General features: G+C 46.1%; 92 protein-coding genes, 3 pseudogenes and 1 riboswitch (2 of these 96 only partly in view). Of the genes and pseudogenes, 36 read left to right on the forward strand and 59 right to left on the reverse strand.

What is annotated here, in order from left to right; translation table 11 throughout:
- From R2X38_RS14885 to R2X38_RS14895, 3 genes are all read right to left on the reverse strand, one after another.
- Positions 1–873 carry the 5' portion of a 4Fe-4S dicluster domain-containing protein gene (locus tag R2X38_RS14885; protein WP_317523087.1) on the reverse strand. 162 nt of this gene lie to the left of the window's left edge, so 873 of the gene's 1,035 nt are visible here — the first part of the coding sequence; it begins with the start codon at positions 871–873; its stop codon lies off the left edge, out of view.
- 1 nt (position 874) lies between these two features.
- Positions 875–2,965, reverse strand: coding sequence for a formate dehydrogenase subunit alpha (gene fdhF, locus R2X38_RS14890; RefSeq protein ID WP_317523088.1), 2,091 nt, complete (start codon positions 2,963–2,965; stop codon positions 875–877).
- 103 nt (positions 2,966–3,068) lie between these two features.
- A complete protein-coding gene (locus tag R2X38_RS14895) occupies positions 3,069–3,884 on the reverse strand; it encodes a formate/nitrite transporter family protein (RefSeq protein ID WP_317523089.1) in 816 nt (271 codons plus the stop codon).
- A gap of 94 nt (positions 3,885–3,978) precedes the next feature.
- Between R2X38_RS14895 and R2X38_RS14900 the strand changes: the two genes are divergently transcribed.
- Both R2X38_RS14900 and R2X38_RS14905 read left to right on the forward strand, forming a co-directional pair.
- Positions 3,979–6,678: a cation-transporting P-type ATPase gene (locus tag R2X38_RS14900; protein WP_317523090.1), complete on the forward strand. Its 2,700-nt coding sequence runs from the start codon at positions 3,979–3,981 to the stop codon at positions 6,676–6,678.
- Between the two features lie 645 nt (positions 6,679–7,323).
- Positions 7,324–7,815, forward strand: a complete 492-nt coding sequence (locus R2X38_RS14905) for a copper chaperone PCu(A)C (RefSeq protein ID WP_317523091.1) — start codon at positions 7,324–7,326, stop codon at positions 7,813–7,815.
- Positions 7,816–7,864: 49 nt separating this feature from the next.
- On the opposite strand, the gene R2X38_RS14910 is transcribed toward R2X38_RS14905, so the two are convergent.
- Positions 7,865–7,993 carry a hypothetical protein gene (locus R2X38_RS14910; protein WP_317523092.1) on the reverse strand — a complete coding sequence of 43 codons (129 nt, stop codon included), beginning with the start codon at positions 7,991–7,993 and terminating at the stop codon, positions 7,865–7,867.
- A 43-nt stretch (positions 7,994–8,036) separates the two neighbouring features.
- Here R2X38_RS14910 and R2X38_RS14915 point away from each other — a divergent pair, with 43 nt between their 5' ends.
- Both R2X38_RS14915 and R2X38_RS14920 read left to right on the forward strand, forming a co-directional pair.
- Entirely contained in the window at positions 8,037–8,786 is a 750-nt protein-coding gene (locus R2X38_RS14915) for an MBL fold metallo-hydrolase (protein ID WP_317523093.1), read from the forward strand.
- A 72-nt stretch (positions 8,787–8,858) separates the two neighbouring features.
- Complete coding sequence (locus R2X38_RS14920; RefSeq protein WP_317523094.1) at positions 8,859–9,461, forward strand: sigma-70 family RNA polymerase sigma factor; 603 nt, start codon at positions 8,859–8,861, stop codon at positions 9,459–9,461.
- A 69-nt stretch (positions 9,462–9,530) separates the two neighbouring features.
- On the opposite strand, the gene R2X38_RS14925 is transcribed toward R2X38_RS14920, so the two are convergent.
- Both R2X38_RS14925 and R2X38_RS14930 read right to left on the reverse strand, forming a co-directional pair.
- Positions 9,531–10,379 (reverse strand): MalM family protein, encoded by an 849-nt coding sequence (locus R2X38_RS14925; RefSeq protein WP_317523095.1) that lies wholly within the window; start codon positions 10,377–10,379, stop codon positions 9,531–9,533.
- Between the two features lie 20 nt (positions 10,380–10,399).
- On the reverse strand, positions 10,400–11,644 hold the full coding sequence (locus tag R2X38_RS14930) for a maltoporin (protein ID WP_317523096.1): 1,245 nt from the start codon (positions 11,642–11,644) through the stop codon (positions 10,400–10,402).
- 681 nt (positions 11,645–12,325) lie between these two features.
- Here R2X38_RS14930 and malE (R2X38_RS14935) point away from each other — a divergent pair.
- A complete protein-coding gene (malE, locus tag R2X38_RS14935) occupies positions 12,326–13,507 on the forward strand; it encodes a maltose/maltodextrin ABC transporter substrate-binding protein MalE (protein ID WP_317523097.1) in 1,182 nt (393 codons plus the stop codon).
- A gap of 75 nt (positions 13,508–13,582) precedes the next feature.
- A pseudogene (gene malF, locus R2X38_RS14940) lies at positions 13,583–15,117 on the forward strand (maltose ABC transporter permease MalF); the annotation flags it as partial.
- Between the two features lie 8 nt (positions 15,118–15,125).
- On the opposite strand, the gene R2X38_RS14945 reads toward malF (R2X38_RS14940), so the two are convergent.
- Positions 15,126–15,713: an AAA family ATPase gene (locus tag R2X38_RS14945; protein ID WP_317523099.1), complete on the reverse strand. Its 588-nt coding sequence runs from the start codon at positions 15,711–15,713 to the stop codon at positions 15,126–15,128.
- A 309-nt stretch (positions 15,714–16,022) separates the two neighbouring features.
- Here R2X38_RS14945 and R2X38_RS14950 point away from each other — a divergent pair, with 309 nt between their 5' ends.
- The 3 genes from R2X38_RS14950 (at position 16,023) to R2X38_RS14960 (ending at position 18,609) form a co-directional block, all read left to right on the forward strand.
- On the forward strand, positions 16,023–17,042 hold the full coding sequence (locus R2X38_RS14950; RefSeq protein WP_317523100.1) for a permease: 1,020 nt from the start codon (positions 16,023–16,025) through the stop codon (positions 17,040–17,042).
- Between the two features lie 25 nt (positions 17,043–17,067).
- Complete coding sequence (locus R2X38_RS14955) at positions 17,068–17,304, forward strand: thioredoxin family protein (protein ID WP_317523101.1); 237 nt, start codon at positions 17,068–17,070, stop codon at positions 17,302–17,304.
- A gap of 82 nt (positions 17,305–17,386) precedes the next feature.
- Positions 17,387–17,486, forward strand: a riboswitch (purine riboswitch).
- A 112-nt stretch (positions 17,487–17,598) separates the two neighbouring features.
- The gene (locus R2X38_RS14960) at positions 17,599–18,609 is read left to right on the forward strand and encodes an adenosine deaminase (RefSeq protein WP_317523102.1); all 1,011 of its coding nucleotides are present in this window, start codon (positions 17,599–17,601) and stop codon (positions 18,607–18,609) included.
- Between the two features lie 112 nt (positions 18,610–18,721).
- On the opposite strand, the gene R2X38_RS14965 is transcribed toward R2X38_RS14960, so the two are convergent.
- Genes R2X38_RS14965 through norV form a run of 3 tightly spaced genes read right to left on the reverse strand, consistent with a single transcriptional unit; the run spans position 18,722 to position 21,822 of the window.
- Positions 18,722–19,066, reverse strand: a complete 345-nt coding sequence (locus R2X38_RS14965) for a DUF1971 domain-containing protein (RefSeq protein ID WP_317523262.1) — start codon at positions 19,064–19,066, stop codon at positions 18,722–18,724.
- Between the two features lie 47 nt (positions 19,067–19,113).
- The gene (gene norW, locus R2X38_RS14970) at positions 19,114–20,298 is read right to left on the reverse strand and encodes an NADH:flavorubredoxin reductase NorW (RefSeq protein ID WP_317523103.1); all 1,185 of its coding nucleotides are present in this window, start codon (positions 20,296–20,298) and stop codon (positions 19,114–19,116) included.
- A 3-nt stretch (positions 20,299–20,301) separates the two neighbouring features.
- Complete coding sequence (gene norV / locus R2X38_RS14975) at positions 20,302–21,822, reverse strand: anaerobic nitric oxide reductase flavorubredoxin (protein ID WP_317523104.1); 1,521 nt, start codon at positions 21,820–21,822, stop codon at positions 20,302–20,304.
- Between the two features lie 225 nt (positions 21,823–22,047).
- Between norV and norR the strand changes: the two genes are divergently transcribed.
- Positions 22,048–23,634 (forward strand): nitric oxide reductase transcriptional regulator NorR, encoded by a 1,587-nt coding sequence (norR, locus tag R2X38_RS14980; RefSeq protein WP_317523105.1) that lies wholly within the window; start codon positions 22,048–22,050, stop codon positions 23,632–23,634.
- A 92-nt stretch (positions 23,635–23,726) separates the two neighbouring features.
- On the opposite strand, the gene R2X38_RS14985 is transcribed toward norR, so the two are convergent.
- The 6 genes from R2X38_RS14985 to R2X38_RS15010 form a co-directional block, all read right to left on the reverse strand.
- Entirely contained in the window at positions 23,727–25,070 is a 1,344-nt protein-coding gene (locus R2X38_RS14985) for a sigma-54 dependent transcriptional regulator (RefSeq protein WP_317523106.1), read from the reverse strand.
- A gap of 296 nt (positions 25,071–25,366) precedes the next feature.
- Positions 25,367–25,876 (reverse strand): hypothetical protein, encoded by a 510-nt coding sequence (locus R2X38_RS14990; protein WP_317523107.1) that lies wholly within the window; start codon positions 25,874–25,876, stop codon positions 25,367–25,369.
- An 8-nt stretch (positions 25,877–25,884) separates the two neighbouring features.
- Positions 25,885–26,559: a C39 family peptidase gene (locus R2X38_RS14995; RefSeq protein ID WP_317523108.1), complete on the reverse strand. Its 675-nt coding sequence runs from the start codon at positions 26,557–26,559 to the stop codon at positions 25,885–25,887.
- 76 nt (positions 26,560–26,635) lie between these two features.
- Positions 26,636–27,211, reverse strand: coding sequence for a hypothetical protein (locus R2X38_RS15000; RefSeq protein WP_317523109.1), 576 nt, complete (start codon positions 27,209–27,211; stop codon positions 26,636–26,638).
- A gap of 156 nt (positions 27,212–27,367) precedes the next feature.
- Positions 27,368–27,703 carry a carbon storage regulator gene (locus R2X38_RS15005; protein ID WP_317523110.1) on the reverse strand — a complete coding sequence of 112 codons (336 nt, stop codon included), beginning with the start codon at positions 27,701–27,703 and terminating at the stop codon, positions 27,368–27,370.
- Between the two features lie 42 nt (positions 27,704–27,745).
- Positions 27,746–28,321: a hypothetical protein gene (locus R2X38_RS15010; protein WP_317523111.1), complete on the reverse strand. Its 576-nt coding sequence runs from the start codon at positions 28,319–28,321 to the stop codon at positions 27,746–27,748.
- A gap of 474 nt (positions 28,322–28,795) precedes the next feature.
- Here R2X38_RS15010 and R2X38_RS15015 point away from each other — a divergent pair, with 474 nt between their 5' ends.
- The 3 genes from R2X38_RS15015 to R2X38_RS15025 all read left to right on the forward strand — a co-directional run bounded on the left by R2X38_RS15015 (position 28,796) and on the right by R2X38_RS15025 (position 30,783).
- The gene (locus tag R2X38_RS15015) at positions 28,796–29,830 is read left to right on the forward strand and encodes a transporter (protein WP_317523112.1); all 1,035 of its coding nucleotides are present in this window, start codon (positions 28,796–28,798) and stop codon (positions 29,828–29,830) included.
- A gap of 124 nt (positions 29,831–29,954) precedes the next feature.
- Positions 29,955–30,353, forward strand: a complete 399-nt coding sequence (locus R2X38_RS15020) for a DUF2750 domain-containing protein (protein ID WP_317523113.1) — start codon at positions 29,955–29,957, stop codon at positions 30,351–30,353.
- 70 nt (positions 30,354–30,423) lie between these two features.
- A complete protein-coding gene (locus tag R2X38_RS15025) occupies positions 30,424–30,783 on the forward strand; it encodes a HopJ type III effector protein (protein ID WP_317523114.1) in 360 nt (119 codons plus the stop codon).
- A 41-nt stretch (positions 30,784–30,824) separates the two neighbouring features.
- Here the strand turns inward: R2X38_RS15025 and R2X38_RS15030 are convergent, their stop codons facing one another.
- Entirely contained in the window at positions 30,825–31,154 is a 330-nt protein-coding gene (locus R2X38_RS15030; RefSeq protein ID WP_317523115.1) for a hypothetical protein, read from the reverse strand.
- 346 nt (positions 31,155–31,500) lie between these two features.
- On the opposite strand from R2X38_RS15030, the gene R2X38_RS15035 reads away from it, so the two are divergent.
- From R2X38_RS15035 to R2X38_RS15045, 3 genes are all read left to right on the forward strand, one after another.
- The gene (locus tag R2X38_RS15035) at positions 31,501–32,289 is read left to right on the forward strand and encodes a phosphoribosylglycinamide formyltransferase (RefSeq protein WP_317523116.1); all 789 of its coding nucleotides are present in this window, start codon (positions 31,501–31,503) and stop codon (positions 32,287–32,289) included.
- Between the two features lie 279 nt (positions 32,290–32,568).
- Complete coding sequence (locus R2X38_RS15040) at positions 32,569–33,348, forward strand: RelA/SpoT domain-containing protein (protein ID WP_317523263.1); 780 nt, start codon at positions 32,569–32,571, stop codon at positions 33,346–33,348.
- A gap of 208 nt (positions 33,349–33,556) precedes the next feature.
- Positions 33,557–33,844, forward strand: a complete 288-nt coding sequence (locus R2X38_RS15045; RefSeq protein ID WP_317523117.1) for a Rho-binding antiterminator — start codon at positions 33,557–33,559, stop codon at positions 33,842–33,844.
- Between the two features lie 53 nt (positions 33,845–33,897).
- Here R2X38_RS15045 and R2X38_RS15050 read toward each other — a convergent pair whose 3' ends face one another.
- From R2X38_RS15050 to mrcB, 4 genes are all read right to left on the reverse strand, one after another.
- Positions 33,898–35,184, reverse strand: a complete 1,287-nt coding sequence (locus tag R2X38_RS15050) for a serine dehydratase subunit alpha family protein (protein ID WP_317523118.1) — start codon at positions 35,182–35,184, stop codon at positions 33,898–33,900.
- Positions 35,185–35,555: 371 nt separating this feature from the next.
- A complete protein-coding gene (locus R2X38_RS15055; protein WP_317523119.1) occupies positions 35,556–36,134 on the reverse strand; it encodes an NUDIX hydrolase in 579 nt (192 codons plus the stop codon).
- Positions 36,135–36,196: 62 nt separating this feature from the next.
- A complete protein-coding gene (locus tag R2X38_RS15060; RefSeq protein WP_317523120.1) occupies positions 36,197–37,888 on the reverse strand; it encodes an asparagine synthase-related protein in 1,692 nt (563 codons plus the stop codon).
- A gap of 213 nt (positions 37,889–38,101) precedes the next feature.
- Positions 38,102–40,453 (reverse strand): penicillin-binding protein 1B, encoded by a 2,352-nt coding sequence (gene mrcB / locus R2X38_RS15065; RefSeq protein WP_317523121.1) that lies wholly within the window; start codon positions 40,451–40,453, stop codon positions 38,102–38,104.
- Between the two features lie 195 nt (positions 40,454–40,648).
- Here mrcB and R2X38_RS15070 point away from each other — a divergent pair, with 195 nt between their 5' ends.
- Positions 40,649–41,104: an exoribonuclease R gene (locus R2X38_RS15070; RefSeq protein WP_317523123.1), complete on the forward strand. Its 456-nt coding sequence runs from the start codon at positions 40,649–40,651 to the stop codon at positions 41,102–41,104.
- Between the two features lie 121 nt (positions 41,105–41,225).
- Here R2X38_RS15070 and R2X38_RS15075 read toward each other — a convergent pair whose 3' ends face one another.
- On the reverse strand, positions 41,226–42,932 hold the full coding sequence (locus tag R2X38_RS15075; RefSeq protein ID WP_317523124.1) for a phospho-sugar mutase: 1,707 nt from the start codon (positions 42,930–42,932) through the stop codon (positions 41,226–41,228).
- Between the two features lie 211 nt (positions 42,933–43,143).
- Positions 43,144–45,033 (reverse strand): DEAD/DEAH box helicase, encoded by a 1,890-nt coding sequence (locus R2X38_RS15080; RefSeq protein ID WP_317523125.1) that lies wholly within the window; start codon positions 45,031–45,033, stop codon positions 43,144–43,146.
- Positions 45,034–45,496: 463 nt separating this feature from the next.
- On the opposite strand from R2X38_RS15080, the gene R2X38_RS15085 reads away from it, so the two are divergent.
- Together R2X38_RS15085 and R2X38_RS15090 are read left to right on the forward strand one after the other, a co-directional pair.
- The gene (locus R2X38_RS15085) at positions 45,497–47,500 is read left to right on the forward strand and encodes an exoribonuclease II (RefSeq protein WP_317523126.1); all 2,004 of its coding nucleotides are present in this window, start codon (positions 45,497–45,499) and stop codon (positions 47,498–47,500) included.
- 111 nt (positions 47,501–47,611) lie between these two features.
- Positions 47,612–48,166, forward strand: a complete 555-nt coding sequence (locus tag R2X38_RS15090) for a DUF1415 domain-containing protein (RefSeq protein ID WP_317523127.1) — start codon at positions 47,612–47,614, stop codon at positions 48,164–48,166.
- 588 nt (positions 48,167–48,754) lie between these two features.
- Here the strand turns inward: R2X38_RS15090 and R2X38_RS15095 are convergent.
- The 4 genes from R2X38_RS15095 to malE (R2X38_RS15110) all read right to left on the reverse strand — a co-directional run bounded on the left by R2X38_RS15095 (position 48,755) and on the right by malE (R2X38_RS15110) (position 52,928).
- Positions 48,755–48,958 carry a hypothetical protein gene (locus R2X38_RS15095; protein ID WP_317523128.1) on the reverse strand — a complete coding sequence of 68 codons (204 nt, stop codon included), beginning with the start codon at positions 48,956–48,958 and terminating at the stop codon, positions 48,755–48,757.
- A gap of 237 nt (positions 48,959–49,195) precedes the next feature.
- The gene (gene malG / locus R2X38_RS15100) at positions 49,196–50,086 is read right to left on the reverse strand and encodes a maltose ABC transporter permease MalG (protein ID WP_107297074.1); all 891 of its coding nucleotides are present in this window, start codon (positions 50,084–50,086) and stop codon (positions 49,196–49,198) included.
- 11 nt (positions 50,087–50,097) lie between these two features.
- A complete protein-coding gene (malF, locus tag R2X38_RS15105) occupies positions 50,098–51,681 on the reverse strand; it encodes a maltose ABC transporter permease MalF (RefSeq protein ID WP_317523129.1) in 1,584 nt (527 codons plus the stop codon).
- Positions 51,682–51,746: 65 nt separating this feature from the next.
- Complete coding sequence (gene malE, locus R2X38_RS15110; protein WP_317523130.1) at positions 51,747–52,928, reverse strand: maltose/maltodextrin ABC transporter substrate-binding protein MalE; 1,182 nt, start codon at positions 52,926–52,928, stop codon at positions 51,747–51,749.
- A gap of 607 nt (positions 52,929–53,535) precedes the next feature.
- Between malE (R2X38_RS15110) and malK the strand changes: the two genes are divergently transcribed.
- From malK to R2X38_RS15125, 3 genes are all read left to right on the forward strand, one after another.
- On the forward strand, positions 53,536–54,645 hold the full coding sequence (gene malK / locus R2X38_RS15115) for a maltose/maltodextrin ABC transporter ATP-binding protein MalK (RefSeq protein ID WP_317523131.1): 1,110 nt from the start codon (positions 53,536–53,538) through the stop codon (positions 54,643–54,645).
- Positions 54,646–54,758: 113 nt separating this feature from the next.
- A complete protein-coding gene (locus tag R2X38_RS15120; RefSeq protein WP_317523132.1) occupies positions 54,759–55,607 on the forward strand; it encodes an alpha/beta hydrolase in 849 nt (282 codons plus the stop codon).
- 174 nt (positions 55,608–55,781) lie between these two features.
- The gene (locus R2X38_RS15125; RefSeq protein WP_317523133.1) at positions 55,782–55,964 is read left to right on the forward strand and encodes a hypothetical protein; all 183 of its coding nucleotides are present in this window, start codon (positions 55,782–55,784) and stop codon (positions 55,962–55,964) included.
- A 95-nt stretch (positions 55,965–56,059) separates the two neighbouring features.
- Here R2X38_RS15125 and R2X38_RS15130 read toward each other — a convergent pair whose 3' ends face one another.
- The 10 genes from R2X38_RS15130 to R2X38_RS15175 all read right to left on the reverse strand — a co-directional run bounded on the left by R2X38_RS15130 (position 56,060) and on the right by R2X38_RS15175 (position 70,218).
- On the reverse strand, positions 56,060–58,879 hold the full coding sequence (locus R2X38_RS15130; protein WP_317523134.1) for an amylo-alpha-1,6-glucosidase: 2,820 nt from the start codon (positions 58,877–58,879) through the stop codon (positions 56,060–56,062).
- Positions 58,880–58,990: 111 nt separating this feature from the next.
- On the reverse strand, positions 58,991–60,172 hold the full coding sequence (malE, locus tag R2X38_RS15135) for a maltose/maltodextrin ABC transporter substrate-binding protein MalE (protein ID WP_317523135.1): 1,182 nt from the start codon (positions 60,170–60,172) through the stop codon (positions 58,991–58,993).
- Between the two features lie 130 nt (positions 60,173–60,302).
- The gene (locus R2X38_RS15140) at positions 60,303–61,727 is read right to left on the reverse strand and encodes an aspartate kinase (RefSeq protein ID WP_317523136.1); all 1,425 of its coding nucleotides are present in this window, start codon (positions 61,725–61,727) and stop codon (positions 60,303–60,305) included.
- 107 nt (positions 61,728–61,834) lie between these two features.
- Entirely contained in the window at positions 61,835–62,221 is a 387-nt protein-coding gene (locus tag R2X38_RS15145) for an ectoine synthase (RefSeq protein WP_317523137.1), read from the reverse strand.
- 12 nt (positions 62,222–62,233) lie between these two features.
- Positions 62,234–63,499: a diaminobutyrate--2-oxoglutarate transaminase gene (gene ectB, locus R2X38_RS15150; protein WP_317523138.1), complete on the reverse strand. Its 1,266-nt coding sequence runs from the start codon at positions 63,497–63,499 to the stop codon at positions 62,234–62,236.
- A 34-nt stretch (positions 63,500–63,533) separates the two neighbouring features.
- Positions 63,534–64,067, reverse strand: a complete 534-nt coding sequence (gene ectA / locus R2X38_RS15155; protein ID WP_317523139.1) for a diaminobutyrate acetyltransferase — start codon at positions 64,065–64,067, stop codon at positions 63,534–63,536.
- 425 nt (positions 64,068–64,492) lie between these two features.
- Entirely contained in the window at positions 64,493–65,680 is a 1,188-nt protein-coding gene (locus R2X38_RS15160) for a potassium/proton antiporter (protein WP_317523140.1), read from the reverse strand.
- Positions 65,681–65,923: 243 nt separating this feature from the next.
- Positions 65,924–67,747 (reverse strand): alpha-amylase family glycosyl hydrolase, encoded by a 1,824-nt coding sequence (locus R2X38_RS15165; protein ID WP_317523141.1) that lies wholly within the window; start codon positions 67,745–67,747, stop codon positions 65,924–65,926.
- Between the two features lie 147 nt (positions 67,748–67,894).
- Entirely contained in the window at positions 67,895–68,800 is a 906-nt protein-coding gene (locus R2X38_RS15170; protein ID WP_317523142.1) for a MalM family protein, read from the reverse strand.
- A 149-nt stretch (positions 68,801–68,949) separates the two neighbouring features.
- The gene (locus tag R2X38_RS15175) at positions 68,950–70,218 is read right to left on the reverse strand and encodes a carbohydrate porin (RefSeq protein ID WP_317523143.1); all 1,269 of its coding nucleotides are present in this window, start codon (positions 70,216–70,218) and stop codon (positions 68,950–68,952) included.
- Positions 70,219–70,588: 370 nt separating this feature from the next.
- On the opposite strand from R2X38_RS15175, the gene glgX reads away from it, so the two are divergent.
- Positions 70,589–72,538, forward strand: a complete 1,950-nt coding sequence (glgX, locus tag R2X38_RS15180) for a glycogen debranching protein GlgX (protein WP_317523144.1) — start codon at positions 70,589–70,591, stop codon at positions 72,536–72,538.
- An 86-nt stretch (positions 72,539–72,624) separates the two neighbouring features.
- Here glgX and R2X38_RS15185 read toward each other — a convergent pair whose 3' ends face one another.
- A complete protein-coding gene (locus tag R2X38_RS15185) occupies positions 72,625–73,704 on the reverse strand; it encodes a tyrosine-protein phosphatase (protein ID WP_317523145.1) in 1,080 nt (359 codons plus the stop codon).
- A 143-nt stretch (positions 73,705–73,847) separates the two neighbouring features.
- Positions 73,848–75,491 (reverse strand): alpha-glucosidase, encoded by a 1,644-nt coding sequence (locus R2X38_RS15190; RefSeq protein ID WP_317523264.1) that lies wholly within the window; start codon positions 75,489–75,491, stop codon positions 73,848–73,850.
- A gap of 261 nt (positions 75,492–75,752) precedes the next feature.
- On the opposite strand from R2X38_RS15190, the gene R2X38_RS15195 reads away from it, so the two are divergent.
- Together R2X38_RS15195 and R2X38_RS15200 are read left to right on the forward strand one after the other, a co-directional pair.
- Positions 75,753–76,652 carry a LysR family transcriptional regulator gene (locus R2X38_RS15195; RefSeq protein WP_317523146.1) on the forward strand — a complete coding sequence of 300 codons (900 nt, stop codon included), beginning with the start codon at positions 75,753–75,755 and terminating at the stop codon, positions 76,650–76,652.
- Positions 76,653–76,823: 171 nt separating this feature from the next.
- Positions 76,824–78,080 carry a maltoporin gene (locus R2X38_RS15200; protein WP_317523147.1) on the forward strand — a complete coding sequence of 419 codons (1,257 nt, stop codon included), beginning with the start codon at positions 76,824–76,826 and terminating at the stop codon, positions 78,078–78,080.
- Between the two features lie 152 nt (positions 78,081–78,232).
- Here R2X38_RS15200 and R2X38_RS15205 read toward each other — a convergent pair whose 3' ends face one another.
- The 7 genes and pseudogenes from R2X38_RS15205 to R2X38_RS15235 all read right to left on the reverse strand — a co-directional run bounded on the left by R2X38_RS15205 (position 78,233) and on the right by R2X38_RS15235 (position 86,365).
- Positions 78,233–79,381: a carbohydrate porin gene (locus R2X38_RS15205; protein WP_317523149.1), complete on the reverse strand. Its 1,149-nt coding sequence runs from the start codon at positions 79,379–79,381 to the stop codon at positions 78,233–78,235.
- 413 nt (positions 79,382–79,794) lie between these two features.
- The gene (locus R2X38_RS15210) at positions 79,795–80,811 is read right to left on the reverse strand and encodes a LacI family DNA-binding transcriptional regulator (protein WP_317523150.1); all 1,017 of its coding nucleotides are present in this window, start codon (positions 80,809–80,811) and stop codon (positions 79,795–79,797) included.
- Between the two features lie 107 nt (positions 80,812–80,918).
- The gene (locus tag R2X38_RS15215; protein WP_317523151.1) at positions 80,919–81,449 is read right to left on the reverse strand and encodes an MltR family transcriptional regulator; all 531 of its coding nucleotides are present in this window, start codon (positions 81,447–81,449) and stop codon (positions 80,919–80,921) included.
- A gap of 110 nt (positions 81,450–81,559) precedes the next feature.
- Positions 81,560–82,606 (reverse strand): annotated as a pseudogene (locus tag R2X38_RS15220) (PTS mannitol transporter subunit IICBA); the annotation flags it as partial.
- A gap of 111 nt (positions 82,607–82,717) precedes the next feature.
- Entirely contained in the window at positions 82,718–83,074 is a 357-nt protein-coding gene (locus R2X38_RS15225) for a hypothetical protein (protein ID WP_317523152.1), read from the reverse strand.
- Positions 83,075–83,154: 80 nt separating this feature from the next.
- Positions 83,155–84,300 carry a mannitol-1-phosphate 5-dehydrogenase gene (locus tag R2X38_RS15230; RefSeq protein ID WP_317523153.1) on the reverse strand — a complete coding sequence of 382 codons (1,146 nt, stop codon included), beginning with the start codon at positions 84,298–84,300 and terminating at the stop codon, positions 83,155–83,157.
- 97 nt (positions 84,301–84,397) lie between these two features.
- Positions 84,398–86,365 (reverse strand): PTS mannitol transporter subunit IICBA, encoded by a 1,968-nt coding sequence (locus R2X38_RS15235; RefSeq protein ID WP_317523154.1) that lies wholly within the window; start codon positions 86,363–86,365, stop codon positions 84,398–84,400.
- Positions 86,366–86,932: 567 nt separating this feature from the next.
- Between R2X38_RS15235 and R2X38_RS15240 the strand changes: the two genes are divergently transcribed.
- Positions 86,933–87,664: a GntR family transcriptional regulator gene (locus R2X38_RS15240; RefSeq protein WP_317523155.1), complete on the forward strand. Its 732-nt coding sequence runs from the start codon at positions 86,933–86,935 to the stop codon at positions 87,662–87,664.
- A 146-nt stretch (positions 87,665–87,810) separates the two neighbouring features.
- Here R2X38_RS15240 and R2X38_RS15245 read toward each other — a convergent pair whose 3' ends face one another.
- The 3 genes from R2X38_RS15245 to hppD all read right to left on the reverse strand — a co-directional run bounded on the left by R2X38_RS15245 (position 87,811) and on the right by hppD (position 92,049).
- The gene (locus tag R2X38_RS15245) at positions 87,811–89,268 is read right to left on the reverse strand and encodes a sucrose-6-phosphate hydrolase (RefSeq protein ID WP_317523157.1); all 1,458 of its coding nucleotides are present in this window, start codon (positions 89,266–89,268) and stop codon (positions 87,811–87,813) included.
- Positions 89,268–90,755, reverse strand: a complete 1,488-nt coding sequence (locus R2X38_RS15250) for a PTS transporter subunit EIIC (RefSeq protein ID WP_317523158.1) — start codon at positions 90,753–90,755, stop codon at positions 89,268–89,270. Before R2X38_RS15250 ends, R2X38_RS15245 begins: the two co-directional genes overlap by 1 nt.
- Positions 90,756–90,978: 223 nt before the next feature.
- Positions 90,979–92,049: a 4-hydroxyphenylpyruvate dioxygenase gene (hppD, locus tag R2X38_RS15255; protein ID WP_317523265.1), complete on the reverse strand. Its 1,071-nt coding sequence runs from the start codon at positions 92,047–92,049 to the stop codon at positions 90,979–90,981.
- A gap of 274 nt (positions 92,050–92,323) precedes the next feature.
- Between hppD and R2X38_RS15260 the strand changes: the two genes are divergently transcribed.
- The gene (locus R2X38_RS15260; RefSeq protein WP_317523159.1) at positions 92,324–93,295 is read left to right on the forward strand and encodes a CHAD domain-containing protein; all 972 of its coding nucleotides are present in this window, start codon (positions 92,324–92,326) and stop codon (positions 93,293–93,295) included.
- 54 nt (positions 93,296–93,349) lie between these two features.
- Here the strand turns inward: R2X38_RS15260 and R2X38_RS15265 are convergent, their stop codons facing one another.
- Positions 93,350–93,832 (reverse strand): glutathione peroxidase, encoded by a 483-nt coding sequence (locus R2X38_RS15265; protein WP_317523160.1) that lies wholly within the window; start codon positions 93,830–93,832, stop codon positions 93,350–93,352.
- A gap of 111 nt (positions 93,833–93,943) precedes the next feature.
- Here R2X38_RS15265 and R2X38_RS15270 point away from each other — a divergent pair, with 111 nt between their 5' ends.
- Positions 93,944–94,504, forward strand: a complete 561-nt coding sequence (locus tag R2X38_RS15270) for a hypothetical protein (protein WP_317523161.1) — start codon at positions 93,944–93,946, stop codon at positions 94,502–94,504.
- Between the two features lie 292 nt (positions 94,505–94,796).
- Here R2X38_RS15270 and R2X38_RS15275 read toward each other — a convergent pair whose 3' ends face one another.
- The 5 genes from R2X38_RS15275 to R2X38_RS15295 all read right to left on the reverse strand — a co-directional run bounded on the left by R2X38_RS15275 (position 94,797) and on the right by R2X38_RS15295 (position 99,488).
- The gene (locus R2X38_RS15275; RefSeq protein ID WP_317523162.1) at positions 94,797–95,816 is read right to left on the reverse strand and encodes an adenosine deaminase; all 1,020 of its coding nucleotides are present in this window, start codon (positions 95,814–95,816) and stop codon (positions 94,797–94,799) included.
- Positions 95,817–95,921: 105 nt separating this feature from the next.
- Entirely contained in the window at positions 95,922–96,200 is a 279-nt protein-coding gene (locus R2X38_RS15280) for a hypothetical protein (RefSeq protein WP_317523163.1), read from the reverse strand.
- A gap of 260 nt (positions 96,201–96,460) precedes the next feature.
- On the reverse strand, positions 96,461–97,207 hold the full coding sequence (befA, locus tag R2X38_RS15285; protein WP_317523267.1) for a beta cell expansion factor BefA: 747 nt from the start codon (positions 97,205–97,207) through the stop codon (positions 96,461–96,463).
- Positions 97,208–97,375: 168 nt separating this feature from the next.
- The gene (gene mog, locus R2X38_RS15290) at positions 97,376–97,909 is read right to left on the reverse strand and encodes a molybdopterin adenylyltransferase (protein WP_317523164.1); all 534 of its coding nucleotides are present in this window, start codon (positions 97,907–97,909) and stop codon (positions 97,376–97,378) included.
- A gap of 130 nt (positions 97,910–98,039) precedes the next feature.
- Positions 98,040–99,488, reverse strand: a complete 1,449-nt coding sequence (locus R2X38_RS15295; protein WP_317523165.1) for an NAD-dependent succinate-semialdehyde dehydrogenase — start codon at positions 99,486–99,488, stop codon at positions 98,040–98,042.
- Between the two features lie 250 nt (positions 99,489–99,738).
- On the opposite strand from R2X38_RS15295, the gene R2X38_RS15300 reads away from it, so the two are divergent.
- The 4 genes from R2X38_RS15300 (at position 99,739) to R2X38_RS15315 (ending at position 105,886) form a co-directional block, all read left to right on the forward strand.
- Positions 99,739–100,662 carry a M14 family metallocarboxypeptidase gene (locus R2X38_RS15300; protein ID WP_317523166.1) on the forward strand — a complete coding sequence of 308 codons (924 nt, stop codon included), beginning with the start codon at positions 99,739–99,741 and terminating at the stop codon, positions 100,660–100,662.
- A 332-nt stretch (positions 100,663–100,994) separates the two neighbouring features.
- Complete coding sequence (locus R2X38_RS15305) at positions 100,995–102,368, forward strand: hypothetical protein (protein WP_317523167.1); 1,374 nt, start codon at positions 100,995–100,997, stop codon at positions 102,366–102,368.
- Positions 102,369–102,510: 142 nt separating this feature from the next.
- A complete protein-coding gene (locus R2X38_RS15310) occupies positions 102,511–103,800 on the forward strand; it encodes an alpha/beta fold hydrolase (protein ID WP_317523169.1) in 1,290 nt (429 codons plus the stop codon).
- Positions 103,801–104,017: 217 nt separating this feature from the next.
- On the forward strand, positions 104,018–105,886 hold the full coding sequence (locus R2X38_RS15315) for a RimK/LysX family protein (protein WP_317523170.1): 1,869 nt from the start codon (positions 104,018–104,020) through the stop codon (positions 105,884–105,886).
- A gap of 389 nt (positions 105,887–106,275) precedes the next feature.
- Here the strand turns inward: R2X38_RS15315 and R2X38_RS15320 are convergent, their stop codons facing one another.
- Positions 106,276–106,860, reverse strand: coding sequence for a sugar O-acetyltransferase (locus tag R2X38_RS15320; protein WP_317523171.1), 585 nt, complete (start codon positions 106,858–106,860; stop codon positions 106,276–106,278).
- Between the two features lie 644 nt (positions 106,861–107,504).
- On the opposite strand from R2X38_RS15320, the gene R2X38_RS15325 reads away from it, so the two are divergent.
- Positions 107,505–108,830: a hypothetical protein gene (locus tag R2X38_RS15325; protein ID WP_317523172.1), complete on the forward strand. Its 1,326-nt coding sequence runs from the start codon at positions 107,505–107,507 to the stop codon at positions 108,828–108,830.
- Between the two features lie 507 nt (positions 108,831–109,337).
- Positions 109,338–110,765 (forward strand): annotated as a pseudogene (locus R2X38_RS15330) (chitinase); the annotation flags it as partial.
- Positions 110,766–110,938: 173 nt separating this feature from the next.
- On the opposite strand, the gene R2X38_RS15335 reads toward R2X38_RS15330, so the two are convergent.
- Positions 110,939–111,835 (reverse strand): LysR substrate-binding domain-containing protein, encoded by an 897-nt coding sequence (locus tag R2X38_RS15335; RefSeq protein WP_317523174.1) that lies wholly within the window; start codon positions 111,833–111,835, stop codon positions 110,939–110,941.
- Positions 111,836–112,021: 186 nt separating this feature from the next.
- Between R2X38_RS15335 and R2X38_RS15340 the strand changes: the two genes are divergently transcribed.
- Positions 112,022–112,936: a DMT family transporter gene (locus tag R2X38_RS15340; protein WP_317523175.1), complete on the forward strand. Its 915-nt coding sequence runs from the start codon at positions 112,022–112,024 to the stop codon at positions 112,934–112,936.
- A gap of 85 nt (positions 112,937–113,021) precedes the next feature.
- On the opposite strand, the gene R2X38_RS15345 is transcribed toward R2X38_RS15340, so the two are convergent.
- Entirely contained in the window at positions 113,022–113,795 is a 774-nt protein-coding gene (locus R2X38_RS15345) for an ABC transporter substrate-binding protein (RefSeq protein ID WP_317523176.1), read from the reverse strand.
- Positions 113,796–113,807: 12 nt separating this feature from the next.
- Positions 113,808–114,896 carry a histidinol-phosphate transaminase gene (hisC, locus tag R2X38_RS15350; RefSeq protein ID WP_317523177.1) on the reverse strand — a complete coding sequence of 363 codons (1,089 nt, stop codon included), beginning with the start codon at positions 114,894–114,896 and terminating at the stop codon, positions 113,808–113,810.
- A gap of 169 nt (positions 114,897–115,065) precedes the next feature.
- Here hisC and R2X38_RS15355 point away from each other — a divergent pair, with 169 nt between their 5' ends.
- Positions 115,066–115,343: the 5' end (the start) of a LysR substrate-binding domain-containing protein gene (locus R2X38_RS15355; RefSeq protein WP_317523179.1), read on the forward strand. Its footprint extends 610 nt past the window's final position; 278 of the gene's 888 nt are visible here — the first part of the coding sequence; the start codon lies at positions 115,066–115,068; the stop codon falls past the right edge of the window.

Below are 115,343 nucleotides of genomic sequence, written 5' to 3' on the forward strand. Positions count from 1 at the left end.
ATGCTTGCTGGGGTTGTGGAAACTCGCCTCGCGCTGGAACCCCTCGTACAGGCATGAGTCCCAGAACCTCACCTGCGTGGTTTCGGCTTCAGGCTCCCCCTCGCTTTCAGACACCGATCGGGTCGCGAAGCACGAGCAGGTTGGGCACAGGGTCGTACACCCCGAACAACCGAGACACTGGATGCCAACCTGCAGCCAGAACTCATCGGGGATCTGCTCGTTATTTATCTTTTCTATCCCATCGAGAATATATTGGTGAGCGGGAAAAGACTGCTCGCAATGGCTGATATTGTCCCAGCGCAAACTGACATCATGCGGTGAGGCAGGCTGCAAAGGCAGGTCTTGCAGGGCGTCCTTACCGGCTGCAGTCAGGACGACCAATAACCATTGTTCGCTACCGAGAGGATGCAGTACGAGATCTGCCGTTTCATCACGCACACTCGGGCCAGCATTCACGGTCGGGCAAAATCCATGCTCGCAAGGCGAAACACAATCAATACCGACCAGCAATGCCCGACTGCGTCTTGCCTGATAATACGGGTCCTGTTCAAAGAAAGTGTCTTGATAGTGGATTGCCATCAAATCACAGCTTTTTACCCCAAAGAGAACAAACGGCGCGATGTTCGGTAGGGTCTCGCGGAAGAAACGGCCATCAAAGACATACAGCGGTTCTTCGTCGCTGAAAAAGAACTGCTTCGCAGAGTGTAAGGGCTTATTGTGTTGCAAAGCCGGCCAAGATCCCCCCTCAACCTGTTGCCAGTGCACATCATTTGGTTCCCCTTCTGCCGAAGCCACCACTTGGAAGATATTCCTATCCAGGGCTAAGTGAGTACGTAACGCGTCCAATGAATCAAGCAGGTAAGTACTATGCATACTAGCTATCCTCCTTCAGCTGCCAGACAGGGCTTGGAATATGATCAGCAGGTAAGGCAACAACTGCTACGGCACAAGCCTTCAATTCAGGCATCTTGGTTACAGGATCCTGAGCAGTATTGGTAAGTTGGTTGGAAGGCGCCTCTTTGAAATGGTAGGGCATGCTAACTAACCCAGGCGCGACATCTTTTGTTATCACTGCCCGCGTTTCCACGTAACCTCGACGCGAGCGGACGCCAACAGGGCCGTACGGTTCAATGGACAGCGCCTCGGCATCCACCGGATGGATAAACAAAATCCCAGGAGGGGTCTCTCGTTCAAGCAAAGGGGATTTTCGGCTCATTGAGCCACAACCATAATGGAAGTGCAGGCGATTGGTAGTAAGAAGCAACGGATAAAACTCATCTGCAGATTCGTCTATCGGCACATAATTCACTGGCGTTAGCCGGGCTCGGCCAATTGGAAAAGTCGATTGATGCAATATACGCGTTCCTTGAGGAGCCTCATCGTTACATGGCCACTGCAAACCGTCATGCAGCGCTAACTTGTGATAGTCCATCCCTTGGTAAGGCGGTGTCAGCGAGGCCATTTCATCAAAGACCGCTTCGCTGTCTGGCCATTTGAGACACTCACTTCCCATTGCCTCGGCGAGGGCACTCAACCACTGCCAATCCCCTTTAGCCTCTCCGGGAGGATCGATGAGCGGTCGTATTCGCTGTACCCTTCGCTCGCAATTTGTAAAAGTGCCTGATTTTTCAGCAAAGGAAGCCGCAGGCAAAATATAATCAGCCAGCTTAGCCGTTTCGGTCATTGTCAGTTCAGCAACGACGAGTAGATCCAGCGATTTATACGCTTCACGAACATGGTTTTGGTCCGGATCGGTCACAACCGGATCCTCGCCAAATAAGATCTGCGCCCTAAACTGACCAGCCAATGCCGCCTTGGTCATACCCAGCGACGTTAACCCAGTACTTTCAGCGACTTTCGTTCCCCAAGCATGAGAGAAACGCACTTGGGTTGCTTGTTGATCTGCTAATTGATAACCAGGATAGACATTGGGCAAACATCCCATATCGCATGCCCCTTGGACATTATTCTGCCCTCGCAAGGGATTTATCCCTGTCCCGGGCTTGCCAATGTGACCACACACCAATGCCAAATCAGCCAGTGCCATCACACTCGAGGTCCCAGTGACAAATTGGGTGATCCCCATACCATAAAGGATCATTGCCCGTTCCGCTTGACTGTAATACTGGGCTGCTTGACGGATTAATAGCGGTTCTAGGCCGGTTATTTCCTCAACAGATTCAGGTGTCACCTTGTCAACATGTGACACTAAGGTTTCGAACCCCTCGCAGCGACGCTCGATAAAATCTTGATCATGCCACTGGTTACCCAAGATCACATGGATCATGGCATTTATAAGGGCAATATTGGTGCCCGGATTGAGCTGTAAGTGGATATCCGCCAGCTTCGCCAGTCGGGTTATCCTTGGGTCAACCACAATCAGGGTAGCGCCAGCAAGCTTCGCCTCGATCACCTGACCGCCCAAGACACTGTGGTTTTCAGTCGGATCTGCACCAATCACTACAATGACATCTGCCTTGAAAACATCATCAGTGCTGTTTGTCATTGCGCCAGAGCCAAGGACTTGCTTGAGCCCCGCCACTGTTGGGCTATGGCAAATCCGTGCACAATGATCGACATTGTTGGTCTTCAATACAGATCGAGCAAATTTCTGGGCGGCATAATTATCTTCATTGGTTGCCCGGGCACTGCTTATCACACCAACAGCACCGGAGCCTGATTCATCAATAATTTCTGTTAGCGAAGAGGCAATTGAAGATAGTGCTTCATCCCAACTCACAGGGACAAACTTGTCGACTTCCTTTTTGAGGGGGTGGGTGATTCGATTCTCGGGTGAGACGGCGTAGACGGTGCTCCACCCTTTGTCACATAACTTACCTTTGCTTATAGGGTGATCCCACTGTGGGGTCACGCTACACACCTTCCCTTCACTATCACGGGCTAAGTACATTCCGCACCCAACCCCACAGAAAGGACAGACAGTTTTCACGACTTTGGACTGCATGCTGGTTGCCTGGTGATTTGTGCCAGGTAAATTATAGCACCCAGCCCTGACTCAAAGATGCCCCACCTTCAAACAGCGCTGTTCAACTAAACACCTTCACTCTCTAGCCTTGCTTGCGCAAGTAAATGATGTGATACACCAATCCAACCAGGACACTGCCACCAACCAAGTTTCCCAAAATCACAGGAATCAAATTCCCGATAAACCCGATCATTGTGACCGAATCAGCCACTTCAACCGAACCTGAAGCTTTGAGTATCATTGCCAAGGGAATGAAGTACATGTTGGCAATGCTGTGTTCAAAACCAGCAGCGACAAACGCCGAGATGGGAAACACAATGGCTACTGCTTTATCTATGACACTCCGTCCGGCAAGCGCCATCCAGACGGCCATACAAACCAAAACATTACACAAAACCCCACGAAAAAACGCTGCCCAAAACGGCAACTCACACTTAGCTGCAGCAATCTTGGCGTACATCGATGCAATAGCACCATCATTCATCCCGGTGTGGCCAGAAAGAAAAACTAGCAACGCCACCCCAACAGCACCAACCAAATTAGCCAGGCACACCACAATCCAGTTCTTTAATATCTCTCCGGTAGTGATCTTCTTATCAGCCCATGCCATCGCCAGTAGGTTGTTGCCAGTAAATAGTTCAGCACCCGCCACAATAACAAGCAACAAGCCAAGGGAAAAAGTCAGCCCGCCCACAACCTGCTGAGTAGCAAACCCCAATGTGGGATCAGACTTCACCAAGGTAAAATACAAGCCGCCAAGACCGATGAACGCACCAGCCAATATTCCCAGCATCACCATAGATAACAGTGGTAACCTTGCTTTCACCACCCCGATGCTGTCTACCTTCTCGGCTATTTGCTTGGGAGAGAACGCATCGAAACCAAATACATCAGCCATTACCTTTTTCCTTTCCCACAATTCATACACACAACCTAGACCAGATTGCCTAATAATCAATTAACGTCGAATTTAGGCTTCTGGGTATGTTGCCATGTACGAGCCCCCCCATCCCTGGCACCATTGCTCTGTGCAACAAACTTTCAAGGCAGTAGACAGCCAGCCCGAAGGGCTGGATTCAGCAGAAGCCAAAAGACGCCTGGAAAATCACGGCGCAAATAAATTACCAGATAGTCAAAAACGCTCTGTTATCTTTCGCTTTATAAGCCAATTCAATAACTTACTTATTTATGTACTACTTGCCGTCATGATCATTACGGGTTTTCTTGGCCATTGGCTTGATACCGGTGTCATTGCAGGCGTTGTTCTCATCAATGCCATTATCGGTTTTATACAAGAAGGCCGAGCTGAAGAAGCCTTGAAAGCTATCCATAGTATGTTGTCGCCCAATGCTGAAGTTATCCGCGATGGACAACAGCAAACTATCGCGGTCGAAAATTTAGTTGTCGGCGATATCGTATTACTGCAGGCCGGCGATCGCATACCCGCAGATTTACGGCTCAGCCTAGTTAAGGGACTGCAAATATCTGAAGCGGTACTGACCGGGGAGTCAGTTGCCATCGACAAACAATGTGAACCTGTCGAGCCTCAAGCGGAATTAGCCAGTCGCACTTCGATGGCTTTTTCCGGCACGCTAGTAACCCACGGTCTAGGGACTGGTATTGTGGTCGCAACAGGCACCCAAACAGCACTGGGGCAAATCAGTGAGTTAGTATCAAAGGTAACACCAACAGATACCCCCTTACTTAGGCAGATAGCCATTTTCGGTCGATGGTTGACTGCCACCATATTAGTACTGGCCACCGCGACTTTTTCCTTTGGGGTATTAATCCGTGGTTATCCTGCCTCCGAAATGTTCCTTGCCGCTGTCAGCTTGGCTGTGGCGGCTATTCCTGAGGGGCTGCCAGCCATTATGACGATCACATTGGCCATCGGGGTCGAGCGAATGGCAAAGCGCCAAGCGGTGATCCGCCGCCTCCCCGCCGTTGAAACCCTAGGTTCAGTCAATGTGATATGCACAGATAAAACGGGAACACTGACCCGCAATGAGATGACGGTTCGCACGATAATCACCACAGATAGGCAATATACGCTAACTGGCACCGGCTATGATCCTCATGGGTTTCTGACAATCGGAAAACAGACCACCTTTCCCGAAGCTAACCATCCCATCTCTTTGGCAATCAGAGCCGCAGTGCTATGCAATGACTCCACCCTGAGAAATGAAGGTAATGAATGGCGTGTACATGGTGACCCAATGGAAGGGGCTTTGCTCGTCGCAGGTGCGAAGGTCGGCCTCGATGCAGAAGAAGAAAAACAAAATTACCCCCGTACTGACCTGATCCCCTTCGAATCTGAACACCGCTTTATGGCCACGCTCCATCACAGCCATGATGGGCATGCCTTCATATTTCTCAAGGGCGCTCCGGAGCGAATCATTGAAATGTGCAGCCAACAAATGGCTACATCAGGGCCTACCGCCATCCAGCAGGATTTCTGGTCTGAAATGATTGAACAGCAGGCGCACAATGGCCAAAGGCTTTTAGCTGTCGCTTATAGTCCTGCAAATTATGCCCAAGTTGAGCTGACTTTTACCGACATTGCCAACCAATTCATTATGTTAGGGTTGTTTGGCTTGATTGATCCCCCCCGGGATGAAGCTATCGAGGCTGTAAATGACTGCAATCAAGCCGGAATACGCGTCAAAATGATCACCGGTGACCACGTCCTGACAGCCAGAGCCATCGCAATGCAACTGGGGATGGTCAATACGGAGGAAGCCCTGACAGGCCAGCAAATGGATAGACTCAGTGACGAGGAATTATTTGAACTTGCGGGCCGAATCGATATTTATGCACGAGTCAATCCGGAGCATAAAATGCGCCTTATCAATACATTACAGCAACACGGGCAAATCGTGGCCATGACTGGCGATGGTGTCAACGATGCACCGGCGCTTAAGTGCTCCGATATAGGAACGGCAATGGGATTAAACGGCACAGAAGCGGCGAAAGAAGCCGCCGAGATGGTACTGGCCGATGATAATTTTGCCACCATTACGGCAGCCGTTGAGGAGGGTCGGGCCGTATATGACAACCTGCAAAAAGCAATTTTGTTCATTCTGCCAACTAATGGTGGTGAGGCCCTAATCATTCTCACCGCAGTATTGCTAGGCTTTCAGCAATTACCCCTAACTCCAGTCCAAATCCTCTGGGTCAATATGGTCACGGCAGTGACTCTGGCTCTTTCGCTGGCTTTCGAGCCCAAAGAAAAAAGAATCATGCAACGTCCCCCCCGCCCATCAAACCAACCACTGCTAAGCAACTTTCTCATTTGGCGGGTGGCTTTTGTCGCTGTGATCATCATGGGCGGTACTCTTGGGTTATTTCAATGGGAATTGGCACAGAATCCAGATACCGAACGTGCCCGCACAATAGCAGTTAATACGCTTGTGATGTTCGAGATCTTCTACCTCTTTAACTCACGCTTTTTTCTTGAGCCTATTTTAAACCGCCAGGGCATTATGGGGAACTATTACATCCTTCTTGCAATCAGTATCCTATGCGTGTTCCAACTTGCATTCACCTATGTGCCAATCATGCAGGTACTTTTCGGCACCTATGCGCTTGAAATCAGTGCATGGCCAAAAATTGTTATCATAGCTTCAAGCGTATTCCTATTTGTCGAAACCGAAAAAGCTATCATGCGACACTTCTTCGCCAAACCTGCATAGCCCTATGCCGAATCATTACTAGTTCCCTGCTAAATTGCCACTTTGATCTCAAAAGCGCTACAAAAATTTAACCATAAAAGTTACATCCAGGCTTTTGCTTGATACTATCCTTGCATTGTCCACCAACACACAGTTCCATGCCGTTGCCCCCACCTTCATTTAAATCATTATTTACTTATAGAAAATTGATCAGTTTACTGGTGGCGGCTGCACTTATAACCTCCTCACTGCTTTCATCCGTCGTTGTTCTTAATCCTCAATTTTTCGCAAAAAACGCTGGATGGCTCACTGGTGAAAAAGTTCTTATCTGCACTTCTGAGGGTATAAAGTGGGTTTCTGCCTCTTCCCTTGAAAGGCACAACAACCATCAGGACCATAGTGAGCATTCAGGATTTAATGCCCACTGTCCTATTTTTAAACTGCATGACGGAAAAGGCTTTTCGTTCGATGGCGCCTACAATTTTGTAGGTTTTATCCAGTTTGTCGGGCACATAGGACACATTCAATCTCAACACCACGCTGTTGCACGTAAACTGTACCGAATTGCCCCCAAGCACTCTCCACCTATATCGATTATATTTTCATAAATTTAATATATTGATATCAAAGATAATTTTATTGGCATGACGCCAAATGGAGAACGTAATGAAAACAATAAAAAATATCCTGCTTGGAAGCCTATTCGCTCTAACCGCGACCGCCAACGCCCATGACTACAAAGCTGGCGATTTGCATATCGATCACCCTTGGTCGAAACAAGTCCCACCGACCTCTCAGGTTGCGGCAGCATTTTTCAACATCATGAACCACAGTAACACTGGTGATGAGCTCATCAGTGCCTCTTCCCCGATTGCAGGAAAGACCGAGCTCCATGCCCATATCCATGAAGATGGCATGATGAAAATGCGAGAAGTAGAGAAAATTGATGTACCTGCCCATGGTTCACAAATGCTCAAGCCGGGGGGTTACCATGTTATGTTCTTTAACCTCAAAGAAGTCCCAGAACTTGGTGAAAGCTTCCCGCTCACCCTTAACTTCAAGCAGGCCGGTGAGGTCAAGGTTGAAGTTAAAGTCGAGGAAGCCACCTATGTGCCTGAAGGTATGAAAGAGCAGAAGATGGATCATGACCAACACTAATTTAGTGCCATGAACTATTCAGCGCTGACAGCCTATCAGGAGCAGCGTTCTACCATTTAACATAGGCCGCCACCTGGCGGCTTTCTTTATCGAGCTCGATCATCATCCCCCACACATTCGGGCAACCATGCAATTCCCTGCTTGATTGGTCTGATGAGTTGTTAAATAATGATTTCATTAGGGAAAGGTTCAATAGCATGCATCCATATAGGGATATCAAGATGAAACTGCACCACATTAATGGCTACATCCAATCGATATACCTCGTTGAATACCGCTACGGCCTGTTATTGCTCGATGGCTGCTGCCGGGCAGATATCCCTATTCTGCTGGATTTTATTTCTAAACAGCTCAATCGCCCAGCCAAAGATCTAAAGCTAGTCGTGGTCACTCACATGCACCCCGATCATGCCGGAGCCGCACATCGCCTTCGAAAACTTACAGGCTGCGCAATTGCGGTTGCTAATGTGCCAGGCCACTGGTATCAAGGCATTGACGGCGCGTTAATGCATTGGACGGATTTACTGCTTGCGAGTTGGGTGGCAAAGCGAATGAAGAAACCCCGTACTAACTTGTGGTATAACGCCAAGTTAAAGCCAGACTATCTTTTGGATGACCAAGAACCTTTGCCCGGCTTCCCCGAATGGCAAGCATTGGCAACCCAAGGCCATACCGACAGGGATTTATCTTTATATCACAAGGACTCAGGCAAGCTTTACGTCGCGGATTTGATGGTGAAAGTCAAAGGGCGCTATATCCCGCCATTTCCTGTGTTCTACCCTAAGCGTTATCGCAGCTCGGTCGAGAAAGTAATCAAGCTCTCACCTTCAAGTGTGCTGCTTGCACACGGCGGCGAGATCAGCCCTGAAGCAGAGGATTACCAGCACCTACTGGAAAAGGCTCCAACAACGCCAGTCACCCATTGGCGATCGGTAAAAACAAAATTCAAACGTGCGATTTCAGCAACGTGAGTTGCCTGTTTTGGTATTCAATTTAACGTAATATCAGTACAAACGTTTAGCGCATACGGAAAGTGACCCACAATGAGCCAGACTCTCCCCAAAGCAGCTGACAATGCTGCCATACATTCATCAACAAACGCCCAGCCATGCTTAATGTCGGCGTGGTCTGAACACGCCCAACCTCTCAGCCACTGGCTAAAGGCAAAGTCTCACGACGAAGCCCTGACTGAAGATCTGCTCCAAGAAGTGTTTATCCGTGCGATGCTCAAAGATGCAGAATTCTGTGATATCAGCAATCCCCGAGCCTGGTTTCATCGTGTTGCCAACAACCTGCTGATCGACTTCAGCCGAAAGAAACGCCTTGATCCACTTGAGCAGGATATCGAACAAGAGACAAACTCTGAGGCGGTCATCGACACGCTTACCCAGTGCCTGGGACGAGTACTCACAGAACTCCCTGAGCCAGACAGGCAAGTTATCAAAGCCTGTGACATACACGGTATGACACAGCAAGAATACGCCAACCAATATGGCTTAACCCTTTCTGCGGTTAAATCTCGTCTGCTACGTGCCCGTGGGAAATTGAAGAAGCAATTGATGATGTCATGCAAAGTGAAGCTAGATGCTAATCAACAGGTTTGTTGTTTTACACCGCGGGATGAGAATAAAAAAGAAAAACTATGATCAGTTGAAGCCCATCGCGTTTCAACTGAATCATAGCTTACATCTAATCCATTGATTGCATTTAAGGTGCTAGTTGACACCCTTTTGGCTCTCAACAGCATTAATGAACGTCTCTCTGGCGTTAGGCACGCCTTTTTCTTCCGCTTCATTCAGCAAGGTAATCGCCTGATCCATATCACCTTGCTCCACGCTGTTTTGAATCGAATCCAGGTAGTCAATTTGCCCACTTAAGCTGGTGCTGGTATTGCTGGCTGGTCGGTAGTCAGGTGCATAATAGGCAGTGCCTTGATGACCTTGGCCTAGCGCCAGTGCCGTTAAATGTAGCTGGCCATACCTACTATGCAACGCCTTAAGATCAGGGATACTAGGTGGCTGGTTTCCTTTTCCAATTGCGAAAGCTTTGGCAGGATGCAGCACCGTAGTACTTCCTTCTAGATCCTCAGGAGTGGTATAGATTAAAACATTAACCTGCTCAGTACCGAACTTCGGTGCAATCGTAAACCGAGCCTGAACTTGGTCTCCTTGCAACAGCCTGGCTGGTATATATTTGAATTCACCCGATTCAATATGGTAAAGCACTTCCCCTTCGGGATCCGTAATCAATACATTTGGGTTGTAAAGGGTTAATTTGCTATCCACATAACTGGTCAGCACCATTTCTATCGGCGTACTCGTTACCGGAATAACAAAACTGGCAACTGGGCCTGTACTCTCATCACTGACCAGAACCTGGCTTTTTTCGTTAAACTCAAAATTGATATCTAACGGCATAGCCAATTCCTGCCAATTTAATTCAGCTGAAGAAACAACCCTGTTGCTGGCTGAGCTCTTGGCTTGAGTACTGACTTCGGGTATTGACGAGCAACCCGAAGTCATGACAAAGCACAGGGATAAAATTATGGTGATTGACTTAATCATTGCCTATCCCTCTATGCCTCTTACCACCAAGCTTCAACCTGAACACCTAAGTTGTATTCCGAGTCATCCGCTTCGCCAATCGAGTTATCTTCATAATCTTCTATGTAACTGGCATACACACGAAGTTCAGGACGGGCCCAGAAGCTGCTACCGGCTGACCAGGCTTGTGCGATGGTAAATTTACTCGCAGAGCTGTCGACATTATCCTTTTCTTCAGTAAACCAACCCGCCTCAAACACGGTCCGGTTATATTCATTCCATTTGTACATCGGGCGAGCAACTATGCTAAAAATGTCGTGATCGTCCTGGCTATCAAAAGTTGAACGGGCATAAACAAGCTGGTAACCAATTTCCCAAGTATCCGATGGAGCCATCACCCCCCAGTTAATAATTCGATAACCGTCAACACCATCATCTGAGTTTGCATCAGGAGAGTTACCCGCTCCCAACCCGGCCATTTGCTCACCAAAGCTTTCAGTAGCATATTGGAGAATGACTTTGTTCAAGCCACCAACAACATCATCCATGGTAAGCTCAGCGGTTACCATTAGTGGGTCTTCACCTACGCCCAACCCTTCATCTTTTTGGCTATCTGTTTCGTTAATGAAACCGTAATTAAAGCCAAGTTCAAGGTTGGCTCCATCCCAAAGTCCAATCTCGGCATACCGGATATCCAAGTTATTCACATTGACGTCTCCGTCATCTTGGCGAAGAGCGGCTAACGACAGTTTACCCGCGCCGGCAGAGATGTTCTCCACCCCCGCCCCTGAGCCTGAGGTATCCCAGTAGTAAAAATCAGTAATGTGAATGTCATGACGTTGATAGTAGCGCTTGCCTGCCCAGATAACGGCCCCTGGATCGCGTGCAATCAACCCTTCTGTCTGGACATTGAATTGGCGGATGGCAAACTGTGCATCATTGTCACAGGAGATACCGCCATCTGCATCAGGCTCCAATTCACAAGAGGTATTTGTCCCTTCAAAGTCATTACTACCGTCAGAGAGCCAAGCAGCCATTGAATCGACATAAAAGGATTTACCATTTTGGTTGTAAACCTCTTTGCCTAACTGGACTTCAGCATATAGGTCATCCTCGTTACCGAGTCGGCCAACTTTGTTGGACTCGTAACGAACCTGCTGGCCGTTATCCCCACTGATACCAATGCCTGCACGCATGTAGCCGTGAAAATCCACTTCTGCAACAACTGATGTAGAAACCATCATGGTCGAAATAACACCAGTCAATTTCAGCGTATGCTTTTTCATTTTTCGCGCTCCTATAATGGATCTTTTTATCTGCTATTTGTTTTATGTTTATTGTTATTCATTTTCCTTTCTAGCAAGCATAGCTAACCTAGAGCCACTAACCGTCCCAGTTCCCGATTTATTGGACATTTGCACTTTTTTATTATGTGATTAAGACAAAATATTAAATTTGATACTTTTTTGTGAACTCAAGAATATCACTTCAGCCACATAAACAATTGAAAATGAAGGATGTAATTAGCAACCATGAGAATTCACCTCAATCAAGAGAATATCTTAAAACTAAGAACTCACACACCTAAATTAAAAAGTTCCGAGAGAAAAACAATGATAAAACCATAATAGTCAATCTTGAACAACAATTGATTGAGTTAAACTTTACTAACAGTTGCAATAGTAAAATATAAACTTTTTTAATTCTTCACTATTCGAATAACTCTATCGACCACCTCTTCTACATTTACAACACGCACTCATCGCAAGCATCTAACGACATGACCAAAACGAAGGTCTTGATCGGTAGTTACCATTATTTTTTACTGTTTGATCAGCAAATTAAATTGGCAGCTAAAATGTGTCTATAATTTCTCAGGCATAACAAAATAAGTGTTCAAAAAGATCATTGTGCTGTAGAGGTTTTTCTACCACAAAAAACAATCACCACCGAGAAGGATACAAAAGATGAAAAAAGTCCTCACCACTGCAGCTTTTTGTACCCTTGCCGCAATTGGCTCAGTTAATGCGTTTGCAGCAATCGATGAAGGCCAACTTACCATTTGGATCAATGGCGACAAAGGCTACAACGGCTTGGCTGAAGTCGGTAAGAAATTTGAAGAAGATACTGGTGTGAAAGTTACCGTTGCCTTCCCAGACGGCCTGTCTGAAAAGTTCCCTCAAGTCGCTGCGGCTGGTGATGGGCCAGATATCGTATTCTGGGCACACGACCGTTTCGGTAGTTATGCCAAATCAGGATTACTGGTTGAGGTGAAACCCTCCAAGGAACTAAAAGATAAGATCATCGACTTTACCTGGGAAGCTGTGAAGTATGACGGTAAGTACATAGGCTACCCTATTGCGGTTGAAGCACTTTCTTTAATCTACAATAAAGATCTGGTTCCTAGCCCACCCAAAAACTGGGAAGACATTGAAGCCCTTGATAAAAAGCTTCAGGAAAATGGAAAAAAAGCGATTATGTGGAACCTAAAAGAGCCCTATTTTTCATGGCCTGTCATTTCTGCTGATGGCGGTTACGCGTTCAAGCTCACGGATAAGGGTTATGACGTCAAAGACGTTGGTGTTAATAATGCCGGAGCCCAAAGAGGCATGAACTTTATTAAATCACTGGTTGATAAAAAAGTTATCTCGCCAGATATGGACTACAACATTGCTGAGGCTGAGTTCAATAAAGGTAACGTAGCAATGACAATCAATGGCCCTTGGTCTTGGGGCAATATTGAAAAGTCAGGTATTAACTACGGCGTCGCGTTATTACCTGAGCTTAATGGCAGCCCTTCACAACCCTTTGTCGGTATATTGACTGCAGGAATTAGTTCCGTGTCGCCCAACCAGGATCTTGCCGTTGAGTTTATCGAGAACTACCTACTCACTGACGAGGGCTTGGGTATGGTAAATGATGATAAGCCACTCGGCGCGGTCGCACTGAAATCATTCCAGAATAAAATTGAAGAAGATGTCCGTATTGCCGCCACGATGGAAAATGCAAAGAACGGAGAAATTATGCCTAATGTGCCGCAGATGACCGCATTTTGGTATGCCCTAGGTAATGCTATTCAAAATGTTGTAGATGGTCGCCAAGGTGTCAATGAGGCATTAAACGAAGCAGCTGGTCACATGCTTAAATAATGGTTTAATAAAGTGAAAGTTTCCCCCTGTATTTATAACAAGGTGGCTAGCGTTTGAAATCACAGCAAGAAAGATCCAAGTTCGAAGTCCGTTGGTGGCTAAAATGGTCACTACTTGGACTAATCGGCACTGTAAACGGTTATGCGACCGTATTGATGTATGCACAAGGCGAAATCCCTTTTGCACTTCTTACGGTTGTCATCACTACACTGTGCCTCTACATTTTTGGAAGTAAAAGAACATACGCTCACCGCTATATCTTCCCGGGGGTTGTCGGGATGCTGGTATTTATCATTTTTCCTCTGGTTTATACCATTGGACTTTCATTTACTAACTACAGTGCTTCGAACCAACTAACGCTAGACAGGGCTCAAACTATTCTGTTGCAGCGCAGCTTCCAGTCAGGCAAGAGCTACCTATTCGATCTCTACAAGCTGGATACTGGTCACCAACTAATTATCAAGGCTGATAATGCCCTCTTTGCTTCGGAGGTGTTCGACATTTCAAACCCACCAGCAGACGATTTCATGAAACTGCAGGAGATTGATGCTGCATCGGGTGAAAAAGAAATCATTCGTACCATCGTCCAGAATCGCTCAAACCTGAACAAGATTGAGTTAATAATGCCAAACGGTGAACATATCCGCATGAGCGGCTTGAGAAGGTTTGCAGCCGAAACACCTCTCTTCACCGTCGAGGAGGATGGCCTAAGCTTGCTGAATAATCAAAATCAGCAGCGCTATAAACCCAACTTGGAAACGGGCTTTTATCAGCCTATTGATAATGAGGGCAACTTTGTCGGTGAATCCATTTCACCTGGCTTTGTAGTGAGTGTAGGAGGTGCCAACTTCGAACGTGTCATGACCGATGACGGAATCAAAGAGCCTTTCATTGGGATTTTCATCTGGACTGTTGTTTTTGCTTTTTTGTCAGTAGCCCTGACACTGGCCCTAGGGATGATCTTGGCCTGCATTGTTCAGTGGGAACCTTTAAAAGGCAGTGGTTTTTACCGGGTATTATTAATTCTGCCATACGCAGTCCCTTCATTTATTTCTATCATTATCTTCAAAGGTTTGTTTAACCAAAGCTTTGGTGAAATCAATATGATGCTCGATGCCATGTTCGGTATCAAACCGTCATGGTTCTCAGAGCCTACCCTGGCCCGGTTTATGGTCGTACTGGTTAATACCTGGCTTGGCTTCCCTTATATGATGATCCTGTGTATGGGGCTCTTGAAGTCGATTCCCGAAGACTTGTACGAAGCATCCGCCATTGACGGAGCTGGCCCAATACATAATTTTTTCATGATCACACTGCCATTGTTGATCAAGCCGTTAACGCCATTGTTAATTGCAAGTTTCGCTTTCAACTTCAACAACTTCGTAATGATCCAACTCCTGACTGCAGGCGGACCAAACATGGTTGGTACCTCAGAGCCAGCAGGCTATACCGATTTGCTAGTCAGTTATACATACCGTATCGCCTTTGAAGGCGGAGGGGGACAGGACTTCGGATTAGCCGGTGCAATTGCAACCCTGATCTTCCTGATGGTCGGTGGTATGTCGCTACTTAACTTAAGGCTTAGTAAGTCAACACTTGAGCAGGATTGACGATTCGCCTATTCCCGCTGATACCGGTTTATCACATTCTCAATCGTCATGATGCCAAACATGATTTTTCTGACAAATGACTCAGAGCTACCGACAAAATAGAAATTTGGGTGCCTAGCCCAAATATTTTGTAGGGCTACATCCAATCGTGCCGCCTGCTCTGAAGATTCACTCCGTACTGGATTATTACTGCTAATGTCATGGCCTGTAGCACCCGCAGACTCAAAAAAAATCACCGCATCATAACGGGATATTTCCTCTTCAAAGGTTGAGTTCACCTGCTTGAAGAAGTCTTTTTCGTTTCCCGGCCAATAGGCTAAACCATCCAGTGAGCCACGGTCACAAACCAACAATCGGTCTGGATGATGAGCCTTATTGATATCTTCCAGGTTTTTCTGCAGTTGGAAGATGGTCTTCTGGATCATTTTGAGTACTTGCTCATCTTTAGATCGCGTGATCCCACCAGAAAAAAGGACGGTTGCCGCCTCAGGGACAACAGCAATTTTGTTACCAAACTCCCTGCGAAACAAGTCCAGTGCTGTGGTTTTGCCACCACCCGGCCCGCCTGTTACGACCACCTTCAGCTGTTTTTTCATATTAAGCCCTATCTAACAACGCCTGTTATCAGCCTAGCCAACAAAAAGATTTGCCGCACTTAATCTGTGGTAGCTCTCACGATAATAATGAATAACTGAAACCCACACCTGAGAAAGAAATCCACGTAAAGTACGCCCGAAAAGGTATCAAATAACATTTAGAGTCATTGAAAAAGCCGTTTATTTGGGGATATTCCCCACCCCTTCTACTCGCTTAGGGGGCTTTTTCAATATTTCTAAAAAAATACGCATCCTTTTCTAGCCTATTTCGTCTTTATCAGTAGTTAGTCATTTTGCTAAGGACGACGTATGTTCCAAGTTTTCACCGATATCGCCTCATGGGCAGTGTATTCGGTATTGGGTCTATCACCTGACACTCAGCTCGCCGGAGCCCTGCACTTTTTCATTGACGACACGCTCAAGATTTTTGCCCTGTTGCTAGTGATGATTTACGCCATTGCATTAATTCGGGCTTCTCTCAACGTCGAGCGGGTGAGGGACTACCTCGCCGGTAAACACCGAGCGCTTGGGTATTCATTAGGTTCGCTCTTTGGTGCCATTACCCCATTTTGCTCCTGCTCGAGCATTCCTGTTTTCCTGGGTTTCACCTCAGCGGGGATCCCTTTGGGGATCACTATGGCTTTTCTCATTACATCACCGCTGATTAATGAAGTCGCGGTGTTACTGCTGGTGAGCCTTCTCGGCTGGAAGTTTACCCTTGTCTATATTGCGCTGGGAATGTCGGTTGGGATATTGGGCGGAATTTTCCTCGATGCGATTAAGGCTGAGCGCTGGCTACAACCTTTTGCAGCGAATGCCCTAAAACAAGGGCAGATAACACAACGAAATGGAACTCAAAGCAAGGTGGATACTACAGAGGCTGAAGCCCACTTCCCCCCTTTATCGTTGGCAGAAAGACACAGTTTCGCCAAACAGGAAGTGGTAACCATATTCAGCCGGGTATGGAAGTGGGTGTTCATCGGAGTCGGACTCGGTGCAGCCCTACACGGCTTCGTCCCAGAAGGCTTGATAGAGTCATACCTCGGTGCTGGCCAATGGTGGTCGGTTCCAGCTGCTGTTGTGCTCGGCATCCCGCTTTATTCAAATGCTACCGGTGTTATTCCCGTCATGGAAAGCCTAATTACTAACGGATTACCCATAGGGACTACCCTGGCTTTTTGCATGAGTACGGTTACCGCGAGCTTCCCTGAATTCATTTTGCTAAAGCAAGTCATGCAGTGGCGCCTACTTGCCACACTGCTTGCTGTTTTATTGGTGGCATTCACCGTGATTGGCTGGGTGTTCAATGCCACTTTCCCCATTTTGTAGTCACTATTTAACAAGGAACCAAAATATGAAAAATGTAAAAGTACTCGGCTCTGGTTGTAAAAACTGCGAAGTCACTGCCGAACTCATTAATGATGTATTCCAGCAGAAAGGCGTCGAGTTTGAATTGGAGAAAGTGCAAGACATGGCCCAAATCATGGCATTCGGAGTGATGTCGACACCCGCAGTCGTCATCGACGAAGTAGTTGTACACAAGGGCAGCGTACCTAAAAAAGAAAATGTTGAAAGCTGGATAGCGAACTAAAAGGCCTTGGCATCAGCATCCTCCCTATGCGATGATCACGGAAACGTTTGCTTGCACTATTTTGTGATTTATTACTACACTAATTGTAATAAGCAAACGGCTTCGTATAACCCCATTGATATGGTATGGGGGTCTCTACCAGAATCCGTAAAATTCTGATTACGAAGAGTTAAGCGCATGTGTGCTTTTCTCTTTGTATGTCAGTATCCGACACGACAGAAAAGCACCTTAATACTCCACAATCCATACGCCTACCACTGTAAGGCTTGTTTAGAATTATAATAAGGGCTTGATATGAAAGACTTTATTCAAGGATTACCTAAAGTAGAACTACACCTGCACATCGAAGGCACGCTTGAGCCTGAATTAATGTTTGAGTTAGCACAGCGCAACAAGGTGAACATCCCGTTTTCGTCCCCCCAAGCAGTACGCGATGCCTACCAATTCCATAACCTGCAATCATTTTTAGATATTTACTACCAAGGCGCCAATGTACTCATTACAGAGCAGGACTTTTTTGATCTTACCTGGGCCTACCTATTGCGTTGTCGTGAGGACAATGTAATCCATACCGAGATCTTCTTTGATCCGCAAACCCATACCGAGCGTGGAATTGCCTTCGAAACAGTGATCAACGGCATCACTCGAGCGCTCGACCAAGCCCAATCTCAGCTAGATATTTCAAGCCAATTGATCATGTGTTTCTTACGTCATCTTGATGAAGAAGCAGCCTTTGAAACACTAGAACAAGCGATGCCTTTTAAAGATAAGATCATCGCTGTAGGCTTGGACTCCTCTGAGCTGGGTCATCCACCAGAAAAGTTTGCCCGTGTCTTCCAGTCTGCCAGAGAGGCTGGCTTCCTAACCGTTGCCCATGCAGGCGAAGAAGGCCCAGCCCAAAATATACTTGATGCCATTTATATGCTGGGTATCAGTCGCATTGATCATGGAGTGCGCTGTGTTGAAAACACAGAATTGGTCAGACAGCTTGCTGAGAGCCAGATGCCCCTGACTGTCTGCCCGCTTTCCAATATAAAACTCAAGGTGTTCGACAATATGGAGCAACACAATATTGTTGATCTGCTTGAAACTGGGCTTTGTGTCACGATCAACTCGGACGATCCAGCCTACTTTGGCGGGTATATGACCGACAACTTTGTTGCGGTAGTCGATGCACACCCAATCAGCCATCAGCAGATCGCCCAGTTCAGTCTCAATGCCATCGAAGCCAGTTTTATCGAGAACACCCAAAAAGTGACATTGTCACAGAAGGTAAGAAAATACCTGGCTAATTTTAATGCCTGAGATCTGTTACTGCTCTATGGTGCGATCAGCAATGTATCGCAAAAAAAAAGTACCCCTAAAAAAAACAGCCCGGCAATAACCGGGCTGCTTTCTTAAGGGACCATAACCAGAGTTAGTCTGATTTCTTGGCGTGGAACATTGGCTGGCCCGATTTATCCCCTTCTGACCAGAAGTTAATATTGAACTGGGCGTCATCACTCATCTCAATGCGATGCCAATATTGTGGTGGGCTTGTTGCGAATTGCCCGGCATTGATAACCACCTTCAGCTCTGGCTCTGTTGCTTCACTGTTGGCGAAACCATAATAGGTAACTGTCCCTTCCATAACACACAGCTGACCAAATACACCTGCCGCAGTATTATGGTGACTAAGTAAAGCAGGTGGAACATTATCTTTGGTAAAGAAAGGCGTAGAACGCTGAACTGTCCAGTGCGCGGAAATTCTTTGATGGCTCATGCTTTGATGGATCATAGAAACCTCTACTTAATTTTCAACTAATTATATTAACTGTTTAATTCTTTCAACAACGGGAATGCATTAGGTAAATGCTGCTGGGTAACCACATAACCGGTTAACTGCCCATTTTCATCCAATGTTTTTACAGTACTACCGGATGCATTAGCTTCTATCTGCCAACTCAAAGCATCACTGTCATTCCGGCCGACATTCTGCCCTGCAAGCTGAATAGGAAACGCTGGCGTTTTAACTTTTACCATCATGTTTGGCAGCACAAGCACGGTTGGTTGGCCTAGCAGAGTTTTGGCTAATGCATTGGCACTCAACAAAGCCGGTTGCAGATAGGCCAATACATTGCCATTTATCTCGGCGCAGTCACCAAGGGCATAGACATCACTATTGGAGGTTTGCAGATACTCATCAACCACGATGCCTCGGTTAACCTTAAGACCAGCATTTACTGCTAGTTGCGTGTTAGGCTTTAAGCCCGCAGCTGAAATCACCGCATCAACCTCGAGCACCTTACCCGATGCCAGCTCAACATGTATCGATGCAGTCGGTGCCGATGCCGATGCCGATGCCGATGCCGATACTGATGATATGCTTTCAACCTTGTCAGATAAGCAGATTGATGTGCCTTGGGAAGCCATCACCCTTTCAAGCTTTATGGCAACCAACTCCGGCAGCTGATTGGCCATCAAGGCTTGGCACGGGTCGATAACAACAACGCTCTTGCCACTAGTGGCAAAATCCATCGCCAACTCAGTTCCGATAAGACCGCCACCGATGACAGCAATGCGATTTGCTTGCTGCAAGGTATTTTCTGCACCCTCGTATTCCGATAGGCTATTTAGCGTTAATACTCGATCTGCCGCATCACCACTGATAGGCGGAACAAAAGCCTTAGCACCTGTTGCCAGGACTAATTTTCCATATTGGTAACGCTTCCCATCCACTTCAAGGTACTGTTGTGTGGTATTAACAGCTTCAACATGACAATTGGCATGCAACTCGATTTGGTGTTCTTGAGCAAAGTCTTGTCCGCTCATCCGAATCAAATCACGCGCCGTTTGTTTTTTAGACAATACGTTGCTCAAATCAGGTTTGTTATAGTCATGGCCGTCGTCAGCCGTAAACACCTGGATTGGCATCGCCTTATCTTGGCGACGAATTGCTTTAACCAGTTGGTAAGCGGCAAAGCCACTACCAATTATTACTAGGGGTTGTACCATGATTTACGCCCCTTTCACCGGTTCGAAAACATCTTTGCCCAAACCGCACTCTGGGCATAAGAAGCTCTCAGGGATATCAGACCAGCAAGTGCCAACTTCAATCCCTTGATTCACCTCACCCACTGCAGGGTCGTAGATCCAGTTACAAATGGTGCACAGCATCTTCTGATTATCTGACATTGATTGTTCTGCTGGTGCTGGCTCTGTGACCACAAGTGGCGCGGCATCGTCAAACTCAACAGTTTCTTTCTTCGGCTCTTGTTTAAGCTCTTCTTGTATAACTGGTTGTTGAGGTTGAGTTTCCAATGGTTGAACCGGCGGCAAGGTTTTCAATGCCCATTGTTTAGCAATCATACGGCCATGTTCACGACACTCACGCATCGCTTTGCCATCAGGTTTCCATTTCGCTTTCAGCCCAACAGTTGTCTCAAATCCTGCATCTGTGAGGCGTGAATGTATACGGTCCACCGCGCCACCATTCCAGCCATAGCTACCAAAGGCACCGGCTTTTTTATTCTTGAAACGAAGCCCTGTAATTTCCTCAAGCATGCCGGCAACTTTCGGCATCATGACGTTGTTCATGGTCGATGAACCCACCAAGATCCCTTTAGAACGAAACACATTGGCGAGAATTTCATTCTTATCCTGACGCGAAACATTAAACACTTTGACGGCAACACCAGGATCAACATCGTGGATCCCCTGGGCGATCGCATCCGCCATCATTCGGGTGTTATTGGACATGGTGTCATAGAAGATCGTAATGCGATCTTCCTGGTAGTTATCAGCCCATTCTAGGTATTGGTGAACGATCTGGGTCGGATTATCACGCCATACAATACCGTGCGAAGTGGCAATCATGTCTACCGGCACGTTGAAGCTTAGAACCTCATGAATCTTGGCTGTCACCAAGCCGCTAAACGGGGTAAGGATGTTGGAGTAGTAGCGCAGACACTGCTCCATCAATTCATTCTGATCGACTTCGTCGTTAAACAGGCGCTCATCGCAGTAATGCTGGCCAAAAGCATCGTTACTGAAAAGCACAGCATCACCGGTTAGGTAAGTCATCATGCTATCTGGCCAGTGAAGCATTGGCGCTTCGATAAAGATAAGTTGCTTGCCGTTACCGATATCTAGTGTGTCGCCGATTTTAACGACATGGAAGTTCCATTCTGGATGGTGATGGTGACCAACAATGGAATCGACCGCGTTTTCTGTACAATAGATTGGTGTGTTAGGAATACGAGCCATTAACGCAGTTAGCGCACCAGAGTGATCTTCCTCTGCGTGATTGATAACGATATAGTCGATCTGCTCCAGATCGATTTCCATCTCAAGATTTTGGATAAACTGCTGGCTAAAGCGGTGGTCTACAGTATCAACAAGAACCGTTTTTTCTTCACGGATAAGGTAACTGTTGTAACTCGTCCCCTTGGTCATTTTGTATTCTGTTCCGTGGAAGTCTTGCACTTCCCAGTCACGTTGGCCTACCCAGTGAATGTTATTTTTAACGTGAATTGTCATCTTGATACCTTATCTATTGCTATATCTATTGCGATGGGTGCGACATGCCACCCGAAATCTAATTAAGGTATTGCACCGACCGTGCCAACTTTTTAAATCATTGATTTAGATGAATTTAAAAATATTCACCATAAGAACAATGTCATTTTGACAATTTAAGATTACTGTCAAATAAACAATTAAATGTCATAATGACAATATTCCAATAAGAAAAGCGCTACCAATATGAAAAACACCCCCAAGGAATTAACCCAGCTTGCATTGGATCTCACCCAGGGCATTTCCAGCCAGGACAGGTTTGATCGATTACTCTCTGTGATTAAATCTCTTTTTGGCTGTGACTCATCGGCCCTGCTCGCATTCCGAGACCAACATTTTTCCCCACTGGCGATTAACGGGCTTTATGAAGAAGTGCTTGGGCGTCAATTTCATATTGATGAACACCCTCGACTGGAAGCCATCGCTAGGGCTGGCGACATCGTCCGTTTTCCACATGACAGTGATCTGCCCGATCCATATGACGGACTAATTCCCAGCCATCAAGGGAACCTCCATGTTCATGCGTGTATTGGCCTCCCACTTATCGCTAACGAGTCACTCATTGGTGCATTGACCATCGATGGTTTTGACCCTCACCAGTTTGACCAATTTAGTGATGATGAGCTTAGAGTGATCAGTGCTCTCGCTGCGGCAAGTTTGCATACCGCACTCTTAATGGAGAGGCTGGAAAGCCAAGTGGTGAACATGCCAACATCCCAAGGCACAACCAATTTCCAAGCCGGTAAGCTACCTCAGACTGGCAAAGTGGAAATGATCGGTAAGTCTAAGGCCATGGAGGAGCTCAGAAACCACATTCAAGCCGTTGCTGCGACAGAGCTAACAGTATTAGTCACTGGGGAAACCGGTGTGGGTAAAGAGCTTATCGCCGCATCCATCCACCAAGCTTCACACCGAAACCAACAGCCACTGGTTTACCTCAACTGCGCTGCACTGCCAGAGTCCGTTGCTGAGAGCGAATTGTTCGGTCATGTGAAAGGGGCATTTACCGGTGCCATTAGCGATCGCAAGGGCAAGTTTGAAATGGCAGATGGCGGTACCCTTTTCCTTGATGAAGTGGGTGAACTGCCACTCGCTTTGCAAGCGAAGCTTTTGCGGGTGTTACAATATGGCGATCTGCAACGAGTGGGTGACGATAGCGTATTGAAAGTGAACACCCGAATTGTGGCAGCCACAAACCGCTTACTGCACGAAGAAGTGAAAGAAGGGAAATTTAGGGCTGATCTCTACCACCGTTTGAGTGTGTTTCCCATTATGGCTCCACCACTTAGAGAGCGCGAGAACGATATATTGCTTTTGGCTGGCTTTTTCATGGAACGCTGTAAAAGCAAACTTGGCATTCAATCCATGCGCTTGAGCCATGATGCTGTAGTACAACTCAGTACGTATTCTTGGCCGGGCAATGTTCGGGAGCTTGAGCATGCCATCAACCGGGCATCTGTAGTGGCAAGGGCTGAATCTAATGACCTGGACTTCATTGAACTCCAACCTCAGCATTTTGCTTTCTATGCCGAGTCTGGAGAGGAACCAGTGTTAGCTTCCACTAGCACTGATACCTCCACCGAACAGCATGGAAAAAGCCCAATATCAGTGGATACCAGTATTGGGCTTAAAGATGCAACCAACCACTTTCAGTACCAGTTTATCGATGACTGCTATCAACGAAACAACCAGAACTGGGCGGCAACAGCCAGAGAGCTTGAACTAGACGCAGGAAACCTCCACCGCCTAGCCAAGCGTCTTGGATTAAAGTAACGCCATTAGACGATGAAGGTGAATTACACTGAAAGCACACATGCACAAAAAAAGACCCTGAACGGGTCTTTTTTCAAAAGGAATATTAAACCTCAATCCCTTGCATATCCATTATTATAATGACGGACGTCCGGTACAATATTATGCTTATTAAGCAATCTGTACATTGTTGCTCTTGAAACCCCCAAGTCTTTTGCTGCTGACGCCACTTGTCCGCGGTGAGTTTCTAGAACAGCTACCAGTACATCTTTCTCAGCTTCATCTTTGATATTCCGCAAGCTCTGTTTCAAGTTCGATTTACTCGGTAAATCAAAATGCTCGGCTTTAACTTCGTTACCTTCTGCTAGCAAAGCAGCTCGCTTAACCTGGTTAATCAACTCGCGGACATTACCAGGCCAGCTATAACGTAATAGCAGCTGCTTCGAATCTTCTGAAAACGAAGAGGCCATCGTGCTGTACTCACGTGCGAACTTGGTCAAAAAGGTTTCAGCTAACAAAAAGATATCTGAACCACGTTCACGTAGCGTTGGTACTTTAATATGGAATACATTCAGACGATAAAACAGCTCTTTGCTAAATAACCCATTGGCTACTGCAGCTTCAAGGTCGGCACTTGTGGAAGCGATGATACGCACATCTCCAGAAGCCTCACCTTCCAGGCTCTCACAGCTCGGAGCTTGAAGATAAGCCAACAATGTTTCTTGCATCTCTTTTGACAACTCATCAACGTTATCTAGCATGAGTGTGCCGTTAAATGGCGTACCATCTTCCTGACGATAACTTCCATCTAGCAGAGCCATATTGTCGTCATCTTGATTCAAAGCTGCACAGTTAACCGCAATAAAAGGAGTATTTTTACGCTTTGATAGGTTATGAATGGACTTGGCAATCAACTCTTTACCCGTACCGTTTTCACCCGTAAGGAATACATTGACTTCAGTCATCGCAACACGGCGGACCATATCACGTAATTGCTTAATGGATTTTGATTCACCATAAAGCCCCATGTCGTGCTGAGAGGTGATCTCAACCCAAGAGCTTGACTCAATTTCAAGCATCCCCAATTGGTGGCCAATAGTGCTGAGCAGATGGCTGCTTGGAATAGGTACGGTAAAGTAATCAACACAGAAGTTATTAATAAACTGACAGATAGCATCGGTTTTCAATTGTTCCTTTTTGATAATCGCTATCCATTTAACTTGTTTAGTTTTATTTGCCCTCAATGAAATGCTGTTTAAGCTAAAATCATTATTACTTAAATCAACAACACAGATACACGGACTGTATTCTTCCAAGATTGAATCAACCGTACGTAGATCATAACAACAGTGGGTTTTCCATCCAGATTGTTCTAATAGCGCAATCCAAGGTTCGTAGTTACATCCTAGAGCTACTAAACGACCATCTATTGATTTATTTTGACTTTGAGTCACCATCGAAGTCACCTTCTATCAACTTATATTTATTTTGGTTGTATTGAAAATATAGGTGACATTTTTGTGTTGTGATGCGTTTCAAATATAAGAAATTCCATTAAGACAATTGCAACCCTTAGAAAGTACAGTTAATTCATTTATTTATCAATAACTTAAAGAAATAAAAAAGACATAAAAAAAATTGAACTTTTCATCATTGGTAAGAGTTTTACTAGAAATAAAAAAAAGCATTGTTAAGAAAACAATGCTTTCAATGACAAAAAAGTACATTACCGCAAAATTTTAATGCAAACTGTTTAATATCCGTTCTGTAATATCGCGTGCTCTAGGCGGTGATTGAATAAACTTTGCCGGTTGTAGTTTTTCACATCGGCTTCAATATCCAGAATTGTCTGGGTTTGGATAGAGACATTGTCTTTGGTATTTTGAACGACATAACCGATCGCATCATCTTTCGTATCAATGTTAGCGACATTACCTGCACCGTAGCTGAGGATCTTGAGGGGGTCGCCATAATCATAGGTTTGAGTGCCATCTTGACTAGTGAGCACGCCGTTGCTGATTGTAAAATCAGCGACATGGCTCGAAAGGACCGTTTCGCCATTTAGTTGGGTTTTAACCGATAAACCAATATTAATGACATTATCATTAATGGAAACAAACCCACCTCGAAGCGATGACATTTCAACATCTGATAATGTCGTTAGACCCAATTCATCGATAGAAAGAAATCCAATCGATGCATGTGTGATGAGAGCAGAGCCCCCAATCGCTGATGCAACAAATAATCGTGTTAACCTTTTCATACTAGCCTCTAATAATCATTACTACCAGGCAGAGTAATACTAAACGTTGATAGTGAGTCTCTGACAACAGCCTCTGACATGGGAGATGAGTTATATATATTATAATTATCTGCTGTGATGAAACTTCCTCGTCCTTGCTCTACCCTGTTTTTAACTAATAAGACTGTACCTTTATATACCTGCTTGAAGTCTTTAATTGGTATTAACAGCGTTCCTCTTGATGGATCACCTAAAATGACATTTTCCTGATTTATGCCTTTTATAACAACAAAGTGCATATAACCATCAAAATTAACAATTGTAATTGCCGGAATACGTAAGTCATGAAACTTATCAAGAGGAATATTATACCCGTTTGCATCTAAGCCTATGGAATGAAGATATTTTTTCATGTCAAGCATCGAGAAACCTTGCTTCTCTATCTTGTCTTTATCTCCATGTTTAAACATAAATTCAAAAATAGTGCTTTCTTGAGATTCGATATCATAGTGGTATGTCAGTAAAGAGGCTACAGCAGCAGAGCCACAGCTGAAATCATATTGCTGTCTAAATACATCACCGAAAAGTTGATCTTGGTAAGACTTCACTTTGACATTGTATCCCCCCCTTGACGGAAAATAGTCAAGAGCATAGACACTTGATGATGCTAACGCACTGATAAGCAGAATAGTTGATTTTTTCATATGTTCACGCCTATCACACAATACCCAATAAAATATCATTCAAGCAAAGCAAGAAAGGGCCTTTCGGCCCTTAATCTTAATATGAGCCGCCACCACCAGGGAGGGTAGCTCCACCTGAGCCAACAAGCGCTGCGTTTGTACTTGTTGTTTGTTGAACCATGGAGTTGTTACCCACGTTCTGACCCGCAATGTTGATACCAGAAGCACCTTGGTAGCCAGAGTACATAGTATTGGTTTGGTCGATAACAATATCGGATGCGCTCCCCTTACAGCAAGCACCGCCGTATGTCACTTCTGTTCCCATGACCGCACCGTCAATTTTTGAATAAGCTAGCAGTTTCTCAACTTCAATAGTGACTTTTGTGTCATGCTGAATTTTCTTTTCAGAGTTGTTTTCGTACAATGAATCATATTGGTTACCGACATGCTTCATGATTAATTTATCATCATCTTTATCGGCATAGTAATTATCTGTGTAAGTTTTTTTGATGTTTGCTTCGGCATTAAGTGTCAAGTCTTTATTAAAGCTACCCTCAATGGTGACATCATCGATATCGTCATAGCCGTAGCCGTAGCCGTAGTCGTAACCGTCAGCAAAGGCCATTGGTGAAGCAATAATTGCTGCTAAAAGCATAAGATTTGTTTTACGCATGATTAAACTCCAAATTTGTAATTATGTTTGTCAAATCCATTTGCTAATTGTAATCTCACAAATATTTAAATAAACCAGAAGCATTCTTGTTGCGCCCTGCGAAACCAGCATTTAAGTGGCTGCTGACATAAAATGCCAGCATAGATAGACTAACAATTACTTCAATGTCAGGTTTATTACGGTTGCATTTTGAATTAATACATTATTACCGGTATTTTGTACGATATTATATACCCCAGATGAGTTGCTTAACGCATTACCATCAAGCACATTGTTACCTGTTGTATTATTATATGCACTATTATTACTAACATCGCCATACATCTCTGACTGAGCGAGAAGATAATCAGATTCTAGTTCATACTCCCCACCTCGAGAGTGGGTCATAAATTCTTCACTCAGCTGCTCAGAGCTTGCTAGAATATCCAACTCATCAGCAGCAGCTGTATTATATGAAATTAGCGCAGCTACTATCAGTGTTAAATATTTCATGACATCCTCCTGAGAGCTGCCGAAGCAGCCCTCAGCTATGTATTAATTACCAGCCAATGCAGCGTTAGTACTAGCACTCTGTTGTACCAGAGAGTTATTACCCGCATTCTGACCTGCAATGTTGATACCTGATGCACCTGAGAAAGCGCCTGTCATGTCGTTAGACTGGGTTACCATCAAGCTTGATGGGTCAGATGAGCCGTAGCCGTAGCCTTTGCCATAACCACCCTTGTCGCAACAAGCACCACCGTACTCGACAGATGCATATCCAACATGACCGTCAAGCTTAGAAGTGGCAATATTGTAGGTATGCATTTCACTCAGCTCGAAGTTTGACGTATGCTCAAAGACGCTATTGTCAATCCACTCTTTATTGTATTTGTTGTTCACATCTTTCATGTAAAGAGTGTCATCATCTGAGTAGTATTTGTGATCGACTGTATATTCTTTGTCAACATCCAAAGTTAAGGTCTTATCAATCGTTTTGTTGAAAGAATCTGAGACCGCAACATCTTTGCCATCGTCATATGATGGGTAGTAAGGGTTATAATAATCATTCGCTAGCGCAAGTGGTGAACTAACAACTGCTACTAAAAGTGCGATATGTGTTTTACGCATGGTCATACTCCAAATATATTTAGTAGTTATTTTCTTATAATCACTCGCATGTGTTTGCGAGATAACTTAACTATAGTGTTGGCAAGAAATGACCATGTATTATTTTTAATAATTTTTTGTCCTTTTCATTATTTAATTTTCCTTTTAATTCCTGCAGCTTATAAGGTATAAAATTTGAAAACCATTCTCACTTTTTCAAATTTAGGAATTCCAGCTCAATTAATTTACATTGTTTTTTCTTCTCATTATTTAGAACGCCCTCTCAACTAATAAACACACTTCTAATTTTCTCATCAAAGAGAAACCTACAATTTTTTCTCAAAAACAAGACTAATAATAAGATTCTTGATTACCATATAATTCTCACCTCTACTATTCTTTTCTTATCTAGCAATATGATTTTTTTATTGCATATATATAAGTAAAACTATCAACACTTTTTTGGGTATGCTAAACGTATTAAGTGAGGAAATCGTGAGTACTTTCAATAACAAAAGCTTTATCGCGCTTCTTGCTTTGATTTCAGGGGCTGTCTCTGCAGAAACAGATCAAGCACCAGGCTCCACTCAACCTGGCGAAAAACCTAAACGAGTACAGACATTTGGCGATCTCCTTGACCCTGATTTGCCTGGTGTGCTGACACCAAAAGGATCGTTTGTACTAGATACCAGCTTTTCATTCACGCAGAACTCTTCCAATACAGTATCTGTCGTCGGTTATACCGTTTTACCGTCTTTGATTGTTGGGCTTATAGAGGCTAACGATACGGACAGGACTACGCTTACTTTTGGTCTGGCTGGTCGCTACGGTATTACCAACCGCTTGGAGGTTGAGGCCAGGATCCCTTGGGTTTACCGTTATGACTCTATCTCAAAAAGAAGTGTGAACTCTGGAGCTGACTCAGCAGAAACACGTACCTTTGACAGCAGCGATCTGGGCGACATCGAAGCAGGGTTCAAATACCAAATAAACATGGAGACCGCCCCTTACTGGATCGCAGGCTTGCGATTTAAAACTACCACGGGAACTTCTCCTTATGATGTACCTGTCGATAGTACATTTGGCTTTGAGGAGCTGCCTACAGGATCTGGCTTCCCCAGCATAGAGCCTAGTGTGACTATGATTATGCCGATGGACCCGGCAGTCATCTATGCCAATCTCAGTTACACGTGGAATATCAAAGATGATGTCACAACCGAAATTGACGGCGAAGTCACTCGTAATGAAATCGACATTGGCGATACCGTAGGGTTCAGTGCTGGTATGGGCTTTGCCGTCAACCCAAAATTTTCATTCAGCTTAGGCCTTAGCCACAAAACTATTCTAAAGTCGAAAGTTGACGGTAGCACCCAAGCTGATGCCAAACTGCTGCAACTTGATTCGATCTCTATGGGGGCTAACTATGCCATCAACCCTGAGACTACATTGAACGTGGGTGTAAGTGCAGGTTTGACTGCAGATGCACCGGATTTTCAGCTTACTGTCCGAGTCCCTTATACCTTGCGCTAACATCTCTGCTCGCCAAGCCCACAATAAACAGCCCTACCTATCGCAGGTGGGGCTATTTTCATGACTAAAGTCTAATTTTCCTCTATGCTATGTCGCTACTACTATGTGTTACAGGAAAATAAGAATGTCGACGCCATTAGATCCAAGCCAAATCGAACAAATTCAAGGCTATGACGCTGAAAAGCGCTACAAGTATTTGGTGAAAGAAGTGGTGAGTAACCGCGAAATCTGGATTCTGACGGATGAACATGGTTGTGTCATGCTCAATACCGATGACGAAGACTGTGTACCTGTGTGGCCAAACAAAGAATTTGCCGAGTCTTGGGCGACCGGTGAGTGGGAAACCTGCAAAGCAGAAGCGATTTCCCTCAATAAATGGCACAGCCGCTGGACATACGGCCTTGAAGACGATGAGCTTGCTATCGTTATTTTCCCAAACCAAGACGAAGATGGTCTTGTGGTATTCCCTGATGAGCTGGATTTTGAGTTAAAACAGCAAGCAAAAAAGTCAGGTAACCGCTAAACCAACCAATAGCAACCAGTAACTCGGGGGCGATTTCGTCATTTCGCCCCTCATTTGAAGGATATTAGCCATGGAAGCGCTTCTCGCTAAGCTTAAATCCCAGCCAGATTCAGTCTCATTTCCTGAAGTAATGAGCGCTATTGAGAAGAATTACTCTTACCAACCCACTCCCTTTACCAACGGGCTAGGTAATGACACCCTGATTAATGAAGCTGGCTCCAATGAAGGATCATGCCGGATCTTTGCATTCGCAAAACTCAATAAGCTATCTGAAGCTGAAACCCTCGCCTGTTTTGGTGATTACTACCGTATAGATGTTCTTCAAAACCCAGACGGTGATGACCACCAGAATATTCGCCATTTTATGAAATACGGCTGGCAAGGTATTCAATTTGATAAGGCCCCACTGATTGAAAGGGCCTGCGCTTAGGAAATTGGGCTAGATATACCCAAGGTAAATGTGCTCTTAAATTACAGTTTTCTCTGGCAATGAGAGCACTTCTCTGGCGGTTTCATGAAAAATGGAGAGCGTGATGGGTTTCCGCATCCATCACAAAACTTGGTTGAGCGAATCGTCAACCAAGTGAGTGGCACCATAAACGCCAATAATCCCAGCATCATAGCCATAGGTGGTTGCAAATAAACAATCACTGCGCCGATCACCACATTGCTGGCAATGGTGTATATCGGCCACAGCCGACGCTTTCTTGCAACATCTGTCCCTCTTTGAAACAGCATATAACTGCCTGCCGCCATTGCCAGCCAAATCGCCGCAAAGATAATCATTAAATTTTGTTGCATCACTCATCTCTTTAATTACACCAACAGCGCATTCTACCACTTTGTGCAAACTCAGCGTAATTCTTCCCTTTACACAACCCTGGCTTCCCCCCTAAAAACAAGGTTCTTATTGGATACAAAATATTCAATTGTGATAGCACGCTCACTTTGCAGCTATACGGCCCTTAAAAGGATAACTTTCTATTTTTGGCCTCGATCACATTGCAAATCTGTTGATTGGGAAGCGCGTCACAGGATGATAATTTGCCACCCACTTTTCGTCTTGGTTCATATTGAAAACCCAGCCTTCGCCCAGATATCTTACGTGTACCGCTTGAAGTTAGAGCGGTGATACCAAGGAGATCCAATGATCGCGAAGTCTTTGTTCAGAACTTGTTTTGTTCTGTTATGTGTTTTCGGACGTGGCCCCGTTGCCAATGCAGCAGTACCACAATTTACTGATTCGGAGTTTAAGCTTCCATCCCCAACACAAGACACCAAGGATAACTTCCAACGCTCACTAAGCGGTTTATTTTCAATTCCTAGCTTCCGTCAAGAGACTTTGAGCCAGCCTTACCATAACTTCGATGAGCTATACCACCACGCTCATTTAGCCCAGCAAGAGCTGGAGCAACTACTGACTCATGTCAGCCTTCACACAGAAGCAAAACCTATCATTCCGGGTATTAAGTCTCGCCAGCGTGCAGAGCAGAAAATCGCCACTGAACTCAATGGCCAACCGGAAAAACTGACTGACCTCGCCCGAGGAACACTGGTTGCCAATAACATTTCTTCTTTAGTCGACGCTTTTAACCACCTTAGCCGTGAGAGCACTATCGTAGAAACTAAGAACCGCTTCAAGCAGCCAGCATCTTCTGGTTACCGTGACTTAAAAATGTTGGTTCAGCTTCCTCAATCAGGCTTAATTGCAGAAGTACAACTTCACCTTGATAGCATTGCCGAGATAAAAAGTGGCCCTGAGCACGACATCTACGAGTCGATTCAGCACATAGAGCGCCAAGCAAACCTTGAGCAGCGTGAATTGAATGATATCGAAGTAGCCAAAATCAAAGTGTTGCGCAAGCAATCACAGCAAATGTACCAGCAAGCTTGGCACCAGTACTTACAGCCTGAACCACTTGCAGTGGCAAGTTAATGGAAAATAATTTTCCAGGGGAGCAGCTTGCTCCCCTTTTTATTTCAATTAGATACACCACAGCCACCACTTCTTCTGTCAGCAGTTTGTTAACTCTCATCAATGAATTTTCAAAATTCATCCAGCGTTCAGATAACTTTGCTAATCTAGCAAGCGTAGAGTAGCTAGCAACTCAAATAAATACGTCGCTTTTTCTGAGCAGGTTCTTACCCGCTGAGATGCACCTTTTTACGTATGATGCCCGATGTGATCGGGCAACCAAGGAGTTGTTTGATGGATTTGAAATCTGTACTTCGAACGTGTTTTGTTCTGTTTTTCCTGACCCGTGGGTCAGCGATGGCAACACCATTGATGGCAGACTACTCTGGGCAAGATTATGAGGTATTACCAAAGCATTCAGAAGCCAGTAAAAAGTCGTTCCAGAAAAGCCTGAGCGGTCTTTATAGCATTGAGAGCTGGCGCGCTGCTGATATCCAGCAGCCACACAAAAATTTTGAAGATTTATACAACGTGGCTCCTTCAGCCCAACAGGAACTGGCAAACCTGATGAATGAAGTGGGTCTGATGACAAACACCAATATCCTTATGCCCGATGTGAAGTCGCGCGAACGAGCCGAAAAGAAAATCGCCACCGAGCTCAATGGCGATGCCAGCAAGATCACCGACCTTGCACGCGCATCCCTAGTCGCTGACGATATTCCAGCTCTAGTCCATGCTTTTGAGCTGATTAGTAAAGAGGCAACTATTGTATCGGTCAAAAACCGCTTTAAATCACCAACAGACTCAGGCTACCGTGATATAAAACTGCTGGTTCAGCTGCCTGGCTCTGAAATGATTGCTGAAGTTCAGTTGCACCTGGATGCCATTTCTGACGTAAAAAATGGTGAAGAGCACAAGATTTACGAGCAAATTCAGCACATCGAGCGTACCGCGCTAAGCCAGAGTCGCCCACAGAGTGAATTTGAAGTGGCTCAAATCAACAAGCTTCGTGCGACTTCGAAGGCACTGTATCACGATGCGTGGCAGCAATACCTACAGCCTGCAAGCATCGCTGTTTAAACTTCCCCCCAGAGGTCACTACGATTGGGTAGTGGCCTCTACCCCTAAACGATTATTCATCCATTAAATCATTTCAAGTTGTTTCAGTTTTAAGCGAGATTCTCATTTTTGACTACGCTTTTATGTGGTGGCGATGGAATCTTGATCCAACTTCAACTCAACTTGGGGCCATAACAACAACGCAGCCCCTAATGACAGAGACCGCGTTATGACCAATAGATACCAACCCATAGACTACACGCTGCAAAATTATCTCGAACAAGCCTGCGATGCCCATTATGACGTCCTACTCGAACTCACGGATGACAGCACTGTAGAAGGACAATGTATCAACACAGAGATCCACCCTGACCGCTCTCAATGGCTGGTGTGTAAAACCCAATACCAGTACACCAAAATTCGGCTAGACTTCATTGCCAAGATAAAGTCATTGACACCGGGTTCAAGTTTTTCTGAGGTCACCCCCTCTTCGCCGCAGGCCATATTCAAAGGATAAAAAAAGAGCACCTTGGTGCCCTTCTTCACTATTTGCGACGCACTAGATAGTGATCATTTATGAACCATGATCTCCAAGATCTGAACATCGGTTTGGGTCATTGCGCCGTTGGCTAGTGCTGACATATTGCGAATTGAAGCATCAACATCATCAGCAACAATACCTTCATTACCTGTAACTCGAATGCCATCGAGCGCCATCAAAGCTGCTTTAATCGCTGCGCTTGCAGACGATGACACTTTCATCGCACAGCTTGTTTTGGCACCATCACAAATAATACCTGTAATATCGCCAATCATGCTGCAAATTGCGTTGCTAATGTGGCTAAACTGACCTCCAAGCAACCAAGTCATACCCGCAACTGCACCCATAGAAGCAGTGGTTGCCCCGCAAAGGGCTGACAATTTATTTTGATAGCTCTTGATATAGATAGCCATCAAATGAGACAACATTAGAGCGCGAATGGTTGTTTCATGATCCGCTTTTACATGCTCAGCCACCACCACGACCGGCATCGTTGCAGCGATACCTTGGTTACCTGATCCTGAGTTGCTCATTGCCGGTTTCATCGCACCGTCCATACGGGCGTCAGATGCGGCTGATGTACGACGAAGAATGTCCGTCAATAGACCACCTGACAGTAAACCACGATCCACATTACGCTGGAATGTCGCGCCGATTTGCAGGCCATATTTGCCTGTCAGGCCCTCTTTCGACAGCTCATCGTTTAGCAAGTATGCCTGTGAGATAAAGTCGATATCTCCAATCGGCGCGTTTAATGCAAACTCAAACATATCGTGGGCTGTTGCTTGCTCGAAAATATTCTCTTTTGCTGCAGGCTGTGCTGCATCTGTTTGATCGGCTATAAACAACACCTGGTCATTTTTTTCAATAGACACAACACGTGTGTGACTATCTGCAATGATCACGGTTACAGAGTCAGTACCGTTGCCAACAGTCACTTTGGCAAACAGGATATTGCTGACATCGGCCACGCCTACAGATACTGATTGGCTATCCAGCATCACCTTGGCTTTTTCGACATCTGCAGGGGTAATTTTTTTCAGCACTTCAAGCCCAGCATCGGCATCACCCGCGAGGGCTCCCACTGCTGCAGCAATTGGCAAACCGACCATTCCGGTACCAGGTACACCAACACCCATACCATTTTTCATCAAGTTAGGTGAAACAAAAGCATCAATTTGGGTTGGAATGCCCCCCAATTCGCGCGTTGCTAGAGCAGCGGCCAACGCAACAGAAACAGGCTCGGTACAACCCAGCGCCGGGACAACTTCACGCTTTACAGTTTCAATGAAACCATTCCATAGATGCTTTTTCATGTTCATCACCTTTATGCTATTCGGTAGGGCTACGGGCTTATTGAAATGCAAAACGAGGAAAGATAAGCCGTAGGATTTATAAGGCTAATGTACAGCTATCTTGAGGAAAATGTTTTCTTATTTAGCCTATCCTTAGCTTGGCTTTTAGCAAATTTTTCTCCAAAAGGTACTTTACGTGACATTAATCATGCAGTATTTCACCAACAACGCAAAGGATCACACTACTCAACAGTAACTCTCAGCTATCCCAAGCAGCAGAAATAAAATGCTATGGCATGTCTAGAAAAGCTATCTTTCTCCGACCATAAAAAAACGGCCTCATAAGAGACCGTTCAAAGGAAAATATTCTATGTCTGTTACCAGTCGCTTGATTAGCTAGCCGCTTTCAATTCAAAAGCACTCGCTTCAGGCATTTCCTGACCAAGAAGCTCGGCGGCAATGGTTTTCAACAAGAAGGTTTCACGCTCAATCGACATGCCTTTCTTTTTGCTGTTAGCGATGGTGTGCTCATTGTGAGCAATGGCATCAAAGATATTGATCCAAACCGGCTTCATGCCGTTTTTCACTTCATAATCTTCCAACTTGGTATCGCCAAGTTTCTCATCGATCGTACAGACATAGCAGTAAGAAAGCATGTGCATGATATTAAAATCAGGCTTGTACCAAGGACGATACTCTTCGTAAATGCCAAACTCACGAATATCACGAATGTTCTGCGCGCCAGTCTCTTCTTCCAGTTCGCGGATCAAACCTTCGATGGCATCTTCACCCTCATCGATACCACCACCAGGTAAGGTGTAATCGTGGTAACGCTCGGTATACAGCATTAAGATATTGCCACCATTGAGAATGATGCCTCGTGCCGCCTTACGGTGAAACGTATTTTGATGAAGCTCAGACGTTCCTAAATGTTGTAAATCAGGATGCACGGTCGCTTTCAGTAATCGCATGTGTATTTTCCGAACGTTTTAACAAGCGGTGCATTCTAGCCGATAACATCGCGATTCCCAAGTCAAAGCATGAAAGTATTCATCCGCTTGACCATGGTCAGCCCGGGCGTACAGTCATATAACCTTAATGCTGTTAATAGACACTGCATACCCAATACCGAGCGATTGAACACCGTGGCATTTTCACTGAATACTGTAGAAAAGCCCTCACGGAGCAACTGATTTTTGGTCTTTGTCGGCAAAGAAAACTGCCACTGATTTGCTTTAGGTTTATCTACGTCAATTGGGCATGGAATATGGCCGGGATATGTCTGCCAGGGCGTTTTTAAAGCTTGAGGATAATACTGCTGCAACCATTCCATGTAGATACCATGTTTCAACGCCCAGTGAGTATCCATCGAAAACATTGCTGCCAACACTGATTTGCTGTAGTACGGTAAGCAGAAATCCAACTGAAAAAGATCCATATCTTCAAATGGCAAGGCGACATGATGATGCTGATCATTTTCCCACAAGAATAATTGGTAGGCTTTTAACAGCGGTAAATGCGCATACTCCCTGAAACTATCTATAATGTTCTCCCGCAGTCGCTGCTGAAACATTGCGCCTTGCTTTATTAGGCGCTGAGGAATATATGCCATCTGCTGCTCTAAATAACAGTCAACCAACTGCTCAAGATCGTCTTGTTTGCATGCCTCGACAATGGCTTCGCCCGTATAGATTTGGCCAACACAGACACTGCCACCATTCCCAGACCAAAAAAGCCTTGGACGAGGTAATTTGTCATAATATTCAAAGCACTCTGATTGCCAATGCTTGCCAAGCCGTTGCTCAACAGTCAGCTCCTGGGTATCAGTCACTCGAATACTATGGAGGGGAATTTGATGATAGGCAGCAAACTCCTGACCATATGAGGCATCTTGGGAATGATTGCGGGAAAAGTTCAAGCACTCTAACTCTACACCACGCCTTTTCAGCTCCGTCGCTATGATGCGTGAATCCAACCCACCGGATAATGTACTGATAACAGCAGTGTCAGCACCAAGGTAACGCTCAACGGCCTGTTTGAAGCCGGTGTCTAAATTTGAAAGCCCTTCCTCAAGCGAGCCGGCTTTGACATCATAATTAGACCACTTGAAATAGCGTTCTCGGTTAACACAAACCTCAAGCTCAGGATGTTTTGCAACCGTGATCTGCAGCATTTCTCCTGGCCGTGAAGCAAGTACTTGGTTATAAGGAGTTTTACTACCAAGTGGATAGCCCAAAGTTGCAATTTCAGTCAACGCTTCAAGGTTGTTATCGATGGGAATGCCGAGTTCAGGGAATATCCGCAGGCAAGTACTGAAAATGACCGAACCCTTATAATGCATGAAGTAATAAGGGCGTATCGCCAAGCTGTCTGTATATATGTTTAAGCAGCACGACTTTTTGAGATAGTGAAAAGCACAAAACGTCCCCTCACCTTCGAGTAATAATTTCTCCGGTTCATTAGATTCCAGAAGGCACTCTAAATCCTCTTCCAAGCAAGAAGAAAGCAACGGGTGGCCTGCTGTAACAATAAAACTGTGCTCTCCGTCCAACATGGCTGGCTTCCCAAAGCTATGGTAATCGACATGACAAAGAAACAGAGAAGGATCTGAATAGTTCTTACGGATATCATCTTGATTACGTGATATATGCTTTTCGATGTTGTGCTTAACTGCTGTTAGCTCTGGTGTCCAGCGAGTTGAAAAAATGCCTGCGACTATACTCATTGCTCACTCCTTTTGATCTATACGAACAATTAGGCAATTTGTAAGCCAACTCAGACATGAAATTAAGATCCTGTTTTTATTGATTTATTTGCAATTCTCAATAAACCGATAGCAATTTTTGCTAATTGCAAAGCAATACAAAAATACCCCCAAGCCAATAAATGGATTGGGGGTATTCAGTCGTTGAACTGTTTCTGCTATCAATCAGCGCGATTAATTAAAGTCAAATAACCGCTTGAAGAAAGTCTCTACCTTCTTAACACAGCCTTGTTTCAGTGTGCCTTGTGGATCCCATGCTGGCAGGTGGGTTTTGCCCACACAGCTTTGCGATAACACCCCTCGCTGATCACGGTAGTAATCAAAATCGGTAATTTGAGCTGGAGTTTGTATAACCAGCGGTTCAGGATCACGACTCTGTATATAGTCTGCATACAACCGCAATGGCCCGGATGACCCCGTTAGTTTCACCGCTTTGTTATCATCACGTCCCATCCATACCGTCACCACTTCACGGCCATCAACACCGACATACCAGCTATCTCGGCCTCTATCTGACGTACCGGTTTTGCCGGCCAAGCGTGAAGAAGGCAGTAAGGTATTAAGATAACGCCCAGTCCCTTCGCTAACCACACGCTGCATGCCATACATGGTCAACCAAGCCGCCTGCATAGAAACCGCCTGGGTCGAAACAGGTAAGGATTGGTACAAGATCTTCCCTTCATTATCCACTACCGCACCTAGCGCCGAAAGTTCAGTTCTATGGCCTCCGCTGGCAATGGTTTGGTACATCTGAGTTACCTCTACCGGAGTTAGGGTAAATGCCCCCAGCAACATTGACGGCAACTTCGGTACCTCATTTTTATCAATACCGAGCTTTTCCATCGTGTTGATGACTTCATCCAGGCCAACGGCCATCCCCAAGTTGACTGTCGGGATGTTATAGGATTTTGCTAACGCACTATATAGCGGTACTTCACCCCGGTATTGGCGATCATAGTTTCTCGGTGACCAGTCTTCCCCGTTTTGGCCTTTCAAGGTCAATGGCCTATCTTGTAGGCTAGTTGCAAGGGAAAAACGTTTAGGCATCTCAAGTGCTGCCAGATAGACCGCTGGCTTTACAACGGAACCTATTTGGCGCTTAGCATCCACCGCACGGTTAAAACCATCGTAGCCAGGACGCGAGCCCCCTACCATGGCACGTATTTCACCACTGACCCTATCAGCAACAACCACAGCCGTCTCAAGCTGGTCACCCGCTTTTGATTCTAACTTCGGTATGATCTTACGTACTGATTGCTCGGCCATTTCCTGCGAACGTGGATCCAGAGTCGTAAATAACCTCAGTCCCTGCCCTGCCTGATAATTCTGTACTTTTGCAGCAAGCTCCCGTTGCAATTGGCCAAAATAAGCCGGCTGGCGATTTGAGATAGTGCCTTTTTCTTGAATATCAAGTGGCATCTCAACGGCTGCAAGATAATCTTCTTTTTCCAGCACACCGTTTTCAAACATCAGCTGCAACACGAGGTCGCGGCGGTTCTTGGCTCGCTCTGGGTAGCGCCAAGGATTGTAATAAGACGGGCCTTTAACTAAGCCAACCAGCAAGGCTTGTTGATCGACACGAAGCTCAGACAGTGGCAAGCCAAAATAAAAACGCGAGCCAAGCTCAAAACCGTGTACGGCATCTCGGCCACTTTGTGCCAGATACACCTGATTCAAATACGCATCGAGAATTTGATCTTTGCTGTAACGATAATCAATGATCAGTGCCATATAGGCTTCACGGGCCTTACGCCACAAACTGCGCTCGCTGGTCAAGAACATATTCTTAGCCAACTGCTGAGTTAACGTACTGCCCCCTTGAACCGTGCGACCCGCCTTGAGGTTAGCAATGAAAGCTCGCGCGATTGCCGTAGGCGAGACACCATCATGCTGATAGAAGTCCCTATCTTCTGTTGCAATCAGTGCGCCTATCAAGTCTTCTGGCATTTCTTCCTTCGGACGGTAGATACGCTGCTCTTCCGTTTGCGCCTCGAGCATACCAAGCAATTTGGGTTCAACACGGATATAGCCAAGCTCGCGGTTAGACTCAACCTCGGTGATTGATTTGACCTTGGAGTAGTCAAACTTCACAACAACATGCCTGGCTTCCTGCTGACCATCACGAAACTCAAAAGGACGGCGGATCATTTCCACCGTCAGGCGGCTCGTAGAATATTCACCAGGGCGGGTTGGGTTGCTGACCTTGCGGTATTTCAGCGCCTCCAGCTCGTTGACCAAGTCTTCATAACGGACCAGCACTCCCGGCTGTAGTGACAGCTCACGCGCATAGACAACTGATGGAAGCTGCCACAATTGCCCCTCAAACTTTGCTGTCACTTCATCGTTAATATCAAACCCCATTTTGGCAATACCACCAGTGGTAAGCAGGCATACACCCAGTAGCGCAAATTTCAATTTACGGTACGAGCGGCGAGGCTTAACACTTTTCTTTGGTGCCGAGGACTCAGATGATGAGATATCCAACTCGGTGATTTGAGGCTCAATGCGCTTCTGTTGCTTGGTCATAATGTCGCTTTCGTTACAAATTCGCGCCGACAATACCGTAAGGCTTAAGGTGCTTTGTCAGTAATCTGTCAAAGCATTCTCTTCCTAGCACCGGCAGCGCGCCCTGTAAAAAAACTAACTCCAGCACACAGCTGGAAATTAAGCGTAAAATCACGCAAAATACGCGCCCCACACTGATAGCCAAGCAGAGATACAATGGAACGCGATTACAAACTAGAGTGCCTGATGACGATGCCACGCCATGAGCTGGAAGAGTTCAGCTTACGAGTGATCGGCCGTATGGTACCTGAAGATATGATGCAAGAGATCTTTACCTTTGAGCAGGAAGAGATCGAAAGCGAAGATCGCATGAAATCGGCACAATTTGATGCCATGCTACGTATGAGTGCCATTGCGCTTGGTGAAGTGAGTGCCGCTTTTGCTGAATCAGACAATGCCCAGCAGAACACCGAGCGCATGACCCGCCTGATCCTATGGCACTTCTATGCAATGTCGTTCAACCTTGAAGAAGCGGTTACGCTTGAGCAGCACTGCGAGCAGGTCGAGAAGCTGCTTATCAATGCACCGAAAGATGCATTTGGCTGGATAAAAGTACTGACAGATTTGCTGCATACTTACGCTGAAATCAACGAGCAGCGCAACAACCAATAATCTACACCGTACATGGGCGGATAATACTCAGCGCTGGAAAGCACATACAGCGCAGCCAGAACCCTGAACAAATGTGTTCTGGCTGAGCCTGTATATTGAAGTAGCTTGGGTATAAATGATTTTACCCTAACGATGCCTGATGCTTAGCGATCAGATCATTCATCGCTTCCTCTGCCCGCTGCTGCACGTGATTAAAACAATCCTCGTGGCTCATCGCCTCAATGACCTCATAGTAGCATTTAAGCTTCGGCTCTGTACCTGATGGCCTAACGACAACTCGGGAATCATCGTCAAGGTGGTAAATCAGCACATCGCTTGGCGGCAAATCTATCGCTTTCGTTTGCCCATCCGCGTAAGTACGCGTTGATGTTTTCAGGTCATCGATAATGGCAACTCCTCGCCCTGCGATATGGCTTGGCGGTGAGGCCCGCAAACTATCTCCTATTGGAGGTGTACCCGGTTGTAGCGCAATACTTCGCTGGGCGTTGATATACAGGCCATGTTCGCGGTAAATCGACTCAAGTTGATCCCAAACTGTTTTGCCTTTCGACGCAAGTTCAGCCGTTAGCTGGGCAAAAGCAACTAGCGCAGATAAGCCGTCTTTGTCCCACACGACATTGCCCACGGTATAGCCAAGTGCTTCCTCATAGGCGAACAAGAACTGGCTCTCCTCTGTCTGCTTGTCCATCGCCACATTGGTGAGCCATTTAAAACCAGTCAATGTCTGGTAAAAAGATGCATCTACAGACTCGGCAATTTTCTTAAGCAAGGTCGATGAGACTATCGTTGTACCTACCAAATTCTGTACTGGTGCTGCGTGGGTTAAAAGGTAGTGGCCTAACAAAGCCCCCACTTGATCACCTGTGAGCATTTGATATGAACCATCATCTGCTCGTACCGCAACAGCAAATCGATCCGCATCGGGGTCATTCGCACAAGCCAATATCGCTTGGTGTTTTTCTGCCTCTGCGATCACCATATCCATCGCACCAGGTTCTTCAGGATTAGGAAAATTAACGGTGGGGAATGAGCCATCGGGTTCACGCTGAGCAGCAACACTGTAAACCTTGTTAAATCCCGCATCGGCAAGTAAGGATTCTGCCAACTCAGCACCTACGCCATGCATTGCCGTGTAAGCAAGGCTGAGCGCTTCTGGTTCGTGATGATTTGATAACAGCGGACTATTATTGAGTGCTTTACGGTACTCGGTATAGAAGTCGCCATTGAGCCAATGTAGCAGCCCTTCTCGTTCCCCGTCTTCAATTGAGTGCTCTGGAAGAGCTTCTGATGCAGCAATATCAATTTGCGCAGCAATACCAGAGTCATGAGGCGGGATGATTTGTGCACCATTGCCCCAGTACACTTTGAAACCGTTATAGGCTGGCGGGTTATGGCTAGCAGTGACAACCACCCCAGCCGCCGCACTCAAATGGCGGACACCAAAAGCGACCACTGGAGTCGGTGCCACTTTTTCAGTCAGGTAAACCTTAATACCTAGTGAGGTAAGCATTGAGGCAGCATCATGGGCAAACTGGCGTGAATCTGGACGACCATCGTACCCAATCACAACCCCTTTCGTTGTCGACTGCGGATCAACCTGCAACAGATACTTGCCCAATCCCAATGCTGTTTCATGAATGACCAGCCGATTCATCCGATTTGGGCCAGCGCCGACAATCCCGCGCAGCCCTGCCGTACCAAATGCCAAACGAGTAGAAAACCTCTCTGCTAACTCTGTTTGGCGATTTGCATCAACTAATTGCTGCAACTCTTCACGTGTTACCGGATCAGGATCCCGTGCTAACCATGTTGAAATTTCTGGTGTCATTTCGGTATTCCCTATAACTAACCATTTGGGAAAGTATAGAGGGTGTGCCACAGGGGACAATTATCTCTGTCTCAAAATACAGACTTAGCGGTATTAAAAATAAGTCATTGGAATGACTGAAAGAAGAGGCAACTGACAGGCATAAAAAAATCCAGCCCCTTTCGGAGCTGGATTCTCAAATCATCTGACTAGATTGTGTAATCTGCGTCGATTAGTCTTCGAAGCGAGGCTTACGGTCGCGACGAGGGGCACCATGGTTACGCTCACCACGGTAGCTACCACGGTTGTCACCGCCACGGTTGCGGTCAAAACGGCGCTCGCCGTCACGACGTGGGCGGTTACCATCGCGGTTACCATCACGGTTGCCACGGTAGCCACCACGATTACCATCACGGTTGCCATCACGGCCGCCACGACGGTGCTCACGCAGTACATCGTCAGCCACAACTACAGCTTTCGCTTCGTTCTGACGGATACGTAGTTTCTTAAGCTGTGCAGCCACTTCGCTGGTCATCTTCTTAGGAAGCTGAACGTAAGTGTGCTCTGGTGCAAGCTTGATAGCACCAATGAACTCTTTGCTTAGGCCAAGTTCGTTTGCGATTGCGCCAACGATATCTTTAACCTGAACACCTTGCTCACGGCCAACCTGAAGCTGGTAAGTATCCCAGTCAGCAGTGTTGAAGTTACGACGCTCACGGCGCTCGCCACGCTCACCGCCACGGTCTTCACGACGACGTTCACGGCGCTGCTTGTCACGCTCGATAGCAGCGATCATTGGGTCCGGACCTTTGTAGAACAGAGGACGGTTACCCTGCTGGCGCTTAAGTAGCATTGCAGCTAGTGTCGCAGCATCAACTTCGATGGTTTCTTGTAGCTTCTCAACAAGCTCAACAAACGCTTCTAGGCTTGACTCTTCTTTCTGTGCTTCCAGCTCCTGACCCAGACGGTTCAGGCGTGCTTCAGCAACAGCGTCACGTAGAGGAAGTTGGATTTCTTCCATACGAGACTTAGTTACACGCTCGATAGTACGTAGCATACGGATCTGGTTAGTACGAACCAATAGGATCGCTTTACCGTTACGACCTGCACGACCAGTACGACCGATACGGTGGATGTATGACTCAACATCGAATGGGATGTCGTAGTTGAATACGTGAGTGATACGAGGAACATCAAGACCACGAGCAACAACGTCAGTTGCTACTAGGATATCGATAACACCTTTCTTGATGTGATCAACAGTACGCTCACGAAGAGACTGAGGAATATCACCGTGAAGTGCAGCAGCTTTGAAGCCACGTGCAGATAGCCAGTCAGCCAGACGTTCGGTGTCCTGACGAGTACGTACGAATACGATAGACGCATCAGTATCTTCAGTTTCAAGAAGACGCATCATTGCTTCGTCTTTCTCTACGCCTTTAACAACCCAGAACTGCTGCTCTACCTGAGAAACAGTACGGTTTTCACCAGCAACGTCGATGCGCGCAGGTTCACGTAGGAAACGGTCAACGATTTCTTTAACCATTGGTGGCATAGTTGCAGAGAACAGAACACGCTGTGCTGTTTCTGGCGCTTGCTCCATGATCCAAGTAACGTCGTCAACGAAGCCCATTTTCAGCATTTCGTCAGCTTCATCAAGTACAAACGTGTGTACTTCATCAAGGTGTAGACGGTCACGCGTGATAAGGTCTTTAACACGGCCTGGAGTACCAACAACAATGTGGGCACCGTTCTTAAGGGCACGCATTTGATCAACGATAGAAGCACCACCGTAAATCTCAAGAACTTTAAGACCTTTAACGTTCTGACCTAGAGTCTTGATTTCAGCTGCAACCTGAATCGCTAGTTCGCGAGTCGGTGCCATAACAATAGCCTGTGGCTTATGCTGGCCAAGATCCAGTTTGTTTAATAGAGGCAGTGAGAATGCCGCTGTTTTACCTGTACCTGTCTGCGCTTTACCTAGTGCATCAGTACCAGTAAGTAGTAGAGGAATAGACGCCGCTTGGATAGGAGTCGGCGCAACGAAGCCCATTGAGTCTAGTGCGGATAGTAGTGTGTCGGCCAGTTCTAACTGGCGAAATTCTGTAACAGATTCTTGCATTGGGATCCCAATAAATGATCTAACGGAAACGGGGCCCCTTTGGCTATAAAACGGTTCTGCAACAGCAACCACAAGCATGGGCCTCGACTATAGAGGCGCGCATTGTGCGCCATTACAAGATAAAAAGCCAGAAAAAATTGAGCACTGTCACAAATTAACCTTCAAGCACCTATTATTTAAACAATAAGTGCAACAGGGCAGCCATTTTCGCGGAAAATTAGACATTCTGCTTATTTAAAACGTATTTCAATTGACATGATTTTACACAGTTAAGTTAGAAATTCCGGCTGAATTATTGCTGGATCATGGCCCAACTTATTCAACCAATAGCGATAAAACGCCACCCGCTCTCTAGCGTCTCATTATTCAATTATGATAATCCGATGTCAGCACGGGCTTGAAACTTGGTTTTATGGCCTGAAAACTTTATAGTGTGGCTGTTAACCACCTGAGACCGGGCATAATGTTTCAAGATAATCCTTTATTAGCACAGCTTAAAAAACAAATTCAGGAAACACTTCCTAAAAAAGAAGGCAGCATCAAGGCAACTGACCGTGGCTTTGGCTTTCTAGAAGTCGACAATAAAGAAAGCTTCTTCATTCCACCTAACTATATGAAAAACGTAATGCACGGTGACCGTGTGACAGCCGTTATTCGTACCGAAAAGGAGCGTGAAGTTGCTGAACCACAGGAACTGATTGAGCAGTTCATCACTCGTTTTATTGGCCGAGTAAAGCTTATCCGTGATCGCCTGCATGTTGTTCCCGATCACCCTCAGCTGAAAGATGCCATTAAAGCTCGCCCTGTCAAAGGTCTGAACCCAGAGTTGCTTAAAGAAGGCGACTGGGTTGTTGCCAATATGACTCGCCATCCATTGGTCGGTGACAACAAGACTTTCTTCTGTGAAATCAAAGAAAAGATCACTGACAGCAATGACAAGATTGCGCCATGGTGGGTAACGCTTGCTCGCCACGACCTGCCAAATGCCGAGCCAGCACCACAAGAGAGCTGGTCAATGCTTGAAGAAGGCTTGGAGCGTGAAGATCTAACCGAGCTTCCATTCATCACTATCGACGGTGAATCGACCAAAGATATGGATGACGCGATTTACACTGTTGCCAAGGAAGACGGTAGCTTTGAAATCACCATCGCCATTGCAGATCCAACATCATACATCGAAGTGGGTGACAAGATGGACAAAGAAGCACGCGAGCGTGGCTTCACCATCTACCTACCAGGCCGTAACATCCCAATGTTGCCTCGAGAGCTCAGCGATGAGCTATGCTCGCTGCTAGAAGATGAAAAACGCCCGACATTATGTTGCCGCGTTAGCATCGATAAAGAGGGTGTTATCCAAGACGACATCCACTTCTTCGCAGCATGGATCAAATCACAAGGCCGTTTGGCTTACGACAATGTGTCTGATCTGCTTGAAAATGGTGCATGCGAAAACTGGACACCAAACGAAACTATCCTAGAGCAAATCAAAGCCCTTCACGGTTTTGCCAATGCTCGCAGCGCGTGGCGTGCCGCCAATGCAGTCGTGTTCCCAGATCGTCCCGACTACCGCTTCGAACTGAGCGAAGATAACGACGTTGTTGCTATCCACACCGACCCGCGCCGTACCGCAAACCGTATGATCGAAGAAGCGATGATCACTGCCAACATTTGTGCTGGTCGTGTTCTGCAAGAAAAATTCGGTTTTGGTGTTTATAACTACCACAACGGTTTCAATCCAGAAAAACTGGATACTGCGATGGACTTCCTGACCAACGCCGAAGCGCCATTTGAAAAAGAGCAACTGCTAACTCTAGACGGTTTCAGTGCGCTTCGCCGCTGGCTGAATGCGCAAGACTCGACTTACTTGGACAACCGCTTACGCAAGTTCCAAGCGTACAGTGAGGTGGGTAACAAGCCAGCGGCGCACTACGCGATGGGCTTGGATGTCTACGCCACATGGACATCACCAATCCGTAAATACGGCGATATGATCAACCACCGCTTGCTTAAAGCCGTTATCTCTGGCCAAGAGCCAAGTCAAACACCTGATGACAAGGTGGGTGAAGAGATCGCGACTCACCGCCGTAACCATCGTATGGCCGAGCGTGATGTTGCTGATTGGCTATATGTACGATTGCTGAAAGACGCTGTGAAAGAAGCAACCGTATTCACCGCTGAGATCTTCGATATCAACCGTGCAGGCATGCGTGTTCGTTTGCTTGAAAACGGGGCGGCCGCGTTCATCCCTGCGCCTTTGATCCTCGATAACAAAGAGCGCATCGAGTGCAACGGTGAACTAGGTATCGTGAATATCGACAAGGTGAAAGAGTACCAGCTTGGTGATCAGCTTGAAGTGAACATTGCTGAAGTGCGTACAGCAACTCGCCAGCTAGTTGCCAAGCCTGTTAAGCAATTCCCGGCACCAGAAGCAGAGAATACACCTGCTGAAGAATCCGCTGAAGCATAATAAGCTCTCAGCCAAAGACTCAAAGGGCCAGCGCTTGCTGGCCCTTTTTATATAATTTCCGTATTAGATAATAAATGCCACATTGCTCAGTGGCCTAACAATAAGTCAGCTATGAATAATCTAAACATCGAAAACGTCCACCAGCAAGTCCTGCAGTGGTTAGAAAATGTCGTCATCGGACTCAACCTCTGCCCCTTTGCAGCCAAGCCTAACCGTAACAAGCAGATTCAGATCTTCATCTCTGAAGCGAATGATGAAGATGTATTGCTTGAAGAGATCTATCACCAGCTCAAGAAACTCGACAGCACACCCGTTAAAGAGTTAGAGACAACCCTGGTTGTTACACCTCATTTGTTCGAGGACTTTGCTGACTATAACCAGTACCTTGATCTTGTTGACGCCTTGCTATTCCAAATGGGTTATCAAGGCACCTACCAGGTTGCAAGCTTCCACCCTGACTACTGCTTCCACGGTACCCAGCCTGATGATGCCGAGAACCTAACTAACCGTTCGCCCTACCCGATTTTCCACCTGATCCGCGAAGAGAGTATGGAAAAAGTCCTTAAGCACTACCCCGATCCGGAGGGGATCCCAGAACGAAACATCGAGCGGGTTGAAAGCTTAACCGATGAAGAAATCGCCCGGCTTTTCCCGTTCTTGAAATAGGTAATAGCAAGCTAGGCTGAGTCAATCAGCCTAGTCGTTGGCTCATGACTTTAAGTTAAAAAACTTACAATCTCAGACTAACCTCAACCATTCAGGACCTATCAGAGAACTGTGTTTCTAATGGTGAAATGGGATACAAAAAAACCCGAACAGGTAGGTCGGGTTTTGGTTACCAATAAAACTTACTCTTTTTGCAAAGGTAAGCCCAGCTATGCAGCAACGCCAATGATGTATGGAGCCTAGCTTATCCTAACAGATCGGCGGCCAAACCATTGTTAGGCACTAAACTCGGGAGTCGCTTGCCTAAGTGAAAACAAGCGTGTTGTTATTATTTTATGAGGTGCTTTTTATACCCCACTAGAATGATTCTATCAGCCCCTACCGAAATGTGAAACAAATAAGATGGCGGAAATGACTAAAATTCATCATTTATTCAAGATTTATGTTTTTGATTAAATTGACAATATAAAATCAAATATCAACGCAATAATGCATGAAAAAACAACCGAGTAGTTTGATAATTACTTTTAGTTTTATAAATAAAAAAGTGACCATAATGATGATCACTTTTATAAAAATGAGGCCGTATTACTTATTCGCGCCTTCCTTCATCTCTTTTTTTAACTTAGTACATTCATAGATAGGAATAGCGGTTACACCAAGTATCTTCCCTTCATACATGCATATGATTTGTGGCGCTGTAACTGTACTGCCACCACCATGGCCGGATGAAGAATTAGCGAAAGTAAATCCAGAAAAAGCAAGCATCATCAGAACAAGCAATTTTTTCATTAGAAGCCTCCACGTGTTTGGGTTTATTCACAACGTAAACCAACTTCTAAAGCGTAGCAGGTATTACCTGAAGTAAAAGCAATGTGCTACTTCCAGTGCGTTATATCAGTTGTCTCGTATTACTAATGAGAAACCACTGTACAACCTTAACCAAAAACCACATTCATTTTAGGTATAAAAAAACCGGATGCCTTAGCATCCGGTTTGCTTTCCAATCTCATGGACTCTAAATGGGAATTAACCTTTCACACCACCAGCAGTCAGGCCACCAACCAAGAACTTCTGCGCCAGCAGGAAGACGGTTGTAATTGGAATTGCCGATAGTACCGCGGCCGCTGCAAAGTCACCCCATAGGTAGTTCTGTGGGTATAGGTACTGCTGCATACCAACAGCCAGGGTGTAGTTACTTACATCAGTCAGTAGCAGTGATGCTACCGGTACTTCAGTTACCACTCCGATAAACGACAGGATAAATACTACCGCAAGGATTGGCACTGAAAGTGGCAACAATACCAGGCGGAATGCCTGCCATGGTGTTGCACCATCCAATGCTGCCGCTTCTTCCAGCGAGCCATCAATCGTTTCAAAGTAACCTTTGATTGTCCAAACGTGCAGGGCAATACCGCCAAGGTAAGAGAAAATCAGACCACCGTGCGTGTTTAGTCCCAAGAATGGGATGTACTGCCCCAAACGGTCGAACAAAGCGTACAACGCAACCAGAGCAAGTACCGCAGGGAACATCTGGAAGATCATCATCCCTTTCAGGATAGTGCTCTTGCCTTTGAAACGCATACGAGCAAACGCATAAGCACTGGTTGTTGAAAGCGCTACGATGATAATAGAAGTAATACCTGCCACTTTCACCGTGTTCCACAGCCATAGTAGGACAGGGAATGGTGGTGGAGTCACGCTACCGTCGCTGTTAGTCACCGAGAAACCAAGCGCTAATCGCCAGTGATCTAAGGTTGGGTTACTTGGGATCAGCTCACCACTTGCAAAGTTACCTTCACGCAGGGAGATAGCAACAATCATCAGGAGCGGGAAAATCGTTGCCGCCAAGAACAAACACAATCCAATGTGTGTTGCCCATACCCGATATTTTAATGACTTAGGTTGAACCATTGGCATGACGTCTCTCCTTAGTCCTGCTCAAGCTTAGTGTTGGTAAATTTCAGGTTAAGTAGTGCCATACCACCTACCAATAGGAAGATAACTGTTGCGATTGCACCGGCTAGACCGAAGTCCTGGCCACCGCCACCTTCAAACGCGATACGGTAGGTGTAACTTACTAGCAAGTCAGTGTAACCTGCAGGCTCTGAGGTGCCGACCATGTTCGGACCACCAGAGGTCAATAGCTGAATCATAACAAAGTTGTTGAAGTTAAACGCGAAACTTGCAATCAGTAGCGGCGTTAGCGGTTTAATCAACATTGGTAGCGTGATAGTGAAGAAGTTCTGAATAGGGCCTGCACCATCAATGGCAGACGCTTCATACAAATCTTCAGGAATCGACTTCAACAGACCCATACATAGGATCATCATGTAAGGGAAACCAAGCCAGGTGTTAACCAAAACGACCATCACTCGAGCCATTACTGGGTCTGAGAACCAAGATGGCTTAATCCCGAACATGGCCTCAAGCAGCATGTTTATTTCACCAAAGCTCTGGTTGAACAGACCCTTGAAGATCAGAATCGAGATAAACGACGGCACCGCATATGGAAGTATAAGCAATACACGGTAAACGCCACTGAATTTTAGTGGTTCCCACTGTACGATAACAGCCAGGATCATACCCAGAGCCAGTGTCAGGGCTACAGCAAGGAAGGCAAAGACAACTGTCCAAACGAAGATGCCAAGGAACGGTTCTTTAATACCATCATCAGTTAGCACACGCTCGAAGTTAGCCGCGCCAACGCCAACCACGAATCCAGGTGAAATTGGTTTTTCAACAAACTCACCATTGGCATCAACGGGCTGGTAGAAACCAATCTCGTAGTTTGGCTTGAACAATTGGTTAGTCTGGTTGTTTAGCAGTGACTCGCCATCTTCCTGAAGAGTGAAGAGCGGAGTCTCAGCCGCGAACTTACGCAAGCCACTCATGCGGATGTGTTCGCCGCTAGGCATTTCCAGCTCAACCTTGTTTAGGTTAGAGCGGTTTTGCACGATAGTACGGATTATTTCCTTCTCACCCTGAACCGCATCAACTTCACGCAGGTTCATGTATTCTTCAGCAGGCGGATTAGAAATATCGAATACATCTGAGGCTAATAGGTCACCATCGGCTTTAATGATTAGCTGGTGGCCGTTTTCAACCTTGTACAGATCGAAACCGTAGCTTTCCCCTGACAAGAAAGACCGTTGCTGCAAAACAGTCTGCGCACGCTCTAGAGACAACTGGTTGGAAGCACTGTAGTTAGTAAAGGCCAATCCAACCGTATAAATCAGTGGGAAAATAACGAAAATAATCATCCCGGCGACACCAGGATAAATGTAGCGATGAGCGTAGGTTTTCTTACTACCAAAGATATAAAGAGCAAGAGCTGTGAGAACAACGGTAAGAAGCGCGAAGGGAATCTCACCCTGTGCGTACATTAAGACAGTAGCATAACCGTTAACCGTACCGATCATGCCTAGCAGTGACCATTTTAGCCACTTACGATAATTTAATTTCGAACTTTCCTGAGGTGAATCGAGAAGTTCTGCACCTTGAACTGACTGCATCTCAGCTCCTTGCTAGCAAAATGACAAATAAAGATGGGGAGAGTTACCCCTCCCCGTAAAACGTTTTACTTAAGAATGTGACCCGCTGCTGCGTCTAGAGCGTCATCAACACCCTGGCGACCGTCAACAACATTCTGGATAGCGTTACCTTGTGCGTACCAGAAAGCAGTCATCTGAGGAACGTTTGGCATGATTTCACCGTTCATTGCGTTATCCATTGTCGCGGCAATGCGGGTATCTTTATCTAGCTTCTGCTGGAAAGACTTAAGTGCTACTGCACCTAGAGGCTTGTCAGCGTCAACTTTCGCCAGACCTTCGTTAGTTAGTAGGTAGTTTTCAATAAACTCAACAGCCAAGTCTTTGTTAGGAGAAACTGCGCTGATGCCTGCAGTTAGTACACCAACAAAAGGTTTAGACGGGTTGCCGTTCAGTTTAGGAAGTAGCGTTACACCGTAATCGATACCAGACTTCTCAATGTTGCCCCAAGACCACGGGCCATTGATTGTCATTGCAACGTTACCTTTGTTGAACTCTGCTTCAGAGATGCTGTAGTCCATATCTGGTGAGATAACTTTCTTATCAACCAGAGACTTGATGAAGTTCATGCCGTACTTCGCACCCGCGTTGTTCACACCTACGTCTTTAACGTCGTAGCCGTTCGCAGTGAATTTGAAGGCATAACCACCGTCAGCAGTTAGGATTGGCCATGTGAAGAACGGTTCTTTCAGGTTCCACATGATCGCTTTCTTGCCATCTTTCTGAAGCTTCTTGTCTAGTGCTTCGATGTCTTCCCAGTTCTTAGGTGGGTTTGGAACAAGATCCTTGTTGTAAATCAGAGAAAGAGCTTCTACAGCAACAGGGTAACCGACATATTTGCCATCGTATGAAACCGCGTCCCAAGTGAAGTCGATGATCTTATCTTTCATCTCTTGAGTTGGGTTGATTTCAGTTAGCAGGCCAGCTTTCGCATAGCCACCGAAACGGTCGTGCGCCCAGAATACGATATCAGGACCATCACCGGCTGCAGCAACCTGTGGGAAACGCTCTGCAAGGTTATCAGGAAAAGCGACAGTAACTTTTACGCCAGTGTCTTCTTCGAACTGTTTACCTACTTCTGCCAAGCCGTTGTAACCTTTGTCACCATTAATCCAAATGGTAAGTTGACCTTCTTCAATCGCTGCATGCGCAGATACTGAACCAAGAGCAGCAAGGGTACATAATGCGACTGTGCTGAGGACTTTCTTCATTATTAACATCCTTCATGATTGTTATTGGTTGTATTACAGAGGCCTCTCTGCGATACAAATTTCAGTCTGTATCTTCCAACAGTATCAAGCACTCGGCATCATCCTGTGTCCTACGCCCCCACCCCCTAAGTGTGAAAAGCGTGATCTCCGTCGTTTCGCTTAGTGATGCAGATCTAATAACGACGTGTGATTGTGATACAGCGCACATACTATAGGGAATAAAACAGTCCTTCAGCCCTTTGAATAACAAAGTGTGATCTAAACACTCCTCCCCCCCTCATCCCCCTTTTTATTTATTGATAAGGAGGATGTTTCCGCGTGTTTTCTCGACAAGAATACAACCATACCCACTGGGTAGTTGAAGACACTGTTCTTTTTCTTAGGTAATGCACTTTTGCACTAACCACTCTTTTATAAAGACGACAGCACCATTTTATTTCTTGGGGAAGTAGATAATTTGGATTTTGTCAGGGTAGACGTCGATTCCTTAGTGAATCGCGCTCTACCCGATTTTTCTTCAATTACACGGAAAAATTCTTTACCTGCAAGGCCACGCCCTACTAAGATGAGGTCTTGCTGGCAACAACAACTTAGAGGAATAGGCTCGATGGCGAGTGTTACTTTACGAAATGTATGTAAAGCATATGGAGATAACCTGATTTCCAAAAACGTTGATCTCGATATTGCTGAAGGTGAGTTCGTTGTCTTCGTAGGTCCATCAGGCTGTGGTAAGTCAACACTTCTACGTTGTATCGCAGGCCTGGAAGACATTACTTCAGGTGATTTGTACATCGGCGAAGAACGCATGAACGACGTGCCACCGTCAGAGCGCGGTGTGGGCATGGTGTTCCAGTCTTATGCACTTTACCCTCACCTTAATCTGTTCGATAACATGTCTTTTGGCATGAAGCTGGCAAAAGCCGACAAGGATGAAACCAAGCGCCGAGTTGACCACGCAGCGGAAATCCTTCAACTAGGTCACCTTCTTGAGCGTAAGCCAAAAGCACTATCTGGCGGTCAGCGCCAGCGTGTCGCTATCGGTCGTACCTTGGTATCGCAACCTAACGTTTTCCTACTGGACGAACCGCTTTCTAACCTTGATGCTGCACTTCGCGTTCAGATGCGTATCGAAATTGCCAAGCTTCACAAGCAACTTGGCTGTACCATGATCTACGTAACCCACGACCAGATCGAAGCAATGACCATGGCACAGAAGATCGTTGTGCTGGACGGTGGTTATGTTTCTCAGGTTGGTAAACCTCTTGAGCTATACCACTACCCTCAGAACCGCTTCGTTGCTGGTTTCATCGGGTCACCGAAGATGAACTTCATGAGTGTATTCATTGAGCAGGTTGAAGAAGACCGCGTGATGGTACAAATGGCAAACGGCAAAGCATTCTGGATCCCTGTTGACGGTACAACAGTGACCAAAGGCGACCGTATGTCTCTGGGGGTTCGCCCTGAGCACCTACTACCAGAAGGTGAAGGTGATGCCACCATCGACGGTACTGTGCAGGTTGTAGAGAAACTAGGTTACGAAACCCAAGCTTACCTGCGCCTTGAGCACATGGATGCCGATTTCATCTACCGCCGTCCAGATACCATTAACGTTGATGCAGGCGATTCATTCAAAGTTGATATCCCAGCGCACCGCTGTCACCTGTTCCACAGCGATGGCAGAGCATGCCGCCGCCTGTACAAAGAGCCGGGTGTATAAGGAAACCAGTTTCCCCCTCGAATAATCAAGTGGCTTTAAATCACTTGAAAACAAGCAAGCGCTGTTGATTAAAACCAACAGCGCTTTTTTTATGCTTCGTCAACGGAAGATCTATGACTCTTAACCCAACACAAAAAAACTATGACCCCGCTCGAATGATTGTCCATGAGGATATGGATATCCCGCAATTAAATCGCCAGCGCCATGTCCGTGTATATCTGCCAGAAGACTATAAGAGCAGCACACGACACTATCCTGTTATTTATATGCATGACGGCCAAAACGTCTTTGAGCCCGAGCTATGCATTGCCGGCGCTAGCTGGCAAGTCGCTGAGCAGTTAGATGCGCTTCAGGCCAACGGCGAATCAACAGGATTCATTGTAGTCGCTATTGATTGCACCCAACGCCGTGGCCACCTCGGCCGGCGGGATGAATACTCACCCTGGGCATTCGCCCCATCCGCAACACTGTCCAGCTGGGAGCAAGCAATTGAGCCGCAAGGGGGCGAAGGAGAGGCTTACTGCGATTTTATCGTCCAAACCCTCAAGCCTTTCATTGACCACCATTACCGAACCCAGCCAGAACGGGCATCAACTACCATAGCTGGCAGCTCAATGGGAGGCTTTATCAGCCTCTATGCAGTATTGAAATACCAAGATACCTTTTCCAAAGCTGGCGTGTTCTCACCAGCTTTCTGGTTCGCACCAGAGGCAATGAAAGCCTACCTTGAGAAAACACTCATCGAGTATCCTATCGATATCTACATGGACATTGGCACCAATGAAACCAGTGACCCGTCTATTGAAGCATTCCAGGCGCTTTACCATGATCTTGCCGTTGAGTTTGCAGAGCTCCTCTGCCTCAAATCTCCCCAGATAACTTGTCAGTTCAATGTTGATCATGGCGGTATTCACAGTGAAATGGCCTGGGCACAGCGATTTACCAACCTAATAAAAATTTAAACCAAAAATGATCCAAATCGTCCTTAGTGGAGTTATCAGGTGGAACAGGAGTAAAAGCGCTCCTACACTGAAAATGAAACGGTAAGTAGGTTGTACCACTACTCGTTCGGGTAATCATTCAACCGCGATAGTGCTTCCCTGAGCAGGTATGACTTTCAAATGGAGGATCATTATATGAGCAGCCATGATAGGATCGAAGATATCGAACAACGCATCCACCTAGCTTATCAAGAGGGTAACTATCAAGAGGCAAAAGCCCTTGAGGCCAAGATCAAAAAGCTTAGAGGACAGCGTAACCTATACGATGACAACGAGCCCTACTCCCTAGAGGGGCGTACTTATATGGATTACGACTAACAATCATGCTGCTCCTTTAGCTGACCAACCGACGACCAAACAAAAAGCGCTGCGTTTCTGCAGCGCTTTCCTTTTCCTATTAGAACCCAGCGAAATTAGTCCGTCGCCAGAGCAAGATTGGCCCCCTCAACTTGCTGCTGCAGCACGTGCTGTCCCTGTAGCACTGGGAAAACCAATGAATGATCCGGTTTGGCGAAAGCAAGATCACCTATAACTGGCGCAAAGCTTGGCTGTATTAGAACAAGATCACGAACCTGACCATCAACAACAACCGATACACAGGCAGGATCAAACTCGATCGTAGCTGGAAGTTCGTCAGCTTCCAGCACTAGCTGGTACTTCGCTTTGTCTGTTGCCATCAAGTGAAGCTCAAGCTGTACAGGGACACTTTCCATATAGGCAAGCTCGAATCGCTGCAAGCCTTGTTCAGTACGCTGGTAAGCTACAGACAGGGCATTGGACTGCCCAAAACGAAGCTCGGCATCAAACTGCTGCCAGCTAGACGGCAAGCATGGCGCCAAAACAACCTTGCCCGATAACAACTCCGGCTTGAAGCCGATGTAGTCCTGGTAGCCATTACGGGTAAACTCAGACACAGACCACGCTTGGGCATAGGTACCGGTTGTGGTTAGCCCCCCCTGCTCATTCAAAAATGCATCGAGGTTTTCACTCATAGCCCCACGATGACCGAGGTATAAGATCTGATCGGACAGGTTCTTGGTCAGCTGGTAGGCAAAATCGGCATAGCCATATTCAATTAGGCTTGAAACCGTGAAACCCGCATTCCACCCCCAAATGGTGCCGTTATGGTAGGCAGCATCTTTATGGTATTCCTCGCGGTTGGCATGGTAAGGATGGAAAATCGGATCGTACTGCGACAACGAGGTGATCCCCCAAGGGAACAGCAACTCACTGACCGCATTCTTCACCACTTTTGCACCAATCGCTTTGTCCAACAGCCCGTTATCAAACGGCACCGTTACCGTCATCAACTGGTTAGTTCGCACCTGAAGATCACGCTGATCGTTACTATACAAGCGATCAGCCAGTTTTTGCTGGTCTTGATCCCAGAACAACTTCTGGAAACTTTCACTTACCCGCCCAGCCATCTGCTGATAGTGCTCTACATTCTGCTTATCTTCTGTCAGCTTCGCCAGTTCAACAGCCACCAACAGGCTGGTATACCAAAGCGCTTGGATATCGTTCGCACGAGTACCGCGGGCCGACCAAGGCAGTTTGCCCTCAAATTTGGCATCCATCCAGGTATCCGGATCACGGTGAGTCATCAGCCCATGATCATCCAGGTAATGCTTTTCGATACCTGCAATATAGGTCTGCACCACAGGATAGATAGCCTTGGCGTAGTCTTTATCACCGCTATAGCGCAAATAATCCCACACCTCACGTACCATCCACGGGGTACCGTCGGTTGTGTTGTAAATAATATTGGTTAGGCTGGTGACACGGTTAGGAATACGGCCAAAATTCACATTGGTTTCATCTGCCAACTGCATCGACGCGAAATTATCGATAATGGTCTTGGCATCATCAAAATCACCATTGACCAAGGTAATACCCGGTACAGCAATAAAGGAATCACGCCCCCAGCAGTCCTTGAACCATGGAAGGCCAGCCCAAATGCCCTTGCCAAACTCGGTCGAAACAAACACTTTGCCAGCAGCCTTCGCCCACATCAAAGCACGGTTATATTCGCGATCTGATGTCCAGACATAGGAATTGGTCAGCATGTCATAAACCTGCTGCAAGTGAATACTCACCCCATCCTGCTCGACCAATGAGCGAGCATGCGCGACCGCGTCTGCTTCCGTCTCAGCAAAAGCCAGATAAACAGTCATCTCAGTTTGAGGGGCAGAGGTCGTTAGCAACGGCTTCACATGGTGGCCACTCAAGTGCACCTTGTCTTTGAGTGCTGGCGTTTCACCAAAGCTCGTTTCACTGAACGAAAAAGACTGTTCAGCACAAAGGGCAATAAACGATGGCGTACCTGCTTGTCGAAGCTCTTCTGACAGTGCATACACCACCCCGCCTTCAAATGCTGTCACTGATGAGCTATCCATCGCTAAGTTAAGCTGGGGCGCTATCGACAAAATAGCAGGCTCTTCAGACTTCACCGTAATAGCAGCGCTTCGCTGGCGGCTTTGTTGGCCGGAAAACAACATAAAGGTTTCCTCAATGTCATTACCGTTAGCGGCTTCAAAGCTATGGGTCACTCCATACGGGTAGATACGAGCCTCTTTGGCGGTAGTTTTGTCGTTAAGCACGCCACCGACAAATGAGGCCATAGCGCCGAGATACCAACCTTGCTTGTGGCGGTACTTTCCTGCGGCAACATAACCGTGGGTCACACCATCAAAATAACCATCGATGTTGTCGCCAAAGACAAATGGAGCACTCTGATCAACTGAGATAGCAAGTTCATCAAACAACGCATCAGGGCTGAGCACCTTGTTACCCTTACCGATCACTTCCCCTTTCGCGGTATTAACCGAGAAAGTTGCGTTGAACAGTGCACGGTTCGGCTCACTATCGAGGTTTTCACCACCAACCTCAATTACCATTTCAACTTTCTCATCGGAAACAGTAACAGAGAGGGTATATAAACCCGTGTCTGGTGCCATAAAGGTAAGGTCATTGCCGATCCCCTTGGCTGGGATCAGCGTCTGTGGCTGCTTCAGCTGACAAGCAACTGCTTTGTATTTATCGGCTGCAAAGCTCAGTGCCTCCGAGCCTTGTTGATCAGATATTTTGAAATTATGAAGATCGGCAGAAAAGCAAACTACAGCTTGGTAACAGCCTTCACCAATATACGCCATTGGTGTGTCGTCACCCCAGCCATTGAATGTCCCTTTAACGTATAACTGCTCAGTAAAAGGCGCTTGTTCAATTGTGCTCACGTGTTTTCCTTGGGTCATCGTAAATGACAAAAAAGCGCAGTCTCATCAAGATGAGCTGCGCGTTATTTAGATGTCTATTGGTTTCCAGACATGTATCGGTATTCAGTTAGATTAACGGATCTGAGAAGCTGCCGTATCCAGTGCTTCCTGAACAGTCTGACGGCCTAGAAGGGCATTCTCGATTGCTGCACCTTCAGCGAACCAGTAAGCCGTCATTTCAGGGATGTTCGGCATGATTTCACCGTTTTCAGCGTTGGTCATTGTGGCTGCAATACGGCTGTCTTTAGAAAGCTCCTGCTGGAAAGATTTCAGCGTCACAGCGCCCAGAGGCTTGTCGTCGTTCACTTTCGCCAAACCTTCATCTGTGATCAGGTAGTTCTCTAGGAATTCAACCGCCAGGTCAGTATTCGGGCTAGCAGAGTTGATACCCGCGCTCAATACACCGACGAATGGGTTAGATTTACCGCCATCAAGTGTTGGGAATACTGCAACGCCGTAGTTGATCTTAGACTTCTCAAGGTTGCCCCAAGACCATGGACCGTTGATAGTCATTGCTACGTTACCTTTGTTGAATTCAGATTCAGATACTGCGTAGTCCATATCCGCTGACACAACACCTTTCTTAGACAAATCGACCAAGAAGCTCAGGCCAGCAACACCGGCTTCGTTGTTAATACCAATTTGCTTACCGTCAAAACCTGTTTCCGTTTTCTTGAATGCATAACCGCCATTTGCAGAAATCATTGGCCATGTGAAATACGCATTCTTCACATCCCACATGATGGCTTTCTTGCCCTTGGCTGCCATTTGTTTTTCGATCTCGTACAACTCTTCCCAAGTCTTCGGCGGCTCAGGTAGTAGATCTTTGTTGTAGATAAGTGACGGTGATTCTAGTGCGATTGGGTAGCCCACCAACTTGCCTTCGTAAGTCACCGCATCCCAGCTAAAGTCAACCAGCTTATCTTTGAATTCTTGCGACGGTTTGATTTCAGTCAGCAGGCCTGATTTAGCATAACCTCCGAAACGGTCATGAGCCCAGAAGATGATGTCAGGGCCGCCGCCTGTAGGCGCAACTTGCTGGAACTTGGCTTCCAGTGATTCAGGGTACTGAACGTTAACTTTCACCCCGGTGTCTTCTTCAAACTGGCGGCCTACTTCAGCGAGGCCTTCATAGCCTTTGTCGCCGTTGATCCAAATAAGAATTTCACCTTCCTGCATGGCAGAGGCCGCCATTGGAAAAGCAAGAGCAGCAGTCAGAGAGCACAGAGCGAACGATTTCATCACACGTTTCATAGTTATTTCCAAGTTATTTTTATTCGACCCGAGCATTTTCCTCCTCCCACTGCTGATGAGCATCCTCCCCCGGCCTACTCCCCCCTATACTTAAACTCAACACTGTGAAACTGAACACATTTTGTAGATATCATGCCACCTTGTGCCCGATTACCGATCCACTATCACGTTCAAAAAATTCATTGTGAAGCGCGCAAATCGCGTGTCTATACTCTTTATCTCCTACGACAAACTGGACATTCACATTACGCATAGAAGCATGCATAGCGATCGGTGTTACCCCTTGGTTCATTAAAGACAGGACGCCCTGAGCCAATGCCTTGTTGGTATCGATCTGGGAACCAATCGCTGAAATCAACGCGACCATCCGTCCTGAAATCAAAGAATTGGGATACCGTTTTTCTGCCTGATAGAGAACACTGTTCAAACTCTCTGAATTTCCGCCCAGATAATAGGTAATAGAGTTGGCGTTCATCTCTTTCCCCAGCAGGTTAACGCGCGCGTCTGAGATAATCTCCATCAACTCATAACTGACATTGTCAACCTTACCCACCATAGCCTGGTCAAACACGTGCAAAGCAAATACCTTCTGCCTACCAGCAATAATTTCGATTTTGTTTGTCTCAGGCCGGTAGCTAGGCGAAATCAAGGTGCCCTTGTGCTCCGGCTCAAAGGTATTCTTGATTTGCAGTTCAATCCCACTTTCACGCAACCCTGCTGCAGCATTGGGATGAATGGCTTCCATTCCTAAGTTTGCCAGTTGGTCAGCCACATCATAATTGGTGCTGCCGATCGGGAGCACTTTTTCAGGACCGACAAGACGCGGGTCGGCAGAACTCAAGTGGTATTCTTTATGGATAACGGCTAGTTCGGCCTGAGTAATCGCCGCGATCCGGCTGAACGTCATTTCGCTGTAGCCCCTATCATAGGTCTGCATCAACCCTTCTTTGCAATATGCATAACCGGTCACAATCGGTAGCTCCTGTGTCACATCGATATCAGCAAAAGCGTCACGAATAGCATCGTCCAAGGCCTTTGGCTGCTGCTCATCCCAGCCCGATAAATCAACAAACCTGGCATTGATCCCCATATTTTTAAGTTTGAGTGCCGTATTGAAGGCGCTATGCGCCTCCCCTATCGAGGATAAAAACTCTCTTATTTGGGGTAGGTAGCTACGCAGCGAAAACTGTCCGTACTGACAAGTTTCCAAAATAGATGAAATACAATTGCGGGCTTCGGCAATTCGCGAGCGAATAAACTTATCTGCCCGAATGCGATTCACAGGATCGGCAAACATATTGTCATTTGTCAACAACATACGATTTTCAACGTACGACAAAGCCTCTTCCCATTTTTCATCACGCTGGGCGATAAGCTGATAAACACCTGGCTTTCTGTTTTTCTTGCCTTCTAATAGCGCATCGGTCAAGCCGCCGTATGCCGAAACGACAAAAATGCGATTATAGGGTTCTTTAGGACGAAGAATAATATTGTCGAGCACTGCATCAAATGCAGTCATAGATGTACCGCCGATTTTTTCTACGGTAAAAGTCATGAAACAGCCTTATATTTTGGGGGGTGAAGAAACAATTAATTGAATATGAGGTGCGAACGCACCTCAACGTTCTTTATATCCAAGTGACAAAAGAACACCTGATACATTTAGTCTACGAGGGGATATATACCATTTTCATCATGCACCTCTTGCCCCGTGACAGGGGGATTAAATACGCAGGCCATCACCATGTCTGTATTTTTATGTGCCCTTAAAAAATGTTCATCGTGTTTGTCTAGAATATATAGAGTACCCGGTTTTATTGGGTAGGTTTTCCCATCCACCACTTCAATTTCCCCCGTGCCGCTCATACAAAAAACAGATTCCAAGTGATTTTGATAATGGATATGGGTTTCAGTCCCCTCATAAATGGTCGTAATATGAAAAGAAAACCCCATATTATCGTCTTTCAATAGCATACGGACACTTTCCCAGTTATCCGCAACCACCCGTCGCTCACTGTTGCGACACTGTTCTAATGTTCTTACAATCATCATTAATCCCTGCTATGAAACCTGTTTGAAAAATTTAACCGCCACCGACTCCACCGCAGCTTCGAAGATATTCAGCCCTTGGGTCAATTCTTCTTCGGTGATGGTAAGCGGGCAGAAAAATTTGACGACTTCATCATCAGGACCCGCTGTTTCAATAACCATGCCGTTATCAAAACACGCTTTTGTGATCTCAGCCGCAATATCGCCACCTTTACATTCGATACCGCTCATCATGCCGCGACCTTTGCCCCGCAAAAACATCTCGGGGAAACGTTTAATACAGCGGTTGATGGTCTCATTGACTTGCTGCGAACATTGCTGGATGTGCGTGGTAAAATCATCGGTGGACCAGTAGATCTCCAACGCCATTGCTGCGGTTACAAATGCATGGTTATTACCACGGAAAGTACCGTTGTGCTCACCGGGCTTCCACTGATCAAGCCCTGGCTTAAGCAGCACGACCGCCATCGGTAATCCATAGCCACTTATCGATTTCGACAGCGTGACAATATCAGGCTGTATGCCTGATGGTTCGAAACTAAAGAAAGTACCAGTACGGCCGCAGCCTGCCTGAATATCGTCAACAATCAACAAGATATCGTGTAACTTACAAATTTTGCTGAGTTTCTGTAGCCATTGATCCGAAGCGACATTGAGTCCACCTTCACCCTGTACGGTTTCCAACAGCACGGCTGCCGGCTTATCCATGCCAGCCGAATTATCATCGAGCATGGTTTCAAACAATTTAAGACCATCAACACCGGCATAGCCCTCGAAAGGTATCCGGGTAACATTATCCAGGCTGGCGCCTGAACCTTGTCTGTGGTGTTGGTTTCCTGTCGCGGCCAATGCACCTGCGGTACAACCGTGAAAGCCATTGGTAAACGCGACAACACTACTTCGACCTTTGACTTTTTTTGCTAACTTCAATGCCGCTTCGACGGCATTCGTCCCCGTAGGGCCTGTGAATTGAACTTTGTAGTTTAGCTTTCTAGGCTCAAGAATAATGCGATTCAACGCCTCAAGAAATGCAGCCTTTGCTTCAGAATGCATATCCAGTCCATGGGCAATGCCATCCATTTCGATGTACTCAAGCAACGCTTGCTTGAGGACTGGGTTATTGTGACCGTAATTTAAAGATCCCGCGCCAGCAAGAAAGTCTAAGTACTGTTCACCTTGATCGGTTTCAAGCCAGCAACCTTTGGCTTTTCGAAACACAACGGGGAAGCTGTTTGAATAAGATCGAACATTAGATTCCTGCTTTTTAAAAATATCCATGATAAGACCGTTTTTGATACCTATTTATTGAGGATTATTTAAGAGGGATGCGATACAAATACTCTGTATCATGCTTGTTTTTGAAATGAGATTGTCCATCAAGGAAAACCGTCACCTCACCAAAATTACCGTGGAGTGCATCCAGTTTTTTGAACAATGCCCAAGAAGCCTTGTTGTCTTTGGTAATCGTGGTTTCGATTGTGGTTATATTTCTCAACCCTTCCCTTTTCAAAAGCGCTTCCAGCATATCAAATGCCAATCCTTTACCGCGGAAAGCGGGGGAGACGGCAACTTGCCAGATAAAAAGCACATTCGATTGGTCTGGTTTTTGATAGCCAGAAATAAAACCCGCAATGTCACCTTTGTGCTCGACCAACATACAGGTCTTGCTGAAGTGCGTTGACTGGAGGAAATTGCAATACGAAGAGTTCATGTCTAACGGCGGGCAATCCGCAATGAGTCGGTAAACATCATCACCGTCATGGCGGCTAGGCTCGCGAAAAGTCCATTCCGGACCCAAGTCTACTATTGTCCCTGCCGAGGACATCCATGGAGCAGATGTGATCATCAAAAATCCTTTCGACCTCTAACTAAATTCCTTTTTATTATGAGCATCTTTTGCAGTAACAAATCAACAAAACACTCAAAAAACCAGGAAAAATGGGACATAGATCACATAATAGGCAAATATAACAATGAAAAATTAGTTAGAGTACGAAACTATATAATCTCGCTCGGGCAAGGTTTCAAATGTTTACTCACCGCCATAAAATATTCACGGCAAACACCTATGCATGACAATAAGCATCCTCCCATTCAGGGAGTCAGTACTGACCGAACGAATCATATTCTGGCTGAACAGCAAGATTTAAATGTTGCAGATACAAAGAGGGGGCTAGCCGGTATTTTCATACCCGGCTCAGAGGGTTTACTGTACGGTGGCAAAGCCCCCGACGGTCCTATCATTGACAGGGGGCTTAATAATAGATGAGCTTACTTCTCCACTAAGCCCAGTTTGTTCGACAACGGCTCGATGGCCCAGCCTTGCAGAACAACGGAAATGAGGACAATAAAGAACACCATGTGAACCATCATCTGAGACCCCGCTACACCTGCAGAAGCCGGGATCAGAGCAAATACAATCGGTGTTGCCCCTTTTAAGCCTATCGCTGAGATAAACAGCTTCTTGTTAAACGATACCTTTCTGAATGGAAGATAACACAAGAATACTGCAAGCGGCCTAGCGACTAGGATAAGTGCGATAGCAGGAAGAATCGAAGACCACATGTCGGCAAACAGCTCTTTCGGGAAGAACTGTAGGCCAAGAATAATGAACATCATCGCCTGGGCCAGCCAAGATAGGCTATTAAAGAAGTGCTTACCGACTTCACGACCACGTTTGAGTTCATTGCCTATGACCACACCTGCCACATAGGAAGAAACAAGAATATTCCCGCCCAGCAAATCACTGCCATAGGCGGCAATAAAGAAACAAGCGAGGATAAAAACCGGGATCAAGCCGTACTCTTCCAGCTTGATTTTATTGAGCAGCCATACACAGCACCAACCCACCAAATAGCCTGCACCAAGGCCAACAACAATCTGCTGAACCAGTTCGATGCCTATCGAGATACCACTTATTTGCTGGTTAGTGCTTACCAACATTTCGGTGAGAATAGCTACCAACAGCAACGCCACCGGATCGTTGGTCGCCGATTCAAATTCCAAAATCGTATCGGTGGACTCTTTTAGTTTGAGCTTCTTGGATTCAAGAATAGAGAACACCGCAGCGGCATCGGTCGATGAAACGACCGCAGCAAACAAGAAACAGGTTAATAAATTAAAATCAGTAATGTAGAAGAGCAGCCCGCCAAAAATAGCGGTAGTAAATAGCACCCCAATGGTGGAAAGCACCCCTCCTTCTTTGTAAGCCACCTTTATACTGGCTTTAGAGGTGTTCAAGCCACCAACAAAAACAATCACATTCAAGGCTAACGAGCCGATGAAAGATGTTAATGCCAAATCGTCATAAACAAAATTAAGTTCACCATTACCAAACAATAACCCGACGCCGATGAAGATCAGCAATGAAGGCAGACCCAAGGTTTTTGATGGCTGATGAAGTAGGATCCCGATAGCAATCAAGGTTGCCATTCCCAACAATACCAATTCTGTGCTCAATAGACTTCTCCCACAGCAAGAACAAATAACAATCTGGTAACTCAAATTGTACCATACAACCTATTGCTTTGAGGCTAATACATGCTGACAAATTGATATTCTTAAGAAATTTGATGTTACCAAACATTAACTATTTTTGTGATCTCGCTTATACTTTTTCCGTGAGGGGAAAATACACCAGATTGATGCAAAAAAGGCCACATACTGTGACCTTTTTAAATTGTAGCTTGGATAGCGATGCAATTAGTTTGAAGGCAATGACAAGACCAGACAATCAAGCGGCTTCACATCCAACATGATACGCCCTTGCCCATCTTCAACCACCAACACGGTATTCGCTGCCTGATAAAGCTGTTCAATTAATGCATACTCACCATCGGCCAACTGCCACAACTCAATCAAAGCTGCAGGCAGTGACAGCGTCACCGGCCCTTTTTCAATATCAGAAAAGTTGGCCAGCATGATCAACTTCTCACTATCATCGAATCGACTAAAGGCAAACAGCTGATCATCGTACCCTACCCCTTGCTGACGGTTGTGAGTATGTAGCTCTTGGTATTGGCCCATTAAGGCTGAGCTATTGAGCGAGAAGTTCATTAATCGTTGGTAGAAGTCACGTAGGTTACGCTCTTCTTCTGTCAACTGACCGCCATCAAACTCACCATGATTCATCCAACGTTGATGATGGGGCACGCCGAAATAGTCAAAGATAGTCGTACGGGAAGCTAAGCCAAAGCCGGCATCCTCAGCGCCTGGCTCTCCAACCTCTTGACCAAAGTAAATCATGGTTGGTGACGTGCTCAATAAGGTAGATACCAGCATAGCTGGCTTGCCTTTATTGGCATCTCCTGCAAATTCCGGACTGGCAACCCGCTGCTCGTCGTGGTTATCCAAGAAGTGCAGCATATGGTGTTCAATATCCATCAGCTGCTCCTGAACATCCACGATAGCATCCGTTGAGCCCTTGCCTTGCATGACCAACTTGAGCGTATCGTATAAGTCGACTTTGTCGTACAGGTAATCCATTTTGCCGAGGTGAATGTAATCGCGGTAGAGATCCGGTTGGTAAACCTCTGCCATCAAGAAGGCCTCTGGATTAACCTGTTTAATCGATGAGTTCATGTAACTCCAGAACTCCACTGGTACCATCTCGGCCATATCATATCGGAAGCCGTCAACTCCCATTGCCAGCCAATACAGGGCGATATCCCGGAATTTCACCCACGAGTCCGGCACTTCTTTGTTTTGCCAAAAGGCAAAATGGGCTGCATGATCTTGCTTATCGAATTCAGCAGGCAGCTCATCGAAATCTTTTGTGCCATCAGGGCGGATACCGTAGTTCACCTTGACGGTTTCATACCAATCATCAAATTCCGGCTGGGCCAATCGCGAGCCATTCCCCGTCCATTTGGCTGGGTTTTCTTCGAAAGGCGTCGCTAGCAATGCATGCGCTTCCCCGCCAAGCGGCTGATAGCCACCTTCCGCTTCAGGTACTGAGAAACGCTCTCCAGGGATGTAATAAAAGTTGTTGTCTTTGTGGTATGCAACGCTGGAATCATCAGATGCACCGAAATCTTCTACACCTTCAGGGTTAGTCAGGCCGTGATAACGTCTTGCGACATGGTTCGGCACAATATCAATAATGACCTTCAGGCCCTGCTGATGGGAACGCTCAATAAGCGCCTTGAACTCTTCGAGGCGATTTGCCGGGTCAACGGCCAAGTCAGGGTTGACGTTATAGTAGTCTTTCACGGCATAGGGAGAGCCTGCTCGGCCTTTTACCACACTTGGATGATCATCTTCGATGCCATACTCAGTGTAATCACGCACCAAGGCATGGTGAGGAACACCTGTATACCAAATGTGGGTTACCCCTAGAGCCTTAATTTCGCTCAATGCCTTATCGGTAAAATCAGCAAACTTGCCGACACCATTTTCTTCCAACGTCCCCCAAGGCTTGTTGGTCGTGTTGGTGTTGCCAAACAGGCGTGTAAACACCTGGTAAACCACTTCTTTGTTTTGCTTTGTCGTGCGCTTGATAGCGGATGAATGCTTAGAATCTGTCATGAAATTAACTCAATACATGCAAATAGAATCGATATAGATAATAGATAAGAGAACGGGCAGACGACTGTCTGCCCGACATACCCAATGTTCAACAAGGTGAGGATTCGAAGAACACCTTGACTAGTGGGTATTGTTAAAACTACAGCCTTACTTTTTAATCAGTTCAAGGAAGGTGGCTTCTGCTGTACTTGAACCTGCACGCTTGGCTTCTTCCATCAGGGTAAGGGCTTTTTGCATATCATTGCTTTCAACTGCAGCTTTAATCTGGCTGTTATAGAAAGCTTCGCTCTCAGGCAGCATCTTAGCTGATAAAGGCGCAGCAACTGCCACGCTTGCAGCTGTCGCCGTCGTTGTCGCAACAGGCGCCGCCGCTGCTACTGCAGGTTTTGGCTGGGTAACAACTGTCGCTTTAGGTGCGTCACTCGCTCGGTATGAGCGCAACGCCGTTGGCTTCATGTCTAGCTCAAGAGAGCCGAATTTTTGGTGCTGGATGATAGGGTCGGTCACCATCGGGCGAGCCATGCCTAACTCCTCAGCACGAATACGCTCTGGGTGTGGTACCTCGATCTGGCCTTCGCGGTATTCAAGCGGTGAATAAACGACCATGTATGGAGTCGTCGTTTGGTTCATCTCAAAACGCTTATGGTAGCTATTTAGCTGAAATAGTGATGAAGGTTTAAAATCAAAGTCCGTCAGCTCATAAGACTCTACTACCTGGAATGTTGGGCTAAGCAGTAGCACCTTTGGTGCAAAAACGCCTGATGTACGCATCCAGCTTTTTAGGTCAACACGCATACGTTCAACATTTTCAGGTAGAACGAATCCTGCGAAGTAACTTTTACCTTCAGGGAATTCACCAATTTGTGAATATTCATCTACCGCAAAATCAATGCTGTCGCCACTCATCGGGATCCAAGCAAACTCACTGTAAGAACTACAACAAGCCGGCTGAGTAACGGTGATGTCTTTTACCATTTCTGTTGTTGGGGAAGATGCACAGCCAACAAGCGAGGCTGTCAGCAATGCTGCTAATGTTAATTTCATTATTTTCATTTTATCTCCTACACCCATATTACCGATTTGGCATATATCAATTTGGGTATATATCTATTTGCTTTCACTTTACTTAAAAAAGCGAATAGGTATAGAGCCAATCGTGACTGAAAAAGGCAGCCCGTGGGCTGCCTTCACAATTTTGTGATTTAGAACCAGATTTCAGTGTGAACACCGATAACTGTTTCGCTGTCACCGCTCTTGATACCGATTTGCTCAGCACTTGCACGGTCATCAGCCATGATGTGGCTCACGTAAGGTTTGATCTGTGGGCGACCGAAGTAGTCAGAATTAACAGTAATAGGAGCAGCTAGTTCAACGTTCCAGATATCGCTCTCAACATCATCGCCAGTGCGACCCCAGTAACCTTCTTTGCCTTCTTCATGTGCATACGAAGCAGTCATTTCAAGGCGTAGGTTATCGTTCACTTTGTAAGAAGGGCGAACGGCAACGATGTAGCGTTTCAGATCTTCTGCTGTCCATAGCTCATCCAGCGCACCGATGTAAGTGATTTCAGAGCCCATCTGCCAGCGGTCAGAGATGTTTAGTACACCATAAGAGGTGAAGAATAGAGATTCTGCATTGTCATCACCGCCAGACCAGCTACCGAAGTTAACACCACGGTTCTGGGCAATCCCCTTACCGTACGCAACAGCAGTCTGGGTCCAACCGTCTAGGCCGTAGTAATCGCGGTTATAGGTGATAGAAGCGCCGATACCGTCATCATCGCTGTTAGCTTGTGACATAAATTTCAAATCAAAGTCAAAGCTACCACCAAGCGCCTGTACACCGTAGTAGTACAAGTCGATAGAAGTTAGCGTCTTACGCTCAACATCTTGCTCAATGGTGCCATCAGCATCAGCAGAGACAACCGCTAGACCTGCAGTATTACCGCCTAGTTTAGTCTGGACACCGGCACCAACACCTGAAGACTGTTTCCAGAATTCACCAGATAGTAGGCCTGCTGCACGGTTTAGGTAACGCTGACCACCCCAAACAGATGTGTCTTCACCAAGGAAAGAAATACCACCAATTTCAACAAAGGTTTCTTTGATTTCAAACTGTGCAGTTGTGTTGTCTTTCTGGCTACCAGGCGAAGAGTAAGCGTAAGAGTTACCGTTACCGTACTCAGAGCGAACAACAAAATCAGACCATACACCGTTTTGGTGTTCTGTATGTTTCTTAATTACAAATTCAACTTGGTTCGTACTCTTACCGTGAGTACCTGCTGTTTTGTAATCAGGTTTGCCGTACTCTGTATCGACTGTTTCGCCTTCAACCATACGGTAGTTCATAGATGCGTATCCATGCACTTCCCAACCATCAGTAATAACGTCAGTGGCAGATTCAGCGGCTACATTGTGTGAAGCTAGCGCGGTAAGTAATGCCGCTGCTACAGGTACTAACTTGTGTTTCATAGAAATGTCCCTTCTTATATTTTTATCGTGATTGCTATCTAGCAATCTTTTCGGGACTCATCTTCAGCTTTGATACAGTTTTCTACATCCTCCTGATATGAGGAGGAGGAGGGAGGATGAGAGGGGCGTAGGAAATGGGGTGGAGAAGTGTTCCGTGATAAGCCTCACGAAGGATAGGCGTAAAACTGAAAGAAAATTACAGAACAACCAAAAAAAACAAGAAGCCAGTCACTTTTATTTCATATTGTTGAAATTATTGGTAACTGAATTTTTTTTAATTTTTTTAGAAAAAAAAACTTCCCTTGACTGAAAATATTTTCCCGCTTAAATAGCACTATAGATGTGTAAAATTAGCAAAGAGATGTACAGGATGTTCGCTAAATTAGCTCAGCCATTTCCACTAGGGGCTACATTATGTGATCAGGGTTGTAATTTTTCTATTCATTGCCCAGAAAACAAAGAGATCAAACTGGTTTTATTTGATCACAACAACAAAAAAACCTTTATTGAATTAGAAAATCAGCACTTAGATATACATTATACTTTCGTAGCCGGTATTAATAAGGGGCAGGTATACGGTTACCAAATAAAAGATAAAAACGAGACCCGTCTTATATTGGACCCTTATGCCCAAGCCCTGAATAAAGTTCCCTATTACATTGAACCCTTTACTGCCGACAGAAGCTGGCACTTTGCCAAATCCGTGGTTGTAGATCACTGCTTCGACTGGCAAGGCACTACCCTGCCCCAGGTTCCTCTCGAAGAAACCATTATTTTTGAAACCCATGTAAAAGGCTTTACCAAACAGCACCCAGAGGTTGAAGAAAAGTATCAAGGCACCTATTTAGGCCTCTGCCAGCCAGCCATGATCAAATACTTCAAAGAACAGGGGGTCACTAGCCTGCAGTTACTTCCTGTTACCTCATGTATGTCCGAGCCCCATTTGTTGAAAATGGACAAGGTAAACTACTGGGGATACAACAGCCTTTGCTTTATGGTGCCAGAGCCACGCTATGCGACCGAGGATCCGGTCACCGAGATGAAAACCATGGTCAGGGAGCTACACCGCCACGGCATCGAAGTGATCATGGATATCGTCTTCAACCACACGGCTGAAGGAGGCGAAGGCGGACCGAAATTCCATTTTAAGTGCCTCGACAAACACTACTATCAGCTTGACACACACAAGAATTACAAGAACCATACCGGCTGCGGTAATACCTTTGATCTGACCTATCAGCCAAGCTTAAACATCGTACTTGATACTCTGCGCCACTGGGTAACCAACTACAAAATCGATGGCTTCCGCTTCGACTTGGCAGCCACACTTGGCCGAAACGGCGATCGGTTTAATCCCCAGAGTGCCTTCTTCAAGGCCGTAGCGCAAGATCCTATCCTGCGCCAAGTAAAACTCATTGCCGAGCCATGGGATATTGGCCCTGACGGCTACCAGCTGGGTTACTTCCCTCGCGGCTGGAACGAGTGTAACGACAAGTTCCGCGACACAGTAAAAAGCTACTGGCTGTGCCAGGAAAACAATGTCAAAGAGTTCGCCACCCGCATTATGGGCTCCCGTGACTTATTCAGTGCCGGGTGCTGGCCAGATAAGTTGCCCGTCAACTTTGTCTCTTACCATGATGGTTTTACCTTGCAGGATCTCGTTTCCTACAACCAAAAGCACAACCATGCTAACGGTGAAAACAACCGTGACGGTCATGGCGACAACCGCTCGAACAACCAGGGGGTCGAAGGGGAAACCACGAACTACGCCATACTGAGCCGCAGGGAGCGTCAAAAGCGCAACCTGATGACCACACTGATATTTAGCTTCGGGATTCCTCATATCCTCGCAGTGGATGCTCTCTCCCACACCCAAGGAGGCAATAACAATGCGTACTGCCAAGACAACGCAATCAGCTGGGCGGATTGGTCACCGTGCAAGGATAAATCAGACTTCAGCCAGTGGCTAGCAACCATGCTTGAGCGGCGAAAAACCTATATGTCGCCGTTTATCCGCGCTTTTAGTGGCAGGAAAAGAGGCCATCACCGTATCCACTGGAACCGCTCGAACGGTCAGCCAATGAATGCCGAAGATTGGCAGGGGCTTGAGGCTTTTTCCTTATATCTTGGCTTATTCGATACCGGGAAGGAGCTACTGTTTTTGGTTAACAGCTCAAAGATCCCAACCCGTTACCGCTTGCCGGAAGGCAGTAAATGGCAGGTCGTCTGCGATACCTCTGAAGCGACACTAGGCTCGCGGCAAGTCCAGACAACCTATATGCAAGGCGCCCACTCGCTGACGGTTTTGTACCGCGATTAAGTCCGCAGAGCATTAACGAGCTCCTCCCTAGAAACAACAGCCCAACTGAGTCGATTCCGTTGGGCTGATTTTCCTCTATCGTAACTTCAAGAAAGATGTTTCTTGGCTTTCTCTATCATTGAAATTGGCAAGCCCAAGCTTAGAAGATATAGCCGCACCTTCTCTTCACCATCTTGAAAACAGTCATCACCCACCGCAGCTTGTAGTGCCCTTTCCAGCAACCTAAAGCTCCGGTATTCGCCGATACCAAGTTGGTTCGTCTCTAGGTAATTCTCTGCGATATCCTGTTTCGAAGCCCCCATCAGCAACTGAAGGAAAGCGCAAATCACCCCAGTTCGATCTGAACCCAGCCGACAATGAACTAAGTATGGCCCAGACTTGTTAGCAATTGTCGCAATCAAGCCACAGATACCATCTTCGAACCCCAGCTCCTCGTCATTTAGCGGCTCGTTTCTGTCTGACATGAAATAAACCGTCTCGTATGCAACTGGAATACTATTAATCCTTCCTTTTTTCCAGCAGTGCTTGTAATAGCTCTCAGGGAACACTGGCATTAATTGTTTAAGTTTGTCATTTGTATCCGACAGGTTAATCACATTTTCGATTTGATGTTGTTCCATCAGGGCAAGAACTTTGGCCTGCCTAACTGGCTCAATGTGCTTCAGCTCTGGGTGGTTTTCCCGAGAGGCTATCACCGGATGATAGCTGCGATAAACCCAGTTTGGCTTTAGCTTCCCTCCCGAAACAGTGCGAAAATTGGCTAACTGCGCATCAGAGGAAAACTGTCCTTTTTGGTTTTTTATATGGAAAGACTGCCGAGAGGCACCTGAAATCTCTGCTAATTCATCTTTTGTGGGGGGATGTAAAAATAATAACTGGTTAAGCCCACCATTACACTGGTTGTTAAATAAATACCCTTCCTCGGCAGGGCTTATATCAACTGCGACTTGGGCTATATCATCCCATATGACATATTCTATAAAACCGGAATTGCCTATTTTATTGACATCATCAAGATGTTTAATTAAACGGCATCCATCTGCACTTTTAATAAAACGGAAGTCTTCTTTGATCAGCCAATTGGTAAATGTCCCTTTTAAATATAAACTTTCGCTTTGAGACTGAACTGTGAAAACAACCTGATTGTCTTTGATTTCATAATGCATAATTTTGCATCCGTTTGATAGCTACATCTCACCACTAGAAGCAGTGTCCAGTGCCCATATATAAAAAAGGCTCTATTTCAACCAAGAAATAGAGCCAAGCCAAATATAACAACAATAATGACAATTAACTGCAGTTACGGATTTTAACGACTTTCTGGCAGCAGCACGGCAAACGACTCATACGGCTTTAGGGTCATCGTGGCAGGCAGTGTTTGGTGGTGCTCGTAGTTCGCAATCACACACTCCACCTGCGGGGCCTGTATATGCGCAGGTAGATCGATACTGATCTCTTCTGCAGTAAAGTTGTTGAGCACAAACAAACGCTGGTTTGCATCTGAGCGGACGTAGCCAAAAATCTTATCATGTTCTTCAAACACTGGCTCAAACTCACCGTAGACGATAACCGGCAGCGACTTACGCAGCTCAATCAACTTCTGGTAGTGATAGAACACGGAATTTTGGTCATCCAGTGCTGCACTGACATTTACTTCAGGGTAATTCGGGTTCGACTTGATCCAAGGCTCAACTGATGAGAACCCCCCATTGGCACTGTCATTCCACTGCATTGGGGTACGGCCGTTATCACGGCTGTTCTCATGAACAGCTGCCAACATATTTTCTGGTGCCACACCATTTTCGGTACGCTCTTTGTAGAAGTTCAGCGTCTCGATATCTCGGTATTCGTCAATACTGTCAAAGGCGACATTGGTCATGCCGATCTCTTCACCTTGGTAAATGTAAGGTGTGCCTTTCATCATATGCAGCGTTGTCGCCAGCATTTTGGCCGATTCAACTCGGTACTGGCCATCACAGCCGTATTTCGATACCACGCGAGGTAAATCATGGTTATTCCAGAACAAGGAGTTCCAGCCTTCGTCAGCCAGTTCTACTTGCCATTTGGTCAATACCTTCTTGAAGGTTGGGAGATCCAACGGGATTGGCTGCCACTTATCTCCATGCTTCCACGTTAGGCTAATGTGCTCGAATTGGAACACCATGGAAAACTCTTCGCGGGCAGGATCGCTGTACAGTTTGGCAATCTCAGGTGTCGCATCCCAAGTTTCACCCACAGTCAGAAGATCTTTATCACCAAACGTGGCGCGGTTCATCTGTTGGATAAGCGGGTGCAGGCGTGGGCCGTTGCCGGTAATTTTCTTGTCGATTTCCTTTCCAATAAGATCGATAACATCTAAACGGAAACCACCGATCCCCTTGTCGATCCACCAGTTCATCATCTTATGGACTTCTTCTTGAACCTTAGGGTTTTCCCAGTTCAAGTCAGGCTGGCGCTTGGAGAAAATATGCAGGAAGTACTCACCAGTTTGCTCGTCGAACTCCCAACCGCTGCCACCAAATACAGAGCCCATTTCATCTGGAACACCGCCGTCTTCGGCAGGTTTACGCCAAACGTAGTAGTCTCGATAAGGATTGTCTTTCGATTTACGCGCTTCAACAAACCATGGATGTTCATCAGAGGTATGGTTCACCACCAGATCCATGATAATGCGAATGTCACGCTGCTTAGCTTCCGCTAGCAACTGATCCATGTCTGCCATAGTGCCAAATTCCGGTGCGATATCCTGATAATCAGAAATATCGTATCCATTGTCATCCATTGGCGATTTATACACCGGAGACAACCACAGAACATTCACGCCCAACGCTTTCAGATAATCCAGCTTGCTGATAATGCCCTGAAGATCCCCCATACCATCATTGTTGCTGTCGCAAAAACTGCGTGGGTAGATCTGGTATACGACGGCATCGTGCCACCATTTAGGCGTCATGTTCATGGCAAACCCTCAAAAAAGTGCCCTTAAGGAGCTCAGTTGTAGTCTAGGTTGATTTCTGCGAACGAAATCGAAGTTGCCGATATCTTATGACGCCGCTGTCATTAAGAAAAATACACGATCACACCAATGATATAACCCTTTCCTATATCATGAGAGATATTGCCGACGGAGATCACAAGTTTGATCCCTTTCTCTTTGTGATGGATTTCAAAAAATGTGAGACTGCTTGCAAAGATATTTTCACTGGTTTTATCGATGGACAAGCACTACCGCCAATTTCTCGCGATAGCCGAGTTAGGCAATATCAGCTCGGCAGCACAGCAACTTCACCTGAGCCAGCCAACACTGACCAATAACATGAAAAAGTTGGAGGGCAGCTTGGGAGTTTCCCTGTTCACGCGCCGCTCTAAAGGTGTCGAACTCACTGAGTACGGTAAGCTATTCCAAGAACAGCTCCAAGACCTCAGCCGCCGCCATGACGCCATGCTGGACAAGCTCGCCGATCTCAAAGCGCGGAAAACCGAAAAGATCAAAATGGGTACCGGCGATGCCTGGTGGGAAGTCTTTGTCAAAGATGCCCTAAACGCCTATTGCGGCCAGCACCCTGGAATTTCAATCCAGCTTGAGTTTGGCAATCACCTCAAGCTGATGGACATGCTTATCCATGGCCACATTGATCTTTTTATTGGCCATGAAATTCAGGGGCTTTCCCGTCGTTGCAATGTGAAATTCACACCGATTCTGCAAGACACAGAAGCACAATTTGTCCATCGCTCCCACCCTCTTCTCATTGCTGGTGATATTGAAAAAGACTATGACATTTACCCCTTACTGCAAGTCACCCCTGACCAGGACAATTATCAACACCTAATTGAAAACCCGCAGCCAAAACAGCAAGAAAAAGAGAGAAAAAAACTAAACGAAAGAATTAGTTATGAAATAAATTCACTCAGTGCCAGCATCGATTTTCTTGTCAGCTCCAAAGCCATCATGCCCTACACCAAAAGTATGGCTGACTACTTTGCCCAATTTGACATTTTACCCCTGCCAGAGACCCAAACTCCGCAAACAGGCATTGTAGGTATTTACCATCTCAATGATTCACTGCCAACCCATATATCTGATATTAAAGAAATTTTAATAGATTTCGCGTAATTTTCCCATCTTCAGGGATGTAAGGATAATGTGAACCGACTCACGCGATGGGAACATTCCCATTTACGTGCTCACACTTCCCTGCCATTATCTGCCATCAAGAAATGGGAACATTCCCACAAAATAATTCCAATATTTATTACCAATACATTTCCATTAAAGGGATGAAAAATGATGAAAATGAACCTTACCGCGCTGGCTGTTTCTGCGTCTCTACTCGCCCCAACTGTGTTTGCCGATGACAGCTTTGTCTTCCACGGTTATGCCCGTTCAGGTATCGGTATCAGTGGTGACAATGGCCAAAATGTTGAATTCAACAAACAACAACTCGGCCGCCTGGGTAACGAAGCCGATACGTTTGCAGAGTTTGGTCTCGGCAAGGAAATCTACAACGAAGAGGGTGCCCGGTTTTACTTTGATTCTATGCTGGCTGTGGGCAGTGATGGCTCTAATATTTTTGAATCACTCAAAGATGACGAAGAAAACGGCTTCATTGATTTTCGCCAGTTGAATGTGCAAGCAACTGGCATTTTAAAATTTGCCCCTGAAGCCACACTGTGGGCTGGTAAGCGCTACTACCAACGCCATGATGTTCACATTACCGATTTTTACTACTGGAACACTTCTGGAGCAGGTGCCGGTATCGAAAACCTCAACCTTGGCGATGGCCGCTTCTCTTTTGCCGTGATCCGCAACGATGATAACGATATTACCGATACAGGTAACCGCGGTGAGGGACTTAACGTCAATGTTATTGACATGCGTTATGCCGGTATTGAATTGTGGAACAATGCGGACTTGGAATTGGGTATCAACTACGCTATCACCAACCCTTCTGATGATGCCCCGCAAGAAGCGAAGGACAGCAAAGACGGCGTGATGGCTACTGCACAGATCACCCAAAACCTAGACAGTGGCTTTAACAAAACCGTGCTTCAATACGGCACCGAAGGTTACGCCACCGAACTCGCGACGTTCGGCGCGGGTACGACCTATCATGCCAACACCAAGAATGGTGGTAGTGCTTACCGCTTGATTAACTGGGGGGTGGTTAACCTAACCGAAAACATTGAACTTGGTCACCAACTACTCTGGTCTGCGACTATCGATGATATTGAGGCCAATCAAAATGATGACCTGACCTACTTTTCTGCCGTGGTTCGTCCTACCTACAGCTGGGACAAACACCACAAAACCATTTTTGAAGCAGGTTACTTCAACAACCAAGATACCAGCGGCAAAGACCTTTCTGGCCAAAAAGTCACCATTGCCCAGGCTTGGAGTGCTGGCGAAGATTTCTTTGCTCGCCCAGAAATCCGACTATATGCCACCTATTTCTCTAACATCGACAGTATCGACGAAAACAATGTTGTCTCAACGGTAGACTCTGAGTTTAACGTCGGCGTTCAGTTCGAAGCTTGGTGGTAAGCGCTTTTGGTAATAAGCACCTATAGATCACCCTAGGCAAAATAAAAAACGGGAAGTGAAATCCACTTCCCGACAAAAAGTGGCAACAGCAAACGCTGTTGCCAAAAGGACTGAAAAGAACAAAAGATAACAGTATTTAGAAGTCGTTTAACTTAGAAGAAATACTTGAAACGTACGCGAGCGCCTTTGTCGTCGAGCTCGCTGAACATTGCACCGTCATTCAAACGCGTACCTTCTTCATTCAAGCTAGTGTGGAAAGCACCTAGGTAAATTGAGAAGTCTTCCACATCCAATACATTGGCGAACTCATAAGATGCGTAGAAAGTATCGATCTTCACTTTACCGTCGTAGAAATCAGACTTAGCATCAAAGTCATTCACACCATAGATATAGCCAAGACCAAAGCCTTTCCACAATACATTAAGGCCAACAGAGGTATCTTTTTCATTTAGTGCATCAAGGTATGCGACGTTGGCATTCACAGATAGGTCGTTAACAGTGTAGTTCGCGGTAATACCATAACCAATACGATCGCTTAGATCATTACCTGCATCATCGATAACCGCATCTTTAACAAGGTTCGCTTCAATAGCACCTGCGATGCGGAAGTCCCCCATTTGGTAAGCAACAACTGGGCGTACTACGATGGCATCCTTGTTAGAAATGACTTCACGACCATGGTAAGTCACACCATCACCTTCGGTGTTTGTCCCAAACAAATCAGCACGCTCACCGATCACGCCGGCTAGCTCAACATAAAGGTTGTCGAAGCTCTGGCTATACATTAGCTGACCTGCTGATGTCGCACGGCCTCGTGCTTCTTTCATCTGGTAAACATAACCTGCACCATCGCGGTATAGGTCATTGGCAGTATCGCCAGAGTATTCTAGGAATGTATCCTGACCAACAGGGAACATATCGTACGCTTCGAAACGACCCATGCGTAGATCCCAACCACCTTGCTTGCCGAAAGAGAAGTAAGCATCATCAAGGTTGACATCGCCATTTGAATCCATCAATGGCTGTGCTTTTACTGCTAGGTAGTGGCCATTTTCTGTTTTACGCTCACCTGCAAACTCAATCAGGATACGGCCTGTTTGGTTGTAGTTCGAATCTTTATTTTCGGTATTCAGCGTATCGGCTTGGTCATTGTCTTGGTAGTTAAAATCAAACTCAACATCACCACCGATAGAGAAGCTTCCTGTCTCGTTGTCAACGATGCTGATCCCTGCGGCTGCTGTGAAAGACGTTGCTACTGCTAAAGCCGCTAGGGACAGTTTGAATAGACCACTGCGTTTCATAAAAGATACTCCGGATAATTGTTATATATGCTAATCATTGTGTTCGCTGCGATTATTGCTAAACTGTTTTAGCAGATCGAGAAATATTTGCTAAAACCGTTTAGCTTTGTGATCACCAAAACAATTTGGTGCTTTTTTGTGATCAAGCTATATGTCGGTAAACACACATGGAATGTGTCTAATGCTCTACAGTGAGCAATGAATTCCGCTAGGAAAGATATATTCGGCAGTATGGGAGGAGCAATTTGGTTTACTGGATTTAGCACGCATTCACTTATCGCTATACAGAAAAAGCGATAATGCTGTGAACCATCTCAAATTATTTTTACCTAATTGATAACGCCAATAAGTTTATCGTTTTACCCCTGCTAATTTTCTAATTAACAGGGGCAAGAAACACATTTAGCAAGCTATTATTTGCTTCGCCAGTGAATGGTGGCATCCAATGCAAAAGCAGTTGGGCTGACGTTTTGGCTCGACATCAAGAGCTGGATCAGTTGAAAACTGCGTTTCGCTAACTCGTCACTGTTTTGCGCTATTGAGTCGATGTTCAATGGCAGGCAGTCGAGTAGGTCATGGTTATCGAAAGTTACTAGGCGCATTTCTTTGTTTAGCAATGCAGTTAGCAGATTATGTTCATTCAGGTAGCGCAATACTCCCTCAAGTAACGTATACGAGGCAGTAAAAAGCGCCTTAGGAAGTCTGCCAAGTTCTTGATGAAGTTGCTCCATCAAAATATAACCAGATTCGGTCTGGTAATCACGATGGCGAATCCAGCTTTCATCCAGCTCCAGCCCGGCTCTATTCAAACCCAATTTGAAACCCGCCATACGGTGGCGGCTCGGGGATAACTCCAGCTGACCACCGAAATAATAAAACTCATCGACCGACTCAGCCGTTTTGCTAATTAACTCAGCCGTTACCTTGGCAGCGTCGGTGATCACCATTGGCAAAGTGGATTGACCGATATGTCGGTCGAGTTGCAGGACAGGGATTTGTTTCGTTAATGCCTGGTAATCATCATCTACGGTTTGGCTTGAAGCAATGATTAACCCGTCGACTTGGCGTTTTACCAACCCTTCTACCGCCTGCCGCTCAATATCTGGATTATCTTCTGAGCAGGCGATAAACAATTGCAACCCGGCCTCACGGCATAAACGCTCAAGCTCACGAGAAATTGAAGCAAAACCAAAGTTGGTGAGATCCGGGATCACCAAACCAATAGCATCTGAGCGTTTAGCTTGCAGCGACTTGGCATGGACATTCGGCGAGTAGTTTTGCTCTTTCGCCACGGCAAGCACCCGCTCACGCGTCTCATCCTTGATCCGAAAAGTCGATGCCCTTCCGTTGAGCACCATACTTGCAGTTGTTTTGGAAACCCCAGCCAATTTGGCAATATCGGCTATCGTTATACGTTTTCTTTTTTCCACAACTAACCCGTTTTAGCGACATCTTGCCTGCCATTATGTGTAGAGTACGTAAAAATGGAAAGCAAAACAGGCTAAAAGTTAGGGTTAGCGTCAGGGAAATCGAAACGTTAGAAAGGACTTTCTTTGTCAAGCTCAGCACAAATTCCTGAAACAGCCAGTGCCATGGCCGATTTGATCACTTGCTCCTGCCGAGCAAGTTGCATCTGATAAAACGTAATATCAGTGTCATCATCCGGTGGCGCAACATCAAGCAAAACCACCCCCATGGTTTGTACCATATGTAGCTGTTTAACTGGATCGAGGATAGCAGGTTCAGTAAAGCTATATTCCTTACCTTCTTTATTCAAGAAATCTCGCAGCTTAATAATCGCTTCGATGTCGTGGTAGACATTGTCTTCAACCACGCCAAGACCAAACAATAACTTAAGGCGAACAGAGAGCTCCCCTAGCGGGCCTGACTGGCTTAACAAGGGCTCAACAACAGACTTCACGGCAAAGTCATCTTTGCGGAAGATCCGTTGGATAAGATTTTCGACCGCCTCATCAAACACCTCAACCGAGGTAATGAAAAAACCTCGCACAGTCGGGGCATCATTAAGCCGCTCTAAAATGTCAGATTCTTGGTCACTATGTGCCATAAATTAGGTATCTCTGTAACAAAAGGATAGCTCTTAGCCTCCTTAACCTGTTGTTATAAAAGTGATTGTATCATCTCAACTGGCATAATTTCACTTTATGATGCCTTGCCTGCCATTTTTTCTCTCTTCTCGTCAGTATTCGGTTCCGTTTTCAACAATATACCTGCCACTGCGAATGACACGAGGGTTGCCGAAACAATAGACAAAACCACGCCAAGCAACGATGACTTAGGGGTTAGCAGTAAAATCGCAAAGATTGACCCAGGTGAAGCTGGCGACACCATCCCCGCATCAAAGAAAGACAAAACAAAGACTCCTGTCATACCGCCCGCAATGGCAGCAAGGATCAACCTTGGCTTCATCAAAATATACGGGAAGTATATCTCGTGAATACCACCAAAAAAGTGAATTATCGTCGCACCACCTGCCGTTTGTTTCGCCATACCCTGACCAAACACCATATAAGCCAGTAAAATGCCAAGTCCTGGGCCTGGATTTGCCTCAATTAGGAAGAAGATTGAATCTCCGGCTTCTCGTACCTGCTGGACCCCCAGCGGCGAGAAAATGCCATGATTGATGGCATTGTTTAAAAACAGCACTTTGGCCGGTTCAACGAATATCGAGGTCAGAGGCAATAAACCAAGATCTATCATGGCATTCACCCCAGTTGCCAAAGCAACCGAAATGATCTTGACCGCTGGGCCAATCATAAAGAAGGCAATGATGGCGCATAACATCCCTACGATGCCGGAGGAGAAGTTGTTCACCAGCATCTCAAAGCCACTTTTTACCTTGCCCTCAACGGCCTGATCGAACTTTTTGATGATCCAGCCGCCCATAGGGCCAAGAATCATCGCTCCCATAAACATGGGGATGTCCGTGCCAACGATAGCCCCCATAGTGGTGACGGCACCGACGACTGCGCCGCGCTCGCCACCAATAAGCTTACCGCCAGAATAGCCGATCAATAGAGGCAGTAAATAGATAATCATCGGTTCGACAAGTTGGGCGATTGCCGCATTTGGCCACCAACCGGTCGGAATAAATAAAGCGGTTAAAAAGCCCCAAGCGATAAAGGCACCAATATTTGGCAAAACCATATTGGTAAGAAAACGACCGAAGCTGTGTATTTTTATTTTTGTTGTTGGTGAAAGCATAAATCATCCCATCATTTTTCTTTCTTTAACCACTATACCCAAGTCGGACTCAACCACACAATTGGTAACTTCACAGTATTGTTTTCAATCAGTTAAAATACCAATTTTCACTTAACAAAGTGAAAAATCGGCATAGCAATATGCCCGTTCACGCCTAGGCAAGGCGAGACATTGCTGAACAAAGTGCTTACTCCGTGCAGAAGAGTGAAGGGAAAGCTCGTTTTCAAGTAACTGCATGGTTTCAAACTCTAGTCCCAGCTCTTGGCAGGATACCCTTAATACACTGTTTGCTCTCAGGGTTTCATCACTCCAGCGTAGTTTGTAGATATAGCCCTTCCCTTCAATAAAATGGCAGTTTTCAATCGTACCAATCCAACCGGAGATCTCTTGACCAAAGTCAGGATCTACCATGCCACAGTTAACGATTACCATATCGCCTACCCTGAATTTATTTTTCATCCGGTTCATGACTTTCCCCACTTCCTACTTCGAGATTTATCATTTCATGACAAAAAAGAGGCGCTATTGCGCCCCTTTTCTACCAGGACTTAAAGTGACTGGAACAGTGCTTCAATCTTTTTAGCCTCTTCACCGTCCGCATCAAGGCCAGTGTATTTCGCCAGCGTCGGACGCAAACCAATCTCTTTCAGCGACGTTTGCAGCTCGATCGCCTGTGGATCGGTGTCGTTAGTGTATTTAAAGGCAGCTGCAATACCTTTTAGCAGCATACCGTTGTCTACACCGTACTCCATAGTACCTAGCAACGGCTTGATCAGACGATCATTCGCACCCAGCTTACGGATTGGCTGACGGCCAACACGGTCAATTTCATCACGTAGGTATGGGTTGGCAAAGCGGCTTAGGATCTTATCGATGTAGGCATTGTGCATATCACGATCAAAACCGTAGCGGCGGATCAGTACTTCACCACTCTCTTGCATGGCTGCTTTTACTTGGTCATAAATCTCTTTGTCTTCAATCGCATCACGTACGGTCTCGTGGCCTTTCAACGCACCAAGGTAAGCGGTAACAATGTGACCGGTATTCAAGGTAAATAGCTTACGCTCGACAAAGGCCATCAGGTTATCTGTGGTTTCCATGCCTTCGATAGCAGGGATATCACCTTTGAACTGCTGTTTGTCGACAATCCATTCGCTGAAACTTTCTACTGTTACTTCCAATGGGTCATCATTGGCCGCTTCTGAAGGAGGTACGATGCGATCAACCGCTGAATCTACAAAGCCAACCAACTCATCAGCCTGGCTGTGGTAAATGCTGTTCAGATGCTTGTAGACTTCTTCTTTTAGGTGAGTTGTACCACGCACCATGTTTTCACAAGCAATGATGTTAAGTGGGTTGCTATTACCCGCCTCGAAACGGTGTGTTAGACCAGTCGCAATGGTTTTTGCAATGATATCCAATACGTTAGGGCCAACGGCTGTGGTCACCATGTCAGTGTGAATAATTTGGTCAATTACGTCCTGACTTGCCGAGTTAACGGCTGTTACGTGTGTAACCGTATCGATTTTACACTCGCTACCAACCACTTTTACCTTGTATGACTGGTCATGGCTTAGCTGGTCAACCAACGGCTCATCAACGTCGGCAAACGTAACGGCTACGTTAGCGTCTGCTAGCAATTTACCAATAAAACCACGACCGATGTTACCTGCACCAAAATGTACTGCTTTCATAATAATTCCTACCTAAAATATGTTCTCTAATTACGCGCTAGAGGAGTGAGGCCGGAGGGGGAACACCGGCCTCGTTGTGGCTCAATGATTGGGTTGATTAAGCGGCTTTCTCGCCGGCTAGGATTTCTAGCACTTCGTTGACATCACTGGTCGTGGTCAAGCGCTCAATCGCCTCTGGATCATCAAGTGCATTGGTGATGGTAGTAATTACCTGAATGTGTTCATCATTTTTGGCTGCGATACCGATGACCAGTTTCGCGACATCGTCCTCGTCTTCTGTAAACTGCACACCGTCTTGGTATTGGCAGATGATGATGCCGGTTTTCATTACCTTGTCTTTGGCTTCCACGGTACCGTGAGGTACTGCGATAGATTCGCCAAGGTAAGTCGGAACCAATTTTTCACGCTCGAACATGGCATCAACATATTCATCTTGTGCGTAGCCAAGCTTAACTAGCTGCTCACCGGCATAACGGATAGCTTCTTCTTTGCTATTCGCTTTCAGGCCAAGGTGGATATTCTCAGCTTGAATCTGGAATACCTGCGCTGGTTGCTCTTCAAAGCTGTCATCGTTGGCTGCAATTGGAGACACTTTTACCATCTCTCCATTAACCATCTCATCATCGTTAGCCGCTTCTGGGCTGCCTGCAGCTACAATGCTGGTTACTAGGTCGTTGTACACCTGGCTATCAAGGAAGTTAGTTAGCGAAAGGTGCTGGGCATTAGCGGCATGCTTACGAGCACGGTCAGTCAAATCTTTATGAGTAATCACGATATCCACCTCTTGCGGCAAGCTATTGATAGCACAGTTGGTCACACTGATATTTAGGCCAGCTTCCTGAACTTTCTTACGAAGCAGACTGGCACCCATCGCACTGGAGCCCATACCAGCATCACAAGCGACGATGATGTTGCGCACATTGGCTAGATTGAATTCTGATTGAGCAAGTACTGTTGCTGGAGAACCTTTAGACCCTTTTGAAGAAGCTTTCATGCCTTTCATCTTGCTCGTTGCTTCTGCAAGGTCGTCGCCTTCTTCATCTGTCACTTTCTGCGTTTTCATCAGTAGTGCTGCGACACAGAAAGAGACGGACGTTGCAGCGATAACTGAAAGGATGACTCCAACAAATGATGCTTTAGGTGTCATTAGCAAGATTGCGAAGATAGAACCCGGTGACGCAGGAGACACAATGCCTGCATCGAAAACTGTCAGGGTGAACACACCCGCCATACCACCTGCGATAACTGCCAGGATAAGGCGTGGGTTCATCAGGATGTAAGGGAAGTAAATCTCGTGGATACCACCGAAGAAGTGGATGATAGATGCACCGCCAGCCGTTTGTTTAGCCGTACCGCGACCGAACACCATGTAAGCCAGAAGGATACCTAGGCCAGGACCTGGGTTTGCTTCAATCAGGAAGAAGATTGACTGACCCATCTCGTTTGCCTGCTGGATACCCAGAGGAGAGAAGATACCGTGGTTAATGGCATTGTTGAGGAACAGGATCTTTGCTGGCTCGACAAAAATTGACGTCAGAGGAAGCAGGCCAGCGCTTACCAGCATGTTTACCCCACCAGCCAATGCTGATGACAATACCTTCACGAATGGACCAATCATGTAGAAGGCAAGGATGGCACATAGCATACCAAGGATACCGGCAGAGAAATTGTTCACCAACATCTCGAAACCGCTCTTCACTTTGCCGTCAACCCAGCGATCGAAGCGCTTGATTGCCCAGCCGCCCAGTGGCCCCACCATCATGGCACCCATGAACATCGGGATATCGGTACCGACAATCACACCGATGGTTGTAATGGCACCGACTACGGCACCGCGATCACCACCGACCAATTTACCACCGGTATAACCGATGAGTAGCGGCAGCAAGTAAGTGATCATTGGACCAACCAACTTAGCCAGTTCTTCATTCGGGAACCAACCCGTTGGAATGAAAAGTGCAGTGATGAAGCCCCACGCGATGAATGCGCCAATGTTAGGCATCACCATGTTAGATAAGAAACGACCAAAATTTTGTATCTTGATCTTTGCATCTGGTGATATCATATCGATTCCCCGTCTGATGTTCAGTTATAGATTTTGTGTTAGGTACGGTTCGCCAAAACCGTCCAATTGCTTAGTACCCAATTAATCTAACACAGAATTTTTAAACCGATCTGATGACGGGTTTTTTGTGAGCCACATCCCCGAAACGCCCCTCAAAACCTTTTTCTCCGTGATCTTTATTGCAAATCCGCAATGAAATTTTGCTACAAACAACACAAAATAAATTTGTCAATGGAAAACAAACGATCAATATCACAAAACCAGTCAGGACACTTGTTAATCAGTTGGTGATAGAGATCACATAAAGAGCAATTTATCACTATTGAGTCGATCTTGATGGTGACAAAGATCACATTAACACAGCCAATAAATGGCACCTTCAACTTATCAGCCGTTCCACTGTTGCGTTTTGTAACTCACTTTCAGTTGAGGATGGCGGAAAGCCATATCTAACCACTTGCCTATAAACATAAAGCACACCTGCGTTCCCACCCCAAAAGGGGTAGTCTCTCTAGCTGATATCCCTTTATCTGTCAGGTATAATTTGGGGGTTCACCAGGAGGGATGATGACCAATTACATTGCGCAGAAACAATCACTGCCGCTCTATGTGCAAATTGCAGACTTTATTAAACAAGAAATTGAACGCGGTAACTTCAAGCCGGGTTCGATATTGCCTTCAGAAAAGCAACTGGTGGAAGATTTCAATGTCAGCCGCGTAACCGTCCGTAAAGCAATTCAGATCCTGAATGATGAAGGGCTGACATACAGCGAAAAAGGTAAAGGGACTTTTATTGCCCAGCAGAAACTCAAGCACAGCTTTGTCAATGTGGTGGGTTTAACAGAAGAAAGCCAGTTAGGCGGCCAGAAAGTCAGTAATAAAGTGATTGATTTTGCCGTTATCGATGCGCCAGCTGCCGTTGCCCAGAAACTACAGATCGCTGAAAACTCACCAGTCTATTGCTGCTCGCGTCAACGCCTACTGGACAACCGTGTCGCGTCTTTCGAAACCTTTTATATCCCGGTCAGCTATCTCCCGGAAATGACCGAGCAAGATATGGCAGGCTCCAAGTTCGCCTATCTAGAAGCGAATGGTTATAGCATTGGCCAGATCACCCAAAAGCTAAAGCCCGCATTGCCAGAAAAACGTATTCAAGGGTATTTCGACATTGATCCTTTGACACCTATTTTGATCAACGAATCGCTTTCATACCTCAAAGACGGCCAGCTCTTTGAGCTATCAACGGTTTATTTCAAAACCAGCGAGTACGACTTCGAACTTGTTGCTTATAACGAATAGTATCGGTGACAAATAAACAAGCCAATTAATAGATAAAGAAAAGTAATAGATAAAGAAAAGGCGCCCCGAAAGATGGAAGGGGCGCCCAAAACGTTACCCCCAACACGAGTAACGTTTTATTAGGGTACAAAGGCTCGGGAGAAGCCTTAGTACAGCGAAATAGCTGACATTTCAGAAATGCTCACTTGAGCAGCACCATCAAACGCCATGTTATGGCTCCGGTTAGGAATAAAGAACCGAGATGTCATCACCTCTTCACCACCATTGATGAAAATCTCAATCACTGAGTTATCGATAAAGATTTCCAACTGCTGCAAGCTTTCCAACTTCACTGTCCGCTCTGAGCCAAAACGCTTCATATCATCGGTTTCAATGGTCTGGCTACGATCAAGCAATAGGCTTCCGTCTTGATAAGTCAGAATGAGTTTGTATTGAGAATCTTCAAACAAAGTCAGGCTAAATGCTTGGTCAGCAATGACATCAACTGTAATGTAAGATTGGCTGAGATTACCATCAATGTCATAGCGACCAGGCTGTTCCAATGTCACCAAAGGCTGCTTGAGTTGATTAAACTCCGCTAATGGACGCTGTATCAGTTTACTGCCTTCCATCACCAACTCACGCGGCATGGTAAGCATGAATTTCCAACCCAGTAGTTCCGTCGGAATGCTCAATGAGCCATTGCCGCACCAAGCCAGCATGATATTTCGCTCACTATCGGTAAACGTTTGTGGCGCATAGAAATCAAACCCTTTGTCGAGTTCAATCACCTGCTCGGCGTGCATTTCACCCCTCTGGTATTGGCCAATCATCAGTTGGGTACTGAAGATATTGTTGTAGCGCTCTGCCTGTGGTTTCAAGCCCATTGGCGAGAGGATAAACAAGTCTTTGCCATTGGAATGACTGATATCCGGGCATTCATGCATGTATACATCAGCTTGCTGGGCAAGATCCGACTTCCCACCGTAACTAACCTCTCCAACGAGTTCCGCTTGGGTCAAGGATGTCATTTTATACAATAGTGTGGCACCGGTTTCGCCTTCACGCTGTGCGCCCACCACGAACATCAACTCGCCCTCTTCGTTGATAAATGGGCTTGGGTCACGGAAGTTACCGGTATACCCAGTAGGCGCTTCAGGCACAATATTCCATCTATCAAGTAGCTTGCCATCGGTGGAGTACTTAGCAACATTCTGGTTCTGTGAGAATGTCTCGCCATCTTCATTCATCACATTACCGCTGTAGAAGCAGTAGATGAAACCATCAATACAGATTGCGCCGCCAGAATAGATCCCATGGGTTTCAAACTCATTTTCTGGCGCCAGCACATCCCCTTCTTCAAAGTGGATGAAGTCTTTGGTGATGAGATACTTCCAATGCTTCATGCCATGAAACGGACCAAACGGGAACCACTGGTAAAAAAGGTGGTACTTTTCACCATCAAATACCATACCGTTCGGATCATTCAAGTGACCTGTTTTCGGTGCAATGTGGTAAGCAGGCAGATAATCCGTATCCTGCGCCAACATCTGCTGGCGTAGGTTTTCTAGTTCTCCGGGTTTAGCTGTCCCTAGCGCTCGGAATCGATTCGACTTATCAATCATTACGCTGTTTCCACATTACTTTCTGTTACTGACTTCTTTGTTGAAGGCTTATTTCTAGAAGATTTTCTTTCAACATCCGCAGGGTAATCTTCCAGCATTTTCTTCGGAATACCCCACAAGCAAACTGCAACGAAGGCAACCACAGAGGTAATTAGCATCAGCGCAGCATAAGATACGAACTGGTGCATATCATAGGTGTAGAACAAGATGCCCGGTAGCATACTGATACCATTGCCCTGAGCCGCCAGCTCCAGTAGCGCCGCAGCCATACCACCGAAGCCACCGACAATCGAAGCCACGACGAAAGGACGAATACCAAAACGAAGGTTCATACCGAAAATAGCTGGCTCTGTAATACCCAGATAAACCGTGGCACCCGCCGGAATACCTGCCGCACGGATCTTCTTGTTACGTGAACGGTAAGCTAGTGCCAAAGCAGCTGCACCTTGCGCCGCCATTGAAGGCATACCTAGCGCAATAATTGGGTTCATACCGGTCTGGCTAACCAGCATGACTTCAAACATAGTAATGATGTGGTGCATACCGGTAACTACAATCGCTTGCAGGAACAGACCATAGATAAAGCCACCGATACCAAATGGGATATCAGCAAGGCCCGTCAATACAAAACCAATACCCTGCTCTACAACCTGAAGTGCAGGACCCAGTACGCTCAATGCCAGGAACAGAGTGATAGACACTGACAAGATAGGGACAAGGATCAGCTGTAATACATCCGGTACTACCTTGTTCAAGCGCTTCTCGATTTTCGCGCCCATCAAGCCTACAACCAGTGATGGCAATACAGAGCCCTGGTAGCCTTGCCACGCGATAACATCAAATAGCATGATGGCATTTACATCTGGATTCAGCGCCACTTCCCATGCATTAGGGAAAGCAGGGGAAATTAGCATCAAGCCCAGCAGGATACCCAAAGATGGCGAACCGCCAGCAACTCGGTATGCCGACCAACAAACCAAAGCGGGTAAGAACACAAAGGCGGTTTCAGTTACTGCGGCCAAAAATGCGGTTAAAGGCTGAGGCACGCTCTCTGGCGTTAAACCCATCATTGCCAAAATAGCCGGGTTAAGTAGGACTGACTTCAAACCCAAACCGACACCGGTTGCAATAATAGCAGGCAGGAGCGGCACAAAAACATCGGAGAAAAAACGCATAGCACGTTTGTGTGCAGGCTCTCGCTGAATAGCTTCCTGTTTCACTTCACTAGCTGATTTTGCTGCAAAGCCTTTGTCGGCCAGCTGATCGTAAACCTTGTTGACGATACCTGTGCCAAAGATCACCTGGTACTGACCCGATGTGAAGAACTGCCCTTTCACCAGATCAATATCAGAAATTTTCTTGTCATCGATAAGATCTTTATTTTTAACGATGATCCGTAGTCGTGTCGCGCAATGGGCAATCGACTCGATGTTGTCTTCGCCGATCACCTGAATAAGCTGATCCGCAATCTTGCTGTAGTTTGCCATAACCAATCCCAACATGTATTAAACATGCATACAGTAATACAGGTGTAATACATGGTGAATTATTTTCGTATATTTAGTCTATATAACGTGCTGCAACTCACATCTTTTCGAGCCATTGAATGGCTGATGGTGTTCTAAATAGTCAACTCTTTACATATTACAGAGACAAAAAAGGCCAGTGAGAACTGGCCAAACGGGATAGTGCGGAATTAATAGAAGTTAATTAGGTATCAGCTTTAAGTACTCCCCTTCGGATCTGATCAAGCTCGATAGATTCAAACAGCGCCTGGAAGTTACCTTCACCAAAGCCTTCATTACCTTTGCGTTGAATGATCTCGAAAAACACGGGGCCGATAACGGTATCAGTGAAGATCTGCAATAATATGCCGGTCTCATCACCGTCTATCAGGATCTTAAGATCACGGAGTTTGGCCACATCTTCATGGTGGCCAGGAACGCGCTTGTTGATCCCTTCGTAATAGGTATCTGGCGTATCCATAAAGATCAGACCGCCTGATTTGAGTTTCGATACGGTGGCAAAAATATCATCGGTGCTCATGGCGATATGCTGGATCCCTTCGCCATTGTATTGATCGAGGTACTCGGCTATCTGCGACTTGTCATCGCTAGACTCATTGATCGGAATGCGGATCTTGCCGCAAGGTGCAGTCATCGCCCGAGACAACAAGCCTGTCATTTTACCCTTAATATCGAAATGCCTGATCTCCCGGAAGTTAGCTATACGTTCGTAGAAGCTGGCCCATAAATCCATATTGCCCTGCTTCACGTTGTGAGTCAGGTGATCAATAACGTGTAAACCAGCATCAAGCTCTTTCATTCGCACTTGATAATCAGGATAAAAATCGAAGTCAATATCATAGATATTGCTGTCGCCATAGCGGTCGACAAGGTAAATCAGCGATTCGCCTATACCATAGATCGCAGGGATATTGAGCTCCATCGGTCCCGCCTGAGCTGGACAAGCCGTAGCACCTTTCTCAACAGCATAATCCAGCGCCTTGGCTGAATCGGCGACCCGAAATGCCATCGCATTCACGCTCGCACCATGCACGCCAGCAAAGCCAGACGCTTGGGAGTGAAGCTCTCCATTGACGATAAAATTGACATCTCCTTGGCGGTATAGCCATACGGACTTGTGCTTGTGTTTGGCGATTTCAGCAAACCCCATATCGTGAAAGAGCTGCTTGAGGTTCGCGATCCCTTCAGGTGTTGGGGCGGTATATTCCACAAACTCAAAGCCGTCCGTCCCTAGTGGGTTTTCAATCATCTTCATCATCCTTTTCAGCCACTAACATGCGGTCAACAGACCTTTACTAAAGAATTAGCAGTTCTCTGTTTGGATGAGAAATTCGTGCTGCAAACCATGTTGCAAAATTGTAAACATACGACGTAAAGCCAAATTGCCAACCTGATACACATACCAACAGCGGCTATTGGGCGAGCTATCACAAAAATCATTTTCCTCTTATTTCTCAGTGAGATTTTCGTTGTCTCACCGCCAAATAAAGAAAATTAGCACTACATTTAATAAAGAAAGGAGGTAAGTTATGACAGTCACTAAGCGGGACCAGCTAAAGCTACCAAAACGAAAAAAACCAGCGGTTCTGCTGACACCGAACGTAGAGATTTACCTCCCCACCTACCATTTCCTCGTTAATGAATTTGATCACGCTAGAAGGCACGAGCTCGGTATCATCCGCGATGATCACGAGGAGTTTATCCACCAATACCGCGTAGCCCTGAGAAGAAGCCGCTCGCTAATCAGCCTACTTAAGCCGCTCTTCCACCGACAAGAAAAAGACATCTTAAAAGACACGCTAAGGCAACTGATGCAACACACAAATTTGATGCGAGATCTCGATGTGTTCCTCATCAATATGGAACAATACTTTTCCCTGCTTGAACATCAACACCATAAAGGATTGATCCGCTTCTTCGACGATATTCAGTCACAACGCAGGAAGTCACTGAAGATACTAAAAGGGTGGTTAAAATCTGGTGAATATAAATCGGCCTGTAAGCAAGTGCTCACCCAACTCGATAGTATGCGTGATAACCCGACCTCAGAGGGCCAATTAGAGTGTAAAGCCACGGCTCACAGCATGTTATGGCATCAATTCAAGCAGATAGAAAGTCAGTGCCACAACATTGATGGTAATACTGATGACGCCATCATCCACCAGCTTAGAGTCGACTGTAAGAAGTTTCGATATCTGTTGGAATATTTCACCCCAGTTTTATCAGCCAGTGATACCAAAAAACAACTAGCACAACTAAAAGTACTGCAGGATAAACTTGGAAGCTTCAATGACTCTTCTGTCCAGTTAGAGTTTTTCAAGCATTACCTAACTGAGCAAAAGAAGAAAAGCGGCCGCTACCAGGCCATTGAAGAATTAATTGATATCTACGGGGATTACCATTTAAAAGCGAAAGAAATGACCGTGGAGCAACTCATTCAGTTCAGGCAGCCTAAAAACCTAGATATCTACTACACCCTCTATCAAGAGCCATCGGATTGAGCCTACTCACTATAGCTAGCCCACACCACGGCATGGGCTAACACACTTTACTGCCTAGCGATTAAGGGCGCGAACAATATCTTTTTCAATCGCCTCTGGTGTTTTGGTTGGGGCAAAACGCTTAACCGGCTTGCCGTCACGGCCAATCAGAAACTTGGTAAAGTTCCATTTGATTTTCTTGCCCATCAAACCCGGAAGTGCGCTAGTCAGGTATTTGAATACTTCATGGCTATCAGGACCATTGACATCAACTTTCTCAAACATTGGGAAGCTTACGCCATAATTAAGTTGGCATACCTGCTCAATTTCATTGTTTTCACCAGGTTCTTGCCCGCCAAACTGATTACACGGGAAACCAAGGATCACTAACCCCCTCTCATGGTACTTATCAAATAGTGCCTGCAACCCTTTATACTGGGGTGTAAAGCCACACTCACTGGCGGTATTGACCACCAAGACCACCTTCCCTTCGAACTCGCTCATATCAACAGTGTCCCCGTTGATTTTATTAGCTGAAAGCTCGTAAAAGCCTGACATAACCTATCCCTCTGTTTGATTGGAATTACCTGATTTATAGTAAATGAATGATTTAGAAAGTGAGCTCTAATTTTGTATACTGGCTCAACTGCACCTTACCCGTAGCCCAGTATGAAACCATTAAAACAACTATTGAATGAATTTGGCTTTGAGCAATTGCCATTTAGTGAAGCCGAGCGCGATTTCGCCGTGTGTTTCGTTGACTTCAGATCTGATTTTTTCCTTAATGTTTGCCAGCAAAAAGCGGACAAGCCACAGCAAGATCTAGCCCTTGGGCTATTCACTCACTCGTTCCAACAAGTCTTGGATGAGTTTCAATCCACACAAAGCAAAATCAGTGAAATGAATACGTTGTTCCAGCAGCATGTCGGCGAGCAGCACGCTAAAAAGTTTCACACTATGAATGCGTTAGAAATCAAAGCAGTCGCAATGATTTGGTTCCTATGCCAAGGATTCAATGGCATTGATTTCAGCTACGCCAATGATCACGCCACCGTAATTAGCCAACAGCTAGCTAGCAATAGTAATACTTGTGACAACGCCAAAGCAGAGCTGTTACGCCAGCAATTCATGCAATCCTATTACATAGGTGTTGATCAGGCTCACAGAATGAAGCCCAAAGCTAGCTTGTTGTTAACATTACAAAACGCAGTAAAATCATTTTTCAAATAAGTCACTTAGCTCACATAGCGACATTATGGTTACGAATTTTAATTCAACATCCAACATTAACCATTGAAAAGTAAAGGTTATTGACAGTACGCGCTATTCATAAAAAATAATTTGAATGTTTAGTCTAGGCTAACTATCTAAACATAAAGAGATTTAACAAAACAGCATACAACTTTTACATCACTGATCGTTGCACGGTTTTTGCCCAGATCGTATGATTATCACACTTCAAATATGTTGTTCCTTAATCGATTTATTGCTACGCCTATCATGGACTTGATAGGCGTTTTTTTTAAATGATCGGCCGAAACTGAATATCTAAGTAATGCGCCAGTTTGTTTTGTAGCACCCGCTTCTTCTCATCACTCAAAAAGCTTGCCTTGATGCCATTGTCACTCAATAACGCAACATCCTGCTTGGAAAGTTCAAAAGTCTCTGCAACCGCTAAATAATTGTCATTGAGATAACCACCGAAATATGCGGGATCATCTGAGTTAATGGTCACCAATACGCCTTGTTTGAACAACTCAACAATATTGTGCTTCGACAGATCCTCAAAGGCATTAAGCTTCACGTTAGATAGCGGGCAGACTGTCAGAGGGATCTGGTGTTCAGCCAAATAAGCCACCAGTTTTGGATCATCCGTGCATCTCACCCCATGATCAATGCGATCCACTTTAAGCACTTTGATCGCTCCCCAGATATATTCCGAAGGTCCTTCTTCACCAGCGTGGGCTACGGTTTTGAAACCGGTATTTCTCGCCATGGCAAACACCCGCTCAAACTTCTCTGGCGGGTTTCCCTGTTCCGCTGAATCCAGTCCGACAGCAACAATATCATCTTTAAATGCAATCGCCTGTTTGAGTGTCTCTATGGCGTCATCTTCCGATAAATCACGCAAGAAACACATGATCAGCCCTGAAGAGATCCCCAAGTTAGTTTCTCCATCACGCAATGCTCGCGTTATTCCTGAAGCTACCGTATCAAAGGCTACACCAGCCCGAGTATGGAATTGCGGGTCAAAAAACACTTCAGTATGGATAATATGCTGCTCTTTACAGCGCTCAAGATAGGCATAGGTCAAGTCATAGAAGTCCTGCTCGGTTCTCAGTACCAAGGCACCTTGATAATACAGGTTCAGAAAAGCTTGGAGATCGTGAAACTGATAAGCAGCTTTTAACGACTCGATTGAAGAATAGGGAATTATGACGCCATTTCGCTGAGCCAGAGCAAACATTAACTCTGGCTCAAGCGTTCCTTCGAGATGAAGGTGAAGTTCAACCTTGGGCAAACCACTGATAAAGCCTTTCATTACTCTTCCTCCACAAGAAAGGTAGGTCTCCCTACCCCAGGAGTCTAAGGTGGTATTGAAAGTAGTGTAGTTAAACTTGAGATATCCCGCTTTGTAACCTTCCGCTTAGTAGCGTTGCCACTGCCCGCGCATCATGAATCCACCAATGGCCATCATCACAATACCGCTGCTCAGCAAAAGTTGGTATTTATGCTTCACTTCGCTCGCAGCATAGTCTGAGCTAAATGAGTGAAGGTAGTCACCTCCACCAGCGCTAATAAAGGTAGTCATATCAGAGACCACCTGCGTCTGGCCTATCATTCCGCCAATAGTGACAAAACCAAAAATCAAAGAAACACTACCGATCAGTAGTGAAAGAAAACCCCAAGTACGTTTGATGTCCATGTCTAGCCTAATCTTTTGTTCGATTCGTTTTATGCTAACGTGATTACGAGAAATCAATGTCAACATAACGTAGGAAAGTGAAAATATCAGGCGTTATTGATATTTTTATGAACAAGCTTCCAAAAAACACAGCATTGGTTACTTTCACTACTGCAATTTCAGGCATAGAGGTTGTAAATAAGCCCAAGCAAATACGCTTTGCTTGGGCTCTTGAGGAATGTTTAGTAAGCATATTAACGCTAAATGAAAGTATAGCGCTGCTACTGGGTTAAATCGGTATCAACCCAGTATTTTGAGCCAGATATGTTAGCGTCAAGCAACAAGCCTTTTTCACCAATCTGGTAAATCGCCATCCCGCCATTGTATTTAGCGGTTAGCTCTGCACTATCGGTACCTGCCACCACGCCCATTTCTGATGTGGCTTCCCAGCCATCGGTGACAAAGCCATCAAATGTTTTCTGATCTTCGAACAAGATAACCTGCTGATAGAACTTGCCACCAAGGCCCACCGCAAGCCCGGCACCAAACATCTTCATGTAGGTGTGCTTTTCAGTTTGGCGGTTAACCGCCACCCCTGCTCCTTGGTTGGTATGGAGCATCAATGAGAACTTGCGGGAGTCAAACACCGCATAGCCATAGGCGCTATCAAACAATAATTTGGCTGACGGCTGTTCATTGAATAAACGCACAAGTGCGGTATCGGCCATGGTGTTCAGTGCAAGCCGAGCTTCCTCAGGGGTTTCTGGCTCGAGCATTTCATCCAACTTTGCATCCGCGACATCCAGCCATTCCTTGCTTTTCTCTATCGATGCATCGGTCCATTCACCAGCAGTGTTATAGGCATCCTCGCCCCACTCTGAGACTGAATCCCAGGTTTCCTTGGAAAAGTCCGATACGGAATCCCATGCCTCTTTAGAGCCTTTGCCAACTTCCTCACCCAGCTTAGACGCGGCGTCTTTAATTTCATCCCAGCCAGCATAAGCCGGGGCTGTTGCTGTTGTTGCCATAGCTGTTGTCGCCAAAGCTATGGCAACTACTAATGAACGTAACTTCACAATCGTCCCTCCACGCTAGGTTATATCCCAATAAGCCTAGCCCAGCAGATAAAAGAAAGGCCAAGCACAAAGCTTAGCCTTATATACCAATATTCCCTTAATATTGAATTAAGCGAGTCATTACTTCTTCTTAGGGCGGAAAGGCTTCATTACCTCTTCGTTACACTCGAGGTATGGACCTTCCATCAAATCGATGCAGTAAGGAATAGCCGGGAATACCGCATCCAGACATTCGCGGATCGACTTAGGCTTACCCGGTAGGTTAACAATCAGGCTGTCACCGCGCAGGCCAGCTGTCTGACGGGACAAGATAGCTGTCGGTACAAACTTCAACGACTCAGCACGCATCAGCTCACCAAAGCCAGGCATCATGCGATCACATACCGCTTCGGTGGCTTCAGGGGTCACATCACGCTTAGCCGGTCCTGTACCGCCTGTAGTCACAATCAGGCTGCAGTCATGCTCGTCGGCCATTTTGATCAGCGTTGCTTCGATCACATCCTGCTCATCAGGAATGACTTCATACACTGGCTCCCATTCAGAAGTCAGGTAATCATTCAACGTATCGATAATCGCCTGTCCAGAGATATCTTCGTAAACACCTGCGCTAGCGCGGTCGCTGACAGTAACGATGCCGATTTTTGCTTTAGTCATTGGTTATTCCTCAGGCTGAGCCTTGTTATCCATTTCTACTTTCTTGCAAGCAGGAAAGTAATGTTTCTTCATGCATGCAAGTTTAAGAAATTCTCTTGGATTGTTAAACACCTAATACGGGTAAAGACGATTATAGGCCGCCCATTAAGGTGTATTTGGTTTCAAGAAAGTCTTCTAAGCCTTGCCGTGCACCTTCACGCCCCAAACCTGATTCTTTTACGCCACCAAAAGGGGCGACTTCGGTAGAAATCAATCCTTCGTTTATCCCTACCATGCCGTACTCCAAAGACTCACTGAATTTAAAGGCGCGAGACAGAGATCTCGTGTAGGCATAAGAGGCAAGGCCCGAGCTGACATGATTAGCCCGGCGGATCACCTCATCGTCATCTGAGAAACGGAATAAAGCGGCAACTGGGCCGAATGTTTCATCGGAAGCAATCAGCATGTCATCGTTCATTTCGGTCAGTACTTGAGGCGGGAAGAAATGAGTGCCTTCTGGTTGCGGCTCGCCATAAGCCAGAGTTGCGCCTTTTGCCACCGCATCATCAATATGGTTTTGCACTTTAGTAACCGCTGCCGCATTAATTAGAGGCCCGAGGCTTGCTCCTTCTTCAAATCCATCCGCAACTTTGAGAGCTTTGACCTTTTCGACCAATTTCGCCGTAAACTCGTCATACACACTGTCGTGGACATAGATTCGATTAGCACAGATACAAGTCTGTCCGGCATTACGGAATTTTGCCACCATCACCCCGTCAATGGCTTTATCGAGATCGGCATCATCACAGATAATAAACGGCGCATTGCCACCCAGCTCCAATGCCAATTTCTTCACGGTATCAGCGGACTGCGCCATCAATAACTTTCCTACACCTGTAGAACCAGTAAAGGAAATCTTCTTCACCACTGGGCTCTCGGTCAATACACCGCCAATCGCCACAGCATCCCCGGTGATCACGCTAAACAACCCAGCAGGGATCCCTGCCCTATCTGCAAGCTCAGCCAACGCCAGCGCAGTCAGGGGAGTATCCGGTGCAGGTTTGAGCACAACCGCGCATCCAGCTGCGAATGCTGGTCCGCATTTGCGGGTGATCATCGCCGCAGGGAAATTCCATGGCGTGATTGCCCCTACAACTCCAATCGGCTGCTTAGAAACCAGTATCCGGGCGTCCGGCTTGTGGCTCGGGATGATTTCGCCATAAGCACGTTTCGCTTCTTCGGCATACCATTCCACAAAACTGGCCGCATAGATGATTTCACCCTTTGCTTCCGCCAATGGCTTGCCCTGCTCCAACGTAAGGATAGTCGCCAAATCTTCGGTATTTTCTACAATCAGCTCATACCATCGGCGCAAAACTGTTGCCCGCTCTTTCGCCGTTCGTGCCGCCCACTCACCCTGAGTCTTCTCGGCTGCATGGATAGCTGAAAGAGTTTCATCACGGCCAAGACTCGGTACTGTTGCAATCAGTTCGCCCGTTGATGGGTTGGTCACTGGGGTATAGGCATCATCAATCGCAGTCACCCAGTTACCTGCCACATAGCAGGCTTGTTTCAGTAGTTGGGGATCATGTAGCTTCACGAATTATTCCTCTAAAGGGCATCAGTTTAGCAACCAGCATAATGACTTACGGGAATAGTTTGAAGTTAGCTTGATCGTGTTTTCAGACACTGGTGACATTTTGTGACTAAGTAACCAAGCAATCCGTTACATCCATTCACAAAATAGCAACCGTAGAGACATATTACGGATATCAATACGATTGCGTCAGCTTACACAGTCAATTATTCTGTTTGAACAAAGACAAACACACACAACAAAAGACAATCGAATGAAACGCGAACATAACTACCCAATCGGAACACCAGGCACGCCATGGGGCGACGATGAAAAAGCCCAATGGCTAGCTCAGCAAACAATTAAGCGCTCTTACCAAGAAGAGGTTGTCACGAAGATAGACGCCCTGCGTGATCGTTTTGATGTATCGCAATATGGTGCACTTAGCTATGATCCAACAAAGTACCCGCTTCTGGTGATTAAGTCGCGTAACTGGAGTAACGATAAGCCAACAGCACTAGTAACCGGTGGTGTCCATGGTTACGAAACCAGTGGTGTACATGGTGCGCTTATGTTTGCTGATACTGAAGCTGAAAGATACGCTGAGCACTTCAATATCGTCATCGCGCCTTGTGTTAGCCCTTGGGGCTATGAAGTCATCAACCGCTGGAACCCACAAGCCGTTGATCCAAACCGCTCATTCTTCGAAAACAGCCCATCGGAAGAAGCCGCTAGCCTAATGGCCATGGTGAAAGAGCTTGGTGTAGAGATCCTTGTTCATGTCGACTTGCACGAAACCACAGACTCTGATGAAACGGAATTCCGACGCGCTCGCGCCGCACGTGACGGCTTAGATCATTTTGAAGAAATGATCCCTGATGGCTTCTACACTGTGGGTGATACTGAAAACCCACAACCTGAACTACAAAAAGCCATTATCGACTCTGTGCGTAAAGTCACCCATATCGCTCCGCCAGATGCTAACGGCAAGATCATCGGATCACCAATTACCCAAGAGGGCGTCATCAACTATCCGCTAAAAGAACTAAGCCTTTGCAATGGCTTGTCTGATTGTACCTATGGCACAACCACGGAAGTTTACCCAGATAGTGACAAAGTCACCGACCAAGAGTGTAATGTTGCACAGGTTGCAGCAATTACTGGTGCGCTGGATTACGTAATCAAACAATTGGACTAATTACTCACGGGTAATTATACCTGGAGGAAAGCAGGAACTATTTTTTCCTGTTTTCTCTCTATTTCTCTACTTACTTTTTCATCGATCCCTTCCACTCAAACTCCGCATGAAAGTTTGATGATACTCAACACTAATCACAACTTTCGAAGCACCTCTCGGTTTATCCCGCCACTTAGAGACCAAAACATCTATAATTTAATACTTTCAATGAGTTGTAATTTTAGGTGGATATGCGCTTTTTATTGTTAGTCACATTTACAATTCTATTGGGTGCGTGTGCCACTTCTCATTCGAATATTTATTCCCAAGATCTGCACGGGTGCTTTAACCATTTGGTAGCTTTCAAGTACGAGGTAAACCGCCAGCAAGTGAATGATGCTCAGGTAGTTAACCACAAAGCTTTCCCCTTCCTTGCTTTTGATCGGTTCAGCCAATCACAACTCAATCGATTATCCACTCAGCTAGACCGCGAGCAATGGTTCGATTATACGGCTCAACTCGCTACTCATCAGCGCCAAGCAGAATATAGCAACCTGATAGTGAACCGGTTTGATTTAGCCACACTGGATAGCTGTGCTGAAAAGCTAGTGACCGAGGCCAAACGCAGCAATGACGTATGGACAGCCATTACCGAACGCCCAATCACGATTCCAGACAGCTATGAACCTTGGCTACGTATATTTGGGCTCTACCCTATCAGCAGCCAACTCGCCCAATCTTCTATCAATACGGAAAAAAAGCGGATATTGGCCGGCTTCAATAAGCCGACAACAGAGGCTATTCAATATCAGTTAACTAGCGGGACAGTAGGAGAACGGCCCTCTCTAACCCAGCCACAAATAGCGAAATGGTTCAACGAGGCAATCGATGCATCAACCGTGCAATGGCCACAATTAAACGATGATCAAATTTCACAGCTCTATCATCATTTTTCGCCATTAATTAAAGTAGAAACTATCTCTTATGATGATAAACCGGGCACGGTACACTACGTGGATAGTCAGCAAAAGCCAGCCGTAAATGCAGCAAAGCCCGCTATCTATCTGCACTACAGTTATACCCAACTATATGGCAAAACCTATCTACAACTAAACTACAGCCTGTGGTTTGCCAACCGCACGGCGACATCTTCCTTAGACCCCTATGCGGGTAAATTTGACGGAGTCTTGCTGCGGCTAACCCTTGACCATCAAGGCCGACCTATACTGCTCGACTCTATCCACCACTGCGGTTGTTACCATATGGTCTTCAATTTCAGCAAAGAGTTCGCTTTTGCCAATACAAACCCCGACACTGAGTCGCCTTTGATATTTCAACGTACAGCCCCAAAAGAGTCTGTTGAATCTATACCTGCCTGGTCTATCACCCTATCCCATGGCGAGCATATGATTAAACAGGTTAAGTGGCTAAAAGAGGGTGATTTAGAAGCCGACCTTTCAGTCCTACCTCTTGTCGGCCACAGTTATAATCAGCTACGGCAACTCCCGACGGAAAGGCACCATACAGTTAGTCTCTTTGACCAAGCAGGAATGCTGCCAAGCAGTGAACGGCTGGAAAGTACCTACCTTTGGCCTTTTGGCATTCCGTCTGCGGGAGCGATGCGGCAAGTAGGGCATCATGCTATCGCTTTCATCGGCACCCGCCACTTCGATGAGCCCCGACTGTTTGAGCAAATTCTTCGTCCAGCCACCCAGCCCCAAAACTAAGGCCGCTAGACACAGTGCTACTGGAAGCCGTGTAATACGAGAACGAGCCACACTAGAAAGATGAGAATGAAAAGAAATTAGAATTGGTGTTAGGATACACCTTTGCGATATCAGTTTGTTTTCGCTAGTAAAGGAGCTACCTGTGCAAACCTCATTCATCGACGGCGATTTGCTTTACCGTCAGCATACTTTTGAAGTCCCTCTTGATTACAGCCTGCCACAAGCACAAACCATCTCGGTATTTGCCCGCGAAGTAGTTGATCTTGCAAGGCAAAATGATGACTTACCTTGGCTAGTCTATTTCCAGGGCGGTCCCGGTTTTCCATCTCCTCGCCCCGACAGCCGCTCAGGTTGGTTGAAGCGTGCGCTGCAGCAATACCGAGTGCTACTGTTGGATCAGCGCGGCACCGGCAACAGCACAGTGATCAGCCATCAAACGTTGGCTCACATGTCAGCCCCTGAACAAGCCGAGTACTTAAGCCACTTCCGCGCAGACAATATTGTCCGTGATGCCGAAACCATTCGAGAAAAGCTCGGGGTAAAACAATGGGCAACACTAGGCCAAAGTTTTGGTGGCTTCTGCTCGCTAACTTACCTGTCTTTCTACCCGCAAAGCCTGAGCCGCGCATACATCACTGGCGGGGTGCCTTCGTTGACTCGGCATGCTGATGAGGTGTATCAGGCGACCTATCAGCGAGTGCAGGACAAGAACGATGCATTCTTTGCCCAGTTCCCGTCGGCACAGATGCAATGCCAGAAAATTGCCGATTACCTGCTTGATAACGATGTCCGCTTACCAAATGGGCAACGCTTCACCGTTGAGCAGTTCCAGATGATTGGTATTAACCTTGGCCGCAGTAATGCCAATGTGCCAATGTATTACCTGCTCGAAGACGCCTTTGTCGAAGCCAACGGCAAAGAAACCCTGAGTTACGCTTTTCTTAACGCTATGTTGGCTGAGCAAAGCTACCAGACCAACCCTATCTATGCGATCTTGCACGAGTCCATTTATTGCCAACAATCAGCATCGAATTGGTCAGCTCACCGGGTACGTAACAGCTTTCCGAAGTTCAACTACCAGAAAGGCAATACTTTCCAGTTTACCGGGGAAATGGTCTATCCTTGGATGTTCGAGCAGTTTGAATGCCTCAAGCCATTGCAAGAAGCCGCCAACCTCCTAGCAGAGCGTACTGATTGGGCAGATTTATATGACCCACAAGCGCTGGCAAACAACACCGTTCCAGTCGCTTGCGCGGTATATGCTGACGATATGTATGTAGAGATGCAGTACTCACTAGAGACCCTAAAAGGCGTACCAAACAGCAAAGCCTGGATCACCAACGAGTATGAGCACAACGGTCTTCGCGCTGACGGTGAGCGTATTTTGGATAAGTTGATCCAAATGGCTGATGGTGTCGCGAATTTGCCATAGGCCCGTATAAATTTATCCCCTTTTCGCTAGACGCTATTTGGGGATAAATTTTACCGTTAATTAATTGAAAAGCCTTTACCACCAAACTTTTGCAAGAGTTCTGTCAGATTTACTGAATCTCTGCTGAATTTCAGCCAATAAGCCACATTCTCACTGCCTTTAAACAGTACACTTAACCCAATTGAATTTCCCTTCGCTGAATTGATACAGGAAACTTATGACTTCCCTACGACTGTTGACCACCTTGTGCTTGGCAGCCTTTGCCGCCTCACCCGCCATGGCGCAAAACACCCAGTATGAAAGCATTCTCGAAAGCCGCAGCCAGATTGACGACAAAGTCGTCTTAGGTCGTACCGAGCTCGTTTATTTTCCTGCCATTGATTCACTCGATAATATTGGTATTCCAGCCAAGATTGATACCGGAGCAGATTCAACCTCTATCCATGCCGAAAATCTCGTCATTACCACCAATGAACCGGCCTTTGAAGGTTTAGAAGGTGACGAGTTGCTTGATGCTATCGCCGTTGAATACGACGCCCTTGGCAGTACTCAACTTCGAGATCGAAAAGACAAAACCAATATCATGGTGAGCTTTGATATCAGGCACCCTTATACCGGTGAGCTGATCCGCCTTGAGAAACCGCTTTTCCGCCTAGCCATGATAAAAAGCCGGGGAGATGGTCATTTGGCCCGCCCTGTAGTTGAGCTCGATCTGGCTATCGCAGGCCAAACAGTGAGTACCGAGGTTAACCTCACTAACCGTGATCGTTTCTCGTACCCAATTCTGATTGGTAAAACGTTCCTGCGTAATACTGCATGGGTTGATGCTGGATTTGATTACCTTCAGGCACAGCCTGATGCGCATATTATTGGCCGCAAAGAAAAAGCGTCTATTGAGGCTTTGCCGCTTGAAGTCAGCACTTCTTTTGATAGCCGTTACAGTATTCTCCATGCGCTCGATATCAAGGTCGATGAAGAAAATAAATCCGTGACCTTTACCCTGGAAGGCCGGGACAAAAACCGCAAGACCATCACCAAGCCACTGAGCCGCATGCTACGTTTTAGCAATGCCCAAAGGCCAATGGTTTACCTGCCAGTGAAGCTAGGCGACTCTGAGCAGTACATTCAGGTATACCTCAAAGACAGATCAAAAAACCACAGCCAGCTTCGTCTCGGAACAGAAGCTCTCAACCAATACTTTGTGGTAAACCTAGGGGCAAGCTATTTGGGTAAGTCAGATTTGGCCCCTATCTCGACCATGGCCAAAGACGATTCCATCTTGATGATAAGCAGTGAAGAGACCGTCAAAATAGATGGTGTAAGCATCAATGCCGGACCATCAGGGATCATTAAAACGCCTCTGCTAAAGGTATCTCAGATTGATGAACAGAGAACAGAGTACGGGCGGATGATCCAGTACACCATCAAGGATGCTGATGGTAAAACCCACCGCCAGGACAAGCCGCTCAAGAGAAAGATCCGTGTGGGTGACCAAGTTCGCCCTATTGTCGGAACAGAGATTTCATTGCCTTCATCCATGTTGCTTCGTGACATTGCCCTTGAGACACATGAGCAAGAAGACAGCGCGTACAGCCAATTAGAAATCAGTCCCGATCTAGTCCCAGGAGCACTGCTCATCAATACCCGGACAACTCAACTGCTCGATAAACAAGCCCCAAGACACGCGGGATATATCGAACAACTGAAAATGGACAAGATGCAGTTCCCGGTAAAATTGGATACCGGTGCTGATGTTAGCTCCATGCATGCAACCGATATTGAAACCTTCACCGAAAACGGCAAGGAGATGGTCACTTTTACATACAGTAACCATCAGGGCGATAAAAAAACCTACACCCGCGAAATCGTAAAAACCATGCGCATTAAGGCCCGAGCAGGTGAAAAGCCAAGCACGCGTTATGTAGTGAAGATGACGGTGAACTTGGATGGGATGGAAAAGGAAATCAATGTTAACCTGCGAGACCGCAGCCGGTTTGAATACAGTATGATTTTGGGCAAGAACTTCCTTAAGCACAATGTCGTAGTCAGCAGTGATAACCAGTTCCTACTGACCAAAAAGAATTAATTCGTCGTCCCCCCCTCATCAACTAAAACAAAGGAGCTGAAAAGCTCCTTTGTTTTATTGCCTGCTGATAACCGTTATCTATGGGTATTAAGAAATAACCAAAACCCGAAACAGCGTAGCCAATGGTCACCGACGAAAGTAAATCATTGTCAAAGTGCAGGACTTTTTGCGTCGATTAATTACAATTAATAAGTTAATGAATACTTTCTTAGGGAATGAGTATGAACACTCAGAAGCTTGTTTGGTCTGTTGCAGGGATGCTAATTACCTTCCCCACGCTTGCCGTTGGTGTCTCTGAATGGCTCCACTGCCCAATTATTGAACTGATGTACTAAACCTGTGCTTAGCGCTACCAACCGGGCAGCAGAACCCATTCAAGATTATTGAGACTAAATCATTTCTGATTGCTTGTCTTCAATCGTCAGAGTACGGATAGGTTTTGCTGGTGAACCTACGCACACCGTATTAGCTGGCAAATTTTTCGTCACCACGCTTCCTGCACCAACAACCACGTTATCACCAATAGTCACCCCCGGGCAGACGGTAACATTCGCTCCGAACCAAACGTCATTGCCGATAGTGATCTCCTTAGCAAACTCTTCACCGGAAGCGCGCTCAACAGGATCAAGCGGATGACCAGCAGTGGCAATCACTACCCCCGGTGCCAATAAGCAGTTATCACCAATGTTGATCGGTGCACAATCTAGGATGGTACAACCGTGGTTAGCATAGAAGCCCTTCCCCACCTTCAGGTTATAGCCATAATCACAGTTAAATGGAGACTCTATCCATGCATCGGTTTCTTTTCCCAACAACTCGTTGATTAACGCCTGACGGGTGTCCTTCTCAGTTGGGCATGTTTGGTTTAGCGAGAAGCATAGCTTCTTTGCTTTTTGGCGGTCTGCGACAAGCTCTTCATCCCAAGCTTGATACATCTTACCCGTGATCATCTTCTGTTTTTCGGTTAAAGCCATGTTGGATCTGCACCTTATCAATCCGGCAACGCCAGTAAAAAAGAAGCCAATATTATTCACCAGCAACATTCTTATTGCTGCTTTTACGCTGTTTTACGTTACTAAAAACTCGGACAGATCACATTTGGCGCTAGTGTTTGGGAATGTTCCCGCTTTATATAAAAAGCTCGGTAATTAACCAATAATAATCTATTCACTGGGTAACTAAATCATTCCTTATTGATAGCTCGCACAAACTCGATTTCAAAACCCAAAACCAAGAGTAACCCAGGTTTTGTATTGATAACCTAGTTAGAAATATCGAAGAACGTGAAGTCAGGCATGTTTTATCGCGAAAAAATCCACAATGAAATTGCTGACATTTTATTGGAATTTTGAAGCATGCCTAGTTTTATTGACACTTTGCATGACAAATATCAAAGCCCGAAAAATCATTTCTGCATTCTTCAAAAGAAGATAAAAAGATGCTCGTTTTTCTTTATTTAAGCGAAAAGTGAGAATGTTTTTCTCCAGCAGCTAGCACTATTATGCCTGCACAAAGTTTCCAACTATTAGGTACTTGGTGCTGCATTTCAATTTTGATTTCTAATACATCAAGCACTTAAGCCACAAAGTAATAATAATAAACCCTACATGGAGTAGCTATGAGCACGCAAACAGAAATCCTTAGCGGCACCCCCGAACATCTCCCTCCGCATATAAAAGCAGGCATGACCGAATCGGAATGGAAACAAGCCATCAAGTTCGACAGTGTGGATATCGGCTGGGTCGTCATGAGTATCGGCATGGCCATCGGTGCAGGGATTGTATTCTTGCCCGTACAAGTCGGTATCATGGGCATTTGGGTATTTCTCCTCTCTTCTATCATTGGCTATCCAGCCATGTATCTGTTCCAAAAACTCTTTATTAATACCCTTGCCGAATCAAAAGAATGTACCGATTATCCGGCCATCATTTCTGGTTACCTCGGAAAGAACTGGGGCATTGCCCTCGGCGTACTCTACTTCATCATGTTGGTGATTTGGGTGCTAGTTTATTCGCTGGCAGTCACTAACGACAGTTCTTCCTACCTCCACTCTTTCGGAATAACAGAAGGCTATCTGAATGAAAATGCCTTCTACGGGCTGGGCTTGATCTGCGCACTGTCATTCATTGGCAGTAAAGGTGAGAAATTACTGTTCAAACTATCCGGTTTTATGGCTGTCACAGTACTATCACTCGTTGCGGTAATGGGCTTGCTGCTGGTCGCCCGCTGGGATTTCGATAATATCCCAGCTGTCGGCGAGTTCCTGCCAATGTTCAAAGATGCCATTATCACACTACCATTTACTTTGACCTCAATCCTATTTATCCAGTCTTTGAGCCCAATGGTAATTTCATACCGCTCGCATGAGAAATCCATCGAAGTGGCGCGCTACAAGGCAACCCGTGCCATGAAAGTTGCCTTCAGTATTCTGTTTGTAATTGTGTTCTTCTTCGCTATCTCGTTTACCTTTGCCATCAGCCAAGAGCAAGCGATGGATGCAATGAACAAGAATGTCTCTGCGCTAGCTATCATTGCCCATTACTACTCAGGCAGTTGGGCAACAGTGGCAGGCATTGTGATAAACATCTTTGCAGTAGTGACTTCATTCTTCGGGGTGTTCCTTGCATTCCGAGAAGCATGTAAAGGCTTGGCAATGAACATTTTGCTTCGCAAGTACAGAGAAGAAGAGATCAACAAGGAGTGGGTAAACAAAGGCGTTATCACCTTCATTATTCTACTGGCATGGTCAGCGATTGCCCTGAATGCACCTATTCTGTCATTCACTTCTATCTGCAGCCCAGTATTCGGCTTGGTTGGGTGCTTGATCCCGGCATACCTTGTGTACAAAGTACCATCGCTGCACAAGTACAAAGGCCCAGCAACATATATGATTATCGCGACAGGTATCTTGCTGTGTATATCACCTATCTTGGCTTTCATTTGATTTAACTTACTACCACAAACCCACAAGCCCACAACTGCTAACACGCCTTGTGGGCTTCTATTTGCCTCCAGCTCAACCTCGACACAGCATCCAAAACATCCAGCACGTTTTCACCTCCTAACAAAAACAAGCTGAAGTGACTCGCACAACGCAAAATTGCTCACTTTTCACACAGCCAGATATAGTTTCTAACCCAACGGGTTTGAGAGCCCCTTACCAGATAAATAATTCATAAAACACCGATCATGCGACCTATTACACCAAAAAACACCGCTTAAGAAGTCCACCTGACTACTCCAGAAGTGCTCACCCTTCCCCAAAGATCACTTTATAGTATACCAGTAAGTGCATTACATATTGTGCTCGCAGATGGGACGACTCATACCTATGACGCTCATGCACACTCCTGAGCCTTGTTGAGCGATACCGTCAACACCAGAAGTCACACAGGATCGGCATGTATTAGCACAACTTACAGACAACAATCTGGATTAAAGGATTAACGATATGTTGAAACAGCAATCTCTCCTCGCCTTGCTTGGCTGTGCGATATCAGCCAGCAGTTTTGCAATGTCCATCCAACCAGACCCCGACACGCCAGGAGGCTATTTGGTACTGCGCGCCGATGTGTTAGCGGCCGAGAAAGCTAAAACAGCCAATCCTATGTACGCTATATGGGCTGATGCCCTCCGTACCTTATCGAATGACAAGGTTGACGCGATACAGCCAGGTCTGGCAAGCAACCCGGCTAACGTTATCCGTGCTGAAAAAGTATTTCCCGAGACCGAATGGAACTACCTCACCCAGATGGCTGCACCCGAATATACCTATACCCGCTTCCTAAGAGCGATTGGTAAATTCCCGGCGTTCTGTGGCGATTACTCTGACGGTAGAGATGCCGACGCTATCTGTAAGAAATCAATCATTACGGCCTTTGCCCACTTCGCGCAAGAAACCGGTGGCCATATTGCGGTTGATAACACTTGGGATAATCCACAAGGTTTGGAAGAGTGGCAACAGTCTCTGGTACACGTTCGTGAAATGGGCTGGTCCGAAGGTCAGCCTGGATATACCACGGGATGCGGGCAAAACGACTGGCAAAATAAGAAATGGCCATGCTCGGATGGGCAAGGGTATTTTGGCCGCGGCGCCAAACAGCTCTCTTACCACTTCAATTACGGTGCCTTCTCTGAAGTCATGTTTGATGGTGATGCGAGGGTTCTCTTAAATAACCCGGGCTTGGTTGCTGACTCTTGGCTAAACCTAGCATCTGCCATTTGGTTCTTCCTAACGCCGCAAGCGCCAAAACCTGCGATGCTCCATGTCATTGACCGCACCTGGTCACCGTCGCAGCTGGAGAGCGACGCCGGTATTGGTTATGGATTTGGTACCACTATCAATATCATTAATGGCGGTATTGAGTGTGGTGAACACAACAAGGACAAAGGCCAGCCGGTCAACCGTATCCGCTACTGGGAAGGGCTATCAAACTACTACCAGATCCCTATTCCTAGCGACGAGAAAAATACCTGCTGGCAACAAACCCCTTATGGCAGCTTGAACCTGCAAGGTGCGGCCGATGTCCTGTACACCAACTGGGACGGCGATTGGACTTATCATGCCGACCGACCTGGAGGCGTGTCGTTTGAATGTAAACTGGTCGGCTACCAAACGGCATATTCGGCCTTGGTAGAAGGGGATTACGAGAAATGTGTTGCCAACCTCTATGAATCACACGCCGGCTGGCCGAAAGTCAAAGTGGTTGATAGCTTGGGCCCGATAGATCCGCCCACCGAACCGCCAGTGGGTGGTGCTCACCCTGCTTGGGATACATCTAAAGTCTATTTGGCCGGAGATAAGGTTAGCTATAAAGGTGGTAACTATGAAGCTAAATGGTGGTCACAAGGCAACGAGCCGACAAAAGGCGATCCCTGGAAAAAGATTTAGTCTCTTTTTGTGCTCTAGGAACTTTGACCGAAGCAATTATTAAATAAGCCAAAGCCCACTTTTATGACATCAAGTTAAGGTGGGCGTTCTTTTTCAGCAAACGCTAAATAAGTTAGCCTTTGACCGCAATCACTTCGATTTCCACCTAAAAAGACTAACCACTAGTCGGCACTAAACTGGGCTCGAAACCAGTTTCTCAATGCCAGCACACTTTCCTCTTTCAGCTTTTCCGGCAAGCAGACAAAATAGAATTCCTGATATGGGTTCAAAACTGGCTCTCCAACCTGTACCAGCATATTGTGCTTGATATCATCCCGGACAAACTGCTTGTGGGTAATAAGCACCCCCAACCTTCTAATGGTTGCCTGAACGGCTTGCACCGACGCGGTAAAGGTTAAGTTTTTCTGTTGGCTCGGCACTGCTAGCTGATTATATTCGCACCATACTTGCCAGTCATTTTGTCGCCGTGGATTGGTCGCAAAAATAGCTGGATACTTTGACAATAACTGCTTAGGTGTTGCCTGTTGATTTCCTTCCAGTAGGTGCGGGCTGCACACCATAATAAGCTCATCATCGCCGAGCTTTTCACAGTAATAATCCTGCCACTCATCGGTCTTACCATGCAGTAAAGCCACATCAACGCCTTCTCTTTCCAAATCAAAGGCATGAATGATATTGGAGATACGGATATCGATATTAGGGGCGTATTCATTAAAGTCCGGAACACGGGGGATCCACCAGTGCAAGGCCAAGGAATTAACCATGTTCAACGTAATACGGTTACTTGGCTTCTTGCGGGCTATCGCCTCACTGGCTTCAACGATTTGTGCCAGAGCCGGAGCAACCTTGCGGTAGTACTTGCGGCCAAGGGGATTCAATTCAACCCGTCGTCCTACCCTGCGGAATAAACTGACATCAAGCTGGGATTCCAGTGCCTTAATCGCTTGACTGACAGCCGAGTGGCTGACGCTTAATACCTCGGCAGCATCGGTCATGCTGCCGGTTTCCGCAACGGCAACAAAAGCATAAATTGCCTTAAGGGGAACCAGCTTTCTCATATGTAAGTTTTTCTAACAGTTTTGGTCAGTATTACTCGCTTTTTTCCTCGATACAAGCAACCTAAAATCAAACCATATAAAACTCTACAGCTAGCTCCACCATCAAAAAAATTCAGAGCAATTAACACCAGCAGTAGCAAATACCACTAAAAACCTACGCCTTAACCAAATTAGGAGTTCACATTTATGCCGACAGACCTCAGGCCCGTAATGTTTATGCTTATCTCCACTTTCAGCCTGTCGTTTAATGGCCTTATGGGAAAATTACTGACAGAGAGTTTCAGTACCGAAGTACTCGGTTTCCTGAGATTCTTCCTGCCTGCTAGCATTATGTTACTCATGCTAAAAAGTTCTGGCTGGGTAATACCAAATAAGCACAACAGCCGACCAATTATCATCCGAGCCTTATGCGTTGTCGGCAGCCAGCTCTGTTTTCTCGTCGCATTAAACGAATTAACCCTGGTTGAAAGCGTGGTGCTATTCAGCACCGGGCCATTGTTCATTCCTGTGTTAGAAATACTGATGTACCGCACGCCGATTCAAGGCCTCACTCTCGCCTGCCTAGCCATGACTTTTTGCGGAGTTTTGCTGCAAGCGGGTAACCCCGCAGGCATCGAAATAAGGCCTGAGCTGCTCATTGGTTTAGCCGCAGGCGGGTTCAATGCTCTCTCACAAGTCACTTTGTTCAAGGGAGCAAAGTCTGATCTACCACCAGCGGCCCTGAATGGATGGTGCTTTATGTTGGCTGCAATCATCATATTTCCTGTCGCGACGGTGAGAGTTTTCACCACTGACAGTCTGCTGATTGCCTCCAATCCTTTTGATACCAATATGCTTCTGGTACTACTCATTACACTGGCTATAAGCATCGTCAGTACCCAAATGTTCCGCGCAAAAGCCTATAAGTTGGTATCAACGGGCTCTCAGCTGGCCCCTTTGATTTTTACCAATTTACTGTTTGCGCTGATTTGGCAAGTCAGCTTTTTCAATGAAACATTGGAGACCAATAAAGTCATTGGGATCAGTCTTATCGTACTCGCGACCATCATCAATACCTTTGGGCCTAAGTGGATACATCAACAAAGAGCGGCAGCACATTAACCCCCCGATTACCTCTCCATTACTCCCAAAAAAAAAGAAAATCCCCAATCGGGGATTTTCTTTAATGTCTATACTTCAACGGTAACTACTCACCATAGATATCGAAGCTGAAGTATTTTGCGGCAATCTTGTCGTATGTGCCATTGGCTCTAATCGTCGCAATCGCCTGGTTAAACTTCTCAGCAAGCGCTTTGTCATTCTTGCGCAGCGCTAAAGCGGTACCTTCTCCAATGTAGGCGGGATCAGTAACCGCTTCTCCAACAAACTCAAAACCTTGACCCTGCTCTTTTTCTAAGAATGCCAAAGCAAGCTGATCCGAGTTACCAAAAACCGCGTCTAAACGACCGCTCTGCAGATCAAGATACACTTCATCCTGCCCGTTATAGCGGCGGATATTAGCCACATCGCCAAATTTATCGGTGACATAGCGATCATGGATAGTCCCCAGCTGAACACCAATTCTCTTACCCTCTAGGCCTTGTTCGCTAATAGTGATACCTGCTTCAGAGCCTGCTACGAAACGGGCTGGGGTTTGATAATACTTATCGGTAAACAGCACGCGTTGCTTACGTTCATCAGTAATTCGCATTGAAGCCATGATCACATCAGACTTACGTGCCAACAGTGATGGGATCAGTCCATCCCAGCTCTGTGACACCCACTCACAGTTCAGTTTTGCTTCTGCACAAAGCGCATCGGCAATCTCGATATCAAATCCTTTCGGTGTCCCCGATGCGTCTTTGTAATTGAACGGAGGGTAAGTGAAATCCGAAGCCAGTCGAACAGGCTTTTGCGCGGCTAGAGCTGAACCCGAGACCAGAGAAGCCATTACTAGAGCCAATGTCATTGTTTTCTTCATCATAAGTTCCTTTTATATTTTCTCTGCTTCCATCTCTTTTAGGGCAAGAAGCGTTTCACTCATACTGTCTTTAGAGCCAATAGTGATCCTTACACAGTTGGACAATGCTGGCTCATGCACCTGATTTCGAGTAATAATCCCCTTGCTGCAAAGGTATTGGTACATACAAGTGGGAGTATTGAACTTCACCAGCACGAAGTTAGTTGATGAGCAAAAAACCTGTTCAACAATTTCAAGCTGATTGAGCTCGCCTGCAAACCATTCCCTTACCGTAATGAGTTCATCAGTTTGGGCATTCATCTGCTTGATGCCTTTCTCTGTCAATGCGGCAAGTGCCACTTCAGCGGTTGGATCTGCAATAGGATAAGGGGCAATTAACCGCGTCACCAAATCCATCACACTCTCATCGGCCAGCAAGAAGCCGCACCGTATTGAAGCAAGGCCAAATGCTTTTGACAGGGTTCTTATTACCACCAGATTAGGGTACTGCTTGATAAGCCCAACAACTGTCGTTTGCGGCGCAAACTCAATGTAAGCCTCATCAACCACAACCAGCGCTTTATCTTTCGCGAATTCCAATAATGAAATGATATCAGCCTGCGAAATGATATTACCCGTTGGGTTATTGGGCGTGCACAAGAACAAGATATTCACATCATCTAGCTGTGCATTTATCGCCGCCATGTCTAGCTGAAAACTAGGCAGAAGGGGGACCTTGATGGTTTCAGCAGCAATGGAGTCGGCACAGAATTCATACATCGCGTAGGTCGGAGGGCACACCATGATTTTATCAACACTAGGCTGGCAGAAAGTCCTAACTAACAAATCGATAGCCTCATCCGCCCCTCGAACGGCAACAGCATTGCATCCAATAACTTCGGTATGAGTTTGGCAATATTTCAGATACGCACTGGCTAGCTGATCGGGTAGAAAATCGGGATAACGCTGGTAATCACCTTGCTGTCCTTCATACCGACAACTGGATTCAAGCTCATTGGCATTCAACCACAAATGACCGTTCCCCCCAATTCGCCGTGCCGACTGGTAGGGTATGAGTTTTTTTATAGTGTCAGGCGCAATTTTTTCGGCCAGTGATTTCATCTAATGACTCCATTCATTGAAAATGCTTCAATAAACTCAACCAAAGAAGCATAAATAATCACAATTTGAGAATGTAAAATCATTATATGCAGTTTCTTCTTGATAAAGGAATCGATAAATCGGCATACTAGCCATGAAAAAGCCTCATAGCTCAAAAAGGATTTAGCCAATGAAGGATTTACCTACCACCAAAGAGCTGACAGCTTTTCTGGTGACTTCGAAAACGCTCAGCTTCACCAGAGCTGCAGAGGAGCTGAATCTCACCCAAGGCGCTATCAGTCGGCAGATCATAGCGTTGGAGAATAGGCTACAGATCCCTTTATTCCAACGCCAAGCCAGGGGGTTAGCACTTACCGACAAGGGAAAGGAGTTTCTCCCGCTCATTGAAAAAGCGGTCAATCAAATCCAGCATGCGGTGACAAAAGTCCGTGCCGATGAGAACCTGAT

The organism is Photobacterium rosenbergii, from assembly GCF_033022775.1.
GTDB classification, from domain to species: domain Bacteria; phylum Pseudomonadota; class Gammaproteobacteria; order Enterobacterales; family Vibrionaceae; genus Photobacterium; species Photobacterium rosenbergii_A.

Excerpts from the sequence above, each read along its gene's own strand:
- fdhF (WP_317523088.1), bottom strand. The coding sequence starts at position 2,965 with ATGCAGTCCAAAGTCGTGAAAACTGTCTGTCCTTTCTGTGGGGTTGGG.
- R2X38_RS14895 (WP_317523089.1), bottom strand. The coding sequence starts at position 3,884 with ATGGCTGATGTATTTGGTTTCGATGCGTTCTCTCCCAAGCAAATAGCC.
- R2X38_RS14900 (WP_317523090.1), top strand. The coding sequence starts at position 3,979 with ATGTACGAGCCCCCCCATCCCTGGCACCATTGCTCTGTGCAACAAACT.
- R2X38_RS14905 (WP_317523091.1), top strand. The coding sequence starts at position 7,324 with ATGAAAACAATAAAAAATATCCTGCTTGGAAGCCTATTCGCTCTAACC.
- R2X38_RS14910 (WP_317523092.1), bottom strand. The coding sequence starts at position 7,993 with ATGAAATCATTATTTAACAACTCATCAGACCAATCAAGCAGGGAATTG.
- R2X38_RS14915 (WP_317523093.1), top strand. The coding sequence starts at position 8,037 with ATGAAACTGCACCACATTAATGGCTACATCCAATCGATATACCTCGTT.
- R2X38_RS14920 (WP_317523094.1), top strand. The coding sequence starts at position 8,859 with ATGAGCCAGACTCTCCCCAAAGCAGCTGACAATGCTGCCATACATTCA.
- R2X38_RS14925 (WP_317523095.1), bottom strand. The coding sequence starts at position 10,379 with ATGATTAAGTCAATCACCATAATTTTATCCCTGTGCTTTGTCATGACT.
- R2X38_RS14930 (WP_317523096.1), bottom strand. The coding sequence starts at position 11,644 with ATGAAAAAGCATACGCTGAAATTGACTGGTGTTATTTCGACCATGATG.
- malE (WP_317523097.1), top strand. The coding sequence starts at position 12,326 with ATGAAAAAAGTCCTCACCACTGCAGCTTTTTGTACCCTTGCCGCAATT.
- R2X38_RS14945 (WP_317523099.1), bottom strand. The coding sequence starts at position 15,713 with ATGAAAAAACAGCTGAAGGTGGTCGTAACAGGCGGGCCGGGTGGTGGC.
- R2X38_RS14950 (WP_317523100.1), top strand. The coding sequence starts at position 16,023 with ATGTTCCAAGTTTTCACCGATATCGCCTCATGGGCAGTGTATTCGGTA.
- R2X38_RS14955 (WP_317523101.1), top strand. The coding sequence starts at position 17,068 with ATGAAAAATGTAAAAGTACTCGGCTCTGGTTGTAAAAACTGCGAAGTC.
- R2X38_RS14960 (WP_317523102.1), top strand. The coding sequence starts at position 17,599 with ATGAAAGACTTTATTCAAGGATTACCTAAAGTAGAACTACACCTGCAC.
- R2X38_RS14965 (WP_317523262.1), bottom strand. The coding sequence starts at position 19,066 with ATGAGCCATCAAAGAATTTCCGCGCACTGGACAGTTCAGCGTTCTACG.
- norW (WP_317523103.1), bottom strand. The coding sequence starts at position 20,298 with ATGGTACAACCCCTAGTAATAATTGGTAGTGGCTTTGCCGCTTACCAA.
- norV (WP_317523104.1), bottom strand. The coding sequence starts at position 21,822 with ATGACAATTCACGTTAAAAATAACATTCACTGGGTAGGCCAACGTGAC.
- norR (WP_317523105.1), top strand. The coding sequence starts at position 22,048 with ATGAAAAACACCCCCAAGGAATTAACCCAGCTTGCATTGGATCTCACC.
- R2X38_RS14985 (WP_317523106.1), bottom strand. The coding sequence starts at position 25,070 with ATGGTGACTCAAAGTCAAAATAAATCAATAGATGGTCGTTTAGTAGCT.
- R2X38_RS14990 (WP_317523107.1), bottom strand. The coding sequence starts at position 25,876 with ATGAAAAGGTTAACACGATTATTTGTTGCATCAGCGATTGGGGGCTCT.
- R2X38_RS14995 (WP_317523108.1), bottom strand. The coding sequence starts at position 26,559 with ATGAAAAAATCAACTATTCTGCTTATCAGTGCGTTAGCATCATCAAGT.
- R2X38_RS15000 (WP_317523109.1), bottom strand. The coding sequence starts at position 27,211 with ATGCGTAAAACAAATCTTATGCTTTTAGCAGCAATTATTGCTTCACCA.
- R2X38_RS15005 (WP_317523110.1), bottom strand. The coding sequence starts at position 27,703 with ATGAAATATTTAACACTGATAGTAGCTGCGCTAATTTCATATAATACA.
- R2X38_RS15010 (WP_317523111.1), bottom strand. The coding sequence starts at position 28,321 with ATGCGTAAAACACATATCGCACTTTTAGTAGCAGTTGTTAGTTCACCA.
- R2X38_RS15020 (WP_317523113.1), top strand. The coding sequence starts at position 29,955 with ATGTCGACGCCATTAGATCCAAGCCAAATCGAACAAATTCAAGGCTAT.
- R2X38_RS15025 (WP_317523114.1), top strand. The coding sequence starts at position 30,424 with ATGGAAGCGCTTCTCGCTAAGCTTAAATCCCAGCCAGATTCAGTCTCA.
- R2X38_RS15030 (WP_317523115.1), bottom strand. The coding sequence starts at position 31,154 with ATGCAACAAAATTTAATGATTATCTTTGCGGCGATTTGGCTGGCAATG.
- R2X38_RS15035 (WP_317523116.1), top strand. The coding sequence starts at position 31,501 with ATGATCGCGAAGTCTTTGTTCAGAACTTGTTTTGTTCTGTTATGTGTT.
- R2X38_RS15045 (WP_317523117.1), top strand. The coding sequence starts at position 33,557 with ATGACCAATAGATACCAACCCATAGACTACACGCTGCAAAATTATCTC.
- R2X38_RS15050 (WP_317523118.1), bottom strand. The coding sequence starts at position 35,184 with ATGAAAAAGCATCTATGGAATGGTTTCATTGAAACTGTAAAGCGTGAA.
- R2X38_RS15055 (WP_317523119.1), bottom strand. The coding sequence starts at position 36,134 with ATGCGATTACTGAAAGCGACCGTGCATCCTGATTTACAACATTTAGGA.
- R2X38_RS15060 (WP_317523120.1), bottom strand. The coding sequence starts at position 37,888 with ATGAGTATAGTCGCAGGCATTTTTTCAACTCGCTGGACACCAGAGCTA.
- mrcB (WP_317523121.1), bottom strand. The coding sequence starts at position 40,453 with ATGACCAAGCAACAGAAGCGCATTGAGCCTCAAATCACCGAGTTGGAT.
- R2X38_RS15070 (WP_317523123.1), top strand. The coding sequence starts at position 40,649 with ATGGAACGCGATTACAAACTAGAGTGCCTGATGACGATGCCACGCCAT.
- R2X38_RS15075 (WP_317523124.1), bottom strand. The coding sequence starts at position 42,932 with ATGACACCAGAAATTTCAACATGGTTAGCACGGGATCCTGATCCGGTA.
- R2X38_RS15080 (WP_317523125.1), bottom strand. The coding sequence starts at position 45,033 with ATGCAAGAATCTGTTACAGAATTTCGCCAGTTAGAACTGGCCGACACA.
- R2X38_RS15085 (WP_317523126.1), top strand. The coding sequence starts at position 45,497 with ATGTTTCAAGATAATCCTTTATTAGCACAGCTTAAAAAACAAATTCAG.
- R2X38_RS15090 (WP_317523127.1), top strand. The coding sequence starts at position 47,612 with ATGAATAATCTAAACATCGAAAACGTCCACCAGCAAGTCCTGCAGTGG.
- R2X38_RS15095 (WP_317523128.1), bottom strand. The coding sequence starts at position 48,958 with ATGAAAAAATTGCTTGTTCTGATGATGCTTGCTTTTTCTGGATTTACT.
- malG (WP_107297074.1), bottom strand. The coding sequence starts at position 50,086 with ATGCCAATGGTTCAACCTAAGTCATTAAAATATCGGGTATGGGCAACA.
- malF (WP_317523129.1), bottom strand. The coding sequence starts at position 51,681 with ATGCAGTCAGTTCAAGGTGCAGAACTTCTCGATTCACCTCAGGAAAGT.
- malE (WP_317523130.1), bottom strand. The coding sequence starts at position 52,928 with ATGAAGAAAGTCCTCAGCACAGTCGCATTATGTACCCTTGCTGCTCTT.
- malK (WP_317523131.1), top strand. The coding sequence starts at position 53,536 with ATGGCGAGTGTTACTTTACGAAATGTATGTAAAGCATATGGAGATAAC.
- R2X38_RS15120 (WP_317523132.1), top strand. The coding sequence starts at position 54,759 with ATGACTCTTAACCCAACACAAAAAAACTATGACCCCGCTCGAATGATT.
- R2X38_RS15125 (WP_317523133.1), top strand. The coding sequence starts at position 55,782 with ATGAGCAGCCATGATAGGATCGAAGATATCGAACAACGCATCCACCTA.
- malE (WP_317523135.1), bottom strand. The coding sequence starts at position 60,172 with ATGAAACGTGTGATGAAATCGTTCGCTCTGTGCTCTCTGACTGCTGCT.
- R2X38_RS15140 (WP_317523136.1), bottom strand. The coding sequence starts at position 61,727 with ATGACTTTTACCGTAGAAAAAATCGGCGGTACATCTATGACTGCATTT.
- R2X38_RS15145 (WP_317523137.1), bottom strand. The coding sequence starts at position 62,221 with ATGATTGTAAGAACATTAGAACAGTGTCGCAACAGTGAGCGACGGGTG.
- ectB (WP_317523138.1), bottom strand. The coding sequence starts at position 63,499 with ATGGATATTTTTAAAAAGCAGGAATCTAATGTTCGATCTTATTCAAAC.
- ectA (WP_317523139.1), bottom strand. The coding sequence starts at position 64,067 with ATGATCACATCTGCTCCATGGATGTCCTCGGCAGGGACAATAGTAGAC.
- R2X38_RS15165 (WP_317523141.1), bottom strand. The coding sequence starts at position 67,747 with ATGACAGATTCTAAGCATTCATCCGCTATCAAGCGCACGACAAAGCAA.
- R2X38_RS15170 (WP_317523142.1), bottom strand. The coding sequence starts at position 68,800 with ATGAAAATAATGAAATTAACATTAGCAGCATTGCTGACAGCCTCGCTT.
- R2X38_RS15175 (WP_317523143.1), bottom strand. The coding sequence starts at position 70,218 with ATGAAACACAAGTTAGTACCTGTAGCAGCGGCATTACTTACCGCGCTA.
- glgX (WP_317523144.1), top strand. The coding sequence starts at position 70,589 with ATGTTCGCTAAATTAGCTCAGCCATTTCCACTAGGGGCTACATTATGT.
- R2X38_RS15185 (WP_317523145.1), bottom strand. The coding sequence starts at position 73,704 with ATGCATTATGAAATCAAAGACAATCAGGTTGTTTTCACAGTTCAGTCT.
- R2X38_RS15190 (WP_317523264.1), bottom strand. The coding sequence starts at position 75,491 with ATGACGCCTAAATGGTGGCACGATGCCGTCGTATACCAGATCTACCCA.
- R2X38_RS15195 (WP_317523146.1), top strand. The coding sequence starts at position 75,753 with ATGGACAAGCACTACCGCCAATTTCTCGCGATAGCCGAGTTAGGCAAT.
- R2X38_RS15200 (WP_317523147.1), top strand. The coding sequence starts at position 76,824 with ATGATGAAAATGAACCTTACCGCGCTGGCTGTTTCTGCGTCTCTACTC.
- R2X38_RS15205 (WP_317523149.1), bottom strand. The coding sequence starts at position 79,381 with ATGAAACGCAGTGGTCTATTCAAACTGTCCCTAGCGGCTTTAGCAGTA.
- R2X38_RS15215 (WP_317523151.1), bottom strand. The coding sequence starts at position 81,449 with ATGGCACATAGTGACCAAGAATCTGACATTTTAGAGCGGCTTAATGAT.
- R2X38_RS15225 (WP_317523152.1), bottom strand. The coding sequence starts at position 83,074 with ATGAACCGGATGAAAAATAAATTCAGGGTAGGCGATATGGTAATCGTT.
- R2X38_RS15230 (WP_317523153.1), bottom strand. The coding sequence starts at position 84,300 with ATGAAAGCAGTACATTTTGGTGCAGGTAACATCGGTCGTGGTTTTATT.
- R2X38_RS15235 (WP_317523154.1), bottom strand. The coding sequence starts at position 86,365 with ATGATATCACCAGATGCAAAGATCAAGATACAAAATTTTGGTCGTTTC.
- R2X38_RS15240 (WP_317523155.1), top strand. The coding sequence starts at position 86,933 with ATGACCAATTACATTGCGCAGAAACAATCACTGCCGCTCTATGTGCAA.
- R2X38_RS15245 (WP_317523157.1), bottom strand. The coding sequence starts at position 89,268 with ATGATTGATAAGTCGAATCGATTCCGAGCGCTAGGGACAGCTAAACCC.
- R2X38_RS15250 (WP_317523158.1), bottom strand. The coding sequence starts at position 90,755 with ATGGCAAACTACAGCAAGATTGCGGATCAGCTTATTCAGGTGATCGGC.
- hppD (WP_317523265.1), bottom strand. The coding sequence starts at position 92,049 with ATGAAGATGATTGAAAACCCACTAGGGACGGACGGCTTTGAGTTTGTG.
- R2X38_RS15260 (WP_317523159.1), top strand. The coding sequence starts at position 92,324 with ATGACAGTCACTAAGCGGGACCAGCTAAAGCTACCAAAACGAAAAAAA.
- R2X38_RS15265 (WP_317523160.1), bottom strand. The coding sequence starts at position 93,832 with ATGTCAGGCTTTTACGAGCTTTCAGCTAATAAAATCAACGGGGACACT.
- R2X38_RS15270 (WP_317523161.1), top strand. The coding sequence starts at position 93,944 with ATGAAACCATTAAAACAACTATTGAATGAATTTGGCTTTGAGCAATTG.
- R2X38_RS15275 (WP_317523162.1), bottom strand. The coding sequence starts at position 95,816 with ATGAAAGGCTTTATCAGTGGTTTGCCCAAGGTTGAACTTCACCTTCAT.
- R2X38_RS15280 (WP_317523163.1), bottom strand. The coding sequence starts at position 96,200 with ATGGACATCAAACGTACTTGGGGTTTTCTTTCACTACTGATCGGTAGT.
- befA (WP_317523267.1), bottom strand. The coding sequence starts at position 97,207 with ATGGCAACAACAGCAACAGCCCCGGCTTATGCTGGCTGGGATGAAATT.
- mog (WP_317523164.1), bottom strand. The coding sequence starts at position 97,909 with ATGACTAAAGCAAAAATCGGCATCGTTACTGTCAGCGACCGCGCTAGC.
- R2X38_RS15300 (WP_317523166.1), top strand. The coding sequence starts at position 99,739 with ATGAAACGCGAACATAACTACCCAATCGGAACACCAGGCACGCCATGG.
- R2X38_RS15315 (WP_317523170.1), top strand. The coding sequence starts at position 104,018 with ATGACTTCCCTACGACTGTTGACCACCTTGTGCTTGGCAGCCTTTGCC.
- R2X38_RS15320 (WP_317523171.1), bottom strand. The coding sequence starts at position 106,860 with ATGGCTTTAACCGAAAAACAGAAGATGATCACGGGTAAGATGTATCAA.
- R2X38_RS15325 (WP_317523172.1), top strand. The coding sequence starts at position 107,505 with ATGAGCACGCAAACAGAAATCCTTAGCGGCACCCCCGAACATCTCCCT.
- R2X38_RS15335 (WP_317523174.1), bottom strand. The coding sequence starts at position 111,835 with ATGAGAAAGCTGGTTCCCCTTAAGGCAATTTATGCTTTTGTTGCCGTT.
- R2X38_RS15340 (WP_317523175.1), top strand. The coding sequence starts at position 112,022 with ATGCCGACAGACCTCAGGCCCGTAATGTTTATGCTTATCTCCACTTTC.
- R2X38_RS15345 (WP_317523176.1), bottom strand. The coding sequence starts at position 113,795 with ATGAAGAAAACAATGACATTGGCTCTAGTAATGGCTTCTCTGGTCTCG.
- hisC (WP_317523177.1), bottom strand. The coding sequence starts at position 114,896 with ATGAAATCACTGGCCGAAAAAATTGCGCCTGACACTATAAAAAAACTC.